This window comes from Geothrix sp. (assembly GCF_020622065.1).
Classification (GTDB): Bacteria; Acidobacteriota; Holophagae; order Holophagales; family Holophagaceae; genus Geothrix.
In genome coordinates this window covers 1-111883 of sequence record NZ_JAHRYQ010000001.1, presented here as the reverse complement: position 1 = coordinate 111883, position 111883 = coordinate 1, and the positions used below count along the sequence as shown (strand labels likewise).

General features: G+C 67.6%; 113 protein-coding genes. 47 read left to right on the top strand and 66 right to left on the bottom strand.

All coding sequences use genetic code 11. The features are described from left to right. Nucleotides 1–21: 21 nt before the first annotated feature. Together QZ647_RS00560 and QZ647_RS00555 are read right to left on the bottom strand one after the other, a co-directional pair. Entirely contained in the window at nt 22–1188 is a 1167-nt protein-coding gene (locus QZ647_RS00560) for a DUF4382 domain-containing protein (RefSeq protein ID WP_291270321.1), read from the bottom strand. 167 nt (nt 1189–1355) lie between these two features. Beyond that, nucleotides 1356–3893 (bottom strand): hypothetical protein, encoded by a 2538-nt coding sequence (locus tag QZ647_RS00555; RefSeq protein ID WP_291270320.1) that lies wholly within the window; start codon nt 3891–3893, stop codon nt 1356–1358. Between the two features lie 97 nt (nt 3894–3990). Here QZ647_RS00555 and QZ647_RS00550 point away from each other — a divergent pair, with 97 nt between their 5' ends. Continuing rightward, on the top strand, nt 3991–5178 hold the full coding sequence (locus QZ647_RS00550; RefSeq protein WP_291270319.1) for a type II secretion system F family protein: 1188 nt from the start codon (nt 3991–3993) through the stop codon (nt 5176–5178). A gap of 91 nt (nt 5179–5269) precedes the next feature. Here QZ647_RS00550 and QZ647_RS00545 read toward each other — a convergent pair whose 3' ends face one another. Both QZ647_RS00545 and QZ647_RS00540 read right to left on the bottom strand, forming a co-directional pair. Continuing rightward, nucleotides 5270–6409, bottom strand: coding sequence for a peptidoglycan DD-metalloendopeptidase family protein (locus QZ647_RS00545; RefSeq protein ID WP_291270318.1), 1140 nt, complete (start codon nt 6407–6409; stop codon nt 5270–5272). Between the two features lie 4 nt (nt 6410–6413). Beyond that, nucleotides 6414–7157: a hypothetical protein gene (locus QZ647_RS00540; RefSeq protein ID WP_291270317.1), complete on the bottom strand. Its 744-nt coding sequence runs from the start codon at nt 7155–7157 to the stop codon at nt 6414–6416. A gap of 169 nt (nt 7158–7326) precedes the next feature. Between QZ647_RS00540 and QZ647_RS00535 the strand changes: the two genes are divergently transcribed. From QZ647_RS00535 to QZ647_RS00525, 3 genes are read left to right on the top strand one after another with little or no spacing between them, the layout of a single operon-like run. Continuing rightward, nucleotides 7327–7830 (top strand): hypothetical protein, encoded by a 504-nt coding sequence (locus QZ647_RS00535; RefSeq protein WP_291270316.1) that lies wholly within the window; start codon nt 7327–7329, stop codon nt 7828–7830. 6 nt (nt 7831–7836) lie between these two features. Next, entirely contained in the window at nt 7837–8373 is a 537-nt protein-coding gene (locus tag QZ647_RS00530) for an RNA polymerase sigma factor (protein ID WP_291270315.1), read from the top strand. Continuing rightward, nucleotides 8370–8699, top strand: a complete 330-nt coding sequence (locus tag QZ647_RS00525) for a hypothetical protein (protein ID WP_291270314.1) — start codon at nt 8370–8372, stop codon at nt 8697–8699. The genes QZ647_RS00530 and QZ647_RS00525 overlap by 4 nt, the downstream gene beginning before the upstream one ends. Here QZ647_RS00525 and QZ647_RS00520 read toward each other — a convergent pair. After that, nucleotides 8696–9100: a hypothetical protein gene (locus QZ647_RS00520; protein ID WP_291270313.1), complete on the bottom strand. Its 405-nt coding sequence runs from the start codon at nt 9098–9100 to the stop codon at nt 8696–8698. The genes QZ647_RS00525 and QZ647_RS00520 overlap by 4 nt on opposite strands. Nucleotides 9101–9263: 163 nt before the next feature. Here QZ647_RS00520 and QZ647_RS00515 point away from each other — a divergent pair, with 163 nt between their 5' ends. The 9 genes from QZ647_RS00515 (at nt 9264) to QZ647_RS00475 (ending at nt 19728) form a co-directional block, all read left to right on the top strand. Then, complete coding sequence (locus QZ647_RS00515; protein ID WP_291270312.1) at nt 9264–10406, top strand: aminotransferase class III-fold pyridoxal phosphate-dependent enzyme; 1143 nt, start codon at nt 9264–9266, stop codon at nt 10404–10406. Nucleotides 10407–10421: 15 nt separating this feature from the next. After that, nucleotides 10422–11414, top strand: coding sequence for an N-acetylornithine carbamoyltransferase (locus QZ647_RS00510; RefSeq protein ID WP_291270311.1), 993 nt, complete (start codon nt 10422–10424; stop codon nt 11412–11414). A 36-nt stretch (nt 11415–11450) separates the two neighbouring features. Beyond that, entirely contained in the window at nt 11451–12398 is a 948-nt protein-coding gene (gene argB, locus QZ647_RS00505; RefSeq protein WP_291270310.1) for an acetylglutamate kinase, read from the top strand. Then, entirely contained in the window at nt 12395–13480 is a 1086-nt protein-coding gene (locus QZ647_RS00500) for a M20/M25/M40 family metallo-hydrolase (protein WP_291270309.1), read from the top strand. The genes argB and QZ647_RS00500 overlap by 4 nt, the downstream gene beginning before the upstream one ends. Next, the gene (argH, locus tag QZ647_RS00495) at nt 13470–14828 is read left to right on the top strand and encodes an argininosuccinate lyase (protein WP_291270308.1); all 1359 of its coding nucleotides are present in this window, start codon (nt 13470–13472) and stop codon (nt 14826–14828) included. Before QZ647_RS00500 ends, argH begins: the two co-directional genes overlap by 11 nt. 62 nt (nt 14829–14890) lie before the next feature. Further along, nucleotides 14891–16078 carry an argininosuccinate synthase gene (argG, locus tag QZ647_RS00490; RefSeq protein WP_291270307.1) on the top strand — a complete coding sequence of 396 codons (1188 nt, stop codon included), beginning with the start codon at nt 14891–14893 and terminating at the stop codon, nt 16076–16078. A 12-nt stretch (nt 16079–16090) separates the two neighbouring features. After that, nucleotides 16091–17146, top strand: a complete 1056-nt coding sequence (locus tag QZ647_RS00485; RefSeq protein ID WP_291270306.1) for a hypothetical protein — start codon at nt 16091–16093, stop codon at nt 17144–17146. 114 nt (nt 17147–17260) lie between these two features. Continuing rightward, nucleotides 17261–18259, top strand: a complete 999-nt coding sequence (gene argC, locus QZ647_RS00480) for an N-acetyl-gamma-glutamyl-phosphate reductase (RefSeq protein WP_291270305.1) — start codon at nt 17261–17263, stop codon at nt 18257–18259. A gap of 92 nt (nt 18260–18351) precedes the next feature. Continuing rightward, nucleotides 18352–19728 (top strand): M20/M25/M40 family metallo-hydrolase, encoded by a 1377-nt coding sequence (locus tag QZ647_RS00475; RefSeq protein ID WP_291270304.1) that lies wholly within the window; start codon nt 18352–18354, stop codon nt 19726–19728. A gap of 47 nt (nt 19729–19775) precedes the next feature. On the opposite strand, the gene QZ647_RS00470 is transcribed toward QZ647_RS00475, so the two are convergent. Further along, nucleotides 19776–20564 carry an SDR family oxidoreductase gene (locus tag QZ647_RS00470; protein WP_291270303.1) on the bottom strand — a complete coding sequence of 263 codons (789 nt, stop codon included), beginning with the start codon at nt 20562–20564 and terminating at the stop codon, nt 19776–19778. A gap of 108 nt (nt 20565–20672) precedes the next feature. Here QZ647_RS00470 and QZ647_RS00465 point away from each other — a divergent pair, with 108 nt between their 5' ends. The 3 genes from QZ647_RS00465 to QZ647_RS00455 all read left to right on the top strand — a co-directional run bounded on the left by QZ647_RS00465 (nt 20673) and on the right by QZ647_RS00455 (nt 22549). After that, a complete protein-coding gene (locus QZ647_RS00465; RefSeq protein WP_291270302.1) occupies nt 20673–21542 on the top strand; it encodes an SPFH domain-containing protein in 870 nt (289 codons plus the stop codon). 9 nt (nt 21543–21551) lie between these two features. Further along, nucleotides 21552–21731: an Arc family DNA-binding protein gene (locus QZ647_RS00460; protein ID WP_291270301.1), complete on the top strand. Its 180-nt coding sequence runs from the start codon at nt 21552–21554 to the stop codon at nt 21729–21731. Nucleotides 21732–21802: 71 nt separating this feature from the next. Continuing rightward, nucleotides 21803–22549: a hypothetical protein gene (locus QZ647_RS00455; protein ID WP_291270300.1), complete on the top strand. Its 747-nt coding sequence runs from the start codon at nt 21803–21805 to the stop codon at nt 22547–22549. A 93-nt stretch (nt 22550–22642) separates the two neighbouring features. Here the strand turns inward: QZ647_RS00455 and QZ647_RS00450 are convergent, their stop codons facing one another. The 3 genes from QZ647_RS00450 to QZ647_RS00440 form a co-directional block, all read right to left on the bottom strand. Beyond that, on the bottom strand, nt 22643–24433 hold the full coding sequence (locus QZ647_RS00450) for a multicopper oxidase (RefSeq protein WP_291270299.1): 1791 nt from the start codon (nt 24431–24433) through the stop codon (nt 22643–22645). 172 nt (nt 24434–24605) lie between these two features. Next, complete coding sequence (lpdA, locus tag QZ647_RS00445) at nt 24606–26009, bottom strand: dihydrolipoyl dehydrogenase (protein ID WP_291270298.1); 1404 nt, start codon at nt 26007–26009, stop codon at nt 24606–24608. A gap of 58 nt (nt 26010–26067) precedes the next feature. Next, nucleotides 26068–27219 carry an acyl-CoA desaturase gene (locus tag QZ647_RS00440; protein WP_291270297.1) on the bottom strand — a complete coding sequence of 384 codons (1152 nt, stop codon included), beginning with the start codon at nt 27217–27219 and terminating at the stop codon, nt 26068–26070. Between the two features lie 88 nt (nt 27220–27307). Between QZ647_RS00440 and QZ647_RS00435 the strand changes: the two genes are divergently transcribed. From QZ647_RS00435 to QZ647_RS00395, 9 genes are all read left to right on the top strand, one after another. Continuing rightward, nucleotides 27308–28612 carry a cation:dicarboxylase symporter family transporter gene (locus QZ647_RS00435; RefSeq protein WP_291270296.1) on the top strand — a complete coding sequence of 435 codons (1305 nt, stop codon included), beginning with the start codon at nt 27308–27310 and terminating at the stop codon, nt 28610–28612. A gap of 62 nt (nt 28613–28674) precedes the next feature. Next, nucleotides 28675–29130 carry a cache domain-containing protein gene (locus QZ647_RS00430; RefSeq protein ID WP_291270295.1) on the top strand — a complete coding sequence of 152 codons (456 nt, stop codon included), beginning with the start codon at nt 28675–28677 and terminating at the stop codon, nt 29128–29130. 124 nt (nt 29131–29254) lie between these two features. Continuing rightward, complete coding sequence (locus QZ647_RS00425; protein ID WP_291270294.1) at nt 29255–29710, top strand: cache domain-containing protein; 456 nt, start codon at nt 29255–29257, stop codon at nt 29708–29710. Nucleotides 29711–29811: 101 nt separating this feature from the next. Then, entirely contained in the window at nt 29812–31407 is a 1596-nt protein-coding gene (gene serA / locus QZ647_RS00420) for a phosphoglycerate dehydrogenase (RefSeq protein ID WP_291270293.1), read from the top strand. A 67-nt stretch (nt 31408–31474) separates the two neighbouring features. After that, the gene (locus QZ647_RS00415) at nt 31475–32128 is read left to right on the top strand and encodes an HAD family hydrolase (RefSeq protein WP_291270292.1); all 654 of its coding nucleotides are present in this window, start codon (nt 31475–31477) and stop codon (nt 32126–32128) included. Nucleotides 32129–32130: 2 nt separating this feature from the next. Next, nucleotides 32131–32631 carry a cyclic pyranopterin monophosphate synthase MoaC gene (moaC, locus tag QZ647_RS00410; protein WP_291270291.1) on the top strand — a complete coding sequence of 167 codons (501 nt, stop codon included), beginning with the start codon at nt 32131–32133 and terminating at the stop codon, nt 32629–32631. Nucleotides 32632–32852: 221 nt separating this feature from the next. Then, entirely contained in the window at nt 32853–33938 is a 1086-nt protein-coding gene (locus QZ647_RS00405) for a M23 family metallopeptidase (protein ID WP_291270290.1), read from the top strand. A 109-nt stretch (nt 33939–34047) separates the two neighbouring features. Beyond that, a complete protein-coding gene (locus QZ647_RS00400) occupies nt 34048–35985 on the top strand; it encodes a hypothetical protein (protein WP_291270289.1) in 1938 nt (645 codons plus the stop codon). Between the two features lie 19 nt (nt 35986–36004). Continuing rightward, entirely contained in the window at nt 36005–36820 is an 816-nt protein-coding gene (locus tag QZ647_RS00395; RefSeq protein ID WP_291270288.1) for a purine-nucleoside phosphorylase, read from the top strand. 65 nt (nt 36821–36885) lie between these two features. Here the strand turns inward: QZ647_RS00395 and acs are convergent, their stop codons facing one another. Both acs and QZ647_RS00385 read right to left on the bottom strand, forming a co-directional pair. Further along, on the bottom strand, nt 36886–38838 hold the full coding sequence (gene acs, locus QZ647_RS00390) for an acetate--CoA ligase (RefSeq protein WP_291270287.1): 1953 nt from the start codon (nt 38836–38838) through the stop codon (nt 36886–36888). A gap of 115 nt (nt 38839–38953) precedes the next feature. Continuing rightward, nucleotides 38954–40615, bottom strand: coding sequence for an MFS transporter (locus QZ647_RS00385; RefSeq protein WP_366526116.1), 1662 nt, complete (start codon nt 40613–40615; stop codon nt 38954–38956). Nucleotides 40616–41191: 576 nt separating this feature from the next. On the opposite strand from QZ647_RS00385, the gene QZ647_RS00380 reads away from it, so the two are divergent. Continuing rightward, entirely contained in the window at nt 41192–41932 is a 741-nt protein-coding gene (locus tag QZ647_RS00380; protein ID WP_291270285.1) for a metallophosphoesterase family protein, read from the top strand. Between the two features lie 12 nt (nt 41933–41944). After that, a complete protein-coding gene (locus QZ647_RS00375; protein ID WP_291270284.1) occupies nt 41945–43393 on the top strand; it encodes a bifunctional serine/threonine-protein kinase/universal stress protein in 1449 nt (482 codons plus the stop codon). Nucleotides 43394–43457: 64 nt separating this feature from the next. On the opposite strand, the gene rplQ is transcribed toward QZ647_RS00375, so the two are convergent. The 34 genes from rplQ to QZ647_RS15535 form a co-directional block, all read right to left on the bottom strand. After that, nucleotides 43458–43850, bottom strand: coding sequence for a 50S ribosomal protein L17 (rplQ, locus tag QZ647_RS00370; protein WP_286354333.1), 393 nt, complete (start codon nt 43848–43850; stop codon nt 43458–43460). A gap of 9 nt (nt 43851–43859) precedes the next feature. Further along, complete coding sequence (locus tag QZ647_RS00365; RefSeq protein ID WP_286354334.1) at nt 43860–44831, bottom strand: DNA-directed RNA polymerase subunit alpha; 972 nt, start codon at nt 44829–44831, stop codon at nt 43860–43862. Nucleotides 44832–44840: 9 nt separating this feature from the next. Continuing rightward, the gene (gene rpsD, locus QZ647_RS00360) at nt 44841–45473 is read right to left on the bottom strand and encodes a 30S ribosomal protein S4 (RefSeq protein WP_291270283.1); all 633 of its coding nucleotides are present in this window, start codon (nt 45471–45473) and stop codon (nt 44841–44843) included. 15 nt (nt 45474–45488) lie between these two features. Beyond that, nucleotides 45489–45896 (bottom strand): 30S ribosomal protein S11, encoded by a 408-nt coding sequence (gene rpsK, locus QZ647_RS00355; RefSeq protein ID WP_243303191.1) that lies wholly within the window; start codon nt 45894–45896, stop codon nt 45489–45491. Nucleotides 45897–45908: 12 nt separating this feature from the next. Then, the gene (gene rpsM, locus QZ647_RS00350; RefSeq protein ID WP_257305869.1) at nt 45909–46277 is read right to left on the bottom strand and encodes a 30S ribosomal protein S13; all 369 of its coding nucleotides are present in this window, start codon (nt 46275–46277) and stop codon (nt 45909–45911) included. 9 nt (nt 46278–46286) lie between these two features. Further along, a complete protein-coding gene (rpmJ, locus tag QZ647_RS00345; RefSeq protein WP_243288424.1) occupies nt 46287–46403 on the bottom strand; it encodes a 50S ribosomal protein L36 in 117 nt (38 codons plus the stop codon). Nucleotides 46404–46416: 13 nt separating this feature from the next. Next, complete coding sequence (gene infA, locus QZ647_RS00340) at nt 46417–46635, bottom strand: translation initiation factor IF-1 (protein ID WP_026852734.1); 219 nt, start codon at nt 46633–46635, stop codon at nt 46417–46419. Beyond that, a complete protein-coding gene (locus QZ647_RS00335) occupies nt 46632–47291 on the bottom strand; it encodes an adenylate kinase (protein WP_291270282.1) in 660 nt (219 codons plus the stop codon). The genes infA and QZ647_RS00335 overlap by 4 nt, the downstream gene beginning before the upstream one ends. Continuing rightward, on the bottom strand, nt 47288–48643 hold the full coding sequence (secY, locus tag QZ647_RS00330; RefSeq protein WP_286354337.1) for a preprotein translocase subunit SecY: 1356 nt from the start codon (nt 48641–48643) through the stop codon (nt 47288–47290). Before secY ends, QZ647_RS00335 begins: the two co-directional genes overlap by 4 nt. 6 nt (nt 48644–48649) lie before the next feature. Further along, complete coding sequence (gene rplO / locus QZ647_RS00325; RefSeq protein WP_291270281.1) at nt 48650–49111, bottom strand: 50S ribosomal protein L15; 462 nt, start codon at nt 49109–49111, stop codon at nt 48650–48652. 3 nt (nt 49112–49114) lie between these two features. After that, complete coding sequence (gene rpmD / locus QZ647_RS00320; RefSeq protein WP_286354339.1) at nt 49115–49312, bottom strand: 50S ribosomal protein L30; 198 nt, start codon at nt 49310–49312, stop codon at nt 49115–49117. Nucleotide 49313: 1 nt separating this feature from the next. Then, entirely contained in the window at nt 49314–49838 is a 525-nt protein-coding gene (rpsE, locus tag QZ647_RS00315; protein ID WP_286354340.1) for a 30S ribosomal protein S5, read from the bottom strand. A gap of 9 nt (nt 49839–49847) precedes the next feature. Beyond that, nucleotides 49848–50210 carry a 50S ribosomal protein L18 gene (gene rplR / locus QZ647_RS00310; protein WP_286354341.1) on the bottom strand — a complete coding sequence of 121 codons (363 nt, stop codon included), beginning with the start codon at nt 50208–50210 and terminating at the stop codon, nt 49848–49850. 9 nt (nt 50211–50219) lie between these two features. Next, the gene (gene rplF, locus QZ647_RS00305) at nt 50220–50756 is read right to left on the bottom strand and encodes a 50S ribosomal protein L6 (protein ID WP_286354342.1); all 537 of its coding nucleotides are present in this window, start codon (nt 50754–50756) and stop codon (nt 50220–50222) included. Nucleotides 50757–50804: 48 nt separating this feature from the next. Beyond that, complete coding sequence (gene rpsH, locus QZ647_RS00300; protein WP_291270280.1) at nt 50805–51200, bottom strand: 30S ribosomal protein S8; 396 nt, start codon at nt 51198–51200, stop codon at nt 50805–50807. Between the two features lie 12 nt (nt 51201–51212). Continuing rightward, nucleotides 51213–51398, bottom strand: coding sequence for a type Z 30S ribosomal protein S14 (locus QZ647_RS00295; protein ID WP_257305892.1), 186 nt, complete (start codon nt 51396–51398; stop codon nt 51213–51215). A gap of 17 nt (nt 51399–51415) precedes the next feature. Continuing rightward, on the bottom strand, nt 51416–51979 hold the full coding sequence (gene rplE / locus QZ647_RS00290) for a 50S ribosomal protein L5 (protein ID WP_286354344.1): 564 nt from the start codon (nt 51977–51979) through the stop codon (nt 51416–51418). Nucleotides 51980–52167: 188 nt separating this feature from the next. Further along, nucleotides 52168–52425: a 50S ribosomal protein L24 gene (rplX, locus tag QZ647_RS00285; RefSeq protein ID WP_366526146.1), complete on the bottom strand. Its 258-nt coding sequence runs from the start codon at nt 52423–52425 to the stop codon at nt 52168–52170. 20 nt (nt 52426–52445) lie between these two features. Continuing rightward, nucleotides 52446–52814, bottom strand: a complete 369-nt coding sequence (gene rplN / locus QZ647_RS00280) for a 50S ribosomal protein L14 (RefSeq protein ID WP_026852746.1) — start codon at nt 52812–52814, stop codon at nt 52446–52448. A 9-nt stretch (nt 52815–52823) separates the two neighbouring features. Further along, on the bottom strand, nt 52824–53081 hold the full coding sequence (gene rpsQ, locus QZ647_RS00275; RefSeq protein WP_286354346.1) for a 30S ribosomal protein S17: 258 nt from the start codon (nt 53079–53081) through the stop codon (nt 52824–52826). 8 nt (nt 53082–53089) lie between these two features. Next, entirely contained in the window at nt 53090–53290 is a 201-nt protein-coding gene (gene rpmC, locus QZ647_RS00270) for a 50S ribosomal protein L29 (protein ID WP_026852748.1), read from the bottom strand. 5 nt (nt 53291–53295) lie between these two features. After that, the gene (gene rplP / locus QZ647_RS00265) at nt 53296–53715 is read right to left on the bottom strand and encodes a 50S ribosomal protein L16 (RefSeq protein ID WP_285576787.1); all 420 of its coding nucleotides are present in this window, start codon (nt 53713–53715) and stop codon (nt 53296–53298) included. Nucleotides 53716–53724: 9 nt separating this feature from the next. After that, nucleotides 53725–54372 (bottom strand): 30S ribosomal protein S3, encoded by a 648-nt coding sequence (gene rpsC, locus QZ647_RS00260; protein WP_286354347.1) that lies wholly within the window; start codon nt 54370–54372, stop codon nt 53725–53727. A 2-nt stretch (nt 54373–54374) separates the two neighbouring features. Next, a complete protein-coding gene (gene rplV / locus QZ647_RS00255) occupies nt 54375–54722 on the bottom strand; it encodes a 50S ribosomal protein L22 (protein ID WP_366526145.1) in 348 nt (115 codons plus the stop codon). A gap of 11 nt (nt 54723–54733) precedes the next feature. Continuing rightward, nucleotides 54734–55018 (bottom strand): 30S ribosomal protein S19, encoded by a 285-nt coding sequence (gene rpsS, locus QZ647_RS00250; protein ID WP_257305905.1) that lies wholly within the window; start codon nt 55016–55018, stop codon nt 54734–54736. A gap of 11 nt (nt 55019–55029) precedes the next feature. Next, nucleotides 55030–55851 (bottom strand): 50S ribosomal protein L2, encoded by an 822-nt coding sequence (gene rplB, locus QZ647_RS00245; protein WP_285610116.1) that lies wholly within the window; start codon nt 55849–55851, stop codon nt 55030–55032. 75 nt (nt 55852–55926) lie between these two features. Further along, the gene (locus tag QZ647_RS00240; protein ID WP_243303174.1) at nt 55927–56202 is read right to left on the bottom strand and encodes a 50S ribosomal protein L23; all 276 of its coding nucleotides are present in this window, start codon (nt 56200–56202) and stop codon (nt 55927–55929) included. Next, nucleotides 56199–56834 carry a 50S ribosomal protein L4 gene (gene rplD / locus QZ647_RS00235; RefSeq protein WP_286354349.1) on the bottom strand — a complete coding sequence of 212 codons (636 nt, stop codon included), beginning with the start codon at nt 56832–56834 and terminating at the stop codon, nt 56199–56201. The genes QZ647_RS00240 and rplD overlap by 4 nt, the downstream gene beginning before the upstream one ends. Nucleotide 56835: 1 nt before the next feature. Beyond that, the gene (rplC, locus tag QZ647_RS00230) at nt 56836–57462 is read right to left on the bottom strand and encodes a 50S ribosomal protein L3 (RefSeq protein WP_286354350.1); all 627 of its coding nucleotides are present in this window, start codon (nt 57460–57462) and stop codon (nt 56836–56838) included. Between the two features lie 14 nt (nt 57463–57476). Continuing rightward, nucleotides 57477–57803 carry a 30S ribosomal protein S10 gene (gene rpsJ / locus QZ647_RS00225; protein WP_043483643.1) on the bottom strand — a complete coding sequence of 109 codons (327 nt, stop codon included), beginning with the start codon at nt 57801–57803 and terminating at the stop codon, nt 57477–57479. A 313-nt stretch (nt 57804–58116) separates the two neighbouring features. Beyond that, nucleotides 58117–60225, bottom strand: coding sequence for an elongation factor G (gene fusA / locus QZ647_RS00220; protein WP_291270278.1), 2109 nt, complete (start codon nt 60223–60225; stop codon nt 58117–58119). Between the two features lie 105 nt (nt 60226–60330). After that, nucleotides 60331–60801, bottom strand: a complete 471-nt coding sequence (rpsG, locus tag QZ647_RS00215) for a 30S ribosomal protein S7 (RefSeq protein WP_243303170.1) — start codon at nt 60799–60801, stop codon at nt 60331–60333. A 12-nt stretch (nt 60802–60813) separates the two neighbouring features. Beyond that, nucleotides 60814–61212: a 30S ribosomal protein S12 gene (gene rpsL, locus QZ647_RS00210; RefSeq protein WP_026852760.1), complete on the bottom strand. Its 399-nt coding sequence runs from the start codon at nt 61210–61212 to the stop codon at nt 60814–60816. A gap of 189 nt (nt 61213–61401) precedes the next feature. Continuing rightward, complete coding sequence (locus tag QZ647_RS15535; RefSeq protein WP_366526115.1) at nt 61402–61671, bottom strand: FmdB family zinc ribbon protein; 270 nt, start codon at nt 61669–61671, stop codon at nt 61402–61404. 56 nt (nt 61672–61727) lie between these two features. Here QZ647_RS15535 and rfaE2 point away from each other — a divergent pair, with 56 nt between their 5' ends. Further along, nucleotides 61728–62228, top strand: coding sequence for a D-glycero-beta-D-manno-heptose 1-phosphate adenylyltransferase (rfaE2, locus tag QZ647_RS00205; RefSeq protein ID WP_291270277.1), 501 nt, complete (start codon nt 61728–61730; stop codon nt 62226–62228). Between the two features lie 83 nt (nt 62229–62311). Next, the gene (locus QZ647_RS00200) at nt 62312–62902 is read left to right on the top strand and encodes a hypothetical protein (RefSeq protein WP_291270276.1); all 591 of its coding nucleotides are present in this window, start codon (nt 62312–62314) and stop codon (nt 62900–62902) included. Between the two features lie 65 nt (nt 62903–62967). Here the strand turns inward: QZ647_RS00200 and QZ647_RS00195 are convergent, their stop codons facing one another. Next, the gene (locus QZ647_RS00195; protein WP_291270275.1) at nt 62968–65127 is read right to left on the bottom strand and encodes a glutamine synthetase III; all 2160 of its coding nucleotides are present in this window, start codon (nt 65125–65127) and stop codon (nt 62968–62970) included. Between the two features lie 133 nt (nt 65128–65260). Between QZ647_RS00195 and QZ647_RS00190 the strand changes: the two genes are divergently transcribed. The 6 genes from QZ647_RS00190 (at nt 65261) to QZ647_RS00165 (ending at nt 71418) form a co-directional block, all read left to right on the top strand. Then, entirely contained in the window at nt 65261–65437 is a 177-nt protein-coding gene (locus QZ647_RS00190) for a hypothetical protein (RefSeq protein WP_291270274.1), read from the top strand. 10 nt (nt 65438–65447) lie between these two features. Continuing rightward, the gene (gene nadA, locus QZ647_RS00185) at nt 65448–66416 is read left to right on the top strand and encodes a quinolinate synthase NadA (RefSeq protein ID WP_291270273.1); all 969 of its coding nucleotides are present in this window, start codon (nt 65448–65450) and stop codon (nt 66414–66416) included. A gap of 56 nt (nt 66417–66472) precedes the next feature. Beyond that, nucleotides 66473–68044: a HAMP domain-containing sensor histidine kinase gene (locus QZ647_RS00180; RefSeq protein WP_291270272.1), complete on the top strand. Its 1572-nt coding sequence runs from the start codon at nt 66473–66475 to the stop codon at nt 68042–68044. 96 nt (nt 68045–68140) lie between these two features. Next, nucleotides 68141–68854: a response regulator transcription factor gene (locus QZ647_RS00175; protein WP_291270271.1), complete on the top strand. Its 714-nt coding sequence runs from the start codon at nt 68141–68143 to the stop codon at nt 68852–68854. Nucleotides 68855–68909: 55 nt separating this feature from the next. Continuing rightward, on the top strand, nt 68910–70238 hold the full coding sequence (locus QZ647_RS00170) for a class II 3-deoxy-7-phosphoheptulonate synthase (protein ID WP_291270270.1): 1329 nt from the start codon (nt 68910–68912) through the stop codon (nt 70236–70238). Nucleotides 70239–70302: 64 nt separating this feature from the next. Continuing rightward, on the top strand, nt 70303–71418 hold the full coding sequence (locus tag QZ647_RS00165) for a serine hydrolase domain-containing protein (protein ID WP_291270269.1): 1116 nt from the start codon (nt 70303–70305) through the stop codon (nt 71416–71418). Nucleotides 71419–71432: 14 nt separating this feature from the next. On the opposite strand, the gene QZ647_RS00160 is transcribed toward QZ647_RS00165, so the two are convergent. Next, the gene (locus QZ647_RS00160; protein WP_291270268.1) at nt 71433–72182 is read right to left on the bottom strand and encodes a hypothetical protein; all 750 of its coding nucleotides are present in this window, start codon (nt 72180–72182) and stop codon (nt 71433–71435) included. A gap of 3 nt (nt 72183–72185) precedes the next feature. Next, nucleotides 72186–72581: a thioesterase family protein gene (locus QZ647_RS00155; protein ID WP_291270267.1), complete on the bottom strand. Its 396-nt coding sequence runs from the start codon at nt 72579–72581 to the stop codon at nt 72186–72188. Nucleotides 72582–72633: 52 nt separating this feature from the next. On the opposite strand from QZ647_RS00155, the gene QZ647_RS00150 reads away from it, so the two are divergent. Continuing rightward, nucleotides 72634–73002, top strand: coding sequence for a thiol-disulfide oxidoreductase DCC family protein (locus tag QZ647_RS00150; protein ID WP_291270266.1), 369 nt, complete (start codon nt 72634–72636; stop codon nt 73000–73002). 9 nt (nt 73003–73011) lie between these two features. Further along, nucleotides 73012–74355 (top strand): CPBP family intramembrane glutamic endopeptidase, encoded by a 1344-nt coding sequence (locus tag QZ647_RS00145; RefSeq protein ID WP_291270265.1) that lies wholly within the window; start codon nt 73012–73014, stop codon nt 74353–74355. Nucleotides 74356–74374: 19 nt separating this feature from the next. Here QZ647_RS00145 and QZ647_RS00140 read toward each other — a convergent pair whose 3' ends face one another. Then, nucleotides 74375–75598: a serine/threonine-protein kinase gene (locus QZ647_RS00140; RefSeq protein WP_291270264.1), complete on the bottom strand. Its 1224-nt coding sequence runs from the start codon at nt 75596–75598 to the stop codon at nt 74375–74377. A gap of 75 nt (nt 75599–75673) precedes the next feature. Between QZ647_RS00140 and efp the strand changes: the two genes are divergently transcribed. From efp to QZ647_RS00115, 5 genes are all read left to right on the top strand, one after another. Next, on the top strand, nt 75674–76249 hold the full coding sequence (efp, locus tag QZ647_RS00135) for an elongation factor P (protein WP_286354367.1): 576 nt from the start codon (nt 75674–75676) through the stop codon (nt 76247–76249). After that, nucleotides 76246–77385 carry a ribosome small subunit-dependent GTPase A gene (gene rsgA, locus QZ647_RS00130; protein ID WP_291270263.1) on the top strand — a complete coding sequence of 380 codons (1140 nt, stop codon included), beginning with the start codon at nt 76246–76248 and terminating at the stop codon, nt 77383–77385. Before efp ends, rsgA begins: the two co-directional genes overlap by 4 nt. A 131-nt stretch (nt 77386–77516) precedes the next feature. Next, a complete protein-coding gene (locus QZ647_RS00125; RefSeq protein WP_291270262.1) occupies nt 77517–79211 on the top strand; it encodes a HAMP domain-containing sensor histidine kinase in 1695 nt (564 codons plus the stop codon). 4 nt (nt 79212–79215) lie between these two features. Then, complete coding sequence (locus tag QZ647_RS00120; RefSeq protein ID WP_291270261.1) at nt 79216–80169, top strand: lysophospholipid acyltransferase family protein; 954 nt, start codon at nt 79216–79218, stop codon at nt 80167–80169. Nucleotides 80170–80248: 79 nt separating this feature from the next. Continuing rightward, a complete protein-coding gene (locus QZ647_RS00115) occupies nt 80249–81022 on the top strand; it encodes a hypothetical protein (RefSeq protein WP_291270260.1) in 774 nt (257 codons plus the stop codon). A 73-nt stretch (nt 81023–81095) separates the two neighbouring features. Here the strand turns inward: QZ647_RS00115 and QZ647_RS00110 are convergent, their stop codons facing one another. Together QZ647_RS00110 and QZ647_RS00105 are read right to left on the bottom strand one after the other, a co-directional pair. After that, nucleotides 81096–82544, bottom strand: coding sequence for a 2Fe-2S iron-sulfur cluster-binding protein (locus QZ647_RS00110; protein WP_291270259.1), 1449 nt, complete (start codon nt 82542–82544; stop codon nt 81096–81098). 60 nt (nt 82545–82604) lie between these two features. Beyond that, entirely contained in the window at nt 82605–82943 is a 339-nt protein-coding gene (locus QZ647_RS00105) for a hypothetical protein (protein WP_286354373.1), read from the bottom strand. A gap of 113 nt (nt 82944–83056) precedes the next feature. Here QZ647_RS00105 and purH point away from each other — a divergent pair, with 113 nt between their 5' ends. The 3 genes from purH to QZ647_RS00090 all read left to right on the top strand — a co-directional run bounded on the left by purH (nt 83057) and on the right by QZ647_RS00090 (nt 89776). Next, complete coding sequence (gene purH, locus QZ647_RS00100; RefSeq protein WP_291270258.1) at nt 83057–84601, top strand: bifunctional phosphoribosylaminoimidazolecarboxamide formyltransferase/IMP cyclohydrolase; 1545 nt, start codon at nt 83057–83059, stop codon at nt 84599–84601. Nucleotides 84602–84704: 103 nt separating this feature from the next. Continuing rightward, the gene (alaS, locus tag QZ647_RS00095) at nt 84705–87326 is read left to right on the top strand and encodes an alanine--tRNA ligase (RefSeq protein ID WP_291270257.1); all 2622 of its coding nucleotides are present in this window, start codon (nt 84705–84707) and stop codon (nt 87324–87326) included. Nucleotides 87327–87373: 47 nt separating this feature from the next. After that, nucleotides 87374–89776: an ATP-binding protein gene (locus tag QZ647_RS00090; protein WP_291270256.1), complete on the top strand. Its 2403-nt coding sequence runs from the start codon at nt 87374–87376 to the stop codon at nt 89774–89776. Here the strand turns inward: QZ647_RS00090 and QZ647_RS00085 are convergent. Genes QZ647_RS00085 through QZ647_RS00070 form a run of 4 tightly spaced genes read right to left on the bottom strand, consistent with a single transcriptional unit; the run spans nt 89739 to nt 95487 of the window. Beyond that, nucleotides 89739–90755, bottom strand: coding sequence for a hypothetical protein (locus QZ647_RS00085; protein ID WP_291270255.1), 1017 nt, complete (start codon nt 90753–90755; stop codon nt 89739–89741). The two genes, QZ647_RS00090 and QZ647_RS00085, sit on opposite strands and share 38 nt — an antisense overlap. A 12-nt stretch (nt 90756–90767) precedes the next feature. Further along, the gene (locus tag QZ647_RS00080; RefSeq protein WP_291270254.1) at nt 90768–91637 is read right to left on the bottom strand and encodes a DUF5777 family beta-barrel protein; all 870 of its coding nucleotides are present in this window, start codon (nt 91635–91637) and stop codon (nt 90768–90770) included. A 13-nt stretch (nt 91638–91650) separates the two neighbouring features. Further along, nucleotides 91651–92007, bottom strand: a complete 357-nt coding sequence (locus QZ647_RS00075) for a cytochrome c (RefSeq protein WP_291270253.1) — start codon at nt 92005–92007, stop codon at nt 91651–91653. A 39-nt stretch (nt 92008–92046) separates the two neighbouring features. Continuing rightward, nucleotides 92047–95487, bottom strand: coding sequence for a CxxxxCH/CxxCH domain-containing protein (locus QZ647_RS00070; protein ID WP_291270252.1), 3441 nt, complete (start codon nt 95485–95487; stop codon nt 92047–92049). A gap of 366 nt (nt 95488–95853) precedes the next feature. Between QZ647_RS00070 and QZ647_RS00065 the strand changes: the two genes are divergently transcribed. Both QZ647_RS00065 and QZ647_RS00060 read left to right on the top strand, forming a co-directional pair. Continuing rightward, nucleotides 95854–98790 carry a sensor histidine kinase gene (locus QZ647_RS00065; protein ID WP_291270251.1) on the top strand — a complete coding sequence of 979 codons (2937 nt, stop codon included), beginning with the start codon at nt 95854–95856 and terminating at the stop codon, nt 98788–98790. Continuing rightward, nucleotides 98787–99422 (top strand): response regulator transcription factor, encoded by a 636-nt coding sequence (locus QZ647_RS00060; protein WP_291270250.1) that lies wholly within the window; start codon nt 98787–98789, stop codon nt 99420–99422. The genes QZ647_RS00065 and QZ647_RS00060 overlap by 4 nt, the downstream gene beginning before the upstream one ends. 13 nt (nt 99423–99435) lie before the next feature. On the opposite strand, the gene QZ647_RS00055 is transcribed toward QZ647_RS00060, so the two are convergent. The 11 genes from QZ647_RS00055 to thrS all read right to left on the bottom strand — a co-directional run bounded on the left by QZ647_RS00055 (nt 99436) and on the right by thrS (nt 111755). Then, entirely contained in the window at nt 99436–99765 is a 330-nt protein-coding gene (locus QZ647_RS00055; protein WP_291270249.1) for a DMT family protein, read from the bottom strand. Between the two features lie 98 nt (nt 99766–99863). Further along, nucleotides 99864–102875, bottom strand: coding sequence for a PAS domain S-box protein (locus tag QZ647_RS00050; protein WP_291270248.1), 3012 nt, complete (start codon nt 102873–102875; stop codon nt 99864–99866). 57 nt (nt 102876–102932) lie between these two features. Beyond that, nucleotides 102933–104573, bottom strand: coding sequence for a ribonuclease Y (gene rny, locus QZ647_RS00045; protein ID WP_291270247.1), 1641 nt, complete (start codon nt 104571–104573; stop codon nt 102933–102935). Nucleotides 104574–104791: 218 nt separating this feature from the next. Next, nucleotides 104792–105151 carry a cell division protein ZapA gene (gene zapA, locus QZ647_RS00040; RefSeq protein ID WP_291270246.1) on the bottom strand — a complete coding sequence of 120 codons (360 nt, stop codon included), beginning with the start codon at nt 105149–105151 and terminating at the stop codon, nt 104792–104794. Further along, the gene (locus QZ647_RS00035; protein ID WP_286354387.1) at nt 105148–105384 is read right to left on the bottom strand and encodes a hypothetical protein; all 237 of its coding nucleotides are present in this window, start codon (nt 105382–105384) and stop codon (nt 105148–105150) included. The genes zapA and QZ647_RS00035 overlap by 4 nt, the downstream gene beginning before the upstream one ends. A gap of 21 nt (nt 105385–105405) precedes the next feature. Beyond that, complete coding sequence (locus QZ647_RS00030) at nt 105406–107328, bottom strand: phenylalanine--tRNA ligase subunit beta (protein WP_291270245.1); 1923 nt, start codon at nt 107326–107328, stop codon at nt 105406–105408. Then, nucleotides 107328–108398 (bottom strand): phenylalanine--tRNA ligase subunit alpha, encoded by a 1071-nt coding sequence (gene pheS / locus QZ647_RS00025; protein WP_291270244.1) that lies wholly within the window; start codon nt 108396–108398, stop codon nt 107328–107330. The genes QZ647_RS00030 and pheS overlap by 1 nt, the downstream gene beginning before the upstream one ends. 69 nt (nt 108399–108467) lie before the next feature. Then, complete coding sequence (rplT, locus tag QZ647_RS00020; protein WP_286354390.1) at nt 108468–108815, bottom strand: 50S ribosomal protein L20; 348 nt, start codon at nt 108813–108815, stop codon at nt 108468–108470. Between the two features lie 153 nt (nt 108816–108968). After that, nucleotides 108969–109172, bottom strand: a complete 204-nt coding sequence (rpmI, locus tag QZ647_RS00015) for a 50S ribosomal protein L35 (RefSeq protein WP_286354391.1) — start codon at nt 109170–109172, stop codon at nt 108969–108971. A 7-nt stretch (nt 109173–109179) separates the two neighbouring features. After that, nucleotides 109180–109746 carry a translation initiation factor IF-3 gene (infC, locus tag QZ647_RS00010; protein WP_286355999.1) on the bottom strand — a complete coding sequence of 189 codons (567 nt, stop codon included), beginning with the start codon at nt 109744–109746 and terminating at the stop codon, nt 109180–109182. Between the two features lie 95 nt (nt 109747–109841). Continuing rightward, a complete protein-coding gene (thrS, locus tag QZ647_RS00005; protein ID WP_291270243.1) occupies nt 109842–111755 on the bottom strand; it encodes a threonine--tRNA ligase in 1914 nt (637 codons plus the stop codon). Between the last annotated feature and the right edge of the window lie 128 nt (nt 111756–111883).

Genomic DNA, 111883 nt, shown 5'->3' with positions numbered 1-111883 from the left:
CCGGATCCGGGGCGGACGGCCTCAGAACCCCAGGTTCACGGTCGCGGTCGCGCTCGAAGTGACCGTGGCGGTCTGGACCGCCGAGGTGGACTGGGTGGTGGTTCCGTCGGGATTGGCGGTGAAGCGAAGGGCCTGAACGCTGTAGGCGCCCACCGGAATGGTCGTGAAGCCATAGGTCTCCGTGGTCGTGCCCACGGTGGCCATCGTCGTCTGCACGATGAAGGTGTGGCTTCCCGAAGGCGTGGTCAGCGACTGGAGCAGGTTCACGCGGTCGCTCTGGCTGCTGGTGGCGACCGGCGTGAGACCGCCCCCCACGCCGCCCAGGGCGGCGTTGGCCGTGAAGGCCGCGCTGTAGGTGAACATCGGGGCCGTCGCCGTGAGGGCGAAACCGTCGCTGGCCTTGGCATCATAGGCCTTGAGGGTGAGTGCCGACCCCGTCACGGGTTGGCTCACCACGAAGTAGGTCGCGCCCACGGGAAGCAGATCCAGGGTGTAGGCACCGGCGGCATCCGTCACCGTGCTGCGCGCAAGAACCGCATTCCCCGAACCATCGAGGGTCTCGGCATGAACCATGACTCCAGCCAGAGCCGCCGAGGTCGCGGCGTCGGTCAGCGTCCCGCGGATGGAGCCCGTGACGAGCTTGTCGTAGGCCCAGACCGTGGGACGGAGGAGATACTGGCCCGACATCCCCGCCTGCACCACCTGGATGGAGTGGGCCGCATCGAAGTCGATCCACACATCCTTCGTGGTACCCGCGGCCACCTCGAAGTTCACGATGAGCTTGATGCCCGTCTGCAGGCCTGAGGGCACGGTGAGGTCATGGACGGTGCCATCCGCCAGCTTCACGGTGTTGCCGGGCCCCAGGATCAGGCGCATCTGCCCATAGTGGCCCGCAGGCAGGGTCGCGCCCGCCGCCAGCGTCTCATCCACGCCACCCACGAGGTTGAGCAGGTTCAGGGTCTTGTTGGGCGCACCGAGGGTGATCCAGCCGCCATTGCCGGCGATCTGCACGGTCTGGATGTTGACATTGATCTCCTGGTAGCCCGAGATGGGCCCGTCGACCAGGTGCACAGTCATGGTTCCACTGCCGGAACCCGAGGAAGAGCCGCCGCAACCCAGGATGAGCATCCCTCCGAGCGTGACGACGAGCGTGGCTGCGAGTAGAAGGGTGGTGCGCCATCGAAGCATGGGACCTCCTTGGCAAGAGGACGAAACCATAGCTTCCCGACCACCGCCCGCAACTGCCGGGCCCAACCGCAGCCATGCTTGCAGTAGCGCCCGCCCCCGATCAATCAGGAGATCAGTTGAACCGCCAAGTGTTTATTTTTTATATAGATCCATCGGATTAAGGCCGTTCAGAACACCCTGAGCAGCGCGATGAAGCCGTTCACGGTCTTGACCCCCGCGATGTCGCTCTGGACGCCGAGGCCCAGGTCCACGCGCACGGCGGTGAAAAGCCAGAACCCCGGCAGGTCCCCGGCGAGTCCCACGCCGCTCATGCCATAGGTCTTCTGGTCATCCAGGCTGCGGGCCCGGGCGTGCTCGAGGCTCACCGAGAGGCGCAGGTTCGGCCCCGTGGGGATGGCCAGGGCCGTCTTCGCATAGACCAGCCGATCCGCGGTGATGGCGTTGGCCCGGATGCCCGCGATGCGCACGGCCCCCCCGAGACCGCCCACATCCAGGGCCTTGAAGCGGTCGAAGGCGCGGCCCGAGGCCCAGCCGGCCTCGCCGTGGAACCAGTACCCCGGCCGCACCTCGCGATCCAGGCCGAGGCTGCCGCCCCAGCGCCGGAAGTCACCCCCCTCCGGAACCGACTGGGGATCGGCCGCCAGGCCATAGGTGCCATCGGGACGGCGGCCCCACCCATGAAAGGCCCGCACCTGGAAACCCCGGTAGAGCCAGGAGCCCTGGAGGGTGCCCACGCGCGTCAGACCCGAAGACGGCAGGAGGTAGCCCGGGGTGCGGTACTTGCTGTCACCTTCGCTGAAGTCGTCGTACTCGAAGTCCCCCCGCCCTTCCAGGCGGAAGCCCAGCCCCAGGTCGCGTCCCAGCTCCAGGCCCACCTTGCCGAAGCGCCGGCCCACGCCATCCTTGTCGGCCAGCCGCCCCTTCTCCACCGGGCGCTCGGTGCCCTTGATCAGCAGGGCCGTGGCGTCGGCGCTCACATCGAAGCTGCCCAGGCCCCGCGGAATGGCCAGGCTCGCGGTGTTGAAGAGGATCGCCGTGAGGGCGTTGAGCTGGATGCCCTTGCCGAAGGCGTTGTAGTCGAAGTAGAGGAAGCCCCCCAGGGGTGCCACGGGCGGCGTCAGGCCCGGATCCACGAGCACCACCGCCGCCAGGGCCCGGCCGCTGCTCTTGGGCTTCTCCTCGATCTTCCGCGTGCCGTCGCCCTGCCGCGTGAAGTAGCGGGCCCCCTCCGGCGTCACCTTCAGCATGGTGGAACCGGAGGTCCGCGCCGCCGTGCGGGCGGTCTCGAAGCCGTCGCCATTCACCTCGAAATCGCGGTAGGTGAAGCGCCGCTGGACCTGCACCACGCCATCGGCGCTCACCCAGCGCTCGAAAGTCTGCACCGAGGTCGGCCGCCAGGCATCCGGCGCCACCTGGCCATAAGTCAGGATCTCCCGCTCGCTCTTCACCGTGCCCGGCAGGTTGGTCCGCTCGCGCCGCTCGATCAGGATCCGCCCCGTGGCCTCGTCCACTTCCAGCTCGCCCGAGTACAGCAGGGGGTCCGCCCCCACGGGCTCGAAGCGCAATCGGCGGCGTCCGGGGCTCGCCGGGCCGCCGTCGCGGTAACGGTAGCGCTCCGTCAGGCCCAGCGCCACGGGCAGGGACATGGACTGGCGGCTTTCGATGAGGGGCAGCTGCACCTCGCCGTCGAGCTTCGCGGTGACACCATTGAAGCGCACCTCCTTCTGCAGCAGCTCGGGCCATTCCCCGGCCGTCTCGAAGTAGGCGAAGCGGAAACCCAGGTCTCCGCCCGGCCCCCGGCCCCCCTGCAGGTGCAGGTCCAGATCGGCCTTCGCCTGCACGGTCCTCACCGCGGCCCGGGACCGCAGTTGGGTCGCCCGCACCTTCGCCAGCAGAGCGCCCACATCGTAGGCTTCGGCGGCCGTCACGGCCACTTCATGGCGATCCTTCGGCAGGGGGGCCGGAGACCAGGCCCCCTCTGCGAACACCCAGCGCCGGGATTCGCCTTTGCGGCTCCGGAGGGTCAGGTCACCCGGTCCCCCTTCCACCTCGGTGAACCCTGGCGGCAGGGCCTCCGCCAGCCGGGCGGCCGGGCCCCCCGCGGGCACCACCACCCGCCCGCCATCGCCCATGAGGACGGAGAGCAGGGGCCCGGGGTCCGAGGGCAGCCACAAGGTCCAGGGGCGCCCGGGGAAGGTGTCCTGGGCCCGGGTGAGCTGGCCCCGCCAGGCCTCCGGATCCGGATTCAGGTCCGCGGCCACCAGGGCGCCACCGTCCACGGCGCCCCAGGCCGTCTCCTCCAGCAGGGGCATCGCCTGGGGATCGAACGCGACATAGATCCGCTGGGTCGGGGCCTGGGCCTTCAGGGCCTGGGCCGCGGCCAGCAGCAGGGGGAGCCGCCCCTCGCCCGTCGGCAGCAGCAGGCGCACCGCCGGGGCCCCCTTCAGCCCCGCGACCAGGGGCACCCAGCGTTGGCGGACGATCTCAGCCTGGGCGGCATCCCGGTTGTCCTTCGGTACCAGCTGGGTGCCGTCCACCCCGCGGAGGTCGAGGGAAACGGGCTCTGGAACCGCGCTGCGAAGGGGGGCCCCGGGTGCGCCCTGAGGAAGCGCCTGGGCCACGAGGGGCAATGGCAGGGTCAGGGGCAGGGTCAGGGGCAGGGTGATGGCGAGAACGGGGAGCAAGGCGAACGAACGGCGCGGCACGCGGCCTCCAGGTGATGACCAAGACTACTTTCCCAGGGAACTGGGCTTAGGGGGGCGGGCGGAGTTCCAGCTATCCTCAAAGTCTGTCCAGGTGCCCATGCGATTCACGGTCCGGCTCACCCATTCCAACGGCGAGGTCCTGACCCGGGACTTCGAGGCCGATAGCGCCGAAGCCCTGCGGGCCCGCGTGCTGGCCGAAGGCGGCTTCCCGCTGGACATCACCCGCACGGACACGGCCTTCCGAAGCCGCGCCCAGCTGAAGACCGAGTCGTTGGTGCTGTTCAACCAGGAACTGCTGGCCCTGCTGAAGGCGGGCATCCCCCTGCTCCAGTCCCTGGAATTGCTGGTGGGCCACGGCAAGGATCCCCTGCTGCGCCGCAGCCTGACCCAGGTGGTGGAACTGGTCCGGGAGGGCATGTCCTTCTCCGACGCCCTGGAGCAGGCCGGCACCTTCCCGGCGGTCTACCGAAGCAATGTGGTGGCCGGCGAGCGCAGCGGCACCATGCCCGAGGTCCTGGCCCGGTGGCTGGCCTTCCAGAAGTTCGCGCAGACCAGCCGCCGCCGCATCATCGAGGCCCTCTTCTACCCGGCCTTCCTGGTGATGGTGCTGATCCTCGCCATGGGCGTGATTTTCAATGTGGTGCTGCCCCGCTTCGCCGAGTTCTACGCCGGCGGCGACATCGAGATGCCCCTGTTCACCCGCGTGCTGCTCGGCATGGGCAAGGTGATCAGCTCCACCCTGTGGCTCCAGGGCCTGGCCGTGATCGGGCTCGTCGTGCTCATCCGCTGGATGGTGGCCTCCGAGGCCGGCCGCAAGCTGGCGGAGCGGCTGCTGCTGATGCTGCCCAAGATCGGCACCCTGTACCGCATGTACAGCTCCAGCGTCTTTTCCCGCACGCTGGGCGTGCTGCTCGCCGGCGGCATGCCCGCCGTGCAGGCCCTGGAGGTGGTGCAGCGCACCAGCCCCAGCGAACGCATGAAGACCGGCCTGCGCCTGGTCACCGACAAGGTCCGCGCAGGCAGCAGCCTGCACCAGGCTCTGGAGCAGGCGAAGCTGCTGGATCCCCTGGCCGTCGAGATGGTCCGGGTGGGCGAGCAGAGCAGCGCCCTTCCCGAGATGCTCGACCATGTGGCCGACTTCTTCGATCAGGAGGTCGAGAAGGCCACCACGGTGGTCACCAGCCTCATCGGTCCCGTGCTCATCCTCTTCATGGGCGTCATCGTCCTCGCCCTGCTGCTCGCCATCTATGTGCCGCTCTTCAACGCCAGCAGCGTGGTGCGATAAGGCCCCCGGCCAAGTCGCGCTGGGTGAATCCTTCAGAGGAATGAAAGCAAGGCGCGGCTGAGCCGCGTCGAGCACGGAACCCCCGGACTAACTACCGGTACCGCTTCTTCAGCCACTTCTGCGGATCCTGGGGCTGGGCCTGGTGGCGGATCTCGAATCCGAGGCGGGGGCCGTCCACGGTGTCGCCCACGGCGCCCACGGCCTCGCCGCCCTTCAGCACCTGGCCCTTGGCGACCTGGAGGCCCAGGAGGTGGGTGTAGAGGCTGAACCAGCCGCCGCCGTGGTCGAGGATCACCATGGGCCCGTAGCTCTGGTAGTAGTCGGCGAAGGCCACCTTGCCATCGGCCACCGCGTTCACCGGGGCGCCGCCGTTGGCCGCGATGAGCAGGCCGCTCTGCAGGGTCTTGGTGCGGAACCGGGGATGCAGGTGCTCGCCGAACCCCTGGGCCAGGGTCCCTTCCACGGGCTGCGGCAACTCCCCGCGAAGGTTGGCGAAGGCCACGGCCGCCTCGAAGGCCTCGCCCTTGGGCTTGGCCAGCAGGCCGGCCAGCAGGCGCTCCAGCTGCACGGCCTCTTCCGCCAGCTCGGCCTGGGCCTGTTTCTGGGCGACCTCGTCCTTCTGCAGGCCGTCGAGAAAACCGTTGAGCTTCTCCTCCTGGAGCCGCAGGGCGGCCTGGAGCTGGGCGGCCTCGCGCTCCTCGCTGGCCAGGCGCGTCAGGACCTCCTTAAGGGCCTTTTCCTTGGCGCTGAGGTCACCCTGCAGGCGATGGATGTGGTCCAGACGCTTGCGCTCCTGCAGGCGCACCCAGGCCAGCATGCGGCCTTCCACCAGCCACGCCTCCAGGTCCCGGAAGGTCGAATAGAACCCCAGGTCCCCCATGGGTCCCAGGGCCTGCATCCACCGCACCTGTTTGCGCAGGTCACCCTGGAGCTTCAGCACCTCGCCCTGGATGCGCGTCTGTTCCCGGCTGATGGTCTGGACTTCGCTCTGGGCCTGGTCCCGGCGCAGCCGGGCGCCCTCCACCTGGGCTTTGGCCCGGTCCCGCTGCAGGGAGATGCCCTGGATCTCCACCAGCACGCCCTTGCGTCGCTTCTTCAGGACCTCCAGCTGCCGGTCCACCTGTCCCAGCCGGCCCTGGATCGCCGCCAGCTTCTGGCGCAGCTCCGCCGGATCCTGGGCGCTCTGCGCCACGAGGAGCGCCGGGAGAAGGAGCCCGAGGCTGCGGCGCACCGAGCTACTTCCGCCCACCGCCCACGGGAAGCATCATGGCCAGCGCCCCCAGCACCAGCGGGCCACCGATGGAAAGGGGCAGGGCCAGCGGGGAGAAGGGATCCGACGGCAGCTGGGCCATGGGCAGCAGGCGGACGAAGACCTCCAGCACCTTCACCTGGCCGGTGCTCCAGCCCAGATCCTGGCCGAAATCCAGGAAGAAGCTCAGCTTCGGTCCCAGCTCGCGGAGCAGCAGCGTGAGCAGCAGGGCCAAGCCCGCGCTGGACTTCAGCAGCCGCGAGAGCAGCACCGCCCACAGCAGCATCTGGAGACCCAGCAGCAGGCCGTGCAGGTCCGCCCGCAGCAACTCCGGCGGCCAGGCTTCGCCGATGAGGCGCCAGCTCAGGACCCACACCGGGATCAGCGCCACCTGGGACAGGAACAGCCCGTGGACGAACCCCAGGCCCGTGCCCGCAAAGAAGCCCTTGAGGCGCTCCCCCCGCGCCGCGGCCGCCGTCCACTGGCTCACGGGGCCGAAGGCGCCCAGCAGCACCACCAGCGACACCACCCAGTACATCACGCCCTGGAGGTTGCCCAGAACATAGGACCTCAGCGAGTCCGCGCCCAGGGGCACCTGCGTCCCGAAGGCGATGATCTGCGAGCCTTCCGGCCCCTGCTGTCCCCGGACGCCCATGGCCACCAGCCCCGCGAGGAACAGGCAGACCAGCGTCCAGCCGATGCGCAGCTTCGAACTCCCGAACCGATCCATGAAAGCTCCCGAGGAGCGTCCAGTCTACGGCAGGCGCCCGGGAGCCGTGAAAGGCCGGGGGAGGCAGGCGGGCATCGTTGCCAGTTCCCGGGCCGGGTTCAATCCTGTTAACCGGTCCACCCCTCCGGATGTCTGCATGGGGACGGGCCAATTCCCGGGAAGGATCCCCATGCTGCACCTGCTCTACGAAACCCTCCAGATCGTCGCAACCCTCTGCTTCATGGGCTTTCTGGCCTGGCTCTGGGCCCAGCGCGCCCAGCGCCAGATGGAGCTGCACCGGCTCCACCTCCTGGGCCGCAACCATCTTCTGGAGAGCTTCGAATCGCACCAGGCCCTTCTGGACTTCGCCGCCACCGAGGTGGGCCAGACCCTTCTCGGCCCGCCAGCGCCCGCCCCGCTCCTGGCCCCCCGGCCCCGGCGGGAAGGGCTCCTGCTCATCCAGACGGGCCTGGCCTCCCTCTTCTTGGGCCTCGGGCTCCGGTCGACCTACTACATCGCCATGAACTGGAGGGCGGCCAACCTGACCCTCAACGAGACGGAGGCCTGGAGGCGGGCCCTGACCTTCGCCCAGTGGGGCCAGATCGGCATCTGGCTGGGATCGGCCCTCATCCTCGGCGGTGCCCTCGCCGCCCTCCTGGCCCACCGGGGCGCGAGGCCGGAACCCAAACCCTGATCCCGGATGGACCCCTCTGCCTTCAAGACCTGTTTCGAGACCTCCCGTGCGCCCCTTCTGGCGTACCTGGTACGGGTCTCGGGAAATCCGGACCTGGCGGAAGAGGTGCTTCAGGAGGCCTATGTGCGCTTGCTGAATGCCTCCCCCCGGGATCTCCGCCCCGAGGCCCTGCGCGGCTGGCTCCTCACGACCGCCACGCGCCTGCTGCGGGACCACTGGAGGCGGCACCGCTGCCTCCAGTGGTGGCCTTGGGGCCCCGACGAAGGTGACGAGGCAGGGCCTGCGGAACCAGCCTCCCTGGAGCCCCCCGCGGACCTTCAAGCCCAGGAAAGGCAACTGGTGGCCCGTGGCTTCTCAGGCCTCAGCCCACGCCAGCGCAGCCTCCTCTGGCTGGCCTATGTGGAAGGCCTGGACCACGCTGAACTCGCCCGGGCCTTGGGCTTGCGCCAGGGCAGCGTGAAGGTGCTGCTCCACCGGGCCCGCCAGCGCATGCAGGGAATCCTCGTGGCACTCGAAAGCCCCTTCATGGGAGGTGGAGCATGAATCGACCTACATCCGATCCGCTGGCCCAGCGAGTGGAGGCCTGGGGCCGTGAGGAGATCCAGCTCACGGCTGTCCGTTGGACCCCCGAGTTCCTGCAGTTGAGGGCTTGGCTGGCCCGGCGCCAGGACCATGTGAATCTGGTGCGCCGCATCGAGCGGGGGACCTGGATGCTGGCTGCTGCCGCAGGAGCCGCAGGCCTTGGGTCCGGTTGGCCTCCCGGGGGCTGGGCCACGGTCCTCCAGGCCCCGCTCCTGGTGCTCCCGCCCTTGTTCAGCCTCGGCCTGCTGGGCCGGAGCCTCTGGATCCTGATGGAGGCCGAAGCCTAGCGCGCCGCCAGCACCTGCGCCAGATGCGCCTTCACCTCGGCCAGGCGCTCCGGCAGGACCGCCACGAACACCGTGTCGTCGCCGGCGAGGGTGCCCATCTGCCCGGGAACAGGTTCGGCATCGAGGGTGAGCCCCAGGGCCTGGGCGAAGCCGGGGGCCGTGCGCAGCACCAGCAGGTTGGGCGGCACCTCGGTGAGGGTGACCTCCGGCAGGATCTGGGCGGAGCCCTCCACCCGGCGGTAGCGGCCCTGGACCTTGAGGATCCCCAGCCGCTTCAGGCGGCGGGACAGGGTGGACTGCGTGAGGTCGTGGCCCTCGGCGGACAGCCGCAGCAGCAGGTCCGTCTGATCCGCGATGGGGTGGGCCTCCAGGAGCCGGAGGATGAGCTGGTCCAAGTCCATGCATGAAGATTGCATGAAATTGCATGGATTTGCAAGCTCTTCACAAACATGTTTCTGAAATTCATGGAAATAATGCTTGATTCAAATTTGCGAATCTTGCATATTATGCATTCGAGTGTTTGGATATGCACACCCCATGCGCGCATATGCACAGGATTCCCGCATGACCACCCCCGTTTCAGTCCCCGCCCTGCTCCCCACCTACGCCCCCTATCCCTTCCTCCTGATCCGGGGCGAGGGCGACCGGGTCTTCGACGACCAGGGGCAGGCCTGGTGGGACTTCTACGGCGGCCACTGCGTCTGCGCCACGGGTCACAGCCACCCCGCCGTCGTGAAGGCCGTGGCCGATCAGGCCGCCTCACTGCTCTTCTATTCAGCCGCGGCGGCCCTGCCGGTGCGGGACGCGGCCGCCGCGCAGATCACCGCGTTCGCCGGCATGGATTCCGTCTTCTTCTGCAACAGCGGCGCCGAGGCCAACGAGAACGCCCTGAAGATGGCGCTGCTCCTCACGGGCCGGAAGAAGCTGGCGGCCTTCGAGGGCGGCTGGCATGGGCGCACCCTCCTGGCCCTGTCCGTCACGGACGATCCGAAGATCACCGCGCCCTTTGCCGATCAGCTTGTGCCCTGCCTGCGCCTGCCCTTCGGGGATCTCGCCGCGCTCGAAGCGGCCGATTTCTCGGACATCGCCGGCGTCATCCTCGAGCCCATCCAGAGCATGGCGGGCGTGAAGACCGCGGCCGCTGACTGGTTCTGGGCCCTCCGGGCCAAGTGCGATGCGGCCGGCACCCTGCTCATCTTCGACGAAGTGCAGACCGGCATGGGTCGCCTCGGCACCCCATTCGCCGCCCAGTTCTACGGCGCCCGCCCCGACCTCATCACCTCTGCCAAAGGCCTCGCGTCCGGCGTGCCCATGGGTGCCCTGCTCATGACGGCCGCCGTGGCATCGAGGCTCAAGGGCGGAGATCTGGGCAGCACCTTCGGTGGAGGCCCCCTGGCCTGCGCCGCCCTGATCGCCACGCTGAGCGTGATCGAGGACGAGGGCCTGATGAAGAACGCCACGGCCGCCGCCGCGCGCCTGCGGCAGGAGCTGAAGGGCTCCGTGGTGACAGAGGTGCTCGGAGAAGGCCTGCTGCTGGGCCTCCGCAGCCCCCACGCCGCCGCCCTCAAGAAGCACCTGCTGGCCCGCCGCATCCTCGTGGGCGGCTCGGGCGACCCCACGGTGCTGCGCCTCATGCCGCCCCTCAACATCAGCGGAGAAGCCCTCATCGCCCTCATCACCGCCATCCATGCCTTCGCCAAGCCCTGAACCCTGGGAGCAACCATGAAGCACTTCACCCGCATCTCGGACCTCGGGCCTGAAGGGGTCCAGCAGATCCTCGCCAAGGCCGCGACCTGGAAGCGCGAGCGGCCCGGCGCCATCTTCACGGACCGCATCCTGGGCATGGTCTTCTTCAACCCCAGCCTGCGCACCCGGGCCAGTTTCGAGGCCGCCATGCTGCGCCACGGCGGCCACGCCATCGTGCTGGAAGTGGGCGCGGGCACCTGGAAGCTGGAGGACCGCGACGGCGCCATCATGAATGGGGACCGGGCGGAACATGTGCGCGAGGGCGTGCCCGTGCTGGGCCGCTACGCCGACCTGCTGGCCGTGCGCACCTTCAGCGGCGGCGAGGGCGATGCGGTGGATGAGACCGATCCCGTCATCAACGCCTTCCGGCGCTTCTCCACGGTGCCCGTGCTGAGCATGGAGAGCGCCCGGGAACATCCCCATCAGGGCCTGGCGGACCTGCTCACCATCCAGGAGACCCACGGCAGCACGAAGGTGCCCGTCACCCTCACCTGGGCGCCCCACATCAAGCCCCTGCCCAAGGCGGTGCCCAACTCCTTCCTCCTGACGGCCGCGGCCTGCGGGGCCGAGATCCGCGTGGCCCACCCCAAGGGCTACGAGCTGGCGCCGGAGGTCCGCGCCGAGGCCGAGGCCTATGCCGCGGTCACCGGCGGGAAGATCACCTACACGAACGACCAGGATGCCGCCCTGGAGGGCAGCGCCGCCGTCTATGCCAAGGCCTGGGGCCCCTCCACCAGCTCCGGAATCGAGGCGGCCCCCATGGCCGATCTGGCGGCCTGGATGCCCACCGCTGCCCACCTGCGGAAGGCCTCGAAGGAGGCCATCTTCATCCACTGCCTGCCCGTGCGCCGCAACCTGGAAGTCCACGACAGCGTCCTCGACGGGCCCTGGAGCCGCGTCGTGGATGAGGCCGAGAACCGCTTCCATGTGCAGCGGGCCACCATCCACTCCCTGCTGTCGCAGTCCTGAGTCTTCAGTCTTCAGTCATCGATTCCCGAGGTTGTGATGCCCCTTTCCCCCAATCCCTACGCCGCCCTCAAGGAAGCCTCCCGATATGTCCGCCTGTTCCGCGGCAAGACCTTCGTGGTGAAGGTGGGCGGCGAGGTGCTGACGGAACCCAAGATCCGCAAGGCCCTCTGTGAGCAGATCGCCCTGCTCTGGTCCTTCTCCATCCGCGTGGTGGTGGTGCACGGGGGCGGGGCCGAGCTGGATGCCGTCTGCAAGGCCATGCACATCCCCGTGCAGAAGGTGGCGGGGCGCCGCGTGACGAGCCCCGAGGTGCTGGATGCCGCCAAGATGGTCTTTGCGGGCCAGGTCCACATGGACCTCCTGGCGGATCTGCAGGCCGCGGGCGTGCCCGCCGTGGGCCTCACGGGTCTTGACGCCGGTCTGCTGAAAGCCAGCAAGCGGCCCCCGGTGGCCGTGGTGCCGGACGGCGCCACCGAGCCCCAGCTGGTGGACTTCGGCCTGGTGGGTGACATCGACGCCGTGGATCCCCATGTCCTCAGCCATCTGCTGGACGGCGGGTTCGTGCCCGTGGTGGCGCCCCTGTCCGGCGGCGAAGACGGCGCCATCTACAACACCAATGCCGACACCATCGCATCGAGCCTGGCCTCGGCTCTGGGCGCCGAGAAGCTCTTCTTCCTGCTTTCCGTGCCGGGCCTGCTGAAGGATGTCGCCAAGGCCTCCTCCCTCATTCCCCATGCCACGCTGGACCAGCTCGCCGCCTTCGAGGCCAAGGGCATCATCAGCGGCGGCATGCGCCCCAAGGCGGCGGCGGTGAAGGCGGCCATCCAGGGCGGCGTCCCCAGCGTCCACCTGGTCAGCGGCCTCGCGCCGGACGCCCTGCTGGCGGAAGTCTTCACCAACGAGGGCAGCGGGACGATGATCGTCGCCGCCCAGCCTGCCACTGGATCTTTGGCGGCGCCTGCCGCCGGCGGAGCCAAGCCATGAGCCCCGCCGAACTGCTGACGCTCCTGGTCGGCACGCCCAGCGTGTCCGGCGAGGAGGGCCCCCTGGCCGACCTGGTGCAGAGCCTGGTCGCGGCGCAGGGTTTCGAGGTCCACCGGCAGGGGAACAACCTCTGGTTCACTTTCGGAAAGCCGGGCGGGTCGCGCCTGCTGCTCAACTCGCACCTCGACACGGTGCCCCCCAGCGCCGGCTGGGAGGGTGATCCCTTCACGCCCGTCTGGCACGGCCCACGGCTCCAGGGCCTGGGCGCCAACGATGCCAAGGGCTGCGTGGCGGCCATCCTGCTGGCGGCCTTCGAACTTGCGAAACAGCCGCTGGAGGGCGAAGTCGTGGTGGCCCTCAGCGCCGAAGAGGAAACCGGCGGCCAGGGCATCGCCACCATCCTCGATCAGCTGGGCCCCCTCGACGGTGCCGTGGTGGGCGAACCCACGGGTCTGCGCATCTGCGCCGCCCAGCGGGGCCTGCTGGTGCTGAAGTGCACGGCCCGGGGCCAGAGCGGCCATGTGGCCCACGCCCAGATGCTGGGCGCCGAAAACGCCATCCACAAGGCGGCCCGGGACATCTCCAGGATCGCCGCCATGGACTTCCCGCCCCACCCGCTGCTGGGATCCCAGAAGGCCCAGGTCACGCAGATCCAGGGCGGGTTGCGGCGCAACCAGGTGCCGGACGCCTGCGAGTTCTTCATCGACCTTCGCACGGGCCCCGACCAGGACCACGACGAGCTGGCCGCCGACTTCCAGCGGCAGCTGGAAAGCGAAGTGACCCTGCACTCCAAGCGCTACCTCCCCAAGGGCACCGACCCCAACCACCCCATCGTCCGCGCGGCCCTGCAAGCCGCCGGCAAAGCGGGGCCCGTGGGCTCGGGCACGACCTCGGACTGGGCCTTCCTCGGCCACATCCCAGCCGTGAAGGCGGGGCCCGGCGACACCTTCCGCAGCCACCGACCCAACGAATACTTGACCCTTCCCGAACTCGAGTCCGGCGCGGCCTTCTACACCGCGCTGGTGCCCGCCTTCTTCAAGATGCACATGACCAACCCTGAGGCAGGTGCCCATGAGGCCTGAAGCCACCACCCTCTGGGCCAAGGACCTGCCCCTGGACGCGGCCATCCACCGCTTCACCGTCGGTGAAGATCCCGACACGGACCTGTCCCTCCTGGCCTGGGATGCCCTGGGCAGCGCCGCGCACGCGAAGATGCTGGCGGCCCAGGGACTCATCCCCGAGGCCGATGCCGTCTCCCTGGTGCGGGGCCTGCGGCGCATCGCCAACCTGGCCCGCCAGGGGGCCTTCCCCATCCCGCCCCACATGGAGGACGGCCACACGGCCATCGAGGCCGACCTCACGCGCAACCTGGGACTCGCGGGCGCCCGCATCCACCTGGGCCGGTCCCGGAACGACCAGGTGATCCTGGCCCTGCGCCTCTACTTGCGGAACGCTCTGGTGACCCTCGGCCTCCGCGTGGCCGATCTGGCCGAGGGCTTCCTCGCCTTCGCCCGCGCCCACCAGGACACGCCCCTGCCGGGCTACACCCACCTGCGGCGGGCCATGCCCAGCACCTTCGGTCTCTGGGGCGCGGCCTTCGCCGAGGGTCTCCTGGAGGAACTCGAGGCCCTGCAGGGCGTCTACGGCCGCCTGGACCGCTGCCCGCTGGGATCGGCCGCCGGGTTCGGCGTGCCCCTGCCCATCGACCGCGAACTCACCGCCCGCCTGCTGGGCTTCTCGAAGGTCCAGCGCAGCCCCATCGATGTCCAGAACAGCCGGGGCCGCCATGAGACCGCCGTGCTCCAATGGGCGGCCTCCGTCGGCGGTGTGCTCGAGAAGTTCCTGTGGGATGTCTCGCTCTTCAGCACCGAGGAGTTCGGCTTCCTCAAGCTGCCGGACGCCTTCACCACCGGGTCCAGCATCATGCCCCAGAAGAAGAACCCCGATGTGGTGGAGCTGGCCCGGGGCCGCTGTCGGGAGCTGCGCGGCACCGCCGGCCTCATCGACCAGATCGCCGCGGGGCTGCCCTCCAGCTACCACCGCGACCTGCAGCTGCTGAAGAAGCCCCTCGTCCACGGGCTGCGCAGCGCCGACGACCTCTTCGCCGTGCTCAAGCCCCTCCTGCCCGCCCTCCAGGTGCAGGCCGAGGCCGCCGCAGCAGCCTCCAGCGATGACCTCTACGCCGCCCACCAGGCCTATGTCTTCGTGCAGGAGGGCCTGCCCTTCCGGGAGGCCTATCGCAAGGTGGCCCAGCAGCTCCAGGACGGCACCTTCGCACCCGACCGCGCCGCCCTCACCGCCACCCATCTCGGCGGCGCCGGCAACCTGGCCCTGGATGACCTGGCCGCCGACCTCGCCACCGCCCGCGGCTGGATCGAGGCCAAGCGGCAGGCCCACGCCCAGGCCGAGGCTGCGCTATGGGCGAACTGAAAAACATTCACCACCAAAGTATTGGCGGTGAATCCTTTCGCATTTCCCTTGAAGGATCTCCCATGAGCAAGCTCGCCGTTCTCGCCTTCTCCGGCGGCCTCGACACCTCCTTCTGCGTCCTCTACCTCAAGGAGCAGGGCTACGAGGTGGCCACGGTCACCGTCAACACCGGCGGCTTCTCGCCCGAGGAGCTGGCCCGCATCGAGGCCGCCTCGCCCCGCTTGGGCGCCGTGAGCCACACCACGGTGGACGCCCGCGCCGGTCTCTTCGAGGGCTACCTGCGCTACCTGGTCTACGGCAATGTGCTGCGCGGCCAGATGTACCCGCTGTCCGTCTCGGCCGAGCGGGTCTGCCAGGCCCGGGCCGTGGCGGAACTGGCCAAGGAGATGGGGGCGGCCGCCATCACCCATGGCTCCACGGGCGCGGGCAACGACCAGGTGCGGTTCGATGTGGCCTTCCGGGCTCTGGCACCGGAGCTCGAGATCCTGACCCCCATCCGTGATCTGGGGCTGTCCCGCGCCGAGGAGATGGCCTATTGCGCCGAGCGTGGCGTGGTGTTCCCGGAAAAGACCAAGGACTACTCCATCAATGAGGGCATGTGGGGCACCAGCGTGGGCGGCCGCGAGACCCTGGATGCCTGGACCACCCTGCCCGAAGCGGCCTTCCCGGGCGGTGTCATCGGATCCCTCGTTCCGAAGACATTGACCATCAGCTTTGATGGCGGCGTGCCCGTGGCCCTGGACGGCAACGCCATGGACCCCGTCACCCTCATCGCCCAGCTCAACGCCATGGGCCGGCCCTACGGCATCGGGCGCGGCGTGCATCTCGGCGACACCATCCTCGGCATCAAGGGCCGGGTGGGCTTTGAGGCCCCGGCCGCGCACCTGCTCATCGGCGCGCACCGGGAGCTGGAGAAGCTGGTCCTCAGCGGCAAGCAGCTCTTCTGGAAGGAAAGCCTGGGTAACCTCTACGGCAGCCTGCTCCATGAAGGGCACTTCTTCGATCCCCTGGCCCGCGACCTGGAGGCCTTCCTGGAATCCAGCCAGGACCGCGTCCGCGGCGAGGTGCGCCTCACCCTGCACCCCCGGACCTTCGTGGTGGAGGGCGTGCAGTCGCCCTACTCGCTGATGGATCCCCGCATCGCCACCTACGGCGAAGCCAACAAGCTCTGGACCGGCGCCGAGGCCGCGGGCTTCGCCAAGGTCTTCGGCGTCCAGCAGACCCTCACCCTCAAAGCCAAGTCCAACTGACCCGAGGTTCCCATGATGCGCATCCATGTCGACAAGCTGGCCTCGGTCACCCGCAACCTGCGGCTGGGCCGCACGCTGACCCTCTCTCCCGAGATCCTGCTGGAGGAGGGCTCCGTCCTCGCCTGCCGGGTGAAGGGCGAGAAGAGCACCTACAACCAGCTGGAGGATCCCCACGGCCGCATGAGCACCCTGCACGACGGCGACATCCTCGTGGGGGCCCTGGGCCACCGCAACGCGCTGCAGGGCTACGAGGGCGTCATGCCCAAGGCCCTGAAACCCGGCGACACCGTGAACCTGCTTAATATGGGCGGCGTCATCGGCCAGTGCCTCTCGCACAATCCCGATGTGGGCAAGCCCTTCGACCTCGAGGTGCTGGGCCAGGTGCTGGTCTTCCCGGAATTCCAGTCGCGCGCTGGCCAGCCCGCCCACATCCGCATGGGTGCGCTCAAGGGTACGGGCCTCTCGGCCCACTGCCCCGTGGTCTATGTCGCGGGCACCTGCATGAACGCGGGCAAGACCGCCGCCGCCTGCGCCGTCATCCGTCAGCTGAGCCGCGCGGGCTACCGGGTGGGCGCCTGCAAGCTCACGGGGGTATCGCTCATGCGCGACGCCCTGGCCATGCGCGACTATGGCGCGGAAGTGGCCCTGGACTTCACGGACGCGGGCATCGTGTGCACGGACGCGGGCAGCGCCGCGGGCGTGTCCCGGATCATCTTCTCGGAGCTGGCGGCCCACGGCGTGGATGTCATCGTGGCCGAGACCGGCGACGGCATCATGGGGGAATACGGTGTCCAGGCCATCCTCCAGGACCCGGACCTGAAGGCGCTGAGCGGCACCTTCATCCTCTGCGCCAACGATCCCGTCGGGGCCGCGGGCGGTGTGGCCAACCTGAAGGCCGCCTTCGGCATCCAGGCCGATCTCATCGCCGGCCCCGCCACGGACAACCGGGTGGGCGAACGGTTCGTGGCCACGCTGGGCCTGCCCGCCCGCAACGCCCGCGCCGACGCGGATGCCCTCGGCAAGTTCGTGCTCGGCCTCGTCGAACCCAAGATATCGGCCAAGGTCTAACTGGTTCTAACCCCAGAGCCCACAAAGACCGCAGAGGAGATCATCAAGGCGCCTTTTGCCAGTCTCTGCGCCCTCTCCGTTCTCGGTGGTTGGACCCCTTTCCCGGAACTTCCCATGACCCCAGTTGATGTCCTCATTCTCGGCGCATCGGGCTACGGCGGGGGGGAGCTGCTGCGTTGGCTCTCCCTCCACCCGGCCGTGATGACGATCCGGGGCACGGCCCGCAGCCATGCGGGCAAACCCTTCCATGCCCAGCACCCGAACCTGCGGGGGCTCGTCGAAGGCACCTTCGAGGCCGCGCCGGACTGGGCGGCCTTGGCCGAGAGCCCGCATCCGGTGCTCTTTTCCGCCCTGCCCCACGGCGAACTGCGCAAGCAATGGTCCGAATTCGAAGCGGCGTGGGAAGCTCACGGACTGGCGGACCGGCTCACGGTCATCGACCTCTCGGCGGATTTCCGCCTGGATCCCGCCTGGATCTATGGGCTGGTGGACTGGAAGCCGGAGCGCATGACGGGTGCCACCCGCATCGCCAACCCCGGCTGCTTCGCCACGGCCCTCCAGCTGGCCCTGCTGCCGCTGGCGCAGTGGAAGCCCGCCTTCATCGCCGTCACCGCGGCCACCGGATCAAGCGGGTCTGGCGCGGCGCCTTCGGACACCGCCCACCACCCCACCCGCGCCAACGACTTCCGCGCCTACAAGATGCTCGGCCACCAGCACGAGGCCGAGGTCCTGCGCACCCTCGCGGCGGAAGGCTGGGAGGCTCCTCTCAGCTTCGTCCCCCAGAGCGCGCCCATGGTGCGCGGCATCTTCGCCACGGCTCAGTTCCCCCTGCCTGCAGGCATGGATGAAGCTGCCCTCAAAGCCCATTACGAAACCTTCTACCGGGACCGTTTCTTCGTGCGCACCGTGGAGGGCTCTCCCCGCGTGGCCGCCACCACCGGCAGTGCCTTCGCCGACCTTGGCGTCGCCGCCCGCCATGGCCACGGCGCCGTGATGGTCGCCCTGGACAACCTCGGCAAGGGCATGGCCGCCCAGGCCGTGCAGAACCTGAACCTGGCCCTGGGCCTGCCGGAATGGACCGGGCTGAAGGCCGCGGGAGGCTGGCCGGTCTAGGGGGCTAGGCGGGGGATGGGCGACCCGTAGGTCCATTTATAGACAACACTTCGGGCCGTGGGATGATGGGATCCCTAATCTCCGGAGCATCCATGAATCCTTCCCTTCTCACCCGCGAGGCCCTGGGCCAGTTCGCCAGCGAAAGCCGTGCGGCTTTCGAGGCGGAGCTGAAAACCCTGGTGGAGATCCCCTCCATCAGCGCGGACCCGGCCCGCCAGGGCGATGTGCGGCGCTGCGCCGAGGCCGCCCGCGCCCTCTTCGAGCGGCACGGCGGCAAGGCCGAGATCCTTGAGACCAGCGGCAATCCGCTCATCCACGGCTGGTTCGGCGAGGACCCCAGCCAGTCCACCATCACCGTCTACAATCACATGGATGTCCAGCCCGCCAACGAGCCCGAGTGGACGGCGGAGCCCTTCACCTTCGTGGTGGACGGGGACACCTACCGGGGCCGCGGCAGCACGGACGACAAGGGTCCTGCGGTGACGGCCCTCTTCGGCGCCCTGGCGGCCCGACGGGCGGGCGTGCCCCTCAACATCCACTTCCTGTGGGAACTGGAAGAGGAAATCGGATCCCCCAGTTTCGAGGGCGGCCTGAACCGTCATAAGGACCGCTTGAAGACCGATGCCATCGTGGTGAGCGACACGGTCTGGATCACCCGCGGCAAGCCCAGCACCCCCGCGGGCCTGCGGGGCCTCAAAGGCTTCCGCCTGACCCTGGAGACCGCCGACCACGATCTGCACAGCGGCGTGGTGGGCGGTGCGGCCCGCAACCCCCTGGCCGAGCTCATCAAGGTGGTGGCCACCATGATGGACGGCGAGACGGGCAAGGTGCTGATCCCCGGCTTCTACGACGATGTGGTGAAGCCCTCCAAGCAGGAGCTGGAAGAGTGGGCCCATGCAGGCTTCAGCGTGGAGACCTTCAAGAAGGACCACATGATCACCGGCATGCGCACGGAGGATCCCATCAAGGTCATGAAGCGCGTGTGGGGCCGGCCCACGATGGAAGTCCACGGCGTGGTGGGCGGCTACACGGGCCCCGGCATCAAGAGCGCCGTGCCGCCCCGCGCCGAGGTGAAGCTGAGCTGCCGGCTGGTGCCGGACATGGATGAGCACAAGACCATCGACCTGATCCGCGCCTTCGTGACCAAACACTTCCCCGATGTGCAGTTCCACGAGGAGCACGGCTTGGCCCCCTTCAAGGGCCATGTCACGGGCCCCTACGCCGAGGCCATCAAGGACGCCTACCGCTTCGCCTTCGACGCGCCCTGTTCCTTCACCCGCGAAGGCGGCAGCATCGGCGCCGTGAAGACCATGGAGGACATCCTGGGCTGCGAGGTGTTCTTCCTGGGCCTCAGCCTGCCCAGCCACGGCTACCACGCCCCCAACGAGAACTACGACTGGGAGCAGGCCTCCGGCGGCATGGCGGCCTTCGCCCACTACTTCGAGACGGTGAGCGGAATCAAGCGCTGAGCTGTTTCCTTCCTAAGAACGCCGGCCTTCAGGCCGGCGTTCTCGCGTCAGAAGGTCCCTTGCACCAGCCCGCCGTCCACCAGCAGGCTCTGACCCGTGACATAGCTCGCGGGGCCGCTGCACAGGAAGGCGATGACGGCTCCGATCTCGGCGGGTTCCCCGATGCGCTTCGCGGGGATGGCGGCCGCCTGGCGGGCGAAGTGCTCGGACACGGTGATGCCCTCGGCCTTGGATTTCACCTCGGCCAGATGATGCTGCCGATCCGTCATGATGTGGCCCGGGAGCAGGGCGTTGACGGTGATGCCGTCGGCGGCGGTTTCCATGGCGAGGGTGCGCGTCAGGCCGGACAGCCCAGCCCGCAGGGTGGAGCTGATGGTGAGCAGGGGATAGGGCTGCTTGGCCACCAGGCTGGTGATGTGGATGATGCGCCCCCACTTCCGGGCCTTCATCCCGGGCAGCACCAGGCGGGTCATGCGCACCGCGTTCAGGAGGGTGGATTCCACCCCATCGGCCCAGTCTGCATCGGTAAGCCCCTCGAAGGTGGCCGCCTTGGGACCGCCCGTGTTGGTGACCAGGATGTCCACGGCGCCCAGGACCGAAGCCGTGGCCTGATGCCACCGGGCCAGGTCCTCCGCCTTGGCGACATCCGCCACCACCGCCAGGGCAGGCACCCCCAGCGCCTCCAGCTCGGTCTTCGCCGCCTGCAGCGCCTCGGCACTGCGTCCGCAGATCGACACGGCGCAGCCCTCGGCCCCCAGGGCCAGGGCTGCGGCCCGGCCCAATCCCTTGCTGCCCGCCGCCACCATGGCCACCTTGCCGCGAATGCCCAGATCCATGTCGTCCTCCTGACCCCCCAGCATAGGCGGAGGGATCCGCCCCGGGGTCCGGGCAGGGCTTGACACGATACCAATGTGATATCACATTGAGATCTCTTGGAGGATCCCATGCTCAAGGAACGCCCGGCGTTTGCCTTTCCCGGCCTGCCCATCCTGCTGCTGGATCTGCTGGTGGTCCTGGGGGCCTTGGCCCTGACGATCCAGGGCGGTCTGCAGAACGACTCCGGTCGCTTTTTCTACACCGTGCCCGTACTGGTGCTCGGCCTCTTCGTACTGACGGGCTTGTTCGTGGTGAACCCCAACGATGCAGCCGCCCTGCAGCTGTTCGGGGCCTACCGCGGCACCGTGCGCTCGGCGGGCATGGCCTGGGCCAACCCGTTCCTCACCAAACGGAAGATCAGCACCAAGGTGCGCAGCTTCGAGAGCCAGCGTCTGAAGGTGAACGACTTGGACGGCAACCCCGTGGAGATCGCCGCCATCGTCGTCTGGCGGGTGGTGGACACGGCGGAGGCCCTGTTCGAGGTGGAGGACTGCGAGAAGTATGTGACGGTCCAGAGCGAGGCGGCGTTGCGGGCCCTGGCCTCCCACTTCCCCTACGATGCCCACGAGGAGGGGCAGCGCTCCCTGCGCGGCAGCATGGACGAGGTGGCTGCCAAGCTGAAGCAGGAACTCCAGCGCGTCCTTTCGCAGGCCGGCGTCGAGGTGCAGGACGCCCGCATCAGCCACCTGGCCTACGCGCCGGAGATCGCCCAGGCCATGCTGCAGCGCCAGCAGGCCTCGGCCATCATCGCCGCCCGCCAGAAGATCGTGGAGGGGGCTGTGGGCATGGTCGAGATGGCCCTGGAACTGCTCGAGCAGAAGGGCACCGTGCGCCTCGACGAGGAGCGCAAGGCCGCCATGGTGTCCAACCTGCTGGTGGTGCTCTGCAGCGAGCGCGCGGCCAATCCCGTGGTGAATGCGGGCACTCTGTACCATTGAGGTTCCGAAGTGGCTGAACGCAAACCCTTCCTCCTCCGGATGGATCCGGAGCTGCTGGCCAAGCTGCAGAGCTGGGCCAGCGAGGATCTGCGCAGCCTCAACGGGCACATCGAATTCCTGCTGCGGCAGGCCCTCCAGCGGGAGGGGCGCCTCGGCCCCGAGAAGCCTCCCCGAAAGGCCCCCGAATGAACCCCCAGGCCCTGCAGCTTGCCGCCGACCTAGGGGGGTCCCTGCTCACCGCCCCAGGAGGGAGTCTCGTCTTGGCGGAACGGATCCAGGGCCACGGCCTGCCCCAGGTCCTGGTGCTGGGGCGGACGGCGGCCGACCTGCGGGAGCCGCTGGAGGCGGCGGACGCCGTCCAGGCCCGGGGCGTGGCCCTGAATGTCCTCGGCCTGCTCCCGCTGTCGGACTCGGACATGGCGGATCCGGACCTGGCGGCAGCCCTGGCCCTCCACCGCCGCCGCCTGGGCGCCCTGGTCTGCGCCCTCGACGCGGGCCTGCCCTGGCTGGCGGGGAAGCCCATGCTCGTACGGCGCCTGCCGGGCCGTCTGGCGCGGCCCGTCCCCGTGGCCCTGGAGAAGGCCCCCATGGGACCCCTCGAGAAGACGGATCTGAAGCGCTTCCTGCCGGACTGGGACAAGGCCCGCCGCAAGATGACCTTCCGGCGGCCGGAGTGGCGCGAGACGCCGGATCACGCCGAGCGCGGCGGCTTCGAAGTGGACCTTTGGCCCGGCGTGCCCGTGCCCGCCGGAGCGGAGCTGCGCGTACCGCCCCTGGTGCTGCCGGAATCCACGCCGCTCACCGAAGCCCTCCGATCAGCGCTGCGGACAGCCCTGGGCCAGCCCATCCCCGTCCTGCCCATGCCCGGAGATCCCACGCCGCTGCATGCGCTGCGGACCCTCACGCGGGAGGCCGCCGCCTTCCGCGGGCCTGTGGGGGCCTGGGAGCTGGCCTTCGAGCGGCTGGCACAGCTGCCCGCGCCGCCCCATTTCTGTGCGCGCTGCTGAGGATCCAATCGGCGGAAGGGTCCCTGGGGCCCGACACCCTCCGAACGGCCGGAAGGCCGCTGGTGCGGCCTTCCGGTCCAGGGCTTCGAGCTCTCAGAAGGTGATCTCGAACGGCCGCATCATGTCGTTCTCCTCGTGCTCGAGGATGTGGCAGTGGTACACATAGGTGCCGAAGGACCGGGTCCTGAAATCCATGTCCAGCGCCGAAGTCCAGGGGAGCTCGAACTTGGCCCGGACCCTCGTGACGAAACCCGGGTAGGCCTTCACGGTGTCCTTGCCGCCCATCTCCTCGGGGGCCGGAGGGACGGGCGGGCCCAGGGTGAGGAAGGTGCTGAGGACCGGCTTCAGGGCGGGCAGGCGCCCCGACGCCAGATAGGCGTTCCAGGCGGCTTCGTAGCCATCCACATCGAAGGGCTGCCGGTCCAGGACCTGGAAGGACACCAGGTGGATGTGCATGGGGTGCGCGTCCCCGGTGAGGTTGATCCACTCCCAGGTCTCCGTCGATCCGGCCTTGATGAAATCGGTGGTCGGATCCATGGAGCCGTAGCCGTTGAACTTCACCCCGATCGGCGTGTCCGTGGCAGGGTCGGCGGTCTCCTGGCCCACCACTTCCCGGTGCGCCAGGTGGGGGGTGGGGATCAGGCGGGGCACCGCCGGCAGCTTCAGGGCGGCCCCGGGCACGCTGAGATCGGCGCCCGCCAGCGGGGTGTTGACCGCGATCTGCATCAGCTCCGGGATGTCGGACATCCCGCCGTCGGGATAGGGCGCCAGGGCCGAGTTCTTCACCGTGATCTTGGTGCCCAGCGGAAGACCTGTGAAGTCCACGATGACATCGAAGCGCTCCCCGGGCGCGATCAGCAGGTTCGTCTTCTGGACCGCCGCGGGCAGCAGACCCTGCTCGGAGCCGATCACATGGAAGGGCAGCGCGGTTCCGTCATGGTCGAAGGTCAGGTCGTAGAACCGGGCCTGGGAGCCGTTCAGGAGCCGGAGCCGGTAGCGCCGCGGCTCGGCATCCAGGCGCGGATAGGCCTTGCCGTTGATCACGGGGGTATCACCGAAGAATTCGGGCACCCAGATCGGGTGGACGGCGTTGTTGCCCTGGGTGGGGTAGAACAGCGTGCCGTCCGGGTTGAAGACCTTGTCCTGGAGGACGATCGGGAGGTGGTAGTTGCCGGAGGGCACCTTCTGGCCGTTGATGGTCGTCCCCGTATCGATCTTGTCGAAGATCAGGTACGCCGCCGCAAGCCCCAGGTAGGGGTTGAACCGGGTGGCGCCCATGGAATGGTCGTGGTACCAGAGAAGGGCCGCGGGCTGCTCGTTCGTGTAGGTGAAGGTGTCCGTGACGAAATCCGGTCCCTTTTGTCCCGTGGCGGTCCACCACTGGCCGGGGGTGCCGTCGAAGCGGGCCGCGGTCTTGCCGCCGTGGAGATGGGGGATGGCGCGGCCGGTCGGCAGGTCCGCGCCCATGATCGTCGGGTCGATGGAGTCTTTGAGCGGGAAGGTGTCCGGGTCGTTGGGAAGCTGGTTGATCCACTTCACGATCACCGGACGGTCCCGGTGGGCCACGATCGTGGGTCCCAGGTAGATGCCGGGCTGGCCCTTCATGCCATAGGTCCACACCGTCGCCGGCCCGAGTTCCGAGTGGAACTGGTGCTGGTGCTGGGTCATGGCGATCTCGTAGAAGTCCGCCCGTTCCGAGAACCCGCGCACGAATCGGGGTGTCGCGGCGGGGGGAACCGGCAGCGGATCCACATACTTGGTCAGGGCGGGACTGACGCCCAGCATGGGGGGCTCCGCCCCCAGGGGGACCGTCGAGGGTCCCGCGGCAAGGCCTGCCGCAAGCAGGGCGGTCCGGAGGATGGATTGGGGTCGAGGCCTATTCACGGCAGCCTCCTCGGGGGGATGGAGCCTTAAGTTACGGGCCCATCCCTCCCCAGCCCATGGGGAGTCCCACCCATTGATGCAGGGAGTTCTAGGTATAAAGGACTACCTGGCCGACCAATCTCCGGCAGGGAGCCGACAGAAGCCCGGCAGGCCAGTCCTCCGGGCTTCGCCCCTACATGTTCAGGGCGCGCCCGTAGACGGCCCGCGCCGCCTCGGGGAACACCTCGTTGAGGCTGGGGTGGGGGTACATGGTGTTGATCAGCTCGTTCACGGTGAACTCGCCGCCCATGAGGGCCACGCTGGAGGCCACCAGCTCCGTGGCCTTGGGGCCCAGGATGTGGATGCCGAGGATCTCGCCGTACTTCTTGTCGGCCACGATCTTGATGAAGCCGTGGGGCTCGCCCACGATGTTGGCCTTGGCCATGGGCGCGAAGGGGAAGGTGCCCACCTGCACCTCATGGCCCTTGGCCTTGGCGGCCTTCTCGCTGAGCCCCACGGTGCCCACCTCGGGATCGCAGTAGGTGCAGGCGGGGAAGCGGTCGTAGCGCACCGGATGGGGATGCGCGTCCTTGCCCAGGCTCTGGGCCGCATGCTCGGCGGCCACGATGCCCTCGTCGCTGGCCACATGGGCCAGCCAGGGGGTGCGCACGATGTCGCCGATGGCGTAGAGGCCGGGCTCGCCGGTCTGCATGAACTTGTCGATCACGACGCAGCCGCGGTCCACCTGGGCCTTGGTCTTCTCCAGACCGATGCCCTCCACGCGGGGGGCGCGGCCCACGGCCACCAGCAGGTGGCTGCCCACCACCTCGCCCGGCGTCTCGCCCTCCAGGTGGCACACCACGCCGTCCGCCCGCTTCTCGATGCGGGTGATCTTGGTCTTGGTGCGCACATCGATCTTGTAGGTCTTGCGGAAGATCTTGGTCAGCTCGAGGCCGATGTCCTCGTCTTCGAGGGGCAGGATCGTGTCCATGAACTCCACCAGCGTCACCTTGGAGCCCAGGCGGCTGAACACCGAGGCGAACTCCACGCCGATGGCGCCCGCGCCCAGGATCACGAGGTGGCTCGGCAGCTCGGTCATATCCAGGATGTGATCGCTGTTGAGCACTCGAACGCCATCCGTTTCCAGGCCGGGGATGTCCTTGGGGGCCGAACCCGTGGCCAGGATGATGCGCTTGGCCTCGTGGACCTCGCCCGCCACCTCCACCTTGCCGCCGCCCAGCAGCTTCCCGAGGCCCTTGAGCACGGTCACCTTGTTCTTCTTCATGAGGAACTCGATGCCCTTGGCGTTCTTCAGGACGATGCGGCCCTTGCGCTTCACGATGGTCGAGAGGTTGGGCTTCAGCGCCTTGGTGTCCACACCGTCGATGCCATAGTCATCGGCCACCTGCATCTGCTCGAAACGGTGGGCGCTTTCCAGCCAGGTCTTGGCCGGGATGCAGCCGCGGTGCAGGCAGGTGCCCCCCAGCGCGGGATCCTTCTCCACCAAGGCCGTGTTCAGGCCCAGCTGCGCCGCGCGGATGGCGGCGATGTACCCGCCGGGGCCGGAACCGATGACGATGAGATCGAAGGAAGCCATGCTGCGCTCCAAAGAACGGGGAATTCATGATCCCACAGCCCGGGGGGGCCTGTCGGGCCTAGGCGTACACCAGCGCAGACCGCACTTCGAGCCGGGCCGCCCGCCACTCCGCCCAGGCGGCCTTCAGCTCTGCCCGATGGGTGGCCATGGAATCCCGCCATTCCGCCTTGGCCTCGCGCCAGACTTCGGCCTTGGCCAGTCCCTTCGCCCGCCATTCCACCTTCTTCTGGTTCCAGGCCTCGTGGCGGTCGTGCAGGGCGGCCAGGGCGGCATCCAGCTTCAGGCGGGCCGCCACCAGGCGGGCCTGCATGGGGGTGGCGCTGCCGGGGCTGGCCAGGCTGAGCCGCTCGTGGAGGCGCTTCTCCTCCATGTGGAGCCGGGCCCGGGTCATGGCCGCCGCGGAAACGCGCCGGAACTGTCCCACCAGGCCGAACCAGGCCAGGACATTGAGCAGCCACTTGGTGCTGTCCCACTGGTACCAGAGGGCCCCGTTGCGGTAGTCCCACTGCCAGAGATGGTGGAAGTTGTGGTAGCCCTCGCCGTAGGTGAGGGGCGCCAGCAGCCAGTTGTCCCGGGCGGTGTTGGCATCGGTGTAGGGCCGGCTCCCGAACATGTGGGCCGCGCTGTTGATGAAGAAGGTGGTGTGGTGCGTCATGACGATGCGCAGCGCCACGCCGAAGACCAGGTGGCCGAGGAGGTTGCCGGTGGCCAGTCCGATGGCCAGCGGGATCGAAGCCACCACGGCCCCGATGAGGAAGTGGTTCCGGTGCTGCCAGCGCACCAGGGGATCCTTCTCCAGGTCCGCCACCCCGGCCAACGGCAGGCTCTTGGCCTCCATCACCCAGGTCCAGTGGGCGTACCAGAAGCCCTTGCCAATCTGGTAGGGGTCTCTCTCGGTGTCCACATGCTGGTGGTGCACCCGGTGATCGCTGGCCCACTTCAGGGCCGAGTTCTCGAAAGCGGCGGCGCCGAAGCACAGGAAGAGGAAGCGCACGGGCCAGGAGGCCTTGTAGGCCCGGTGGCTGAAGAGCCGGTGGTAGCCCCCGCTGATGGAGGTGCCCACGAGGAAGATCATGGCCAGGAAGACCAGAGCCTCGCTCCACGCCAGGCCGGAGGTGGCCAGCCGCCAGGGCACCAGCACCAGCGCCGCGGCCAGCGTGCCCGTCAGGAAAAGCGTGTTGAGCAGATTCCATTGCTTGGGTTGGGGCATTCCATTGACTCCAAAATGAAGCTCAATTCTACCGGAGGTTAGGAAGGGATGTCCCATGCCAAACTTGCCCCATTCCCATGAGGTTTCTGTGACCGTCAAGCGCCCCTGGTACCGCTCCAGCACCTTCTGGATCTTCGTGGGTCTGCTCATGGGCGTGGTGCTGGGCGGGTTCCTGCCCCAGGACCAGTACCCCTGGGCCTACGACGCGTTCCGCTTCCTGTCGAAGGCCTTCATCAGCCTCATCAAGGGCCTGATCGTGCCCCTGCTGCTCTCCACCATCATCGTGGGCATCGCACAAACCGGTGACATCCGGGCCGTGGGCCGCATGGGCGCGAAGGCCCTCCTCTATTTCGAAGTCGTCACCACCCTGGCCCTGTTCATCGGCCTGGGCGTGGCCAACTGGCTGAAGCCCGGCGCCCATCTGCCCATGGACATGGGCGCCCACGCGGCCGTGGCGGCGACCAAGGCGAAAACGGGCTGGGAGATCGCCCTCCACATGTTCCCGTCGAACCTCATCCAGCATGCGGCGGAGGGGGACATCCTCCCCGTGGTGATCTTCGCGACGATCTTCGGCATCGCCCTCACCAAGGTGGGCGAACGCGGCAAGCCGGTGCTGGCCTTCTTCGATGGCGTGGCGCAGACCATGTTCAAGTACACGGACTTCGTCATGAAACTCACGCCCCTGGGTGTCTTCGGCGCCATGGCCTACAATGTGAGCCATATGGCGGCAGGCCACACCGTCAACGGCGCCCTGATCAAGGGCTGGCCTGCCGTGTTCCACCTCCTCAAGCAGTACAGCCTCCTGGTGGGGAGCCTCTACCTGGCCCTGACCCTGCTGTTCGTCCTGGTCTTCGTGCCCGTGGCCTGGCTGGCGGGCATCCGGGTGCTCGGCTTCGTGAAGGCCATCAAGGACCCGGCGCTGACCGCCTTCAGCACCGCCAGCAGCGAGGCCGCCCTGCCCAAGCTCCTGGAGGAGGTGGTGCGCTTCGGAGTCCCGCGCCAGGTGGCCAGCTTCGTCATCCCCACGGGCTACAGCTTCAACCTGGACGGCTCCACCCTCTACCTGGTGCTGGCCAGCCTCACCATCGCCCAGGCGGCCGGCATCCACATGAGCCTGGGCCAACAATTACTGATGGTCTTCACCTTCATGCTCACCAGCAAGGGCGTGGCCGGCGTGCCCCGGGCCACCCTCGTCATCATCGCGGCCACCTGCGGCAGCTTCGGCCTGCCCGGCGAGGCGGGCATCGCCATGCTGCTGGCCGTGGACGAGATCATGGACATGGCCCGCACCACGGTGAATGTCATCGGCAACGGCCTCGCCAGCGTGGTCGTGGCCCGGTGGGAAGGTGTGTTCGGTACGGACCCCGAGCCCCTCCCCGACCAGGAGACCTAGGCGCCACAATCAAGATTCAGCGGAATCGACCGAAAGGAATCGCATCCTTCCAAGGAGCAGTCATGAACCGTCGCTTCCTCTCTGCCCTCCTTCTCCCCGCCCTCTGCCTGACCCTGGCCGCCCAGGAGGCCACCCCGGCCGAAACGGAAAGCCTCGTGAAGGAGGCCATCGCCTTCGCCAAGGCCAACGGCCGGGAGGCGGCCTTCAAGGAGATCACCCGGGTCGGCGGCCGGTTCCACAAGCACGGCGGCGAACTCTATGTCTTCGTCTACGACATGGACGGGAAGGTGCTCGCCCACGGCCAGGGGGCCTCGAAGGTCGGGGTCAACCAGATGAAGGCCAAGGACCCGGACGGCGTGGCCTTCGTCGAGGACCGCGTCAAGCTGGCCAAGACCAAGGGCAAGGGCTGGCACGACTACAAATACATGAATCCCAAGGATGGGAAGAAGGAGCCCAAGACCAGCTATATCGAGGTCTGGGACGGCCTGATCTTCGGCGCCGGCATCTACAAGAAATAGGCCCGGTCCCTTTTCGATCTGGCCCCGCCGCACCTGGGCGGGTAGCCCCTCCCGGGGGGGGCGCCGACATCCTTAAACTTCCATAGAATCCTGCCGAAAGATGAATCTCATCCAAGGAGGTCCCATGCGACCAAACCTCGCCGCCCTGCTCTGCCTGCCCGTGATGTGCATGCCCATGGTCGCCCAGAACGCCACTCCCGCCGAGGCGGAAGCCCTGGTGAAGGAGGCCATCGCCTACGCCAAGGCTCACGGCAAGGACGCCGCCTGCAAGGAGATCACCCGACCCGACGGCTCGTTGCGCAAACATGGCGGTGAGCTCTATGTCTTTGTCAACACCATGGATGGGAAGAACCTTGCTCACGGCATGGGGGCGAGGTTCGTGGGCGCCGACCAGTCGAAGGCGAAGGATCCCGATGGCGTGGAGTACATGCAGGAACGGATCAAGCTGGCCAAGACCAAGGGCAAGGGTTGGCACGAATACAAGTACCTGAATCCCAAGACGGGCAAGAAGGAAACCAAGGCCAGCTACATCGAGGTCTGGGACGGCCTGATCTTCGGCGCCGGCATCTACAAGAAATAGGCCCGGCCTCCCCCGAACCGTCCTTGTCCCGTGGGGCCCTCACCGCTATGGTGAGGGATTCCCTTTACGCCGACTTGGATCCGAACCCGACGGGGGACGCCATGAAGATCATCGTGACCGACGAGGTGACCGGCGAGGGTCTAGCCCTCCTGAGGGAGGACCCGCGCATCAGCCTCGATGTCCGCCTGGGCCTGTCCGTCGAGGCCCTCCATGCCTGCATCGGCGGGTACGACGCCATCATCACCCGCAGCGGCACCACCGTGGACAAGGCCCTGCTGGACGCCGCCACGAACCTGAAGATCGTGGCCCGGGCCGGCGTCGGCATCGACAATGTGGATGTGGACTACGCCAGCTCCAAGGGCGTGATCGTGGTGAATGCCCCCTTCGGCAACACCAACAGCGCAGCCGAGCACACCCTGGCCCTCCTCCTCTCCGCCTGCCGGCATGTGCCTGCGGCCAACGCCAGCCTGAAGGGCGGCGAGTGGAAGCGGGCGAAGTTCACCGGCGTCGAATTGAAGGGCAAGGTCGCGGGCGTCATCGGCCTGGGCAAGGTGGGCGGCCGGGTGGCCACGCGGCTCAAGGCCTTCGAGTGCGAGGTGCTGGGCTGCGATCCCTACATCAGCGCCAAGCGGGCCCATGACCTGGGGGTGCGCCTGGTGGACCTGGCCGACCTCTGCCGCAGCTGCGACATCCTCACCGTGCACACGCCCCTGAACGAGGAGACCAGGGGCATGATCGGCCCCGACCAGCTGGCCCTCATGAAGGACGGCGTCATCCTCCTCAATGTGGCCCGGGGCGGCATCCTGGACGAGCCGGCCCTGCTGGCGGCCCTCCAGTCCGGCAAGGTGAGCCTGGCGGCCGTGGATGTGTGGTCCGAGGAGCCCCCCAAGTCCGAGGTGCTCAAGGCCCTCATCGCCCAGGAGCGCCTGGTGGTGACGCCGCACCTCGGCGCCAACACCCAGGAGGCCCAGGTCAATGTGGCCATCGATGTGTCGAAGGAGATCCTCGCCTACCTGGACCGCGCCCCCCTGGAGAACGCCGTGAACCTGCCGCGCTTCGATCCGGCCGTCATGGACCAGATGCGCCCCTACTTCAAGCTCATGGCTGTCCTCGGCGAGTTCGGCCTCCAGCTCATGAAGGGCAACCTGGACCGGGTCACCTTCGGGTTCAGCGGGGCCATCGCCCACCTCGACTGCTCCCCGCTCACGGTGAGCGGCCTGGCCGCCCTGCTGGGCCGCGTGGCGGACCAGCCCGTGAACATGGTCAACGCGGGCCTGGTGGCCGAGCGCATGGGCCTGGTCGTGGAAGAGCGCAAGTCCACCCTGGGCGGGGCCTTCTCCAACCTGGTGACCCTGACCCTGGAGGGCCCGGACGGCGCCCGGACCGTGTCCGGCACACTCTTCGAAGGCACCCCCCGCATCGTGGGGCTCCGGGATTACGCCATGGACTTCATGCCCGAGGAGCACATGCTCCTGCTGAGCTACACGGACCGCCCCGGCATGATCGGACGGATCGGCACCGTTCTGGGCCAGCACGACATCAATATCGCTTTCATGAACCTGGGTCGCCGCGAGCGGAAGGGCGAGGCCATGGTGGTGCTCTCGGTGGACTCCCCCGTGCCAGCCCCCGTGCTGACCGAACTCCAGAAGGCGACGGAAGCCACCTTCATCCAGGCCCTGCACCTGCCTTCCGCCTGATGCCAGACCGGGTGGCAGGGCCAAGCCCTGCCACCCGGTCTGGCATCATGGAGCCTGGGAGGTTTCTTTGAAACTCATCGCCTGGGACTTCGACGGCACGCTGGTGGACAGCCGCCCCCTCATCGAGGCCGGCATGGCCCACGCCCTGGACGCCCTGGGTCAGCCCCGGTCGGTCATGGCCGAGTGGCTGAAGTATGTCGGCCTGCCCGTGGAGGCCGGCATCCGGAACACCTTCGGTCCCCTGGGACTGGACAACGAGACCGTCCTGAAGGCCTATCGCAGCTTCGGCCACCTCGAGCACGAGCATCTGCTCCAGCCCTTCGAGGGCATTCCCGAGCTGCTGGACGAGCTCCGGGCCCGGGGCCAGCGCATGGGCGTGGCCACCTCCAAGCGGACGGTTCCTCTTCTGCGCCAGATGGGCCGGTGGGGCTGGGAGGCCTACTTCGACCCCATCATCACCCCCGACGATGTCACCCACGGTAAACCCCATCCTGAGTCCCTGCAGCTGATGCAGACTCGGACGGGCCTCGCCGCCGAGGACATTCTCATGGTGGGCGACACCCCCTTCGACCTGGACATGGCCAAGGCCGCCGGGGTGCCGAGCCTGGCCGTGGGCCACGGCTTCTACCCCGAGGAGGCGCTGGCCGCCTGTGGTCCCCGGGCCTTCGCACCGGACACGGCTGCCTTGAGGGACATCCTCCTGGCCTGGGTGGAGGATTGACGATGGCTGACCTCACGCACCTCGATCCCGAAGGCCGCCCCCAGATGGTGGATGTCTCCGCCAAGGCCGTGACCCGGCGGATGGCGGTGGCGGCCGGCTACCTGGAGCTGGATGCCCCGGCTGCCGAAGCCTTGTCCAGGGGCGGTGGCCCCAAGGGCGACCCCTGGTCCGTGGCCCGCATGGGTGCGGTGGGGGGGGTCAAGCGCACCTCGGACCTGATCCCCCTGGCCCACCCCCTGGCCATCGAGGCGGTGGAGGTGACTCACCACTGGGACCCCGCCACCCGCCGCGCCTGGCTCCGGGTGTCCGTGAGCTGCGAGGGCCGGACGGGCATCGAGATGGAAGCCCTGGCCGGCGTCACCGTGGGCCTGTTGGTGCTCTACGACATGCTCAAGGCCGTGAGCCACGGCATGGCCGTCGGCCCGGCCCGGCTCCTCCGGAAAGAGGGGGGACGCCGGGGCACCGTCACCCTGCCCTGGGAGGGGTGCCCCTGGGCGCCCTGAACCGGGCCTGCCAGGTCGGGCATTCCAGGTCCCTCCCCCCTCGACCCTCCCCATATCGGGCCTGGCACCCGAGCCAGTTGGAAAACATTTGCATGTTCAAGGCCGCCTCGACCCGGTAGGATGAGTCTTGACTGTTCCTATTCATCACTGACCCGGGGTCACGACCCCCCCAAGGAGGCCTAGCGAAGCAGGCTTTTCCGTTCCAGCCGGGAGTTACCCCCATGCGTCTTGCCGCCCTGACCCTCGTTCTCGCGTCCCTCAGCCTCGGCCTTCAGGCCGCACCGAAGCGGACCTCCAAGAAGACTTCTCCGCGACCCCCCGCCCGCCAGGCAGCCCGCCTGGAAGAGGGTTCGGTGCATGTGATGCGCAAGGGTGAGACCGCCGCCGCGGTCGCCCGGGCCACGGGCTTGAGCCTGGCGGAGTTGAAGGCCCTGAACCCCGGCCGGAACCTCGGCAAGCTTGCCGTCGGGGACCGCCTGAAGGTGCCGGCCGCCCGGCCGGCGACGCCGACCCTGGCGGAAGCCGGGCCCTCAGAGGTCCCGGTGGCTCCCGCGCTCGTGTCCCGGCCAGCTCTGGCGGCCCTGCCCCTCTCCCCGGTGGTCCCCCCCGCCCCCATGCCGCACCTTGAGCGGCTTCTGCCCTATCAGGTGCGGGCTGCGGTCCCGGCCCCGGGACCCGTGGCCTCCGTCCACGACGAGACCCATCAGACCCCCGGAACGCCCTCCCAGCTCCTCGCCCGCATGCAGTCCGTCCTCCCCCCGGTCAGCGAGGCCGAGCTGAAGGCCCTGCTGCCCACCTTCGCCCCGGCCGATCCGGAGCGCCTGGACCTGCTCTGGCCCGTGGAGACCCGGACAATCAGCTCCGCCTGGGGTCCCCGGATGCGCACCAAGACCGTGCGGGTGAAGAACCAGCGCAAGAAGCGGGTCCGCTACAAGGGCCGCCACCGGGGCATCGACCTGACCGCCCCCGTCGGCGCCGCCGTCTTCGCCGCCCTCGACGGGCAGGTGATCATGGCCGGCCGGCACAAGCAGTACGGCAACTATGTGGTGGTCGATCACGGCAACGGCGTCGCCACCCTGTATGCCCACCACAAGCTGAACCTGGTCCAGGAAGGCGACATCGTCCGTCGGGGCCAGAAGATCGCGGAAGTCGGCCGGACCGGGAACGCCACGGGTCCCCACCTCCACTTCGAGCTCAAGGTGGACGGCCTCCAGCGGAACCCCCTGCCGGTCCTCAACGATGAAGAGGAGATCTCCTCCGAACTCGCCGCCCAGAACACGCTGATCGGAGCCGGCGCACGGCGCTGAACTTCCATCCCGCCTGCGGCACTGGAAGGAAGCGCCCGCCCCCATCCCGGCGCGGGATCGGCTCTGGGCGCCATGCTAGACTTGATCCTTTCGCCGTTTTGAGGTGGTCATGCCGCTGTACCGAGCTTCCCTCCGGGCCCTGGGGGCCGTTGCCCTTCTGGCCGTGGCGCTGGCCTGTGGAGGAAAGAAGAAGGAGGACGCTGCATCGGCCAATAGCGTGAACATCGCCGGCACCGTCACCTATGTGAGGGTGCCCCTGGCCAACGACGCCAACGGCGTCCCCACCGGCCTGGTGGACAGTTCCGTGGCGGCCAACCTGCAGACGAAGCCCGCCCGGGGCGTGTTGATCCGCGTCTACCAGCTCAATGACCAGCTCGGGCCGGACGGCGTCACCAAGACTCCGGTCTGGCTCCTTAAGAGCTCCGGCTTCACGGATGCCAACGGACTCTACCTCCTGGCAGTCCCCAAGGACAAGCCCCTGATGGTCGAGCTGATGAGCACCTTCGATGGCGGAGGCGGCCATTCCGTCAACCTCATCGGGGACCCCGCCGGCATCGCCAGCACCGTCCCCCAGTCCGACCGGTACCGCTACGCCATGCGGAAGGCCTTCGATGGCACCGCCCCCGCGGGCAACCCCACCCCCGCCTCCCTCCCCGCCGGGGACGGCATCGTCAATTTCACCGTGGGCCTCTCGGACAAGTGGTGGCTGGTCAATCCGACCTACGACCGCGGCAGCCTCGTGGCCACCGCCGCCGCCAGTCCGGTGGACGAGACCACCCTGGCCGGCCGCACCACCGGCACGGGCAGCCGCGTCCTTGCCATCGGCGATACCGTCGCCAGCTTCAAGGGCGTGTATGGAACGGCCACCCCCGGCGCCACGCTGGATCTCCACTATGTCCCGGGTGTCTCGTCGACGCGCGGCTCCTTCATCGAGTACGACCGCACGGTCTACCCCCTGGCCTTTGATGCCTACCTCTCGAGCCTCCATTACTTCGGATCGATCCAGGGCGGGCCAGCCAACGATGATGCCTTCGACGAAGGGGTGATCCTGCCCCTCCTCGCCCGGAACCTGCTCTGGGCCGGCAACAACGCCCGCACCTTCTCCACCCCCCTCGCGCCCCTGTTCCCCGTGGCCGCCGCCCTCACGGACCTGAGCCCCGACATGGCCCGCATCGAAGGGCTGGCCGAGGCCATGGCCGCCAATGTCCTGAAGACCCCCTATTTGGCGGATACCCAGGGCACCGCCCTGGCCGCGCCCGCGGTCGACATCCGGAACATCACCGGCCTCAGCGCCGCGCAGCTCTCGCCCTATTCCGCGCCGGCCATCCGCGCCCTCGCCTGGGAGATCATCCTCAAGGCCAGCAGCGTGGCCAGCCCCGGCAATCCCACCACCTGGACCAACAGCATCAACCCCCTCGCGGCCGCCCGGTTCTTTCAGGCCCCCGTCGGGTTCACCAACGGCGCCACCGATGCCACAGGCCGCGATACCGAGCCCCTCAACATCTACAGCCAGCTCGCCCGGCTCAAGGAATCCAAGAACCTCGGGGAGCCCGCGGACCTCGTCACCATCTTCACCGATGCCACCCTCACGAGCCTGACCACGCCCTTCGGCGTGCCCTGGCCGCGGCCCACCACCGGCGCCACCGCGGTGTTCGTCTCCAGCTGGGGCACCGATCCCAACGCCCTGACCACCCCGCTGGCCCCCTTCACCCTCAGCATGGCCAAGGCCGTGCAGGTGCGCGGAAGCTACCCGAACGCCTCCGAGGGTGAGGTGTTCTACAGCGGCTTCAGCCTGAGCGCCGATAAACGCTACATCCTCTCCGTGGCCGTCTCGCCCGCCCTGGATGCGACCAGCCAGATCGACCTGGACCTGCCTCAGCTCAGCCGGACCTTCTCCTTCACGGGAGCCGGTGGCTCGACGGCGGCCCTCACGCTTCCCGTCGCCAACACGGCGCCCTTCTACCACCCGGTCCGAGTGCGGTTGAAGAGCCCCACGGCCATCCAGCCGGATGTGTCCGTGACCGTGAGTTTCACGCCGAGCCTCTAGCCCCGATCCAGGAGCCGCCATGACCGCCTCCGCCGCCCTCCAGGCCCTTCAGGCCCGGGCGCCCTTCGTGCCTGACCTCGCCATCGTCCTCGGCTCCGGCCTCGGGGCCCTGGCCGACAGCGCCGAGGCCCGGGCTGGCGTGAGCATTTCCTTCACGGACCTGCCCGGCTTCCCGGCGCCCACCGTGGCCGGCCACGGCGGCAAGCTCGTCTTCTGCGAATTCGAAGGCCGGAAGGTGGTGCTCCAGGCGGGCCGCTTCCACTTCTACGAGGGCCATCCCATGTCCCTCGTCGTTACGCCCATGCGCCTCTACGGGCGACTGGGTGCGAAGGCGGTGCTGCTGACGAACGCCGCGGGAGCCCTCAATCCCGAATTCGGCGTGGGCGAGCTCATGGCCCTCACCGACCACATCAACCTCTTCGGCACCAATCCCCTCATCGGGCCCAATGTGGAGCCCGGCCCCCGCTTCCCGGACATGACGGCGGTCTACGACCCGGCCTTCCGCCAGCGCCTCGCGGCCTGCGCTGCCGCCCTCGGCCAGACCCTCCGTCAGGGCGTCTACCTGGGATTGACGGGCCCCAGCTATGAAACGCCCGCCGAGATCCGTGCCTTCCGCGTCCTGGGCGCGGACGCGGTGGGCATGAGCACCGTGCCCGAGGCCATTGTGGCCCGGCACGAGGGAATGCGCGTGGCGGGGATCTCCTGCCTGTGCAACATGGCTGCCGGCATCCTGCCCCAGGCCCTCACCCACCAGGAAGTGCTCGAGGCCGGGGCCGCCGCCGCCGGCCGCTTCGAGGCCCTGGTCCGGGCCTTCGTGCGGGACCTTTCGCTGTAGCTCCCCCCTTTCCGATACGCAGAAGAGCCCGGTGTTGCCGGGCTCTTCTGCGCATCGGGGAAAGCCTAATGCTGGCTTTTTTGGTGCTCCTCGATGAGCTTGTTGACCACATCCGGTTCGGCCAAGGTGGAGATGTCGCCCATGCCGTCGTACTCGGCCGAGGCGATCTTGCGCAGGATGCGGCGCATGATCTTCCCACTGCGGGTCTTGGGCAGGCCCGCCGCGATGTGGATGACATCCGGGGCGGCGAAGGCGCCGATGGCCTGCCGCACCTGCTCCTTGAGGGCGCCGATGAGCTGATCCTGGTTGCCCTCGGAGAAGCCCGAGTTCAAAAGGACATAGCAGTAGATGCCCTGACCCTTGATGGGGTGCGGGTAGCCCACCACCGCCGCCTCGGCCACGGCCTCGTGGGCCACGAGGGCGCTTTCCACCTCGGCCGTGCCCAATCGATGGCCGGACACATTGATCACATCGTCGATGCGGCCCGTGATCCAGTAGTAGCCGTCCTCGTCGCGGCGGGCGCCATCGCCCGTGAAGTAGTAGCCCGGGTACTGGGTGAAATAGGTCTCCCGGAACCGCTTGTGATCCCCATGCACCGTGCGGGCCTGGCCCGGCCACGGGGCCCCGAGGCAGAGGGCACCGGAGACATCGTTGCCCTCGATGGGAATGCCCGTGGCCGGATCCACGATGACCGGCTTCACGCCGAAGAAGGGCAGCGTCGCCGAGCCCGGCTTGGTGGGCGTCACGCCGGGCAGGGGCGTGATGAGGATGCCGCCGGTCTCCGTCTGCCACCAGGTATCGACGATGGTGCAGCGGGCCTCACCCACCACATCGTGATACCAGCGCCAAACCTCGGGGTTGATGGGTTCACCCACGGTGCCGAGGATGCGGAGCGACTTGCGGCTGTATTTCTTGATCCAGTCGTCACCCGCCTGGGCCAGGGCCCGCAGGGCCGTGGGCGCGGTGTAGAAGATGCTCACGCCCAGGTCGTCGATGATCTGCCAGTAGCGCCCCGGATCGGGGTAGAGGGGTGTGGATTCGAAGATGACGGTGGTGGCTCCGTTGGCCAGGGGCCCATAGACAATGTAGCTGTGCCCCGTCACCCAGCCGATGTCGGCCGCGCAGAAGTAGATGTCATCGGGGTGGTAGTCGAAGACCAGCTTGTGCGTGAAGGCCGCGTAGGTCAGATAGCCGCCCGTGGTGTGCAGCAGGCCTTTGGGTTTCCCGGTACTGCCGGAGGTGTAGAGGATGAAGAGCGGATCCTCCGCGCCCATCCACTCGTTGGTGCAGGTGGAGCGCTGCTTGGCCGTCTCCTCATCCAGCCACAGGTCACGGCCCGGCTGCATAGGCACCTCGCTGTCGGTCCGGCGGGCCACCAGCACGCATTCCACCAGGGACATGCCTTCGATGGCGCGGTCCACGGTGCGTTTGAGGGGCACCTTCTTGCCGCCGCGCAGCCCCTCGTTGGCCGTCACCACCACCTTGCAGCGGGCGTCCACGATGCGGTCGCGCAGGGACTCCGCAGAGAAGCCGCCGAACACCACCGAGTGGACGGCGCCGATCCGGGCGCAGGCCAGCATGGTGTAGACGAGCTCCGGGATCATCGTGAGGTAGATGCAGACCCGATCGCCCTTCTTCACGCCGTTATGCAGCAGGACATTGGCCACGCGGGCGACATTATGCTTGAGGTCGCGGTAGGTGATGTGGGTGTAGACGCCCGGCTCGTCCTGCGCCCAGATGAGGGCGGTCTTGTCCCCCAGGTGGGGCAGGTGCCGGTCGATGCAGTTGAAGGAGGCGTTGATGCGCCCGCCCATGAACCAGGAGAAATCCACTTCCTTGTAGTCGGCGTCGAAGACGGACTGCCAGGGGTGGAACCAGGTGAGCATCTTCGCCTGCTCGCCCCAGAACCATTCCGGATTGTCCAGGGACAGGCGGTAGAGGCGCTGGTACTCCTCCATGGTTTTGATGTGCGCCCGCTCCCGGATGTCGGGCTTCACGGGAAAGAGGTCCTGGGACATCAAAGGACTCCTTGGCGAAAGAGCTTGGGTGGTGAGTGGGAAAACCCGGCGGATGGGATGCCATCCGCCGGGTGAACAGGCCTGCTCGACCTCAGATCGAGCGGGCAGCGGACCTTCAGTGCTGATAGGTGCTGATATCCCGGTCCTTGGTTTCCTTGAGGAAGAGGAAGCCGATCACCACCGTCATGAGGGCGACGATGACGGGATACCAGAGTCCGTAGTAGATGTTGCCCTTCAGGGCCACGATGGCCGTGGCGATAAGGGGCAGCATGCCGCCGAACCAGCCGTTGCCGATGTGGTAGGGCAGCGACATGGAGGTGTAGCGGATGTTCGTGGGGAAAAGCTCCACCAGGAACGCCGCGATGGGCCCGTAGACCATCGTCACATAGATGAGCATGACGAACAGGATCAGGAGGGTCATCGGATAGTTGACCTTGGACTTGTCCGCTTCCTTGGGATAGCCGAGGTCCGTCAGGGCCTTCTTTAGAGCCCCTTCCGAAGTGGCGCTCCAGCCCTCGACGCGGGTGGTGGTGACTTCCCCGGTGCTGGGATTCTTGCCCTGGATGCTGGCGACAACCTTCTTCCCGGGCTCAGGGGCGACCTTGGTGAAGTTGAGGCCCTGCTTGCCGAAGAAGTCGTTCACCCGGTCCAGCTCGGAGAACTTGCTCCAGGGCCCGACGAAGAGGTTGAAGGTCTCGTCCTTGGGATCGCCGGCCACGGTGATGACGGTGGTGTTCTGGAAGGTCTCCAGGGCCGGGTTCACATAGTGGGTGAGGGCCTTGAACAGGGGGAAGAAGGTGAGCGCACCGATGAGGCAGCCCGCCAGGATGATCTTCAGGCGGCCGATCTTGTCCGACAACCAGCCGAAGAAGATGAAGAAGGGCGTTCCCAGGGCCAGCGACGCGCCGATGAGGAGGTAGGTCGTGGCGAAGTCCAGCTTCAGGGTGATCTGCATGAAGAACAGCGCGTAGAACTGGCCGGTGTACCACACCACACCCTGGCCCGCGGTGGCGCCGAGAAGGGCCAGCAGCGCGTACTTGTTGTTGGGGTACTTCAGGAAGCTGTCGCTCAGGGGTGCCTTGGAGGTCTTGCCTTCGGCCTTCATCTTGGTGAAGACGGGGGACTCGTGCAGCTTCAGGCGGATCCAGACGGACACGCCGAGGAGGAAGATGGACATCCAGAAGGGGATGCGCCAGCCCCAGGAAGCGAAGGCCTCCTTGGCCATGGACATGCGGCAGGCGAGGATGATCCCGAGGCAGAGGAAGAAGCCCACGGTGGCCGTGGTCTGGATCCAGCTGGTGTTGTAGCCACGGCGGTCGTGAGCGGAGTGTTCCGCCACATAGGTGGCCGCGCCCCCGTATTCCCCCCCCAGGGCCAGGCCCTGCAGCAGGCGCAGGGTGACCATGATGATGGGAGCCAGCCAACCGATGCTCGCGAAGGTCGGCAGGAGGCCGACGCCGAAGGTGGAGAGGCCCATCACGACGATGGTCACGAGGAAGGTGTACTTGCGGCCGATCAGATCACCGATGCGCCCGAATACCAGCGCGCCGAAGGGACGCACCAGGAAGCCCGCGGCGTAGGCCGCAAAGGCCGAGAGCAGGGCCGCCGTATCGTTTCCCTTGGGGAAGAAGAGGGTCGCGAAGAAGGGGGCCAGGGTTGCATAGAGGTAGAAGTCGTACCACTCGAACACCGTCCCCACGGACGATGCCACGATCACCATGCGTTCTTCCTTGGTGAGTGGGGTCCTCGTTGCGACTTGTTCAGTTGCGATTGCCATGTCGTGTTGCCTCCTTGGAAGTTCCTTTCGTTGAACCTGGATGCTCAGGAATCCTGCGCAGTCGAGCCGTGCGACACATCGAATGCGGAACCTTCATCTCCCCCTTCTGGATGCCGGCTCGGCGAGGGCCGGACGAGTTGGACGACTTGCCTGGAGGATTCCAGACCGGATACGGCGAAGCTGATGCGTTATGGAAACCGCGATGGACGGACCATCGTGCGGAACTGGTTGGATGGATTGGCTGCACCTAGCTAACGCCTTCCGACTCGGCGGGTCAAGCAGCTTCCTACCGGGAGTGAAGCTTTCTCTTCGACCGGCAAGAACCGCTCGGTTGCTGATTCTTCATGACCTTCAACTCGTCTTTGAGGGTCGATTTTTATCCATTCGCTCCTACTCCCGGGTCCGCCGTGCCGCTCATAGCATATTTCCGGCGAGTCGCCTTCAAACGACCCCGACGGCCCTCGAGCGGATCTCCCTGTCGGGGACCTTCGCCCCCTCCCACCGGGTCCTGCCCCCGGGGCCCCGCAACCCCCTATCATGGGATCCAGCCCCACCCCCCCAGCCCCCGGAACGCCCATGCGCATCGCCCTCCTGGCCGACATCCACGCCAACCGGCGCGCGCTCGAGGCCTGCCTGGTTCACGCCCGCTCGGCTGGCGCGGATCGCCTCGTGTTTCTGGGCGACTATGTGGGTTACGGTGCCGAACCGAACGCGGTCCTGGATCGGCTCATGGTGGAAACGGCGCGCGGGGCCATCGCCGTGGCGGGCAATCACGACCAGGCCGTGGCGGAGGAGCGCGAATCCATGGTCCCGGATGCCGAGACGGCCATGGCCTGGACCCGCGGCCAGCTGGGCCCCGAGGCGCGGGAGTTCCTGTCGAGCCTGCCGCTGCGCTTCGAGGACGAATCCCGCCTCTATGTCCACGCCAGCCCCCAGACCTACCCGCCCTGGATCTACATCCGTGAGGGGCGGGATGCCCGGCGCGCCCTGGAGGCCAGCCGCTCTCAAACCGTTTTCTGCGGCCACACCCATCTGCCCGCCCTTCATGGGATCACCGCCACCGGTCAACTGGTCTCCTTCGATCCCGTTCCCGGCGTTCCCATTCCCCTGCCCCGCCACCGCCGCTGGCTGACCGTGGTGGGCGCGGTGGGCCAGTCGCGGGATGGCAATCCGGCCGCTGCCTATGCCCTGCTGGACACCACCCGGTCCGAGATCACGCATCTGCGCGTGCCCTACGATGTCCAGGCCGCCGCGACCGCCATCCTGGACGCCGGCCTCCCGCCGGCCCTCGCGACCCGCCTCCTGAAGGGACACTGAACCATGGCGCCCATGCGGATCCGGCCTGGCCTCATCCTGGATGGCTTCCACATCGGGGAGCGCCTCCACCGGGGCGGCATGGCGGAACTCTGGACCGCGTCCCGGCCTGACCTGGACTTCCCCTTGCTGGTGAAGCTGCCGGTGCTCAGCGAAGGCGTGGATCCCGCCGCCATCGTCGGCTTCGAGATGGAGCGGATGATCCTTCCGCGGCTGTCGGGCCTCCATGTGCCCCGCTTCATCGCCCAGGGCGATGCGGGGCTCCAGCCCTACCTCGTCATGGAGCGGATTCCCGGCCCTTCGCTGCTGCCCATGCTGGAGCACCTTCCCCTGCCCTGGGAAGAGGTCGCGGCCCTGGGCATCCGCATCGCCGTGGCCCTCGACGACCTCCATCGGCAGCATGTCATCCACCTCGATGTGAAGCCCTCCAACCTGCTCACCCGCCCCACGGGCGACCTGGTGTTGGTGGACTTCGGCCTCTCCCACCACGATGAGCTGCCGGACCTGATGGGCGAGGAGTTCCGCCTCCCGTACGGCACCGCCCCCTACATGGCCCCGGAACAGGTGCTGGGCCTGCGCCGGGATCCCCGGAGCGACCAGTTCGCCCTGGGGGTGTTGCTGTATTTCTTCCTGACCGGCGTGCGCCCCTTCGGAGATCCGCAGCGCCTCTCCGGCCTGAAGCGGCGGCTGTGGCGCGATCCCGTCCCGCCCCGCCGGCTGCGCCCGGATTGCCCCGCCTGGCTGCAGGAGGTCATCCTGCGCTGCCTCGAAGTGCACCCGGCCTGGCGCTACCCCACGGCCGCCCACCTCGCCCTGGCCCTGCAGCACCCCGATCAGATCACCCTGACCGCCCGCTCGGAAAAACGGAGGCAGGATCCCTTCGCCACCGTCCTCCGGCGCCGTTTCGCCGACCACCAACTCGCCATCCCCAAGGCCAAGACGCCGGTGCGGCATGACGGGGACGCCCCGATCCTCGCCGTGGCCATCGACCTGTCCCCCGAGGCCGCCCCCATCGCTGAGACGCTCCGCACCATGGTGGCCCGCATGCTTCCCGCCCTGCCCGGCGCGCGCGTGGCCTGCGTGAATGTGCTCAAGCAGGGCCGGATCACCCTGGACCAGACCCTGGATGACCAGGGCCGCAACATCCACCTCCAGCGCCTGGCCGAGCTCCGGGGCTGGGCCACGCCCCTGGAGCTGGAGGACGGCCGAATCAGCTTCCATGTGCTGGAATCGACGGATCCGGCGGCCGCCATCCTGCAGTATGTGAGCGCCAACCTCGTGGATCACCTGCTGATCGGCGCCCGGGCCAGCTCCCTGCGGCGCACGCTGCTCGGCAGCGTCTCCAGCCAGGTGGCAGCCCAGGCGCCCTGCACCGTGACCGTGGCCCGCTCCCGCCGCCTGCGGAGGGCGGATCCCGGTCAGGAAGCCGAAGAGAAGCCCGATGTCCCCTGGACCGTGGGCTGAGGCTCCCGTCCGTACATGACGACGCCCCGGCAGTCCGGGGCGTCGTCATGGGTTGAGCAGCAAGCTACTCGCCGTCCTCGGCCTTGGGCTCGGGGAGGGTGTAGTCCACGAACTCGATGAGGGCCATGTCAGCCGCATCGCCGAGGCGATGGGCCATCTTGAGGATGCGGGTGTAGCCGCCGGGGCGGCTTTCGAAACGCTTGCGGAAGTCGGCGCCGAAGAGCTTCTGGACGGCGTCCTTGCTTCCGAGACGGGCCATCGCCAGACGACGGTTGGCCACGGAGTCCGTCTTCGCGAGGGTGATGAAGGGCTCCACATAGCTGCGGAGTTCCTTCGCCTTCACGAGGGTGGTTTCGATGCGCTCGCTCTCGATGAGAGCGGTCGCGAGGTTCTTCATGAGGGCCTTGCGCTGGTTGGTGGTGCGGCCCAGGCGCTTGCCGGAAACGTTGTGACGCATGGGGGCTCCTTACACTTCCTGCTCGAGCCGCATGCCGAGGGAGAGGCCGATACGAGCGAGCTCGTCCTTGATCTCCTGGAGCGACTTCTTGCCGAAGTTCTTGGTTTTCATCAGCTCAGCCTCGGTCCGCTGGACCAGCTCGCCGATGGTGGTGATGTTCGCGTTGCGGAGGCAGTTGTTCGCCCGGACGGAGAGCTCGAGCTCCTCGACGGACTTGCCCAGCCAGGTGTTGGCGGCTTCGGCACCCAGGGTCGCGGTGCCCATCTCCATCTCGGTGAAGTCCTCGTCCTGGCGGGCGAACACGAGGAAGTGGTCGCGCAGGATGAGGGCCGCGTCGGAAACGGCTTCCTTGGGGTTGACGGCGCCGTTGGTCCACACCTGGAGCGTGAGCTTCTCGTAGTCGGTGCTCTGGCCCACGCGGGCGGGTTCGACGATGTAGTTCACCCGGATGATGGGGCTGTGGTTGGCATCCATGGGGATGAACCCGAGGCCCAGGCTCTCATCGTGGTTGCGGTCCGCAGTGACGAAACCGCGGCCCAGGCGGACCACCATCTCGATCTCCAGCTCGCCTTCCTCGCCCAGGGTGGCGATGTGGATGTTGGGATCCACGACCTCCACATTCTGGTTGCAGCGGATGGCGGCGGAAGTCACCGCGCCCTCACCCTTGGCGGAGATGGTCACCGTCTGGGGCTCGCTGCTGTGCAGCTTGAAGGGCACTTCCTTGAGGTTCAGAAGGACATGAGTGATGTCCTCCCAGACCCCGGGAAGGGTCGTGAACTCGTGCATGACGCCCTTGATCCGGACATTCGTCACGGCCGCGCCCTGGATGCTGCTGAGCAGCACCCGACGCAGGCTGTGCCCGACGGTCGTGGCGAAGCCACGCTCGAAGGGGTAGGCCACGAACTCCCCGTAGGAGTCGGTGAGGGACCCGGGGGTCACCTCCGCGAATCGCGGCCTCTGGAAATCGCTGAGGTTCAGCATCCTGCCCCCTTACTTGGAATACAGTTCAACGATCAGCTGCTCGTTGATGTCCAGAGTGATGTCCTCGCGGGTCGGCGCGGCAAGCACCTGGCCCTTGAAGGCGGTGGCGTCCAGGGAAAGCCACTTCGGAATGCCGCGGCCGGCGGAGGTTTCGACGGAGGACTTGACGCCGTCGTTCTCCTTGGCGCGGGTGCCCAGCTCCACCGCCTGGCCAGGCTTCACCTGGAAGGAGGGGATGTCCACCCGCTTGCCGCCGACCAGCACATGACCGTGCATGACCATCTGGCGCGCGGCAGACCGGCTGGACGCGAAGCCCAGGCGATAGACCACATTGTCCAGGCGGCACTCGAGGAACCCGAGCAGGTTGTGGCCGGTGACGCCCTTCTTGGCATCGGCCTTCTCGAAGTAGTGACGGAACTGCTTCTCGAGCACCCCGTAGATGCGCTTCACCTTCTGCTTCTCGCGAAGCTGGAGGGCGTAGCCGGTGGGCTTCTTGATCTTCCCCGCGCCGTGCTGGCCGGGGAGCTTGCCCTTGCGGGTTTCGAACGAGCACTTCTCCTTGAAGCAGCGCTCGCCCTTGAGATAAAGCTTCATGCCCTCGCGGCGGCAGAGGCGGCAAACGGCGTCTGTGTAACGTGCCATGTCTCTCCTCCTCTCTTAAACCCGGCGCCGCTTGGGCGGCCGGCAGCCGTTGTGGGGGATGGGGGTGACGTCGCGGATGCTGGTCACCTGGATGCCTGCGGCGTTGAGGGCGCGGATCGCGCTCTCACGGCCGGCACCGGGGCCCTTGACGCGGACATCGACCGAACGGACGCCCTGCTCCTTGGCGGCCTCGGCAGCGATGCCGGCGGCCACCTGGGCGGCGAAGGGCGTGCCCTTGCGGGTCCCGCGGAAGTTCTGGTTGCCGCTGGAAGCCCAGCAGAGCATGTTCCCCATCGGATCGGAGATGGAGATGATCGTGTTGTTGAAGGACGCCTGGACGTGAGCCACGCCATGGGGAACGTTCTTCTTTTCCTTCTTCTTGACCACCTTTTTACCGGCGGTCCGGGTCTGAGTCTTGGCCATGTGCTCCTCGCCTTACTTCTTCTTGCCGGCTACGGTGCGTCGCTTGCCCTTGCGGGTGCGGGCGTTGGTATGCGTGCGCTGACCACGGACGGGGAGGCCCTTCCGGTGGCGCAGGCCGCGATAGCAGCCGATGTCCATGAGCCGCTTGATGTCGAGGGAGATGTTCTTGCGGAGGTCGCCCTCCACCGTCTCCTCGGCGGTGATGACGCGGCGGATGCGGCCGACCTCGTCCTCGGTCAGATCGCGCACCTTGGTGCCGAAATCGACCTTGGCGCGGGTCAGGATGCTGTGCGCCTTGGCGCGCCCGATGCCGAAAATGTAGGTGAGCGCGATCTCGATGCGCTTGCCGATGGGCAGATCAATACCTGAGATGCGTGCCATCGTGTCTCCTTAACCCTGACGCTGCTTGTGCTTGGGGTTCTTCTTGCAGATGATCCGGTTGATGCCTTCGCGCCGGACCACTTTGCAGTGCTCGCACAGCTTCTTGATGGAGGGCCGTACTTTCATGGTGTCCTCTCGTTTACTTGAATCGGTAGATGATGCGGCCACGGGTGAGGTCGTAAGGGGTCACCTCGACGAGAACCCGGTCACCGGGAAGGATGCGGATGAAGTTCTTGCGCATCTTTCCGCTGATGTGCGCCAGCACCTGGTGTTTGTTCTCCAGTTCGACCCGGAACACCGCGTTCGGCAAGGCCTCGACCACTGTGGCTTCGAGCTCAATGGCTTCTTCTTTGCTCAAGCGCGTTCTCCGAAGACGTGACGCAGCGATTCAAACACCAGCTCCGGCGCGCGATTGCCATCCACGCTCCGGAAGTTCGGCCGATGCTTGTAGAAGCCCAGAAGGGGCTGGAAGGTCGAGTGGAACTCGCCCATCCGGCTCTGGAAGGCCTCGGAGGTGTCGTCGGAACGGTGCTTCAGGGGACTTCCGCACAGGTCGCAGACACCGGCTTGCTTGGGGGGCTTGGATTCCAGGTGGTAGATGGCGCCGCAGGCATTGTTGCTGCATACGCGTCGGCCCACCACACGGGCTTCCAAGACCTCCTGGGGGACATCGACCAGCACCACGGAGCCCAGCGCCATGCCCTTGGAGGAGAGGAAGTCTTCCAGAGCTTGAGCTTGTTGCAAGGTTCGTGGGTAGCCGTCGAACAACACATCAGAGGTCTCGTCCAGCAGCCGCGCGAAGACAAGGCCGTTGACGGTGTCGTCGTCCACCAGTTTTCCTTCGGCCATGATGGCTTTCGCCCTCAGGCCGATCTCCGTCCCTTTCGAGACGGCATCTCTCAGAATGTCACCGGTTGACAGGTGAGTCAAAGAGAATGTTTCCACCAGGCGTTTGGCCTGGGTGCCCTTCCCGGAGCCGGGGGCCCCGAGGAGGATGTTCGCGGTGAGGCTCATGCCTCACCCCGGCGAGTGGAGCGGCCGCGAATGCGGCCCTTCTCGAGGAATCCGTCGTAGCGGCGCATGACCAGCAGGCTTTCCAACTGGGCCGCGCTGTCCATGGCCACACCCACCACGATCAGCAGGCTGGTGCCGCCAAAGTAGAAGTTGAGGCCCTGGATGTTGTTGGTGATGAGCAGGGGCACCAGGGAGACGAGGGCGAGGTAGATGGCGCCCACGAAGGTCAGCTTCGACAGGATGCTATCCATGAAGATGCTGGTTTCCTTGCCCGGTCGGATGCCGGGGATGTAACCCCCGGACCGCTTCATGTTCTCGGCGGTCTCATCGGGATTGAAGACGATGCTGGTGTAGAAGAAGGCGAAGAAGATCACCACGCCCACGAAGACCGGCGTGTAGATCCAGAAGTGGGTCTGCGGGCTGAGGTAGGCCGCGACCTTGGCCAGCCACTCCCAGCGGGTGAACTGGGCGATGGTGGCGGGGAAGAAGATCACCGAACTGGCGAAGATGACGGGCATCACGCCCGCGGTGTTCAGCTTCAGGGGCATGTAGGAACTGCGCTGGCTGGACATGCCGGCCGAATCGGCCCGGCGGGCGTAGTGGATGGGGATGCGCCGGTAGGCGTTTTCCACCAGCACCACGGCCAGCAGCACCACGATCATCGCCGCGATGAGCAGGATGAAGATGCCCGGGGGCGGGACATTCGGGGCGTTCCTCAGGGACTGGGAGATCATCACGGTCAGGGTGGTGACGGCCTGGGGTAGACCCGCCACGATGCCGGCGAAGATCAGCAGGGAGATGCCGTTGCCGATGCCGCGCTCGGTGATCTGCTCGCCGATCCACATGACGAAGAGCGTGCCGACAGAGAGCGTGAAGGCCGCCAGCAGCCGGAAGGCCGTCGGGGACATCGAGGAGGTCACGACTTCGAGGCCGGGGGCGTTCTGGCTCTGGGCTAGGGAGGCGATGCCCATGCCCTGGACGAAGGCCAGGAATACCGTCAGGTAGCGGGTCCACTGGTTGATCTTCTGGCGGCCGGCTTCGCCTTCCTTCTTCTGGAGGTTCTCCAGATAGGGCACCACGGCCCCCATCAACTGCAGCACGATGCTGGCCGTGATGTAGGGAGCGATGCCGAGGGCAAAGACCGAGAACTTCTTGAACGCACCACCGGAGAACAGGTCAACGACGTCGAAGAGCCCGCCACCGCCGCGCTTCAGCGCGGCGGACAGGTTCTCGGCGTTCACCCCGGGCACGCTGACGTGCACCCCCAGGCGGTAGATGGCCAGGAGGATCAGGGTGAAGAGGAGCCGCTTGCGCAGCTCCGGGATGGCGAAGAGGTTCCTGAGGCGGTTCATCGGCCGTTACTCGGCAGACTTCGCGACGGGCTCCTGAATGGTGCCGCCCTTGGCCAGGATGGCTTCCCGGGCGCCCTTGGTGATGCGATCGGCGACGACATTCACCTTGGCGGTGAGCTCGCCACTGGCCAGCACCACGATCTTCTCCACGCGGGAGTTGACGAGCTTCCTCTCGCGGAGGGCCTCGAGCGTGACCGTCTCGCCATCCTTGAAGTGGATGGAGATGAGACTGAGGGTGATCTCCTTGGTTTCGGGAGCGAAGATGTTGGTGAAGCCGCGCTTGGGCAGACGGCGGACGAGGGGCATCTGGCCACCCTCGAAGCCGCGCTTGCTGCGGTAGCCGGACCGGGACTTCTGGCCCTTTTCACCGCGACCGGAGGTCTTGCCCAGGCCGGAGCCCTTGCCGCGGCCGAGGCGCTTGCGGGACTTGGTGGCGCCCTCTGCGGGCCGGAGTTCGTTGAGCTTCATGATCTACCCCTTCACCTGAACGCCGATGAGATGGGGGACCAGCTTGACCATCCCATGGACATTGGGGGTGTATTCGCATTCGCGGGTATCGCCGGGCCGCTTCAGACCGAGGGTCTGCATGAAGGCACGGTGCTTGGGAGTGGTGCAGATGATGGAGCGCTTGAGGGTCAGCACCACCTGCTTGCCGATGAACTGCGACATGTTAAACCTCCGCCTGATCCAGGCCCCGATTGGTCAGGACCGTGTAGGGATCCATGAGGTCCTTCAGACCCTCGAATGTGGCGCGAACCACATTGTGGGGGTTGGAGGAGCCCAGGCTCTTCGTCATCACATTGTGGACGCCGGCCGCTTCCATGATGGCGCGCACCGCGGCGCCGGCGATGATGCCGGTGCCCTCGGGAGCCGGCTTCAGCAGCACGCTGCCGGAGCCGAAGATGCCCGTCACCGGGTGCGGCAGGCTGCCGTTCGGGGTGAGGGGAACCTTGATCATGTTGCGCTTGGCGCTCTCGATGCCCTTCTTGATGGCCGAAGGCACTTCGAGGGCCTTGCCGAGGCCGAAGCCGACCTTGCCGTTGCCGTCGCCGACGACCACCAGCGCGGAGAAGGAGAAGTTCTTGCCCCCCTTCACCACCTTGGTGACGCGGCCGACATAAATGACCTGGTCCTTGAATTCCCCGGATTCGGAGTTGCGGGTTTCCTTGTTGTCTTTGAGCTCTGCAGTCGCCATGGTCATCCCCTAGAACTGGAGCCCGGCTTCGCGGGCGCTGTCAGCCAGCGCCTTGACGCGGCCGTGGTAAACGTAGCCGTTCCGGTCGAACACCACCGAGGTGATGCCCTTCTCCTTGAGACGGGCGGCGATGCTGGCACCGACGGCCTTGGCGGCCTCGATGTTGGCGCCATTCTTCAGGGAACCGCGGAGGTCCTTCTCCAGGCTGCTGGCGGCAGCCAGGGTGATGCCCTGGGTGTCGTCCACCGCCTGCACATAGATCCGCTTCAGGCTCTTGTAGATGGTGAGGCGGGGCCGCTCGGGGGTCCCGCTCACGCGGCCGCGGATGCGGGCCTTGGTCTTGTCGCGTCGAATGTTGATGTCGTTCGCCATGGGTTCCCCTTACTTCCCGGTCTTGCCGGCCTTGCGGCGGATGACTTCGCCGGTGTACATGACGCCCTTGCCCTTGTAAGGCTCAGGCTTGCGGAACTTCCGGATGTCGGCGGCGACCTGGCCCACCAGCTGCCGGTCGATGCCGCTCACGACGATGTGCGTGGCCTTTTCGACGGCCATCTGGATGCCCGCAGGGGCCTCGTAGTTGATGGGGTGGCTGTAGCCCAGCTCCAGGCGGAGCTTGGCGCCGTCCATGGCGGCCTTGTAGCCCACGCCGACGATGTCCAGTTCCTTCTTCCAGCCCTCGGTGACGCCGGTGACGGCGTTGCCAAGAAGGGCACGGGTGAGGCCGTGGTAGGCCCGGTTCTGGGCCTCATCGTTGATGCGGGTGAGGGTGACGGAGTCGGCCTGGACATCGAGCGTGATCCCGGCGGGGATCGGGCAGCTGAGCTTGCCCTTGGCGCCCTCGACGACGGCCTCGGACCCGGTGACTGTGACCTTCACGCCCTTGGGCAGCGTCACGGGCTTCTTTCCGATTCGAGACATGGTTGATTCCTTAGATGAGGGCGGGGACTCCGCCCATTTCAGGATGGGTTACCAGATGTGGGCGAGGACTTCGCCGCCGACATTCTGCTTCTTGGCGTCCTTGCCCGTCAGGAGACCCTTCGGAGTGGACAGGATGGCAATGCCCAGGCCGCCGTGGACCTCGGGAATCTCCTGCGCGCCGGAGTAGATGCGGAGGCCGGGACGGGACACGCGGCGCAGGCCGTGGATCACATTCTCCTTATCCTTCACATACTTCAGGTTGACGATGAGGTAGACGCGGTTCTCGTGCTCCACCTGCTTGAAGGAGTGGATGTAGCCCTCCTGCTTCAAGATGCCGCAGAGACCGGCCTTGACCTTGGAGGCGGGCACCACCACGGCATCGTGACCGGCCATGATGCCGTTACGGATGCGGGTGAGGTAGTCAGCGATGGGATCGGTATGCATGGTCCCCTCTCCTTACCAGCTGGACTTCTGGACGCCCGGGAGCTCGCCGTTGAGGGCGAACTTGCGGAAGCACAGACGGCAGAGTTCAAACTTGCGCATGTAGCCCCGGGGACGGCCGCAGCACTTGCAACGATTGCGGTGCTGGGTCGAGAACTTCGGCTTGCGCGAATCCTTGACGATTTTGGAAATCTTGGCCATCGGTATGATCTCCTTGGCTATTTGCGGAAGGGCATACCGAGGTGGGCGAGCAGGGCCCGCGCTTCGGCGTCGTTGGCAGCGGTGGTCACGAAGGTGATGTTCATGCCCTTCATCTTGTCCACCCGCGAGTAGTCGATCTCCTGGAAGATCAGCTGATCCTTCAGGCCCAGCGTGTAATTGCCGCGGCCGTCGAAGGACTTGGTGGGCACGCCGCGGAAATCGCGGACGCGGGGAAGGGACAGGGTCACCAGGCGGTCGAAGAACTCCCACATGCGGGGACCGCGCAGGGTCACCATGCAGGCGATGGGCATGCCGGCGCGCAGCTTGAACTGGGCGACGCTCTTCTTGGCCTTGCGCACAATGGCCTTCTGGCCGGCGATGGCGGTCAGCTCGTCCACGGCCACATCCAGGACCTTGATGTTCTGGATGGCGTCGCCGACGCCCATGTTGATGACGATCTTCTGCAGGCGGGGCACCTGCATGGCGGAAGAGAAGGCGAACTCTTCCTTGAGCTTCGACACCACCTCCTGGTGGTAGCGAGCCTTGACGCGGGGCTCCGCGTGGCCTTGCGTGGCAGTCATGGATTCCTCCATTTCCGTGAGGCGGCTATGCCCCAGGGGTTCGGGAGAGCGAGGGGGCTTGGGACGGCGGTCCGGCCCGTTTCCCCCCAACCTCTAGTTGTCATGGCGCAGGATGCGCCGTGGATCTCCACCCCGCGCACGGGGCAGAACGACCATCCTCCCACGGAAGCGGGAGGATGGGAAGCGGCTTACTTGGAACGGTGGCGGGTGCCCTTGCCGGTTTTGGGGTCGAGGAGCATGACATTGGAGGCGTGGATGGGGGCCTCCTTCTCCACAATCCCGCCGCCCTCGCCCGTCTGGGCGTTCGGCTTGGTGGCCTTCTTGATCATGTTCAGACCGGCGACGACCACATGGTTGGTGGCGGGGCTGACCTTGGAAATGGTCCCGGTCTTGCCCTTCTCCTTGCCGGCGATGACGACGATCTGATCGCCCTTCTTGAGCTTCATCTTGGTGGTGGTGGCTTCCATTACAGCACCTCAGGGGCGAGGGAGACGATCTTCATGTACTTCCGCTCACGCAGTTCGCGGGCCACAGGGCCGAACACGCGGGTGCCGACGGGCTCGCCATCCTTCTTGATGATGACGGCGGCGTTCTCGTCGAAGCGGATGTAGGAGCCGTCCTTGCGGCGGTAGGCCTTGCGCTGGCGGACGATCACGGCCTGGACGACGGCCTTCTTCTTGACGGTGCCACCGGGGATCGCTTCCTTGACGGAGGCGGTGATGACATCGCCAAGCTGGGCGATCTTGCCCACACCACCGCCCAGGGGCAGGATGCAGCAGATCTTCTTGGCGCCGGAGTTGTCGGCGACGGTGAGCATGGTTCCCATCTGGATCATGTGAGCTCCTTACTCGCCGGCCTTCTGGAGGATCTCGAGGACCATCCAGCGCTTGCGCTTGGAAAGGGGGCGGGTCTCCACGATCTTGACCACATCGCCGATGGCGCAGGCGTTGGTCTCATCGTGGGCCATGAACTTGGCAGTCTGCTTGACCGTGCGGTGGTAGAGCGGGTGCTGGAACTTGCGCTCCACCTTCACCACCACCGTCTTGTCGGCCTTGTTGGAGACCACCACGCCGTTACGAATCATCTTGTTTTCGAGGCTCATGGGATCTCCTAGGCCAGCTTCGTGGCCAGGGCCGTCTTGACGCGGGCGAGTTCACGGCGAGTCTTGCGGATCTCGGCGGTGTTCTCGACCTGGCCCACGGCGTGCTGGAAGCGGAGGGTGAAGCGCTTGGCGGCCAGTTCGGCCTCCAGTTGCGCCAGCTCCTCGACGCTCTTGCCGGTCAAATCGGAAAAGGGGTTCTTCTTGGTCATGGCTCTCACTCCTCCGGCGGCGTGCGGCTGACGAACTCGGACGCCACGGACAGCTTCATCTGGGCCAGGCGCAGGGCCTCGCGTGCGATTTCCTCGGTCACGCCCTCCATCTCGAAGAGGATGCGTCCGGGGCGGATCACCGCCACCCAGCCGTCCGGAGCCCCCTTGCCGGAGCCCATGCGGGTTTCCGCGGGCTTCGAGGTGGTGGGACGATCGGGGAAGATGCGGATCCAGATCTTGCCGCCGCGCTTGATGTGGCGGGTCATGGCGATACGGGCAGCTTCGATCTCACGGTTGGTGAGCCAGCAATGCTCCATCGCCTTGAGGCCGAAATCGCCGAAAGCGAGATCGTTGCCACGGGTGGCGACGCCGCGGGTGCGGCCCTTCTGGGTTTTACGGTTCTTGACCTTCTTGGGCATCAGCATGGATTCACCTCAGCGCTTCACGGTCTCGGCAACCTGGTCGCCCAGATTCACCCAAACCTTGATGCCGATGATCCCGTAGGTCGTATGGGCCTCGGCAAAACCGTAGTCAACGCCCGCGCGGATGGTCTGCAGGGGCATCTGGCCGGAGAGGTAATCCTCGGTCCGGGCGATCTCCGCGCCATTCAGGCGGCCGGCGACCTTGATCTTGAAACCCTTGGCGCCGAAGCGGATCGCAGCCTCTTCCGCCTTGCGCATGGCGCGACGGAAGGCAATGCGGCGCTCGAGCTGCTGGGCGACGCCCTCGGCCACGAGCTGGGCATCCACTTCGGGCTTCTTGATCTCCTGGATGTCCACGGACACGGGACGGTTCAGGCGCTTCTGCAGGTCCTCGCGGAGCTTGTCGATCTCAGCACCCTTGCGGCCGATGACAATGCCGGGGCGGGCGGTGTAGATGCGAACGGTGACCTTGTCGGCCGCGCGCTCGATGTCGATCTTCGAAACCATCGCGTTGAGGCTGTGCAGCTGCTTCTTCAGTTCGCGGCGGAGCTTGATGTCCTCGTGGAGCAGCGTGGCGTAGTCGCGCTTGGAGAACCACTTGCTGTGCCAGTTCTTCTGGTAGATGAGGCGGAACCCGTACGGGTGGACCTTCTGACCCATGACTACTCCTCCCCGGCCGCGGACGCGAGCTGGATGGTGATATGGCAGGTGCGCTTCTGGACCCGGTAGGCGCGGCCCATGGGGGCGGGGCGGACGCGCTTCATGCGGAAGCCCTCGTCCACGAAGGCGGTCTTCACCAGAAGCTCGTCCGGGTTGACGGAGGGATTCTTGTCGATGGCGTTGGCCACGGCGGAATCGAGAAGCTTGCGGATGGGGGCGGCAGCGTACTTCTTGGCCTGCGCGAGCACCCACTGGGCCTCGCCGACATGCTTGCCGCGGATCAGGTCCACCACGAGGCGGGCCTTCTGGGCCGAGCCGCGCAGGTGGCGAACGGTGGCGGTGGAAACGATCTCAGCCATCGCTACTTCCCCTTCGCCTTGGAATCGGACTTGCCGGCGTGACCCTTGAAGGTGCGGGTCAGCGAAAATTCGCCGAGCTTGTGGCCGATCATGTTCTCAGTGACATACACGGGAATGAACTTGTTGCCGTTGTGCACGGCGAGGGTCAGTCCGATCATCTGCGGGACGACCGTCGACCGGCGGGACCAGGTCTTGATCACGCGCTTGTCGTTGGCCGCCTGGGCAACTTCCACCTTCTTCTGGAGGTGGGCGTCAATGAACGGGCCTTTTTTCAGGGATCGTGCCATTGTCGTGTCTCCTAGTTGATCCGCTTGACGATGAACTTGTCCGTGCGACGGTTGCCACGGGTCTTGTAGCCACGAGTCGGCTGGCCCCAGGGCGTCACGGGGTGACGGCCACCGGAGGTGCGGCCCTCGCCACCACCGTGCGGGTGGTCGACGGGGTTCATGACCACGCCGCGGACGGTCGGGCGGATGCCCTTCCAGCGGGTGCGGCCGGCCTTGCCGATCTGGATGTTCTCGTGCTGCAGGTTGCCGACGGTGCCGATGGTCGCGTAGCACTCGAGGTGGATCTTGCGGATCTCACCAGAGGGCATGCGGAGCTGGGCGTAGTCGTCTTCCTTGGCCACGAGCTGGGCGAATGTGCCGGCGGCGCGGGCGATCTGGCCGCCCTTGCCGGGCTTCATCTCGATGTTGTGAACGGTGTTGCCCACGGGAATGTTCCGCAGGGGAAGCGCGTTGCCCACCAGGATGTCGGCGTTCTTGCCGGCCACCACGGTGCGGCCCACTTCCAGGCCATCGGGGGCCAGGATGTAGCGCTTCTCGCCATCCGCATAGACCAGCAGGGCGATGCGGGCGGTGCGGTTGGGATCGTACTCGATGGTGGCCACCTTGGCGGGCACCTCGAGCTTGTTGCGCTTGAAGTCGATGATGCGGTACTGGCGCTTGTGGCCACCGCCGATGTGGCGAGTGGTGATCCGGCCGGTGTTGGAACGGCCGCCAGTGCGGTTCTTCTTGGCAATCAACGAACGCTCAGGCGTGTCCGTGGTGATTTCCTCGAAGCCGAACTTGGACATGCCGCGCTGACCGGGGGTCGTGGGCTTGAGCTGCTTGATGCTCATGGTTGTCCTCTTGCCTCAGGGTTGAAAGGGGCGGGCGATAGTGGGCAAAGCTTTTCCGTCCGCCATGAAGTCGCCTTATTCGGACGCGGGCGCGCCCTCGACGAGTTCGACATAGGCCTTCTTGCGGGGGCTGGAAGTCCCCACGAAACGGCCCAGACGCTTGGTCCGGCTGGGGATCCGCACGGTGCGGATGCCCTTCACCTTGGACTGGAGCAGGAGCTCCACGGCTTCCTTGATCTGGTGCTTGGTGGCCCAGGTGGCCACTTCGAACACCTGGATGTTCTTCTCCCGGAGGATCTGGCCCTTTTCAGTGAGAAGGGGCTTGCGGATCACATCGAAGATCTTGGTCATGGCTTCACCACTTCCTGGAGGGCCAGGACGGCTTCCTTGGAGAAGATCACCTGGTCGTACTTGAGGAGCTCATAGACATTGACGCCCAGGCTCTCGATCGTCTGCAGCTTGGGGTTGTTGCCGGCGGCCATGGAGAGCTTCTCGCTGGCCTCGGTGCCCACGAGGAGCGCCGAACCGGTCACGCCGAGCTTGCCGAGGGTCTGGATCAGGGACTTGGTCTTGTGGGATGTCACATCCCAGTTCTCGACCACCACGATCTGGCCGCTCGCCAACTTGGCGGACAGCGCGTTGCGCAGGGCGGCGCGACGGGCCTTCTTGGGGAAGGCGTAGTCATAGGAGCGGGGGTGCGGACCGTGGGTGGTGCCGCCGCCCTTCCACAGCGGGCTGCGGATGGAGCCCACGCGGGCGCGGCCGGTGCCCTTCTGCTTCCAGAGCTTCTTGCCGGAGCCGCTCACTTCCCACTTGTCCTTGGTCTTGGCGGTGCCGGCGCGGCGCTTGGCCAGGAAGTGGCGGACCGCTTCCCAGATCAGGTGCTGGTTCACATCCTCGAGCTTGAAGACTTCGGCCAACAACTCAACAGTGCCCGCGGGCTTGTTCTCGAGATTGACGACGGGGTGCTGGAACGCTGCCATCCTAGGCCTCCTGCTTGATGACGATGTACCCACCCTTGGGGCCGGGGACGGCGCCCTTGATGAGCAGCAGGTTGTTCTCGACATCCACCTTCGCGATCTCCAGGTTGCGGACGGTCACCTGGGCATCGCCCATGTGGCCGGCCATGCGCATCCCGGGGAACACGCGGCTGGGATAGCTGGACTGGCCGATGGAGCCAGGCGCGCGGTGGAACATGGAGCCGTGGGTCGCACGGCCACCGGCGAAGTGGTGCCGCTTGATGACGCCGGCGAAACCCTTGCCCTTGCTGATGCCGGTGACATTGACCTTGGTCTTCGCCTCGAAGGCGCTGGCCAGGACGCTGTCGCCGGGCTTGGCGGCGTCGGAGGCATCAACCTTGATCTCGCGGAGCACGCGGACCGGGGCGACGCCCAGCTTCTCGCAGTGGCCCTTCTCGGCCTTGGAGGCGCGCTTGCCGCCATTGGGGTCGACGAATCCGATCTGGACGGCCTCGTAGCCATCCTTCGCGGAGGTCTTGCGCTGCACGACCACGCAGGGGCCGGCCTGGATGACCGTCACGGGGACGATCTGGCCCTGCTCATTGAAGATCTGGGTCATCCCCAGCTTCTTTCCGATGATTCCTTTGGACATGTTTTCTCCCCCCTCTACCGGTTGCCCTGACGGCTGAAGACCTTGATCTCCACGTCGACGCCAGCGGGCAGGTCCAGGCGCATGAGAGTGTCCACGGTGTTCTGAGTCGGGTTCAGGATGTCGAGCAGCCGCTTGTGCGTGCGGATCTCGAACTGGTCCCGGCTCTTCTTGTCCACGTGGGGGGAACGGTTGACGGTGTACTTGTTCGTCCGGGTGGGGAGGGGAATCGGTCCCGCCACCTGGGCGCCCGTGCGCTTGGCGGTGTCCACGATCTCGCGGGTGCTCTGATCGAGCAGACGGTGGTCGAAGGCACGCAAACGGATGCGGATGTTGTCTTTCATGCTCACTCCATTGGGACGGCGACCGTCCATAGACGTGGGGCGCTGACCGCCCATGTAAATCCGTCCCAACGACAGGGACAGGGCTGATCAGCATAACAAAAGCCGCTGGAAATACAACGGCTATTTGAGAGAACGCACGACCTCCCGGGGGAGGAAGCGGTGGATCAAGAGGCCCGGCAACCTTGCGGTTCGATGGATGACCTCACCCCCGGAGGGGCTTAAACTATAGGTAAAACAAGAAATGACTGCTATTGCTTGCCACGGGGCCGGCTTCGCCGGGCCGTGTCGCGGGGGCTCGGACACCCCCGGGGTATTACTTGGAACCCTTCACCTTGGCCACGATTTCTTCGGCCACATTCCGGGGTGCTTCCTCATAGTGCGAGAACTGCATGGTGTAGTTGCCGCGGCCCTGGGTCATGCCGCGCAGGGTGGTGGAGTAGGCAAACATCTCGGCCAGGGGCACCTTGGCGGTGACCACCTTGACGCCAGCCCGGTCTTCCATGTTCTCGATGCGGCCACGGCGGCTGTTCAGGTTGCCGATGACATCGCCCATGTAGTCCTCGGGGACCACGACCTCGACGGCCATGATGGGCTCGAGGATCACCGGAGAGGCCTTCTCGCAACCATTCTTGAAGCCCATCGAGCCGGCGATCTTGAACGCCATTTCGTTGGAGTCCACATCGTGGTAGCTGCCGTCGTAGATGGTGATCTTGATGTCGACGCAGGGGTAGCCCGCGAGGACGCCGGACTGCATGGCCTCCTGGATGCCCTGGTCGATGGGCTTGATGTATTCCTTGGGAATCACGCCGCCCTTGATGTCGTTGATGAACTCGTAACCCTTGCCGGCCTCGTTGGGCTCGACATACATCTTCACATGACCGTACTGGCCGCGGCCGCCGGACTGACGGACGAACTTGCCCTCGGCATCCACGCGCTTCCGGATGGTCTCGCGGTAGGCCACCATGGGCTTGCCCACATTGGCTTCCACCTTGAACTCGCGCATCATGCGATCGACGATGATCTCAAGGTGCAGCTCGCCCATGCCGGCGATGATCGTCTGGTTGGTCTCGGGGTCGGACTTGACCTTGAAGGTGGGGTCCTCCTGGGCCAAGCGGCTCAGGGCCACGCCCATCTTCTCCTGGTCGGCCTTGGTCTTGGGCTCGATGGCCACCTGGATCACGGGATCCGGGAAGTCCATGGACTCGAGGATCACGGGGTGGTTCTCGTCGCAGATGGTCTGGCCGGTGAGCACTTCCTTGAGACCCACCGCGGCGGCGATGTCGCCGGTACGGACCTCTTCGATGTCCTCACGCTTGTTGGCATGCATCTGCAGCAGGCGGCCGATGCGCTCGCGGCGGCCCTTGGCGGCGTTGAAGACACCGGAGCCCGCGGCGAGGACGCCGGAATAGACGCGGATGAAGGCGAGCGAGCCCACGAAGGGATCGGCCATGATCTTGAAGATGAGGGCGGAGAACGGCTCCTTGTCCTCGGCCTTGCGCTCGACTTCCTTGCCCTCGGAATCGACGCCCTTGATGGCGGGGATGTCCAGGGGCGAAGGCATGTAGCTCACCACCGCGTCGAGCATGGGCTGCACGCCCTTGTTCTTGAAGGCGGAGCCGCACATCATCGGCGTGAAGGTCAGATCGATGCAGCCCTTGCGGATGCCGCTGCGGAGTTCGTCCTCGGTCAGCTCGACGCCGCCGAGATACTTGTCCATGAGCGAGTCGTCGGTCTCGGCGACCATCTCGACCATCTTCTCGCGCCACTCCTTGGCGGTGTCCACCAGCTCGGCGGGGATCTCGCTGTAGAGGACCTTGAAGCCCTTGTCGCCCTCGTCGAAGGTCAGGGCCTTCATCAACACCAGGTCGACCACGCCCTTGAAGTCCTCCTCGGCGCCGATGGGGATCTGGATCGGCATGGGACGGGCCTTCAGGCGGGTCTTCATCATCTCGACCACGCGGAAGAAATCCGCACCGGGACGGTCCATCTTGTTCACGAAGGCCATGCGGGGCACGCCGTACTTGTCGGCCTGGCGCCACACGGTCTCGGACTGGGGCTCGACGCCGCCCACCGCGCAAAACACGGCGCAGGCACCGTCCAGCACGCGAAGGGAACGCTCCACCTCGGCCGTGAAGTCCACATGGCCGGGGGTGTCGATGATGTTGATGCGATGCTCCACGCCCTTCAGCTGGCCCGTCTGGGGAGTCCAGGCGGCGGTGATGGCGGCGGAGGTGATGGTGATGCCCCGCTCCTGCTCCTGCACCATCCAGTCGGTGGTCGCCGCACCCTCATGCACCTCGCCGATCTTGTGGATCTTGCCGGTGTAGAAGAGGATGCGCTCCGTCGTGGTGGTCTTGCCGGCATCGATGTGCGCCATGATGCCGATGTTCCGGTAGCGCTCGAGGGGGGTCTGACGGGCCACAGCGGCCTCCTGAAAGGATCAATACGGAATCGGAGTCGGGGGTGCTTCAAAGACCTTCGCGGAAGGAGCCGCCGGAGGGGCGGCTCCTTCCGATCGGGTGGACTGCTACCAGCGGAAGTGGGCGAAGGCCTTGTTGGCTTCGGCCATCTTGTGGACATCGTCCTTCTTCTTGATCGCGGCGCCACGGAAGTTCATGGCGTCGAGGATCTCGCCGGCCAGCTTGTCGCGCATGGTGCGCTCGCCGCGGGAGGCGGAGTAGGTCTTGAGCCAGCGCATGGCCAGGGACTGGCGGCGGTTCTGGGGAACCTCCACGGGCACCTGGTAGGTGGCGCCGCCCACGCGGCGGGATTTGACTTCCACCGAGGGCTTGATGTTGTTCAGGGCCTTCTGGAAGGCCTCAAGGGCCTCCTCGCCGGACTTCTTGGCGACGATTTCCAGTGCTCCGTAGAGGATGCGCTCGGCGGTGGCCTTCTTGCCGCGCTCCATGAGGATGTTCACGAACTTGGAAACAGTGAGGCTGTTGTAGACGGGATCCGGCAGGATCTCACGCTTGGCGGGGGCGGAACGACGGGCCATGTTTTACCTCCCCTACTTCTTCTTGGCCGGCGCAGCGCCAGCCTTGGGGCGCTTGGCGCCGTACTTGGAACGGGACTGGTTGCGGCCAGCGACGCCGGTGGCGTCCAGGGTGCCGCGGACCACGTGATAGCGCACGCCCGGCAGATCCTTCACGCGGCCACCGCGGATGAGCACGATGCTGTGCTCCTGCAGGTTGTGGCCGACGCCCGGGATGTAGGTCGTGCATTCGATGCCGTTGGTGAGGCGCACGCGGGCCACCTTGCGGAGAGCCGAGTTCGGCTTCTTCGGCGTGGTGGTGAACACGCGGGTGCACACGCCGCGCTTCTGCGGGCAGGCGTCGAGCGCGGGGCTCTTGGTCTTGTTCTGGAAGGTCTTCCGCCCGAGGCGGATCAACTGATTGATGGTAGGCACACCATCCTCCAAGGAAGGCTCCGGGTTGTCCGGGCCTGGGCCCGAGAGGTTCACCGGGATGCTGGCTTCGGGGAACATCGGACGGATGAAATCTTGCGCCGACCCACGGGGCCGGAACCATCTAGGCTATCGGAACGGCCTGGAAAGTCAACGCATCAACGGAAAAACGAGGCCAGGATCACCGGGCCCTCACCCCGCGAGGGGACATCCGCACCCACCCGCCGCACAGCCATGGCCACTCTTGGGGGCCCCGGTTGCCGGAGCGGAGGGGGTCGGATCGGAGGCTGCGCCCTTGTACCAACCGCTCCCGGCCAGGGCGAAGGCGGATACGGATACCTGACGCTTCATCCCCGCCGCCGCGCCGCAGGCCGGGCACGCATGGGTCTCGGGTGCGGACAGGCTTTCCAGCTTCTCTTCAGGCTGGCCGCAAGCTTCACAACGGTATTCATAGAGGGGCATGGCAGACTTCTCCCGGGACTTCTCCCTGAACCGATCATTTTATCCCGATTTCTGAGATGCCGACATCGACCCGTTTCTTCCAGAGCCCTGAGGCCTTTCTCGCGGTCGTTCCGCGGCCAGGAACCCTCTGCTTCACCAACGGCTGCTTCGACCTGATCCATCCCGGCCATGTGCAATACCTCGCCGAGGCACGGGCCCTGGGCGACTTCCTGGTGGTGGGCCTCAACAGCGATGCCTCGGTGGCGCGACTCAAGGGCCCCAGCCGCCCCCTCCAGGACGAGGCGGCCCGCGCCGCCATCCTGCTGGGCCTCCGCAGCGTGGATGCGGTCGTCCGCTTCGACGAAGACACCCCGCTGGAGCTCATCCGCGCCCTCCAGCCCGATGTGCTGGTGAAGGGTGGCGACTACACACCTGACACCGTGGTGGGACGCGATGTTGTGGAGGCTCGAGGCGGGAAGCTGGTCCTCCTGCCCTTCCTCCCCGGCCACAGCACCTCGCGCATCGAGCAGCGGATCCGCAGCGGGCGTGGTGTCACGCTGGAGCAGCGGCCCGGGTAGTCCCTTCGGATGACGCCGCGATGACGAATCCTCGCTAGGCTGGGATCGGCCTCGTTCTGGGGCCCGCATTTGTCGGAGGTTTCATGCGTCACCGCGTTGCCCTCACCCTCGCCCTTCTGGGCCTGCCTCTCGCCGCCCAGGACATCAATGGTGGCCTGCAGACCGGCCTCTCCCTGCCCGTCGGGGACCTGAAGGATAAGTCCGGCCTGGGCACCAACCAGTTCTTCGGTGCCCATGTGGGCGGTCATCTCGACTTCAATCTCACTTCGCACCACCAGATCCGCGGCCAGCTGACCTACCACAGCCTCCCGGGCTCCGGCTGGGGCGGCTTCGTGGACAACCAGAACGACTACAAAGTGCTGCAGGTCGGCGCTGACTGGGTCTACAACTTCCAGAGCCCCAATCAGGGCTGGTACACCATCGCCGGTGCTTCCATCAACAGCATCAAGGATGACTGGGAATTCACCAACGGAGCCGGCTTCCGCGTCAGCGGCAGCGCCAGTCAGAGCGGCAAGCTCGGCATTCGCGGAGGTGGCGGCTACACCTTCAACCGGAACTTCTCCCTCGAAGGCACCCTCAACCAGGTTTTCGTGGACAAGAACGGCAGCGACGGTTTCGGCTTCGATACCGCCACCTGGGCCCAGGTGAGCGCCGTGTTCCGCTTCGGACGCTAGGCTTTCTTCCACTCATAGAAACGGGCCGCCCATGCGGCCCGTTTCTATGAGTGACGGAACAACGCCTAGAGGAGCGGGGACAGGAGCTGCCAGTACTTCGGCAGGGGCCAGAGGTCGGCGTCGCAGGCCTCCTCCAGGTGGTCCAGCACCTCGCGGAGGGCATGCTTGGCCTCGTTGACCTTCTTTCCGAAGGCTTCGGTGCGGGCGTGGTTGTCCTCGATGGCCTCGGCGGCGACCAAGGCGGCCTTCATGGCCGTGAGCCGGGCCTGGGCCTCACCCGCCAGCGTCGCCTGGGCCTGGAGGGCGGCCTTCAGCGTCTCGGGCACGGTGATGCCGGCCGCGGCCAGGCGGCCCAGGCTCTTGGCGCGGGCGCCGAGATCCGCCGTGATGGAGGGCAGGATCTGGGTCTCCGCCATTTCGCGCAGAACCTGGGTCTCGATGGCGATGGCCTTCTGGTACTGCTCGTGACGGATGTGGACGCGTGACTCCAGCTCGCCCTCGGAGAGGATGCCGGGCTTGGAGAACACCGCTTTGGAGGCGGGGTTCTCCCAGATGTGGAGGGCGGCCACGGTGTCCTTGGCATGGGGCAAGCCGCGACGCTCGGCCTCGACCTTCCATTCCTCCGCATAGCCGTTGCCTTCGAAGCGGATGGCCTTGGTCTCGATGATGGCCTGGCGCACCACCGTCAGCACGGCGGCCCGGTGGTCCTTGCCGGCCTTGATCTCGGCGTCCAGCTTGCCGTTCAGGTCGTCCAGGGCCTCGGCCACGGCGGCATTGATCACCGTCAGGGACAGCGCGATGGGCTGGCTGGAGCCCACGGCGCGGAACTCGAACTTGTTGCCCGTGAACGCGAAGGGGCTGGTGCGGTTGCGATCCGTGGCGTCCTTCTCGATGCGCGGCAGGTTGCCGATGCCCAGGTCGAGGATGCGCTGGGTGGAGGCATCCGCCGCATCGCCCTTCTCGATGGCGTTCAGGATATGGCTGAGCTGGGCGCCGAGGAAGGCCGACATGATGGCCGGCGGCGCCTCGTTGGCACCCAGGCGGTGGTCGTTGCCGGCGCTGGCGATGGCGGCGCGCAGGAGGCCGCCGTGGGTGTGGATGGCCTTCAGCGTGGCGCTCAGGAAGTAGAGGAACTGCAGGTTTTCCTCGGGGGTCTTCCCGGGCTCCAGCAAGTTGTGGCCCTCATCGGTGGCGAGGCTCCAGTTCACATGCTTGCCGCTGCCGTTGACGCCGGCGAAGGGCTTCTCGTGCAGGAGGATGGCCAGGCCGTGCCGCTCGCCCACGGACTTCAGGAGCTCCATCAGCAGCTGATTGTGGTCGCTGGCGATGTTGGCGGCCTCGTAGATGGGCGCGATCTCGAACTGGTTGGGGGCGACCTCGTTGTGTCGGGTCTTGGCGGGGATGCCGAGCTTGAAGCACTCCAGCTCCACCTCCTGCATGAAGCCCAGCACGCGCTCCTTGATGCTGCCGAAGTAGTGGTCCTCCAGCTCCTGGCCCTTGGGCGGCTTGGCGCCCTGCAGGGTGCGGTTGGCGAACATGAGGTCGGGCCGCTGCTGGGCCAGGTCCAGATCCACCGCAAAGTACTCCTGCTCGGGACCGCACTGGGCGATGACCGCCTCGGCCTTGACGCCGAAGTGGGCGAGGCCCTCGACGGCGCGACGGGACACCACCTCCATGGAGCGCAGCAGCGGCACTTTGTGGTCCAGCGCCTCCCCGTGGTACCCGACGAAGGCCGTGGGGATGCAGAGCGTCTTGCCCAGGGGCCCTTCCATCAGGAAGGCCGGGCTGGCGGGGTCCCAGGCGGTGTAGCCGCGGGCTTCGAAGGTGGCGCGCAGGCCGCCGCTGGGGAACGAACTGGCATCCGGCTCGCCCTGGATGAGCTGGCTGCCGCTGAAGCGCTCGATGACCTGGCCCGGCTCGTCCCAGGTGATGAAGGCGTCGTGCTTCTCGGCGGTGGCGCCGGTCATGGGGAGGAACCAGTGGGTGAAGTGCGTGCACCCCTGTTCCAGGGCCCACTCCTTCATGGCGAGGGCGACGCTCTTGGCCACCTCCGGCGACAGGGCCTCACCTCGCTTCAGCGCCTGGCGGTAGGCTTTGTAGACATCCTTCTGGAGCCGCTCGCGCATGGTGCGCTCACTGAAGGTGTTGCAGCCGAAATACTGGCTGATCTTGACCTGATCCAGCCGTGAGATGCTGGATGTCTCCGACGCCTGCGCCTTGGCCATGTGTCCCCCCCTTGGACGATGAGGCATGAATCCAAATAAACCTGGACCGATGTCCATCCCCGGGGGGCGGTCATCGGATTCCCACATCCACCTGGACCCTGCGATCCAAGCCCAGGATAGCCCAAACCCGCTTGTGGCGACAGGCTTTCCTGTCCAGGAACGGGCCCTGGCCCTCCTGGGGGCCCTCCGGCACCGCCAGGCGGGGACAGCCCGGGCCGCCGCCCTGGCCTGGGAACGGGCGGCCTTCACCGAGGTGTTCGACCACCCGGAGCCCGGTCAGCGGATCCGCCGGTTCCTTGAGAAGGCCTAGAATGGAAGGCATGGACCTGACCGCCCCCTATGTCCCCGACCTCGAAAGCATCCCCGCGGGGATCGATCTGCCCGCCGAGATCCGGCGGCTGAAGGCCGAGCGCCGGGCCGTGCTCCTGGCCCACTACTACCAGGAGCCCGAGATCCAGGACCTGGCCGACTTCGTGGGCGACAGCCTCCAGCTCAGCCAGCAGGCCGCCAAGGCCGACGCCGAGGTCATCGCCTTCTGTGGCGTCCACTTCATGGCCGAGACCGCCAAGATCCTCAACCCCACCAAGACCGTGGTGATCCCCGACATGGATGCCGGCTGCAGCCTGGCGGACCGCTGCCCGGCGGACCACTTCGCCGAGTGGCTGAAGCAGTACCCGGGCCACGATGTGGTGAGCTACATCAACTGCTCGGCCGGCGTGAAGGCCCTCAGCACCGTCATCTGCACCAGCAGCAACGCTGTGCGCGTGGTGGAGAGCCTGCCGAAGGATCGCAAGATCGTCTTCGCCCCGGACCGCCACCTGGGCAAGTGGGTCATGAAGCAGACGGGCCGCGACATGGCCCTGTTCCCGGGCTTCTGCATCGTGCACGAGCAGTTCACGGCCAAGCGCCTGGCGGCCCTCAAAGCCCAGCACCCCGAGGCCAAGCTCATCGCCCACCCCGAGTGCGACGCCACGGTCAGCCAGCTGGCGGATTTTGTGGGTAGCACGGCGGCCCTGCTCAACTTCGTGGCCAAGGACAGCGCCCGGGCCTTCATCGTGGCCACGGAGGCCGGCATCCTCCACCAGATGCGCCAGCGGCGCCCCGACGCAGAATTGATCCCCGCCCCGGCGGACAGCGGCTGCAACTGCAGCCTCTGCCCCTACATGAAGCTCAACAGCCTTGAGAAGCTCTACCTCTGCCTGCGCGACCTCAAGCCCGAGATCCGCCTGGACGAGGCCGTGCGGGTGAAGGCCCTGAAGCCCCTGGAGCGGATGCTGGCCCTCGGCTGATCGCCGGACGGGCCCGCGGCCGTTAAGCTGGCAGGAATCCTTCCTGTCGAGCCCCCATGCACCACCACCGCACCTCCCGCTACCGCGCCCTCCACCCCAGCCTGGGGCCCTCCCGTTGGCAGCGCCTCCAGCAGCGCAGCGGCATCGCCCTGCTCGTCCTGGCGGGGCTGGTCCTGGGGGCCCTGCTGATCGCCGTGCCCCGGTACTACCGCCTGGACCAGGTCGACAAGGGCCGCCAAGCCTACATGGAGGCCCACTGGGTGGATTTCGAGGCCGTTGAACGCCACTGGAAGAGCCTGCCGGTGCTCCAGAGCATCCGGACGGGCGACGAACCGGATGTACGGCAGTTCCTGGCGGACCAGCCCCTGGTCGTGGCCCTCCTGGATCGCTTCGAGGAGCGCAACCTCTGGATCCGCGATGGGCAGCGGCTCGCCCGCCCCAAGGATCCCGCCCTGGTGCAGCAGTACCTCGGCTGGATGGCCCACGCGGAAACGGCGCAGCGCTTCGAGTGGAATCCCCCCCGCGAGCAGGATCCGGACTTCGGGAAGGTGGCCACGGTGATCCTGCTCTCGGACCGCTGGCTCGTCATCAAGCGCTGGCGGCCCGGGTCGCCGGAAGTGGAGCGGGAACTCGGCATCGCCCTGGCGCCCCACCAAACCCTGCGCATGGGTCTGGCCCGGGAAAGCGACCTCGAGCGGGGCGACTTGAAGCTCCAGCCCTGGGGCGCGGAGCCCAACCTCCAGGTCGATCCCCAGCGCATCGCCACCCTGCCCCTGGGCACCGCCACCAAGACCAACGCCTTCGGCGACGGCTGGAACCTGGGGGGCGTCGGCTTCGATGCCGAGCAGAAGGCCTTCCGGAAGAAGCTGAAGCAGCAGTACTGGATGATCTCGGGGATCTCCGCCCTGGTGGGCGTGGCCATCCTCCTGGGGCTCTGGCTGCGCCACCGCACCCGGCGCAAGGCCGTGCTGGATGCGGACCGCCTCGCTTCCATGACCCACAGCCTCAAGACGCCCCTCGCCATCCTCAAGTTCCGCTGCGACTCGCTGCGTCTGGGCCGGCTCAGCCCGGACCGCGCCGACGAGGAGCTGCTGAAGATCGGCGAAGAAGTGGACCACCTCACCACCATCATCGAAACCGGCCTGCGGGTGATCCGGGGCGGGGGGGCCTCCGGCCCCCCGGGGCAGGCCACCCCCGCCTGGTTCGAGGAGGTCGTCGATGACCTGCGGCCCGGGTTCGAGATGGAGGGGCGCCTCCTCGACCTTCGGCTGGCGGAGGCCACCGGCCGGGCCCCCCTCCCCTCCCTGCGCTCGGCGGTGCTCACCCTGGTGGAGAACGCCCTGGGCCATGGCAAGGGCCGCGTCACCCTGGAGACCTGGCGAGCCCGGCGCCGCTTCTGCATCCGCGTAACCGACGAGGGCGAAGGCCTGGAACCCCATCAGCTGAAGGCCCTCGGCAAGCCCTTCCAGCGCCTCCGCACCCAGGGCAGAGAGGGCTTTCTGCGGGAAGGCCAGGGGTTGGGCCTGAGCCTGCTGGTCCAGGTGGCCGAACAGGAAGGTTGGGGCCTCACCTTCTCCTCGGGGCCGGGCGAGGGGTTCTCGGCCCTCCTGGAGATCCGGGCCAGCTGAAGGCCTTTCGAGGATTGGGAATTTTATTGGACTTGAAACTTGTATTCCCAAGAAAAGGGCGCGATCTTGATCCCAACGATCCTTGAGCGAGACGCCGTGACCCACATCCTCGTGGTGGAGGACGAGCCCTCCCTCTGCCAGCTCCTCGTCAACAACCTGGGCTTCGAAGGCTATTCCGTCGAGGCGGTGGGCGATGGTCTGCCCGCTCTCGCGGCCCACGCAGCGCACCGGGCCGACCTCATCGTGCTGGACCTGATGCTGCCCCAGCTCGATGGCTTTGAGGTCCTCCGGATCCTGCGGGAGGGCAAGGATGAGGTGCCGGTCCTCATGCTCACGGCCCGGGGAGAGGAGACGGACCGGGTGCAAGGTCTGAGCCTGGGGGCCGACGACTACCTGGTGAAGCCCTTCTCGGTGCTCGAGCTCATGGCTCGCGTGAAGGCCATCCTCCGCCGGACCCGCCCACTGGATCGCCCCCCCCTGCTGCGGTCGGGGCCCTTCCGCTTCGACCTGCCGCGCCTGGACGCCCGGCGGGACGGGAAGCCGCTGGAGCTCACTCCCCGGGAATTCCGCCTGCTGGAGATCCTCATCACCCACGCCGGCCGGACCCACAGCCGCAAGGAGCTGCTGCAGCTGGCCTGGGAGCGGGACGCCCGGCCCAGCGCCCGCACCGTGGATGTCCACATCGCCAACCTGCGGCGCAAGCTGGGTGAGGAGCAGGGCGCCCCTTGGATCGCCACCGTGGGCGGCGAGGGATACCGCTGGGTCACTCCGGTAGCCACGGACCCGGGCGAAGGTTTGCCCGGCAAGTAGGAAGGCCGGGCCCAGGCAGGGCGCAGGTAGACTGGTCCCTCGCCACCGAGGCCCGATGACCCCCTGGAACCCCCATAGCTGGCAGCGCTTCCCCGCGATGCAGCAGCCGACCTACACCGATCCTTCGGAGCTCGAAGGCGTGCTCGCGCGCCTTCGCCGCATGCCCCCCCTCGTGGTACCCCAGGAGGTGGATCGGCTCCGCGGCCTTCTGGCCGAAGCCGCGGCGGGCCGGCGCTTCCTGCTCCAGGGCGGCGACTGCGCCGAGCAGTTCAAGGACTGCCTCCCCGAGGCCATCGAAGGCAAGCTGCGGGTGCTCCTCCAGATGTCCGTCGCCCTCACCCATGGCGGACGGAAACCCGTGGTGCGGGTGGGCCGCATCGCCGGCCAGTTCGCCAAGCCCCGCAGCAAGCCCACCGAGCTGGTGCGCGGCCGCGAGCTGCCCAGCTACCGGGGCGACCTCATCAACGGCCTGGAGGCCGACGAGGCCACCCGGCGGCCCGACCCGGGCCGCATGCTCGAGGCCTATTTCCACGCCTCCGCCACGCTGAACCATCTGCGGGCCCTCACGGCGGGGGGCTTTGCGGACCTGCACCACCCCGAGCGCTGGGAGCTGCCGGGCGGCACCGGGGAGGTGCCTGCCTACCGCCGCACCCTCGACCAGGTGCGCGAGTCCCTCGATTTCTTGGAGGCCCTGGGCGGCGTGCAGCGGGAGGTGCTGGAGCGCATCGACTTCTTCACCAGCCACGAGGCCCTGCTGCTGCCCTATGAAGAGGCCCTCACCCGCTGGATCGGGGAAACCTCCGCCTACTACAACCTCGGCGCCCACACGCTCTGGGTGGGTGAGCGCACCCGCCAGCTGGACGGCGCACACCTGGAATACCTACGGGGCATCCGCAACCCCATCGGCGTGAAAGTGGGACCCAGCGCCACGCCGGACCATCTGGTGGCGTTGCTGGACCACCTGGACCCTCAGCGGGAACCCGGTCGCATCACGCTCATTTCGCGCTTCGGCGCGACGAAGATCCAGGCGGCCCTCCCCCCCCTGCTGAAGGCGGTCCAGGGTACGGACCGCCCCGTGCTCTGGAGCTGCGATCCCATGCACGGCAACGGCGCCGAGAGCGCCACGGGATTGAAGACGAGGGACTTCGGCGCCATTCTCTCGGAGCTTCGTCAGGCCTTCGAGATCCACCGGACCGCCGGCTCGCACCTGGGCGGGGTCCACATCGAGCTCACGGGCGAGGCCGTCACCGAGTGCACCGGCGGCAGCGAGGGGCTGTCCGAAGCCGACCTCGCCAAGGCCTACGAAACGGGCTGCGATCCCCGCCTCAACGGCACGCAGAGCCTCGAGATGGCCTTCCTCATCGCCGCGATGATGCGGGGCTGATCCAGGTCGATGCGCCTCAACCCCCGAAGCGCCCGCAGGGTCCAACGGTCATCCTGGAGCCTCCATGCGGCACGCCCTGATCAGTCTTTGCCTCTTGGCATTCGCCGCTTGCGGCGGTGGCGGAGCCACCGCTCCGACCCTGGCCCCCGCCTCGGCGGGGGATCCTTGGGGAGCCGTCACCGCAGCCATTCAGGCCGCCCAATCCCAATTTCCCGCCGGACTCTGCGTGGAGGTCGCGACTCCTTCGGGCGTCGTGTACTCCCGCAGCTTCGGCGGGTTCACCAACCAGGACTCGGTGCTGGTCGCCTCCGGTTCCAAGTGGGTCAGCAGCACCGTCATCCTGCGCCTAGTGAATGCCGGCGCCTTCGCCCATGGCCTTGACACCCAAGCCAAGGAGCTCCTGGTCGACGCCAACGGGAAGCCCTGGACTGGAAACATGGGCGACATCACCCTGCGGCAACTGCTCAGCTTCACCTCCGGCATCAGTGGGGACGACGCGGCTTCCGACAGCCTGTTCATCACTCTCGACGAGGCCGTGAGGCAGATCTATGCCGATTTCGCCGCCACCGCCTCCCGGCCGGGCAGCTATTTCTACTACGGCAGCACTCACCTGCGCATCGCCGCGCGCATGGCCGAAGTCGCCACTGGCAAATCCTGGTCGCAACTCTTCGCCGAGCAGCTCCACGACCCCATGGGCTGGGCGGGGACCAGCATCTACAGCAACAACGGCCCCAACCCGAATCCGGCGGGCGGGCTGAAGTGCACGGGCCTGGAATACATGCGGTTCCTGATGATGCAACTGCGCCATGGGATGGACGGAACGCAGCTCTTCCTTCCCTCGCCGCTGATCGTGGCCCAGCGCACCGACGGGTACGGCCCCGCCACCACGCTGGCCTACAGTCCCTTCCAGGAGGCGGCGGGATGGACCTACCACTACGCCCTCGGCAACTGGCTGGAGACCAGCGATGGCACCGGCACTGGCACCGTCGTCCGCTACTCCAGCACCGGCACCTTCGGTTGGGGCCCCTGGGTGGCTGCGGACGGGAAGTACGGCGCAATCATCATGACCAAGCAGGCTCAGGGGCTCATCCTCCCCACCGAGCACCTCAAGGCCCAGCTGGACCCGCTCATCCGCACAGCCCTGGCGCAGAATCCACCTGTGATCCGCGCCGTGCCCTGACCATCTTGCCTCGACTACTGGACCGTCGGGTGGAGGCCGTCGGGTCCGCAGTGAAGAACCAGCACCTCATGGGCGACCGTGATCTGGATGGGGCTTCCCGCCATCAGGTTCGGCAGCGGCTTCAGCCGAGGCAGGGGGAGCAGCAGGGCTTCGCCGGCATGCAGCGCGGGCAGTTCCAGGTTCTCCCAGGCCTTCAGCGGGGCGCTGCGGCGGAGCCCTTCGGCCTTCACCTCCAGGCTTCCCCCGGGCCATTCGTCCGACATCCAGGCCCCCAGGACCGCGCTCCCCGCCTCCTCCAGGGCCAGACAGAATCCGGCGATCCCGCCTCCGGCCAGGCCCACGGCCGCCAGGCCCGGCTGGGGCGGGCCCGACAGTTCCGCGCCCGGTCCCTTCACGCCGAAGCGGTCGAGACCCAGGCCGTCGAATCGGCGCAGGGCCGAGGGCCGGGGCAGGCAGGGCAGCAGGTCCGCTGATTCCGGAAGCGGCGCCAGGGTTTCGGGCAGCGTGCCGCGGCGCTCCCATTTCTCGGCGTAGGCCAGAGTCTGGCGCACCCGGGTCAGGGCGCGCGGCCCCCCCTCCAGCAGGCGGCGGAGGAACGAGGGGACGAGCGCCTCCGCCAGGCGTTCGGGATCGGTCTCGCCCAGCTTGCGCAGGCGGATGGCCTCGATGCGGTTCAGATCCGCCAGGCGGCCCGAGGCCAGCCGCGCCACGAGGGCCCGGCGTTCGACGGGCCCCTCGGCCCAGGCGGCGGTGCCAAGCAGCATCGGTCAATCCTGGGCTGCGAGCCACTCGCGGGTGGCGGGCGCCAGGGGCTTGGGGCGGTGGGTGGCGAAGTCCAGCATCACCTGAACGGTCTTCCCTTCGGCGAACAGCTCGCCATCCAGCCCCTTGGTGAGGCGGTAGCTCAACTCGAAGGAGCTGTTTCCCACCTTGGTGCAATGCAGCTCCACCCGGACATCGTCGCCCAGCAGGATGGGCATGCGGTAGTCCACCTCGGCCCGGGCGATGAGGAAGCCCTCGTCCTGGAACTTGCGCCCCCCCAGGAAGGTGCGCCACCACTGGAACCGCGCCTGCTCCATGAAGCTCACCACCACGGCATTGTTCACATGCCCCATGGCGTCCAGGTCACTGAACCGCACCTCGATGGGATGGGAAAAGGGCATGGGACCTCCAGTTCCTCCAACATAGCCGGATCCCGTGGCATCATGCGTCCCGATGCCCGCCCCCCTGCTCCTCGCCTACGATCCCGCCTGCACCCTCTGCTGCCGCATGGCCCTGTGGCTGGCCCGGCGGGACCAGCGGGGAACCCTGCTGGTGGTTTCGCTGAGGGACCCCGAGCTGCGGACCCTGGGACCCGAACTGGCCGGGCGCCCCCTGGAACGGGAGATTCACGGCCTCGACCTGGGCACGCGGCAGGTCTGGGCCGGGGCCGACCTGCTCCGCCCCATCGCCCAGCGCCTGCCAGGCTGGCGCTGGATCGCCCCGGTGTTCGCCCTCCCCGGCCTGCCCCGGCTGCTGAACCGGATCTACCTGCGCTGGGCCGCCTGGCGCTTCCGCCGAACGGGAAGACCGCCCTTCGCGTAGCCTTTTCCCATGACCTTCGACCGCACCCCCTGGGATCCCGACCGCCGCTGGGCCGATCCCCTGATCGCCCTCCTGGCCCTCCTCGCCGTGCTGGCGGTGGGATTCACGCTGCGGGCGCGGGCGGGCGCCCTGCGCCGGCCCGCGGAACGGGCCAGCCTCCAGGGCCGGATGCTGGAGGCGGTTCTGGCGGGCCCCCACCTGGTGACCGGCGCCAAGATCGCCCCCAAGGCCTGGACCCAAGCCGAGCACCAGCTCAAGGAGCCCTGGGACCGGGCTCTGCTCGCGGTGCTCATGGCCGAGCTGGGCGAGGCGGACCAGTTGGACCAGGCCCGCCGGCTGGCCGACGCCCCCACCGGCGAAGCGGCCAAACCCTTTCATCGGGCCTTTGCCGCCGCCTACGGGAACGGTCCCCTGCCGGACCGGGCCAGCCGCGAGGGGATCCGGCACCGCCTGGGAAGCGGCCATGCGGCCGCACTGCTGGAAGCGAGGCTGCTGGATCGGGAAGCACCCGGCACGGGCGCCGCCCTGCGGGCCGAGGCCCGCGGCGCCCTGCTGGTCCGGTTGGGGGCGTTGGGAGCCCTGGGGCTGGTGGTCTTTCTCCTCGGGGCCGGGGGGCTGGCCATGGGGCTCTACCTGTGGGCCCTGCGCAAACAGCCGCCGAAGCGGCCCCTGCCCGCCTGGGGGCTCTCCGACCGCGCCGCGATCCTGGTCCTGCTGGTCTGGTTCCTGGCCTTCTTCGTGGCAGGCAACCTAGCGGCCCTCCTGCTCCTGCCCTGGCCCAGCCTGCGCTGGGCGGCCGTGCCCCTGGGAACCCTCCTCCACGCCGGGGTCGGTGTGCGCCTCCTCTGCGCGGCCGAGGGCCTCTCCTTCCGCGAGCTGTGGCAGCGCGTGGCGCCGGGCCCCGTCCTGAAGAACCTGGCCTGGGCCGCGGCCTTCCTGGCCCTGGCCGTGGCCATGGTGCTGGCGGTGACGCTTCTCTCGGCCTCGATCCTGAAGCCGGACCAGAACCCTCAGCGGGACCTTCAGGAGCTGCTGCGGGGGCTTTCGGGCTGGGGCCCCACCCTGGCCATGTTCGCGGTGGTGGCCGGGCTGGCGCCCCTCTTCGAGGAGCTTCTCTTCCGGGGCTTCCTCCTGCCCGTGCTGGCCCGCCGGGGACGCGTCGGCCTGGCCCTGCTGGTCTCCGCCCTGGTGTTCGGGGCCATCCACCTCCAGCCCGCCGGCCTACCCACCCTCGCCACCCTGGGTCTCGTGCTGGGCCTCGCCCTGCGCCATACGGGCAGCCTCTGGCCGCCCATCCTCGTCCACGCCTGCTGGAACGGGGGAATCTTCCTGCTGATGCGTGCCCTGGCCTAGAACCCGAATCCAGCCCGTCTCAGGGCTTGAACTGTAGCCTCGACAAGGCCGGCGCCAGCCACCAGAAGACCTGGAGCAGCAGGAAGACCAGGGCGGCCCATTTCAGGACCCCGAGCCAATCCACCTCGTCGGGTTGGGGCTCGATCCGCGATCGCCGGCTGGAGAGGTAGGTCTCCACGGGATCTTCCGCCAGGGTGATCTTCACGGGCTGAGTACCCCGGGGGGAGGCCTCGATGGGGTGCGCGCCGGTGTCCCCCATGCCCAGCTCGGCGATGCGGAACCGGGCCGTGGAGACGCTGCTGGTGCTGTCCTCCTCGTGGCCCAGCAAGGCGAAGAGCCGCGCCCGCAGGCTGACGGGGCCGGGCAGCGTGTCGATCAGCTCTTCCATGAACTCGGGCAGCGAGGTATAGCGATCCTCGGGATCCACGGACAGGGCGCGCTGGAACACACCGGCCATGCGGGAGGACATGTCCGGCGGAATGGCCACGGGCTCCTGGAGGATGTGGATGATGATGGCGGTCAAGCCTTCGCCGGGATGGGGCAGCTGGCCCGTGAGCAGTTCGAAGGCTGTGGCGGCGAAGCTGTAGCGGTCCGAAGCCGGGGTGCCTTCGCTCCCCTTGAGGACTTCGGGGGGCGCATAGGCCGGGGATCCCAGGAAGTCCCCGCTGGCGGTGAGGCGCAGGGCCAGCGTCTGGGCCAGGGCCTCGGTGCCCACGCCCAGCAGGAGGGTGTCCTCCATCGGGCCCTCGGGATCCATGCTCATGTGGCCCATGCTGCGGGCGATGCCGAAGTCCATGAGCTTGGCGCGCCCCTCCTCGCTGAGCAGGATGTTGTCGGGTTTCACATCGCGGTGGACGATGGCCCGGCGGTGGGCGGCCCGCAGGGCGCGCATGGCCTGGATGAGCACCCTCACGCTGGTTTCCAGGTCCAGGTCCTTGTCCTTGATGTGCCGGCCGAGGCTCTTCCCCTCCACATACTCCATGGTCAAGAAGGGTCCCAGGTCCTCCTCGACCCCCACATCGAACACGGTCACCAGGTTCGGGTGGTTCAGCTGGGCGCTGATCTCGGCTTCGCGCCGGAAGCGCAGCATGGCCTGGTGCCGGGCCGCCCCGGTGACGCGGACCACCTTGATGGCCACCCGGCGCTTCAGCAGGGGATCCTCGGCCAGGTAGACGGTCCCCATGCCACCCTGGCCGATGGGTCGCAGAATCTGGTACCGCCCGATGGTTCGTGGATCCGCCATGGAAGAGCCATTCTAACCGCGGGACCTCCTCCCGAAGGCGAGGTAGAATGGAGGATTCGACCATCCGGAGTCCCCATGGCCGCCCTTCTCGAAGCCATTGCCATCAAGCGGAAGATGTTCTTTGAACTCGAGGACACGCCCTTCCACTGCCTCGATGTGGAAATCTCCACCCCCACGGCCCGGGGCGGCCAGACCCTCGTTCGCATCAAAATGCGGAACCTGCTCACCCGCGCCGTCTTCGACAAGACCTTCAAGGCCGGGGACAAGTTCAAGGAACCCGACCTCGCCCTGGCCCCCGCCAGCTACCTCTACAGCGACGGCGACGGCTCCCACTTCATGGACCAGGAGACCTACGAGACCCACACCCTGGGTCCCGACCTCCTGGGGGATGCCCTCGACTACCTCACCGAGGGCCTCATCGTGCAGATCCAGAAGTTCAACGGGAACCCCATCGGCCTCCAGATGCCCACCCAGGTGGAGCTGGCCGTCACCTACACGGAACCCGGCGCCCGCGGCGACACGGCCAGCGGCAATGTCACCAAGCCCGCCAAGCTGGAGACCGGCATCGAGATCAAGGTGCCCCTCTTCATCAAGGAGGGCGAGAAGGTGAAGGTGAGTACCGAGACCGGCGAGTTTGCAGGCAGGGCATGAACCGCAAGTTCCGCCTCGGCCAGAGCCGTGAGGCTCAGGACATGGACCACCGGGAGGTCTACTCCCATGAGCGGGGGGGCGAGAGCAAGCGCCGTCAGCGCCAGGCCGAGCGGCTGGAAACCGGCATCGAGGCCCATGATGCCGATGCCCTGCTGCGGCTTCCGGACCCCGGCCCCTGGATGCACCTGCCCGAAGCCACCCTGATCCAGCGCCACAGCCAATGGGTCGATCTGGAGCTGGGGGACCGCACCGTGATGCGCGCCACTCTGGGCGGCAAGCTCAAGGGCGTGCGCCTCGTCTGCGGCGACCGGGTGCGCTATTCAACCATTCCAGTGGAACCGGACGACCCTCGGCTTCCCGCGCCCACCCTCCCCCGGGGCGAGGGGGGATCTCCCGCCGCCCAGGTGGTGGCGGTGATGCCCCGGAAAACGCTGCTCCGGCGCGGCGGGATCGATGACCGCGAACCCTGGCAGCTCATCTGCGCCAACGCCGAGGAGCTCTGGATCTGCGCGGCCGTGGTGGATCCTCCGCTGCGGCCGGGTCTCCTGGAGCGGGCTCAGCTGCTCGCCCTCGACGCCGGACTCACCTTCCGCGTGCTCGTCACCAAGCGGGACCGGGCCTCGAAAAAAGACACTCTGCCGGAGCTGGACCCCCTGCGCGAACAGGGTGTGGCCATCCACGAGACCTCGGCCCTCAAAGGCGAGGGGATCGAGCCATTGCGGGACCTCCTCCAACACAAGGTCGTGGTGCTGCTGGGCCACAGCGGGGTGGGCAAGAGCACCCTGGTGAACGCCCTCCACCCTGAGATGGCGCTGAAAACCGGCGGGCTCACCAAGTTCGGCACGGGCAAACAGACCACCACCTCCACCCGCTGGCTCCCGCTGCAGTCGGGGGGGACGCTGGTGGACACCCCCGGGGTGCGCACCCTCAGCGTCCGGGGCCTCGACCGGACCCTCCTGGCCCAGGTCTTCACCGAATTCCCGCCCGAGGTGCTGGAGGATCCCCTGGCCTTCGAGGCCGGTGACGATGCCACCCTCGAGGCCCTGGGTCTGGATTATCCCGAGCGTCTCCAGAGCCTCCAACGGCTTTGGCAGGAGATGGACGACCGGAACCCCAACCAGAATGTCTGGCGGTAGCCCGGCGGCCCCTCCCGCGCTCCGCACATGGGGGCTGTGACACTCATTACAACTGTAGGGATCCCGGGGAGGTCCGGATTGCCAGCGTTCCAAGACCCGGGAACACTCGACAGATGACGGATCCATCAGGCGTGCGAGCTCCCCTGTCCGCCTCCTGGCGATCTCACCGTGGCGTACTGATCTGCCTGATCCTGCTGCTGGCGGGGAACGCGGTCCTGCCCATGATCAACACCACCCATCCCGTGGCACGGGTCCTGGACTATCTGGTGGCCTACGCCCTCGCCTTCGTGGCGGCAGGGCTCGCCTGGGCCAGGGCGCGGCGCGAAGGCCCGACCGCCTTCGGTCTGCTGGGGCTGGGCGCCGCCCTGGGCGGCCTGCACTACCTGCCGACCCAGCTGCACCTCCCCCAGGCCGCCCTCGCAGGCCCGGCGATCTCCATCCTCGGCCTGCTGGCGCTGGGGGCGGGGTTCCTGTGCTGGCCCCAGCAGATCCGCATGAAGCGGGACCGGGCCCGGACCGTTCTCGACGGAGTGGCCATCGCCTTGTCGATGTTCACCGCCGCCTGGCTGGCCATGGGCTCCATGGATTGGGTCGGCCGGCTGCCCCAGCGGGTGATGCTGATGTACGCCCTGCAGATCAGCGCCTCGCTCGGTGTCCTGGCGCTGTGGCTCCTGCAGGAAATCCGCCTCATGCTGCCCGAGCAGTCCCAGGCCAAGGGCTATGTGCGGGCCGCCCTGATCGCCCTCTTGTGCCACGGTTCGATCTCGGCGCTGCTGCGGGTCACGGGACACTACCAGGGCTACACGGCCCATGGGTCCGAAGTCCTCCACCAGGCCGCCAACTTCCTCTTGGCCTTGGCGGCTCTCAGCCCGTCCTCCCCTGCCAAAACCGAGGCAGCCAAGCGGGCGCCGTCGACCCTGCAGGCACTCATCCCCTCCGCCGTATCGCTGGCGGTGCTGCTCCTGGCGGCCTTCCAGATCCTCCGGCCCCATGCGGAACCCCAACGGGCCCTACTGGGCCTGGGCGTGGCCCTGCTCAGCGTCCTGATGCTGCGGCACGGGCTCCTGATCCTGGACCTCGAGCGGCTTTCGCAGGACCTGGAAGGCCGCGTCGAAGAGCGCACCCGGAAACTCGAGGCCCACCACCACGAAGCCATGGGTGACCTGCGGATGCGCATGATGGCGGGGCTGGCGGCAGGACTCGCCCACGACCTGAACAACATCCTTGGCATCATCAGGCTCCGGGTGGATCTCCTGGAGGAGACCAGCACCCCGCCGCAGCGGGAGAATCTGGCCGTGCTGCGGGAGACCACGGAACGGGCCGCCACCATGACGCGGCGCATCCTCGCCTCCGGACGGGCCCAGGACATCGCGCCCACGGCCTTCGATTTCACCGACTGGATGGAATCCCGCGGGGCCCTGTTCCAGGCCCTCCTGCGACCGGACCAGACGCAGAATCTCCAGGTGGCGCGCGACCTGCATGTGTTCGCCGATCCCCAGTCCCTGGACCAGGTCTTCCAGAATCTGGTGACCAATGCCCGGGATGCCATGGGCCCGACCGGGAACCTCTGCATCCGCGCCCAGGCGGGGCCAGGCTCGGTGCTGGTAGAGGTGCGGGACGACGGCCCGGGCATTCCACCCGAGCACCTGGCTCGGATGTTCGAACCCTTCTTCACCACCAAGGCGAAGGGTACGGGCCTCGGCCTCGCCACCGTCCGCAACCTGGTGATCCAGAACCGCGGCAGCATCCGGATCGAAAGCCAGGTCGGTCAAGGCACCGCCTTCCTCCTCGAGCTGCCCGCCCCGGAACGGCTCCTGCTAGCCTGACCCCATGCAAGACCGCATGCAGAGCGAATCCAGGGCCCTCGGGCTCGTCTACGGGGCCGTCTTCGGCTCCCTGTTTCCCCTGTTCCACTTCGCGGCGCGATCCTTCGCCCGGCGCGAAGCCGGCCATGCGACCGCTGACCAGATCGCCAACGCCTTCATGGAGCTGCGCCCCAAATACCTGGAGGCGATTCTCGGCAACACCGCGCAAGTATTGGGCTTGCGGGCCACGCATCCGGCGGTGGAACGCACCGCACGGGAGATGGTCCGCCAGCACGCGCGGGCCTGGGTGGACTTCTTCTTCTACGGGCAGAGGCCCGTGGAAGAAGCCCTGGCCCAGTTCGCCAGCATCGAGGGCGCGGACCGACTCGATACGGCCATGGCGGAAGGCCGAGGGGTCATCCTGCTTACGGCCCACGCGGGCAACTACGAACTGGGCGGGGTGCTTCTGCGGGCCCGGAATCTGAAGGTGCACGCGGTCTACAAGCCCGATCGCTTCGAGGCCGTGGAGCGCCTGCGGGAGAGCCTGCGCGCCCAGGGCGGCGTGGTGGGCATCCCCGTGGATGGCGTGGGCTTCTCCACCCTGCCCCTGGTGAAGCTCCTGCGGGAGGGGGCCCTGGTGGGCATGCAGGGGGACCGCGACTTCAGCCTGAACGGTGTGCCCATGCCCTTCTTCGGCCGGACGGTGCCTTTCCCCCGGGGGCCCTGGGAACTGGCCGCCATGACGGGCGCGCCCATCATCACCAGCTTCTTCTTCACCGACGAAGCCCGGCGCTTCCATGCCCGCTTCGGGGAACCCATCCACATCCGGGGCGGTCGCGGCGAGCGCATGATGGAAATCGAAACGGGGATGCGGACTTATGTGGCCGGGCTGGAGGCCTTGATCCGCCAGCACCCGAGCCAGTGGTACTGCTTCTACCCCTTCTGGGATGATCCGGCCCGGGAAAAATCCCGGACCTGACGGCGTGTCACCGGTCATAGGGGTTTAGACTTAATCTTTTGGCTGCCGGGATGCCCCGGTTCCCACAGGAGTCTCCCCCATGCGCGGCATTCTCACCATGTCCCTTGTGGCCGCAGCCACGCTCGCCTGCAATTCGAACAAGGGCTCGGCCCCCGTGGTGGCCGCCCCGACCCAGCCCCAGGCCGCAGCGCCCGCCGCCCCCACCGGCCCCTCCATCACGGGCAAGCTGCTCGAGCGCATCGAGGCGTCCCCCTACTGCTACCTGCGCATCCAGACCGCCCAGGGCGAGGTGTGGGCCGCGGTGCCCGAAGCCAAGATCGAAAAGGGCGCCGAGGTCACCGTCGTCAACGCCATGGTCATGAGGGACTTCGAATCCAAGACCCTGAAGAAGACCTTCACCGAGATCTTCTTCGGCACCCTGGCGCCGGCCGGTGGCGCGGCTCCGGCAGCCGCCCCCGCCCCCATGCCGGGCCAGGCCCAGGGCCAGCCCAATCCCCACGGCCAGCTGGCCCAGCCCGTCGAAGTGGGCAAAGTCGAGAAGGCCACCGGAGCGGACGCCCGCACCGTGGCCGAAGCCTGGGCCCAGAAGGCCAGCCTCAAAGAGAAGACCGTCACCATCCGCGGCAAGGTCGTGAAGTACAACGCCGGCGTCATGGGCAAGAACTGGATCCACCTCCAGGACGGCAGCGGCGAGGCCGCCAAGGGCACCCATGACATCACCTTCACCTCGGCGGAACAGGTGGCCAAGGGTGAAACGGTCACGCTGCGCGGCACCCTCCGCACGGACAAGGACTTCGGCTCCGGCTACGCCTACGCCGTCATCGTGGAAGACGCGAAGGTTGTGAAGAAGTAAGACCGGTCTTCGGCCTTCAGAAAAGAGCGGGCGTCTTCGGACGCCCGCTCTTTATCTGAATTTCGCTCTTGGGTTAGACGGCCGCGGGAACGGCGGCCAGGTCCTTGATCCAGGCGGGCACGGTGCGGACGCCCTTGGGGGCCTGCAGGGCCTTCTGGTAGCGACGCAGTTCCCCATCGTGGTTGACGATGAAGTCGCTCTCCTCGGCGTAGTTGGTGATGGGCAGCCAGGCCGTGGCCGCGCGGCCCAGGTCGGAGGCCTCCACCTCCAGCGCCAGGCTGAAGGCCGCGGCCTTGAGGATCTGGCCCAGCAGGTCGGCTTCCTTGGTGCTGGTGAAGGCGGCGTCGTGCAACAACACCACGGCCTTGACCTCGCCCCTCTGCACTTTGGCCAGGAGGTCCTCAAGGGCGCCGAAGCGGAATCCCCGCTCGGTGAAGCCCCGGCGGTTCAGGATGCCGTCGGCGCTGGTCTGGTACTTGGGCAGCACCACGGAAATGGTCTTGTCGCCGCTGCCGTACCGGAGGTCGGCGGAGGTGGCCAGTTCGCCCAGGCGCTGGGCCGCGTCGCAGCCGAAGGTGCCCTGGCCGATGACGGCCACGGGACCGGCGGCCTGGAGGCTCTCGCGGATGGCGTCGAGGCTGGCGGGCGCGCCCTTCAGCAGGGGCGATGGGGCCTGGCCCGTGCGGTTGTAGTGGGCGTAGGCGTAGCGCTCTTCATCGCTGATGAAGTGGGTGGTGTCCTTCCCCTCCAGGGGCCGGGGCCGGAAGCGGTGGATCTGGTTGCCCTCGTGGTCGATCCAGATGGGGTTGCCCAAGGCCGAGTGACGGCTGATGGATGGCGCGCTCTTGAGGTACCAGACCCGCTTTCGGAAGCGGAAGTCGCGGCTGGTGAGGGCGCCCACGGGGCACAGGTCCACCACATTGCCGGCGTAGGGGTTCTGGTCCATGGATTTGCCGGTGTAGGTGGTGACTTCAAGGTGCGCGCCGCGCTGGGCCACGATGAGCTCGCCGCCGCCGCTGATCTCGCGGGTGAAGCGCACGCAGCGGGTGCAGTGGATGCAGCGGTTCTTGTCGATGACGATCTTGGCGCCCAGATCCTCGTAGCGGTAGCGCCGCTTCACTTCGGCCATGCGGGAATCGCCGCTGCCGTAGTGGTACGAGTAGTCCTGGAGCTTGCACTCGCCGGCCTGATCGCAGATGGGGCAGTCGAGCGGGTGGTTGATGAGCAGGAACTCCATCACGCCGGCCCGGGCATCGGCCACGGCGGGCGAGTTGGTGAGCACCTCCATCACCACGGCGTCGGGATTGTCCTTGGGCGCGGGGGGCACCGTGGTGGTGCAGCTCGTGGCGAGCTTGGGCTGGCCCTTGATCTCGACGAGGCACATGCGGCAGGTGGCCACGGGGGTAAGGGCCGGGTGGTAGCAATAGTGCGGGATGTCGATGCCCACCTTTCGGCAGGCATCCAGCACCAGGGTGCCGGGGTTCACGCTCAGTTCGACATCGTTGATCTTGATCGTCGGCATGGGCCCACTCCAGGCCTTCCAGAATGGGGCCTGCGGCCCGACAGGTAAAGAAGGAGCGGCTCAGTCCCCCCCGATCGCACCCACCATGCAGCGTCGGCAGAAGTCCAAGAAGTCCTCCAGATCCGCGATGTCCAGGTTCACTGTGGCGGGGATCACATTCGGGATGATGACCCGCTTCCGGAGCTCACCGGTGGCCTCCAGGGAGAACACGAACCAGGCCTGCCGGTCCTTTTCCGAGGACAGGGTGAGACTCACGACCTTGGTCTCGAAAAACAGGTCCGGCGCCCCGCCTCCCTCCGGCGTGCGCCAGGCCGGGATGTGGCCCCGCTGGACGAACTCTGCCTTCAGCTGGGCCAGGGTGTGCTGGACCGTGAACTGGACCTCGACCTGGACATCCATGGCCGCCTCCTGTCCCCTCTCTTCGGCCGGATCCCGTCCAACCCAAGCCTGGGCATCCAAACCCTTCCGAAAGCAGCCTGGGCGTGGAAAAATCAAGGGTTCAGGGGGCGGGCATGCCGACGGCATTGATCTCGGTGTACGACAAGGTGGGGCTCATCCCCCTCGCGGAGGGCCTGCTGGCCCAGGGCTGGCGCCTCCTGGCCACCGGGGGGACCCTGCGCACCCTGCAGGAGGCGAAGCTCGAGGCCCTCGAAGTGGCGGCCTACACGGGCGCCCCGGAGTGCTTCGACGGCCGCGTGAAGACCCTCCACCCCCGCATCCACGGGGGCCTGCTCTACCGCCGGGACCTGGCCGACCATGTGGCCGACGCCAAGTCCCAGGACATCGACCCCATCGACCTGGTGGTGATCAACCTCTATCCCTTCGAGGCCACCATCGCCCGGGAGGGCGTCACCCCCGCCGAGGCCATCGAGCAGATCGACATCGGCGGCCCCAGCATGATCCGCAGCGCCTCGAAGAACCATGCCTCGGTCACGGTGCTGACCGATCCGGCCCAGTACGGTCCCTTTCTCGACAAGCTCAAGGCGGGTACCTGGAACCTCGAGGACCGGCGTCGCTGCGCCCTGGAGGCCTTCCGCCGCACGGCGGCCTACGACACGGCCATCTCGGGATGGATGGAGCGGGAGTTGACCCAGGACCAGTCCACGGACCTCCCCCACCACCTCGGCCTGAACCTGGTCCAGAAGCAGGGCCTGCGCTACGGCGAGAACCCCCACCAGCCCGCGGCCTTCTATGTGGAGCCCGGCCGCAAGGCCGAGGGCATGGCCGCCTGCCAGCAGCACCAGGGGAAGGAGCTGAGCTTCAACAACCTGCTGGATGCCGATGCCTGCGCCCGCCTGGTCTGGCAGTTCCCCGCGCCCGCCTGCGTCATCGTCAAGCACAACAACCCCTGTGGCGTGGGCCAGGGCCCGCACGCGCTGGAGGCCTTCATGCGTGCCCAGGCCGGCGACCCCGTCAGCGCCTTCGGCGGCATCGTGGCCTTCAACCGGCCCGTGGGCATCGAGGTGGCCCATGTCATGGCCCAGAACTTCTGGGAAGTCATCCTGGCCCCCTCCTTCACCGGGGAGGCCCTGGAGGTCTTCGCGGCCAAGAAGCAGCTGCGCATCCTCCAGACGCCGGACCGCTGGCCCCAGAGCGCCGAGGGACTGGACACCCGCTCCATCGGCGGCGGCTACCTGGTGCAGCGGGCCGACCAGGCCTTCGTGCCCTTCGAGGATTGGGAAGTGAAATCCAGCGGCCGCGGCGCCAAACCCCGGGCCGAGGACCTGATGCTGGCCCAGCGGGTGGCCAAGGCCGTGAAGTCCAACGCCATCGTGCTGGTGAAGGACGGCGCCACCGTGGGCATCGGCGCGGGCCAGATGAGCCGCGTGGATTCCGTGGAGATCGCCTGCCGCAAGGCCGGCGACCGCACCCGCGGCGCCGTGCTGGGCAGCGATGCCTTCTTCCCCTTCGCGGATGGCCTTGAAGTCGCCGCCAGCCATGGCGTCACCGCCTTCGTGGAACCCGGCGGCAGCCTCCGTGACAGCGAGGTCATCGCCGCCGCCCAGAAGCTCGGCGTCTGGCTCTTCTTCACCGGGATGAGACACTTCCGACATTAGAATTGATTCACCACCAAGGCCCCAAGACACCAAGAACCACTTGGCTTTTCTCTTCTTGGTGTCTTGGTGCCTTGGTGGTCCGCTTTTCTAGCAGGTACGCAAAATGAAAACTTCTGAACTCCGTCAGCGATTCCTGCAGTATTTCGAGCGCCAGGGCCACCGCCGGGTGGCCTCCAGCGCCGTCATCGGCCCCGCGGACGACCCCACGGTGATGTGGACGAACTCCGGCATGATCCAGTTCAAGGATGTGTTCCTGGGCAAGGAGAAGCGCGACTACAGCCGCGCCACCACCAGCCAGAAGTGCCTGCGTGCCGGCGGCAAGCACAACGACCTGGACCAGGTGGGGTTCACGGCCCGCCACCACACCTTCTTCGAGATGCTGGGCAACTTCAGCTTCGGCGACTACTTCAAGGCCGATGCCATCCGCTTCGCCTGGGAGTTCGTCACCGGCCCCGTGGACCAGGGCTGCCTGGGACTGGACCCCGCGAGGTTGTGGATCACCGTGTTCGAAGGCGCCGAGGGCGTGCCCGCCGATGCCGAGGCCGAGGAGATGTGGAAGGCCGCCGGAGCGCGGCCAGACCGCATCATGCGCTTCGGCAAGAAGGACAACTTCTGGCAGATGGGCGATACCGGCCCCTGCGGCCCATGCTCCGAGATGCACTTCGACCGGGGCGCCCACATTCCCGGCGATGCCACGCCCAACGGCGAGGGCGACCGGGTCATGGAGATCTGGAACCTCGTGTTCATGCAGTACGAGCGCGATGCCCAGGGCGTCCTCTCGCCACTGCCCAAGCCCAGCATCGACACCGGCATGGGCCTGGAGCGCACCGCCAGCATCCTCCAGGGCGTCGATACCAACTACGAGATCGACCTGTTCTCGCCCATCTTCGAGGCCATCTGGAAGGCCGCGAAGGTGAACCCCGAAGACCGGCTGGAGCATGCCAACCGCACCGCCTCCCAGGTGGTCGCCGACCACATCCGCGCGGCCACCTTCATGTGCTTCGACGGCGTCGTCCCCAGCAACGAGGGCCGCGGCTATGTGCTGCGAAAGATCATCCGCCGGGCCCTGCGTTTCGGGCGGAAGCTCGGCATCGAGGGCCTCTTCTTCGCGGATCTGGCCCCGGCGGTCTACGAGGCCATGGGCGATCAGTACCCGGAGCTGCTCGGCGAGCTGGGTCGCATCCAGAAGTCCCTCCACCGCGAGGAGCAGCAGTTCAGCCAGACCCTCTCCACCGGCCTGAAGATCCTCGAGTCGAGCGATGTCTCGAGCGGAACCTTGGCGGGCTCCGACATCTTCCGCCTCTACGATACCTACGGCTTCCCTGTGGACCTGGTGGAAGATTGGTGCCGGGAGCGCGGCATCGCCGCCGACCTGGCCGGCTTCCAGCAGGAGCTGGGCGCCCAGCGCACCCGGGCCCGCGCCGCCATGAAGGCCCACGACCTGAGGCTGGCCGGCGACCTGGCCGTGCTGGCGGAGCTCCCCCCCACGCGCTTCACCGGCTACGACCACCTCGAGAGCCAGGCCCATGTGGTGGCCCTCTTCGACGCCGATCATCGGCGGGTGAAGCAGCTCACCGGCGAGGGCTTCGTCCTCCTGGACCGCACGCCCTTCTATGCCCAGTCCGGCGGCCAGGTGGGCGACACGGGCCAACTCCGCTTCGAGGGCGGCCACGCCGAAGTGCTGGACTGCACGGCCCCCGCCCAGAAGCGGCACCTCCACAAGGTCGTCGTCACGGGCGCGCTGCTCGAGAACACCGCGGTCAACGCCCTGGTCCACCCCATCCGGCGCCGGCGGGTCCGCGCCCACCACACCGCCACCCACCTGCTGCACGCCGCCCTGCGCGAGGTGCTCGGCACCCATGTGAAGCAGGCGGGCAGCGTGGTGGATGAACACCGGCTGCGCTTCGACTTCACCCACTTCGCCCCCCTGGAGCCGGAGCAGATCGCGGAAATCGAGCGCCTCGCCTCCCGCCAGGCCCTGAGGTCTGTGCCCACCCGCGTGAACGAGATGGACATCGAGGAGGCCCTGGCCTCCGGCGCCATGGCCCTCTTCGGCGAGAAGTACGGGGAAGTGGTCCGCGTGGTGCAGGTCCCGGGATTTTCCACCGAGCTCTGCGGTGGCACCCATGTGGCGAACACCGGCGAGATCGGCGTGGTGAAGATCCTTTCCGAAGGCGCCGTCGCCGCCGGCGTGCGCCGCATCGAGGCCGTGGCCGGAGAGATGGCCCTGGAGCTGCTCCAGGCGGACGAGGCCATGATCCACGGCCTGTCCCGCCAGGCCAACGCGGCCCGGGAAGCCCTGCCTGAGCTGCTGTCGGCCAAGGACCATCGCATCGCCCAGCTGGAGCGCGATCTCAAGGAAGCCAAGCTCAAGGCCGCCAGCGGCGGCAGCGGGGCCGAGCAGGTCGAGCAGATCAAGGGCATCACCCTCGTGACGGCCTCGGTGGAGGGCCTGGAAGGCAACGCCCTGCGGGAGCTCATGGACCAGGTCCGGACCCGGCACGCCAACGCCGTCATCGTGCTGGCCTCCAAGGTTGCCGAAGACAAGGTGGCGGCTCTGGTCTCGGTCTCCCCGGGCTTGTCCTACGATGCCGGGGCCCTGTTCAAAGTCATGTTGCCGGCCCTGAACGGCCGGGGCGGCGGCAAGAAGGATCTGGCCCAGGGGGGTGGCACGCAGCCCGCCGGCCTGCCCGAGGCCTTCGCCGCCCTGCGCGCGGCACTTTAGAACCGCACCAAGATCAGATTCCCGCCGGCCCGGCCGATGAGAAGCCAGTGAACCGCCCCGAGGGGCCTCGCCCCCTGCTTCCCATTCGCCGCCTGCTGCTGACGGATCTGCTGATCCTCATGGCCGGCGTTTCGGCGCTTCTCCTCGGGCTGTCCTGGTGGAGCCAACAGCAGGCCCTGGAGCGCCAGGCCCGGGCCCGGGCCGAAACCGCGCTGGTCCAGCTCGAGGAGGCGGTCAGGAACGACCTCGAGGCCTCCCAGTCCCTGGGGCTCGTGATCCGCGAGTGGTGGCTCCAGGGTGTGCTCGACCCGGCTCGCCCGGCGGAGGCCGCCCGCCTGATCACGCCCTTGCTGGCCGCCCAGCACGGGATCACCAGCGTCAACCTGGCGCGGACCGATGGGCACTCCCTGCTTCTCCTCCGCGTCGGCGGGGCCTGGTCCTTCCGCGAGCTGGACAACGCCGGGACCGAAGCCCGGATCCGCTGGCATCGACTGGATTCAGCCGGACAACTGCTGTCCGAGCCCTGGACGCCCATGGCCTACGATCCCCGGTCCCGCCCCTGGTACCAAGCGGGAGCCCTGGCCGACGCGCCCATCTGGACGGATCCCTATGCCTTTTACACCACCCAGGATCCCGGCATCACCTATGCGCTGCCCATCCGGGATGCCGCGGGCCTGCGGGGCGTGGCCGCGCTGGATTTCCTGCTGGACGACCTCACCCAGCGGGTCTGGGCGGCGCAGCCCACCGCCGGGAGCCGCTGCCTGATCGTGGATCCCGAGGGACAGGCCCTGATCCTGCCCCGGGAGCCGGCGTTCGAGACCAAGGAAAGCCGCCGTCAGGCCTTCCTCAAACCCCTGCCGACGCTCCTCCCCACCTTCCATGCAGCATTGGCCATGGCTGGCTCCGGGGCCCAGGGGGCCCGCCTGATCTCATCCGAGGGGCGCGCGACCATGGGCCTGCTCCGGCCCTTCGAGGGGCTCCCGGGCATCCACTGGCAGCTCATGCTGACCGTGCCCATCGAAGACCTGCTCGGACCGGCCCACTTCCGGGTGCTGAGCATGCTGGGGCTGGCCCTCCTGGGCCTGGGCCTGGCGGCCTGGCGCATCGAGCGCATCGCCCGGCGGGTGGTGGAACCCATCGCGGAGCTCAGCGCCCTGGCCGAGGTCCTGGGGCAGGGCCAGATGCCCCCGGCCAGCACCTCCCACATCCAGGAGATCCAAAGCCTGGACCGGGCCCTCCGCCAGGCCAGTGAAAGCCTGGCCGATCAGGCCCGCCTGCAGCGGCAGCTGGAGCACAGCCAGCGCATGGAGACCGTGGGCACCCTCGCGGGGGGCATCGCCCACGATGTGAACAACCAGCTCGCGGCGATCCTGGGCCAGCTGCACCTCAGCCGGGAGCTGCTTCCCGAGGGCCATCCCGTCATGAACCGGATCCTCCGGGCCGAGGAAGCCACCAAGCGCTGCGCCCAGACCACCAAGGCCCTGCTCTCCTTCAGCCACCAGTCCCGGCCCGAGCTGCGCCCGCTGGACCTGAACGCCCTCGTCAGCGAGACGGCCAATATCCTCGACCGCCTGCTGGGCGGGCGCATCCGCCTCCAGCTCGCCCTGGAGCCGGACCTGCCTCCGGTTTCCGGCGACGCCGTCCAGCTGGAGCAGGTCCTCATGAACCTGGCCGTGAACGCGCGGGACGCCATGCCCACGGGCGGCAGCCTCGGCCTGCGCACCTTCCTGGACGAAGCGGGCCAGGTCGGCCTGGAGGTCCGGGACTCGGGCACCGGCATCCCCGAAGAGCTCCTCCCGCATATCTTCGAGCCCTTCGTCACCACCAAGGACCTGGGCAAGGGCACGGGCTTGGGGCTGGCCATGGTCTTCGGCATCGTGAAGGCCCATCACGGGCAGATCCGCGCCGAGAACATCCCGACCGGGGGCGCCTGCTTCCGGGTCGTCCTCCCCCAGGCCCGCGTGAAGGGCCCGCACGAGCCCTCCTCCACTCCCTCGAACCCCTCCGTGGCCCGGAACAGCCTGGTGGGCTGCCGAATCCTGGTGGTGGAGGATGAAGTGCTGCTGCGCGACATGCTGGCGGATGCCCTGACCCTGGCCCGGGCCCAGGTCACGGCCGCGCCCGACGGCGGCGTCGCCTGGCGGGCCTGGCAGGCGGGCACCTTCGATCTGGTGCTGAGTGATCACCGCATGCCGGACTGCACGGGCCTGGAACTGCTGGAGCGGATCCGGGCCACGGGTTCGGCCGTCCCCTTCATCCTCATCAGCGGTCAAGGACTGGAAGGCATGGAGGCGGCCCTGGCCAAGGTCCCCCGGGTCCGCCTCCTGCCCAAGCCCTTCGAACTGCCCCGGCTCACGGCCCTCATGGCCGAGATGCTGGCAGAGCAGCCCGTCGAGCCTCCCGACATCAAGGTCAGCGCTTTCCCGGACCCCCAGCACTACCTGCCGTAAGTGGCTGGGCCGGCGCCGATTTCTTCTCGTGGCAGCCGAGACAGACCGCGAGATGGGAATCGGGACTCCGCCAGTAGACGCTGTCCTGGTTCTCCATGTCCTTGCGCAGCGCCTCGGGCACCCGGGGCCAGTAGAACGCGAAGGCCGTGCTGCCATCAGCCTTCGTCTCCTTCATGTAGAGGGGGCCCGGCTCATGGCTGGGCTTGCCCTTGTCGTCCTCAAAGGTCGACATCACGGCATAGGCCCCCGGGGGCAGGGGCTTGCCCGCCTGGTAGGCATCGGCGCCGGAGGCCGTGACCCAGATGCGCCGCCAGCGGTTTCCATGGGCCTTGCTCCGCACCGGCTCCGGAGTGATGGGCTCGAGGCTCGCGTAATCCAGGGCCCGGATGGGCAGGTCGGCCTCGGCGTCCGCATGCTTGGCGGCGTCCGCCTCGGCTGCGGCCCGGTTGGTCTCCTCGCTTCCGAAGACCATCACGCCCCCCAGCTTGCCGCTGAGCCCCCAACAGGCCAGCCAGAGAACGCCCACCAGGAGGGGCGCGGCCCCCACGCCGCGTTCCCAGAAACGGCGGCCTCCGTGCCTCCGGTGGGTGGCGCCGTCGTGGGCCTCCACCTGGCGCCAGGAGCCCCAGAGAAGCCAGACGCAGAAGCCGCCGATGAGGAAGCCGCTCAGGGCCGCCATCTCATGGACCTGGAGGATGCGCTGCAGCACCTGCTTCTCGGTGGCCACGACCGGGAAGAACCCCTTCGGCGGGATGAGGGCGATCTGGCGGCCCCAGATCAGGCCGCTAAACAGGGCTGCCGTGCTGCCCAGCCAGCCCACGAGGGCGAGGAAGAATGAAGTGCCCGTCCACAGACGGACATGCTTGGGATGAAAGGAGGCCAGCATCGCCAGGGGCAGCACCGCCACCAGCCCGAGGGGGATGTGGACGAAGGCCGGATGCTCGCGGGCGACGAATTCCAGAAGGGGTGAAGCGGACATGAATCGCTGACCTCAGAAGACGCGGGTGACATTGAAGCCGATGGACCACTGGGAGGAGGGCCGGGGCCCACCACCGTAGTCCCCGCTCAGGACCTGGTTCGCCGTGGTGCCGGGGACATTGGTGCCCACAAGGGTGAAGCGGTGCTTGAAGGTCTTGTAGGAGACACCGGCCGCGAAGCCCCGCTGGTAGGTGGTTCCATCGGTGATGCCGCCGGGCGCGGCCTTGGAGAACTTGGAGGGCCGGGGGTAGTACTCGCTCACGAAGGAGAACTTCTCCGTGAAGCTGACGCGCAGCCCCAGGCCCACATTGAAGACTCCGCCGGTGTTGGGCGTGGTGTTGGGCGTGGCCCCGGGGGGCACCGCCAGGATCGTATCGGTGGTGGTGGTCTTCGTGATGTAGGCCGGCACGATCGAGAAGATGATGTCGTCCGTGATGAAGATCTCCGTGGGCACCTGGAGGACGGCCCCGGAGAGGCCCACCCGGCCGATGGGCGTCACGGTTTCCTTCACCACCTCGTCGAAGCGCTCGGCCCGGACGGCCAGACGGACGCGTTCCCGATCCAGCACCTGCTGCTGCAAGCCGAAGGTGAAGGTCTTGTTGTCGGCCGTGCGGTAGATGAAGGCGTTCAGCCCCGGGATCGGCTTGATGCCGAAGGCGAAGCCGAGTCCCGCGTAGGTGTAGCCGTCCAGACCGTAGACATCCTTCCCGTGATCCTTCACGGGCTGGATGAACCGGTGGGTGAAGGCAACGCCGATGTCCCAGTACTGCATCCGCTCCGCCGAGGGCAGGTTCACCACCAGCGGGTATTCGGAGGACTCGGCGTGAAGCGCTCCCCCGGCCAGGAGGGAGCAGGCGAGCAGGGGAGCGAGCTTCCGTGTCATCGGATCTCCAGGATCAGCGCTTGGCGGCGAACTTGCGGACGATCTCCGTGATCATCTTCTGGGCATCGGCCTCGGACATTTTGTCCTTGAAGGCCGGCATCTTGTCCTTGCCCTCGAGGGTGACCTTCACCCAGTCGCCGTCCTTCTTCTTGTTGGCCTTGCGACTGTCGGTGAAGTCGAAGCCCGCATCGGGCAGGGGTTTGCCGCTGTTGTCGCGGCCGTTGCCATTCACGCCGTGGCAGCGGGCGCAGGCGTCCGTCCAGTACTTCTGGAGATCGCCACCCTGGAACTTCGGCAGGTCCTTGGCCGGATCACCGGCGGACAGGGTCGCTCCGGCAAGCAGCAGAGCGGTGAGGATGGCGCGTCGCATGGGACCTCCTATGGGGTGGTGGAAAAGGCGAGGGGTGGATCAGTTCCAGGTGTTGCCCGCCGTGGTGTGCGATTGCCCGTGGCAGGTGAGGGCACAGCCCCCGCGGCCCTGCGTGGCCGAGGTGACGGTGTAGGTGAGCGCGCCCGTGGCCGGGGTGGCGCCGCCGCCGAACTTCACGGTGTCGCTGGGGTACTGATCGGAAGGCGTGCCACTGACGCCGCTGACGGCGGAGGTGTCGAGGTACTTGAAGTGGTTCAGGGCCCCGGGTGTGGCCTGCGTCATGACATGGCAGTAGTCGCAGGTCTGGTTGTGCTGGCTCGGGTTGTTGTGACGGCCCGTGGCGTCGTTGAACTGCGTGGCCGTGGAAGCCACCTTGTGGCAGGCGATGCAGTAGGTGGTGGCGTTCACGGTCAGGGTGCCGGTCTGCCATCCGGGCGTGGTCTGGCCGCCGTGGCAGCTCACATTGGAGCAGGTGAAGGCTGAGGCGCTGGCGGTGGTGCCGGCCGTCCCGCTCTTGGCATTGAACGCCGGATCGATCGCCACCGAGGCGGGGCCGGCCGTGATCGGCGAGGCCAGACGCTTGTTGGCATTGCTGTAGTGCGTCTGGGCCGGATCTCCGGGCACGGAACCCGCGTGGCAGGCCGCGCAATCCGGATAGGCCGAGGCCGTCATCGACGCGGGCAGGGCCGGTGAGGTGCGGGTGAAAGTGAGCAGGGAGAGGTGCTTGGGGTGGGAGCCCTGCAGGTTCGGCCAGGCGGTGCCGGTCGGGCCCTGGGTGGTGAAGCTGGCGCCCACATGGCAGGAGAGGCAGGTGCCCGCCGTCATGCCCGCGGCCACGGGGGAACCAAGGGTGTGGCAGACCGTGCACACGGGTCCGCTCTTGGTGGTGGTCCCGCTCTGATCGTGGCAGTTGATGCATTCGCCGTTGAACTGGGCGAGTGTCAGGGTCTGGTGGTGGTTGCCTGCGCTGCTGACATCGGTGCTCAGGAAGGGCACGGGGTGGGCGATCCCGGAGCCCTTGGGGGCGTTCCAGTGGTTATCGACGGCATTGTGGACTTGGCTGTGGCAGGTGAGGGCGCAGCCACCGTCCCCTTCGGGGGTCGTGGCGTTGATGGTGTAGGTCGCGGCCCCGGTGATCGGATAGGTGGTGTTGGTGAGCTTGAACTTGATCGTGCCGCTGGGCAGCTTGTTCGTGCTGCTGACGGCGGGGGTGTTGAGCTCGGCGAAGTGGTTGACCGCGCCACCGCTAGTGTTGGCGGAGGTCATGTCGTGGCAGAGGGTGCAGTCCAGCGTGGCGGCGGTGGCGTGCGTGCCCCAGGCGTGGCGCCCGACGGCGTCGTTGTACTGGGAGGTCGCGGTGCCGCCGTTGATCGCGTGGCAGAGCGAGCACTGGGAGGTGGAGGTGATGGTGCCAGTGCGCCAGTTGGGCGTCACCTGGCCGCCATGGCAGCTCGAGGCGGAGCAGGTGAGCGCGGTGGGATTGAAGGAGGCCGATCCGCCGCTCTGCGCGTTGAAGGTGGCATCCATGCTCACCGGGGCCGGGCCTACCGGGGCCGTGACCCGGGCGTTGGCGTTGTTGTAGTGGGTCGTCGTGCCCGTCCCGCTGCCGGCGTGGCAGGTGTCGCACTTCAGCACGGTGGGCAGCCCCATGTGCTTGGCATGGGCGCCGGCGATGTTGGGGAAGGCGGTGCCGGTGGGACCGGCCGGAATCCCCGAGGGGCCCACATGGCAGGACAGACAGGTGCCCGTCCCGGTCGCGGCCACGGTGGGATCGGCCAGGGTGTGACAGGTGGCGCAGAGGGGGCTGCCCGCCACGGGCGAGGTGCCGGAAACGGCATGGCAGGTGCCGCAATCCGCCGCAAAGGTGGCCTGGGTGGCCGTCAGGTGGCCGTTGTTCTGCGTATCGACCTGGTTGCCCAGGAAGGGCACGGGATGCGGTGCCCCGCTGGCGGTCCAGGTATCGAACGACACCGTGTGGATGTGGCTGTGGCAGGTGAGGGCGCAGCCGCCGTTGCCCTGGGTGGCGCTCGTGACCGTGTAGGTCCCGGGGGCCGAGACGATGGCGGGGTCGAAGACGATGGTGCCGCTGGGCAGCTGATCCGCCGGGGTGCCGGTGGAGAGACCGTCCACGGCCCCCGTGTTGAGATACTTGAAGTGGGCCAGGGCTCCGGGCGAACCGTTCCCCATGTTGTGGCAGGTGGTGCAGGCGATGGCGTTGGCGGGCACCGTGGCATTGTGGGTGCCGATGCTGTGCCGGCCGAAGGCGTCATTGAACTGGGTCGCCGTCCCGGCACTGGTGGCCACCGCGTGGCAGGCGGTGCACTGGGTTGCGGAGTTGATGGTTCCGTTCTGCCAGCCCGGCGTGACCTGGCCGCCGTGGCAGCTCACATTGGAGCAGGTGAGCGCAGATGGATTGAAGGACGGGTTGCCCCCGGTCTTGGCCATGAAGATCGGATCCATCGAGACGCTGGCGGGGCTTGTCGGCACGCCGATGCGCGCGTTGGCATTCGTGTAGTGGGTGGTGGTTCCCGTCCCGCTGCCCGCATGGCAGGTGTCGCAGCTCAGCGCAGTGGCCAGTGCCATGTGCTTGGCGTGGGCCCCGGCGATGCTGGGGAAGCCCGTGCCGCCGGGCCCCTTGGGCAGGCCCGCCGTGCCGGCGTGGCAGGAGAGGCAGGTTCCGGCATTGGTGCCGGCCGCGGTGGGATCCGCCAGCTGGTGGCAGGTGTTGCAGAGCGGCGCGGAAGCCGTGGGGGAAGTGCCCGAATAGGCGTGGCAGCTGGCGCAGTCCGCGGCGAAGGCTGCCGCCGTGACGGTCATGTGTCCGTTCAGCTGGGAGTCGGTCTGACCCACCAGGAACGGAACCGGGTGCGGCGCGGCGTTGGCGCCGTGGCAGAGGGTCGCGTTGTAGCAGCCGGGCTGGGTGCCGGCGGGCGCGGGCGTGGCGGGATGCCCGATGGGATTGCTGGGCGATCCGGCGAAATGGCACTGGGCGCAGACGGCGGCATTGGACGGATCGGTGGTGATGTGGGTGAAGACGGTGCCGCCCGTGGTGCGCCAGGGCTTCGGCGGATGCGGCGCGCTGACACCGTGGCAGGTGACGCAGGCATTGGCGGAGCCTCCGCCGGCAAACGCCTTCCCGTGGCAGATCTGGCAGGAGACGAGGCTTCCGCCGGTCACGGTGCTCGCGGCCATCTTGGCGCGCACCCCGTGGATGGCCGGATCGGCCCATCCGGAAACGGTCTGGTGGTGGCAGCCCGTGGTCATGCAGGTGGGCACCCCGCTGCCGACCTTGAGGACGGAGATCTCATGACACTTGGTGCAGGCATCCACCCCCGCCACGGCCTGTCCGGCGTGGTTGCCGATCCAGCCGGCCGGGTGGTAGTTCCCATAGTATTGAGTGACCCCGGCGGCCCCCTTGCCGCTCCCGCAGCCCACCAGGACCAGGAGCAAGGCGAAGGCCAGACCACCCAGAAGCCCCATCGTCCGGTTCCAATTCCAAGTCCTGTTCATGGCGACACCCAGGGAATGCGACTCGTGGCGGAGGAGGTTGGCGGTGGAGCTCGGAAGGGGATGGAGGATCCAAATATATGCCACCGATTTGCAACGGGAAGATCAGGGCAAGGGGAATCCCCGAGAAGTGCGAAGCTTCGGTCGAGACATCGGGACCGCGGGTGGATTGAATCACTATCTCCCCACGGCTTCCTGGCGCCCATATCCCGATTGGATCCTTACTTTTAGATCGAACGATCTACCGCCTTCTCCGTTGATCCGGTCGGCCCGATGGCCTAATCTTCAGCTTCCATGTGCCCGCAGATTGCAGGAAACCGACCTTCCCCTCGGGGGGCCTTGCGGCGCCTTGTCATCGTCCTGCCATGCCTCTGGGCCAGCGTCACGGGCTTCGCCCTGGACCCCGCCCGGCCCCTCTCCACCCACGCCAGCCACCTCTGGCGCAGCGAGGATGGCCTCCTCCAGGACACGGCCACCGCCCTCCTCGAGTCCCGGGACGGCTTCCTGTGGATCGGCACGGAGGCGGGCCTGGTCCGCTTCGACGGCGCCACCTTCGATCACTACTCCCGCCTCAATGTGCCGGGGTTCGCACACAACGAGATCCACTGCCTGGCGGAAGGTCCCGGTGGCAGCATCTGGATCGGCACCTCAGAGGCTGGGCTCTACCGGTTCCAGGACGGCGCGGTCCGGGCCTTCGGCGCCGCAGAGGGCCTGCCCGACCAGCCCATCCTGCGCCTGCTCCAGGATCGCAGCGGCACACTCTGGGCAGCCCCCCAGGAGGGACCCCTGCTCCGGTTCGACGGCACCCGGTTCCAGACCGTACCCTCGGATGCGGCCCGGCTGACCATCCGCGCCATCGTCGAAGACCCGAACGGGACACTCTGGGTGGGCACCGCAGGATCGGGCTTGTGGCGCCTCCAGGGAGGACGGCTGGTCCTGGCCGCGCTGGCCTCCACGGACATTACGGCCCTCGGTGCGGGCGTCGAAGGGGAGATCTGGGTGGGAACCCGCTCCCAGGGCCTGCTGACGCTCACCGAAGGCCGGCTCGAAGCGGCGGCCTGGGCGAAGGGCCTGCCGCCCCGGGCCATCAGTGCCCTGCTCGTGGACCGACAGGGCAGCCTGTGGGTCGGGCTCGAACAGACCGGCCTCTTCCGCCGGACGCCAGCCGGTTCCCTGGAGACCGCCCCCGCGCCTGCCGGCTCCCGCTGGACACCCCTCGCCCTGCTTGAGGACAGCTCCGGTGCCCTGTGGTCCGGCACCGAAGGCCGTGGCCTGCGTGTGCTCTACCCCGTGCCGTTCCAGACGCTGCCCGTGGTCGGCGCGGATCTCGAAGAGCCCGCCCTCATGGTCTGCCAGGACGCCCAGGGCACCGTCTGGTGCGTCACGGGAGACCAGTCCCTGGGGGAGATCCGCCAGGGGCGCGTCCATCGTGTGGGCCCGGGAAACCCCGGTGGCCCCATCACCGCCATCTGGCCCCGCCGGGCCGGGGGACTGTGGGTGGGCACCCGCAACGGCGAGCTGTATGAACGGTACGAAGGCCAGTTCCGCCGGGTCCGCCGGCCTGAGGGACCCTCGCCGGACGCCATCATGTCGCTGTACGAGGATCCGCAGAACATCCTGTGGGTCGCCACCTCCCGCCAGGGCCTGCTCAAGCTCGCACCAGGCGCCGCCCCCGTTCTGTTCCCCGCCGTCCAGGGTGCCCTCGCCATGACGGGAGGCGGATCAGCCCCCTTGTATCTGGTGAGCCGCACGCAGGGGCTGGGCATTCTCGACTCCAGCACGGTGCGCTGGTTGGGCCGTGCGGAAGGGCTGGGCTCAAGTGGCGCCCTGTCCCTGCACCTGGATGCCGAGGGATTCCTCTGGATCGGCACCCCGGAGGGCCTGCGGCGGTACCGGGACGGCATCTTCCAGACTTTCGGGGAACGCCCCGGCCCCCTGCTCCTCGCCATCCACGGCATCCTGGAGGATGGCGCGCACCGGATGTGGCTGAGCACCGGGCAGGGCGTCTTCCGGATCGCCCGCGCGGCCCTGATCAAGAGCCTCAATGAAGCAGGCTCCATTCCGGCCGTGGTCTTCGACCACCACGATGGCATGCCCTCCCGGGAGACCCGTAACGGCCCGCAGCCTGTGGCTTGGCTCACCCGCGAAGGCGACCTGTACTTCCCCACCAGCCGCGGGCTTGCGCGGCTGGACGGCCGGGCTTCCTCCCCGCCCCCGCCCAAGGCCGGCCCCGCGCTGCGCCTCCACATCCTGAAGGCCGAAAGCGACGAGACGGTTCTGCCCGACACCGTCCCCATCCAGGTCCCCCCGGGCACCCATCGGTTCGAGGTGTACTACACCGCCACCTCGCTCACGAGGGCGGACAAAGTCCGCTTCCGCTACCGCCTCGAGGGCCTGGAGCACATCTGGAACGAGGTGGGCGACCGCCGGTTCTCGGCCTACTCCAATGTGCCGCCGGGGACCTACCGGTTCGTCCTCCAGGCCTGGCGGCTCGATGAGGATAGCCCCCCGCAGGAGCAGTCCATCGAGGTCCATGTCCAGCCCTACCTGTACCAGCGGCCGGTCTTCTGGGTGGTGTGCGCACTGGGCGCGGGGGCGTTCGCCTGGTGGCTCCTCCGCCTGCGCCTTCAGCAGCTGGAGGCGAAGTCGGCCGTGCTGGGCGAGCGCAACCGCATGGCCCGTGAGATCCACGACCACCTGGCCCAGGGCTTCACCGGCGTGCTGCTGCAGATCGAGGCCGCCGAAGCCAAGCTGGCCCGGCTGCAAGGCGACCCGGAGCCCGTGCTGACCCGCCTCGATCATGCCCGCAAGCTGGCCGTAGCCAGCCTGCAGGAGGCCCGAAGGTCCGTCATGGCCCTCCGCCCCCACCGGCCCGAGGGCACGAACCTCCTGGGCGCCCTGCGCGTGCTGTCAGACCGCCTGCTGGCCGGCACGGAGATCCAGGTGGAGTTGGCCCAGACCGGCGAACCCCGCCCCCTGGGCCGGCGGGTGGAGGAGGAGCTGCTCCGCATGGCCCAGGAGGCGCTCACGAATGCCCTGCGCCACGGCAAGGCCCGCTGGGTGCGGGTGGTGCTGCAGTACGAAGGGCGCCAGGTCCGCCTCAACATCGAGGATGATGGGCAGGGCTTCGACCCTTCCGCCGACGCGGCGGGCTACGGCATGCGCAGCATCCGGGAAAGCGTCCGCCAGCTGCGGGGGCGCATCGACATCGACAGCAGTCCGGGGCTCGGCACCCGCATCACCATCACCCTTCCCACCCAAAGGTGGCACCTATGACCGCGACCCCCATCACGCTGCTCATCGTGGATGACCACCCCGTCGTGCGGGATGGGCTCGTCGCCATCCTCCATCAGGGGGAACCCGATCTGGAAGTGGTCGGCGAGGCCGGGGACGGCCGCGAGGCCGTGACGGCCTGGCGCACCCTGAAGCCCACGGTCACCATCATGGACCTTCAGCTGCCGGGCCAGTCGGGCGTGGAAGCCATCATCGCCATCCGGCGCGAAGATCCCGAAGCCCGGGTGCTGGTGCTCACCACCTTCGACGGGGACGCGGACATCCAGCGCGCCCTCGAGGCCGGGGCCCGGGGTTACCTGCTGAAGAGCGTCCGGCGCGCCACGCTCATCGAGGCCGTGCGGGCCGTGGCGTCCGGCCAGCGCTACCTGCCGCCCGCCACCGCCGCCCGGCTGGTGGAGGCCATGGAGGCCGAACGCCTGACGCCGCGGGAGCTCGATGTGCTGCGCCTCCTGGCCCTGGGACAGCGGAATCGGGAAATCGCCGAGAACCTGGGGTTGGCCGAGCCCACCGTGAAGATCCATGTGAACAACCTGCTCCGCAAGCTCCAGGTGAAGGATCGCACCGAAGCCGCCGTGGTGGCCCTCCGCCGCGGCCTCATCCACCTGGAACCCTGAACCCCCGGCCGGCCTATTTGCGGAAGGTGAAGAACACCGCACCCACCAGACAGAGCCCCGCCCAGAGGTGGTTGAGGTGCAGGCGCTCCCGCATCCACGCCACCGCGAACACTGCGAAGACGAGGAGGGTCACCACCTCCTGGATCACCTTCAGCTGAGGCAGGCTGAAGCGGTCGTAGCCCGCGCGGTTGGCGGGCACCATCAGGCAGTACTCGAAGAAGGCGATGCCCCAGCTCGCCAGGATCGCCACCCAGAGGGGGCTGTCCCGGTGCTGCTTCAGGTGGCCGTACCACGCGAAGGTCATAAAGATGTTGCTGAGGACGAGCAGAAGGACGGTTCTCAACGGCCACCCCCTGGGGCCACCCCAGCCAGAGATGAGGCCTGAGCCCGCAGGGCGAAGAAGATGTTGCTGAGCGCGAGCAGCAAGACGGTCCGCATGGCTCAAGCCTCCAGGGCGCCCTGGATCTTCGCCAGCAGGTCCTTCGGACCGTAGGGCTTCTGGATGAATCCCTTGAGCCCCTTCCCCATGAAGCGGCTCATGGCCTCCACCTCGTTGTAGCCCGAGCTCAGGATCACGCGGAGGTCCGGCTGGAGGATGCGCATCTCGCGATAGGCCTCCTCCCCGCCCATGTGGGGCATGGTCATGTCCAGGAGCACCAGCCCGATGGCCGGGCCCTGCTCCCGCACCAGATCCACGGCCATCCGGCCATCCTCCGCCTCCAGCACCTGGAACCCCCTCAGCTCAAGGGCCTGCCGGGCCACGGTCCGCACGGTCTCGTCGTCGTCCACCACCAGGATGAGCCCGGTCCCCTCCCAGGCGGCCTCGCGGCCTGGGACGGCATGGGCGTCCGCCATGGCCCCCTGGGCGGGGAACAGCACTTTGAAGGTCGTCCCCTGACCCACTTCCGAATACACGCGCAGGGCCCCCTTGTGGCCGCGGACGATGCCCATGATGGCCGAGAGGCCGAGGCCCCGCCCGGTGAACTTGGTCGTGAAGAAGGGCTCGAAGATGCGGCTCATGGTGTCGACATCCATGCCGCAGCCAGTGTCGGTGACCTCCAGATAGACATAGATGCCCGGCGGCACATCCTGGCCCACGAGCATGGTGCGGATCCCCGGTTCCTCCAGGCGCTGGGCCCCCGTGGCGAGGGTGATCGCGCCCGAGGTCTCGCCGATGGCCTCGGCGGCATTGATCACCAGGTTCATGATCACCTGCTGGATCTGGGAGGCATCCGCCGAGACCGCCGGCAGGCCCTTCTTCAGGTCCAGGTTGAGCACCACAGTCTTGGGGAGGCTCACCTCCAGGAGGTGCAGCATCTCCTCCACCTGGGTGGTGAGGTCCAGGTGACGGACCACGAACTGGCCGCGACCCGAGTAGGCCAGCATCTGGCGGGTCAGATCCGCGGCGCGCTGTCCCGCCTTCTGGATGGCCTCCAGGTTGCGGCGGATGGGATGGAGCGGATTCAGCTGTTCCAGGGCCAGGCCGGCGTGGCCGAGCACACCCATGAGCAGGTTGTTGAAGTCGTGGGCGATCCCGCCCGCCAGGACGCCCAGGCTCTCCATCTTCTGGGCCTGGAACAGCTGGCGCTCCAGCGCCACGCGTTCGGATTCCGCCCGCTTCTGCGCCGTGATGTCCCGCACGATCGCGTGCAGCAGAGGCCGATCCTCAGGGTCGAGGCGCGTCAGATTCACTTGGCAGATGGCCTCCCGTCCGCCCTCGCAGCGGAAGACCCACTCAAACTGCTCGCAGGTGCCGCGCATGGCGGCCTCCATGTGGCGGCGGCCCAGGTCCTCGCTCGATCCGCCCTCGGGCTGCCACTCCGGGCAGAAGGCCAGCATCGGCTGTCCGAGCATGACCTCGCGGTCCAGCCCGAAGAGCCGGGAGGCCGCCGCATTGACATCCGCGACCTGCCCTCCGGAGAGCAGCACGATGGGATCGGGCGTCTGCTCGAACAGCATGCGGAAGCGGGTTTCCTGCGCCTCGAGCGCACGCCGGGCGTGGAGCCGCTTCATCACCAGGCCGGCGGCTTCGGCCAAACTCTTCAGCGCCTCGAAGCGCTCATCGGACAGCGAGACTTCGCCCTGCTCCCCGAACGATCCGCCATGGAGGATGCCAACCACAGCCCCTTCGTGGGCCAAGGGCAGACCCACCACGGACCGGAAGGGCCAGGTCGCCAGGTCGAACGACTCCGCCCTCGTGCGGCACTGGGGAATGTGGACCGCCTCCTGTTGGAGGTGGATGGCCTCCAGGAAGGCGTTGCCCGCCACTGGGACCGGCTGGCGGATGGCCTCCGGCGAGCCCAGGGCTTCCAGGCCTGGCGTCCAGTGGGTGGTGATGCTGCCCTTCGTCTCGGGATCGTAGCGGTTGAACCACCACTCCGGGAACGGCGCGAGCTTCGCCGCCCAGCGAAACAGGCGGCCAATGAGCGCCTCTTCGTCCACGGCCTCCGCCAGGTCCCGGACGGCCTGGGCCAGCCCCCTGGAAAGGCGGGCCGCCTCCTCCAGGCGGTCTTCGCTTTCGAGGCGCTCCAGGGCCAAAGCGGCAATCCGCGCCAGGCTCTGAAGGACGGGGAACATGGTCTCGCGCGGCGGCGTCGGCGGCTCACCCTGGAAGGTGGCCCCGAACAGCACCCCGGCAATGCGGCCCTCGAAGACCAGGGGCACACCCAGGAGGCTCCGGAGGCCGTAGGTCGCCACGATGGCGGGTTGGATCATCGAAGGCGAGGTGGAGGCCTCCTCCACGAAGCACATGCGGCGGTGCTCACAGACTTCCCGGGCGAAGCCGGAGTCCGCCAGGGGAAACTCGAGTCCCTTGAGGGAAGGCCCCAGCCGAGCCGCCAGCGAGGGCGACCAGGCCGCCAGGATGACCTTGGGGTGTCCCTCCCGGATCTCGATCCGCCCCAGGGACCAGTGCGGCCCCGTCAGGATCGCGGTGGCCTGGCCCAGAAGCACCCGATAGGCCTCCTCGCGGGTCCGGACCAGGCTCAAGGCGTAGATGCCCTCGGCCAGGTGACGCTGGAGTCCCGCGCTTTCCGCCAGTCTCGCGCCGATCAGCTGCTCTTCCGACTGATCCCGTCCCCACACGAAGAGGTGCCCTCCCTCCTCTGTGGTGAGGCCCACCACCGTCAGGCGGACCGGCAACACGGTTCCGTCGAGGCGCAGCCAGGTTCCCAGCTCGGAACGATCCACCCGGGACTCAAAGGCCGCCTCAAACCAGGCTTGGGCGAGGCTGGGAGGCAGGTCGTGCCGAAGCCGCTCAAGGCCGACCTGCGGCAGGTCCTCCTCGCCGGCCCCCAGCATGACGAGGGCCCGGGGATTCGCATGCAGGAGACGGCCCGCCCGGTCCAGGACCAGGAAGGCCAGGGAAGCCCCCTGGAACAGGTGCCGGAGGGCCCGTTCTGCGACCGTGCTGAGACGACCGGACGCAGGGGGCTGGGAAGGAGATGCGTCCAAGGGGATACCAGACCGAAGGGGGGTTGAGACCTTTCAGGACTGTATCAGACGCACCCCTTAGCGGGCGATCTCGACCGCGCGCAGTTCTCGCATGACCGTGACCTTGATCTGGCCGGGGTACTGCATCTCGGATTCGATGCGCCGGGAGACATCCTTGGCGATCCAGTAGGCCTGGTCGTCGTTGACGGAACCGGCGTCCACCAGGATGCGGATCTCGCGGCCCGCCTGCATGGCGTAGCTCTTCTGCACGCCCTTGTAGCTCCCAGCGATCTCCTCGAGCTTCTCAAGGCGCTTGACATAGGTCTCCAGCATCTCGCGCCGGGCCCCGGGACGGGCGGCGGAGAGGGCGTCCGCGGCCGTGATGAGCATGGCCTCCACCGTGCGGGGTTCGAAATCCCCGTGGTGGCAGCTCATGGCGTGGATGACCTCGTCCTTCTCCCCATAGCGCTGCATGAGCTGCATGCCGATCTCGATGTGGGTACCTTCCACCTCGCGGTCGATGGCCTTGCCGATGTCATGGAAGAGCCCCGCCCGGCGGCAGAGCCGCGCATCGGCGCCCATCTCGCCGGCCATGTACTCGGCGATGCGGGCCACTTCTTTGGTGTGCTCCAGCACATTCTGGCCGTACGAGGTGCGGTAGTTCAGACGGCCCACCAGCTTGTGCAGCTTGGGATGGACATCGGGGAAGCCCAGCTCGATGCAGGCGGCCTCGCCGATCTCCTTGAGGTGCTGATCCATGTCCACCTTGACCTTCTCCACCACCTCCTCGATGCGGGCGGGGTGGATGCGGCCGTCGGCCAGGAGCTTGAGGATGGCCTGGCGGGCGACCTCGCGGCGGATGGGATCGAAGCTCGACACGACGATGCTCTCCGGCGTGTCATCCACGATGAGGTCGCAGCCCGTGGCCTTTTCCAGGGCCCGGATGTTGCGGCCTTCCCGACCGATGATGCGGCCCTTCAGATCGTCGCTGGGCAGCTGGACGGAACTCACGGCCTGCTCGGCCACCACATCCGAGGCCACCCGCTGGATGGCGGCGCCAATGGTCCACCGGGCCTTCTTGGCCGCCTCCTCCTGGGCTTCCTCGTCGATGCGCCGTACCAGCTTCGCCGCGTCCATCTTCGCGGAATACTCGAGCTGTCCGATCAGCTCCTTCTTCGCGTCCTCGCGGGTGAGGCCGGCGACTTCCTCCAGGCGCTTGGCCTGAGCTTCCACCAGCTGCCGGACTTCCGCCTGCTGGGCCTCGAGCTTTTCCAGCTCGGCCTTGCGGCGCTCGGTGAGGGCATCCATGTCCTTGGTCTTCTGCTCGACCTGGTGGAGCTTCTTGTCGAGTCCCTCCTCCTTGGTCTGCAGGCCTTCCTCCTTCAGCTGGAGCCGCTGTTCCTGCTTCTCCAGGTTCTTCTGGCGCTCGGCCAGCAGCTTCTCGGCTTCCTGACGGGCCTGGAGGGCCTGTTCCTTCACCTTGAGTTCGGATTCCTTGCGGAGGGCTTCCGCCTCCTGCTCTCCGGCCTTACGGAGGCGCTGGGCTTCCGCCTTGGCCTCCTCCAGCAGCTTCTCCCGCTGGGACTTGGTGTCGGCCTCGGCCTTGGCCTGGGCCTGGGAGCTCTCCAGGGTGGCCTTTTGGGCCTTGATGGCCATCAGCAACGCCACCCCGCCGGAGGCGATGGCGAGGCAGAGAAAAATCCAATCGATCAAGGTCATCAGCGACTCCTGGGAAAGAGGTCCAGAAGCCACCAGCACCCGAATTGAAAATCCCCGCTCAGTCGTGGAGGCTTGCCGAGTTCCCTAATTTATAGGGGGGAAACCAGAGTCCCTGGCTAAGGCGCGCCGACGCGCGGAACGCACAGGACAGGGGGAAGGTCTCCCTAGTCGACTTACGGAACAAGAGCTTGGCCATGATCACGGGCCTCGCAGGGAAATCAGTCTCCGTCCTCGTCGAGGAAAGGCACGGGGGCGGAAGGTTCGTCCGGAACATCGTTCAACAGCTTCGAAAGGGTCTGTTCCAGGTTTTGGGTGTGCTGGTTGGCTTCCTGCTCCAGGCGCGCCACGCGGTGCGCCAGGTTCAGGGCGCCCAGGAGGTACCACGACGGGGTGTCGAGGCCCTTCGGGACGCTTCCCCATCTTACCTGGCATTGCGAGTCCATGTCGCGGAAGGTCTCCTCGAGGACCCGGACCGCCGCGGCCAAGGACTCGGGGTGGTCCGTCTGGACCTGGAGCTCCCGCCCCAGGACCGCCACCGTGGCCGCCCGGACCCCAGGAAGGGGCGGCAGGGATCTCATCCCAGGGCCTCCAGGGCCCGCAGGATGGAGGCCACCTGTTCCTTCACCGCCTCCCGGTCCTTCTCCAGGGCCAGCTTGTCCGAGAGGGCTTCTTCCAGCCGGGCCCGGAGGGACTGCAGTTCCTGGTCCCCGACCGCTCCGGCGGCCTTCAGTGCATCCAGCTCTTCTTTCAGCTGGTTGCGCTGCTGGACCAAGGCCTGCATCTTCGATTCGAGTTGTTTCAGAAGGTCCATGGATGCCTCTCAGAGCTCATCTTACGCCCGGAGCTTCGCCCCGAGGGCTTCGGCCGCGGCCAACGCCGAGGCCACCCAGCCGTCCACCTCGTCGCCCACCAGAGTGCGATCGGCCTGAAAGCGCAGGCGCATGAGCCAGGCCTGGCGTCCCTCCGGCAGGCTCTTGTGGCGGAACACATCCACGCAGCGCAGGTCCTGGAGGATGCCCGCCGGCAGCACCGCCCGCATGGCCACTGTCAGGGTTTCGTGGGACTGACCGAGGTCCACCAGCAGGGACAGGTCGCGCTCCACCGAGGGGAAGCGGCTGAAGGCGCGGAAGGTCGGGATGATCCGGGCCCCCGCCTGTGGCAGGTCCGCCACCGGAAGCTCGAACCCGAACAGGCCCTCGCCCAGGGCGCGGATCTCCGGCAGGCGGGCCAGGCCGAGATCCCGGGCCATGCCCGACAGGTCGGCCTCCCGCACGGGACGGGCGGGGCTCAGGTAGTCCTCCCCCCCCAGGGTGCCGCCCCAGATCAGGCCCAGCGTGAACTGCTCGGCCGGACCCTGCGGGCCGCTGGTGTAGGTGGGCGCCAGCTCGAAGAGCCGGATCTCTCGGGCTCCCTGGCGGAGGTTCTGCTCGGCAGCGGACCGCAAGCTCGACAGCAGGGTGCCGCGCATCACTGAGTACTCCTGGCCCAGCGGATTGACCAGGGTGCGGCCCTCGGCGGGATTCCCCGCCACGGCGAAGGCGGCGTCCGCATCGAGGCTGATGAACCCGTAGGTCACGGTCTGGTGGAAGCCCAGGTGGGCCAGCCGGCGGGCCACGGCCTGGCGCTGCAGGTACTCTGCAGCGAGGGGCAGAGGCGGACCTTCCAGGGGCGGGAGGACCGAGGGGATGTGCTCGTAACCCCGGAGCCGCAGCACCTCCTCGGCCAGGTCTTCCGGAATCGCCAGGTCATGGCGCCAGGAGGGCGGTTGGACGACCAGCGTGCCCGGCTGGGTCTCCACGGTGCAGCCCAGCCGGCGCAGGGCCTCGACCCCCTCGGCCAGGGGCCGGGCCTCGCCGGCGACCCGCGTCAGCAGCGCCTCGGGCACCGAGACGGGCGCCGGAGCCGGAGGCAGGCCGCCCACGGTCCAGGCGCTTTCCAGTGTGGCGCCGGCCCAGGACTGCAGCCGATGCACCAGCAGGTCCCGCGCCACGGCGGCCATGGCGGGGTCGGCGCCGCGGCCGAAGCGATGGGATGCGTCCGTGTGCAGGCTGTGGCGGCGAGCCGTGGCCTTCACGGACTTCGGATCGAACCAGGCGCTTTCCAGCAGCACGCGGCGGGTGGATTCCGTCACCTTCGTGCCCTCGCCGCCCATGACGCCCGCAAGGGCGATGGGGCCAGCCTCATCGGCGATGACGAGGTCCCCGGCAGCCAGCGTCCGGGCAACGCCATCCAGCGTCACCAGGGTTTCCCCGGCCTTCGCCTGGCGGATCGACACCGCACCGCGGATGCGGTCCGCGTCGAAGGCGTGGGTGGGATGACCGTATCGGTGCAGCAGATCGTTGGAGGCATCCACGGCGGGCAGGTGCTTCGGCAAAGCTTCCAGGGCCCGCAGGAAGGCCTGGGTCTCCGGCGGCGTGGCCCCTTCGCCCAGGCTGAGCAGGGCCGTGGCATAGAGGGGGCAGGCGGGGCTCTCCAGGCGCACCTGAATCCTGGGCGCGCCTTCGGTCACCGACGGAGGGGCCAGGGGTGCGAGAGGCTGCTGCAGCTTGGCGGCCACTTCCCGGGCCATGCCGCGGTGGGACATGGCGTCGCCGCGGTTGGCGGTGATGTCCACATCCAGCACCTCCGACCCTTCACGGACGGCCACGCCATCCACGGGAAAACCGAGGGAGGCGAGCAGCTCACAGAGCTGGCGGGTCTCCAAGGCAGCGGCGGCGGGGATTTCGGCGGCGAGGGCCTTGCGGTCGATCCACATCAGTCGAGCCCTCCCATGGTGTTGAGGAAGCGCTGGTCGTTCTCGAAGAACAAGCGCAGATCGGGAGTCTGGCTCAGCATCATGGCCATGCGCTCCACGCCCATGCCGAAGGCCCATCCGGACCATTCCGCCGGATCGATGCCCGCGTAGCGGAGCACATTCGGATGGATGAGACCCGCGCCCAGGATCTCCACCCAGCCGGAGCCTTTGCACACGCGGCAGCCCTTGGCGTCACACAGCGGGCAGCTCACATCCACCTCGCAGCCCGGCTCCACGAAGGGGAAGTACGAGGGCCGCAGGCGGATCTCCGTGTGCGGGCCGAACAGCGCCCGCAGCGCATATTCCAGCGTGCCTTTGAGGTGCTGCATGCCGATGCCGCGGCCCACGAGCATGCCCTCCACTTGGTGGAACATGGGGCTGTGGGTGGGATCGATCTCGTCTTTTCGGTAGACGCGGCCCGGTGCGAGAAAGCGGATGCCGCCGCTCGCCGCGAGCTGCGGCGCCACGCGGAGCAGGGTGCGGACCTGCACAGGGCTGGTGTGCGTGCGAAGCAGCAGCTCCGGATGGGCCGCCAGATAGAAGGTGTCCGAGGAAGCCTTCGCCGGGTGGTCCTCCGGGATGTTCAGGCCGTCGAAGTTGTGGGCTTCCGTCTCGACCTCGGGGCCTTCCTCCACATGGAAGCCGAGGGGCCGGAAGACCTCCACCAGGCGGTCCATGAGCCGGTTCAGGGGATGAAGCGCGCCACGGGCCGGGACCGGCGGCGGCAGTGAAGGATCCCAGCGATCAGCCAGCGCGTTCAGCTGCTTCTTCGCCGCCTCCAGCTCGGTCTGGCGGGCTTTGAGGCCCTCCTCCCACTGCTGCTTGAGGCCGTTGATCACGGCGCCCAGGTCGCGTTTCTGCTCCTTCGGCGCCGCCTTGAGCAGCTCCATCAGCCGCGCGGCATGGCTGCCGTCGCGCCCCACATACTCGCCCTTGAGGCGCAACAGCGCGTCCAGGTCGCCACAGGCGGCCAGCGCCTCCGGAAAGGCCCGGCCCGCCTCGATGATCTCCGCTGGCAGCAGATGCTCCATGGTGCCCTCAACACAAAGAAAGGCCGCTTGCGCGGCCTTTCGGGTGTCTGCGATTTGCTGCGTTCGCGATCAGCCCTTGGCCACGGCCACGAGCTTGGTAAACGCTTCGGGATTGCGCACGGCGAGATCCGCGAGGATCTTCCGGTCCAGGTCCACGGAAGCCTTCTTCAGGCCGCCCATGAACTTGGAGTAGCTGGTGCCGTTCTGTCCGCAGGCGGCGCTGATGCGCACCACCCAGAGGCGGCGGAAGTCGCGCTTCTTGACCTTGCGGTCGCGGTAGGCATAGCCGAGGGCCTTCTCGACGGCTTCCTTGGCGGACCGGTACAGGCGGGACTTGGCGCCGTAGAAGCCCTTGGCGAACTTCATCATGCGCTTGCGGCGCTGGGCGCGCTTAAAACCTCGTTTGACGCGAGTCATGTTACTTCCTTTCCTCGAGGCAGCTCGGAAGAGCGTTTGAAGGCCTCATCGGGGGTGGCCTCAGCCACCGGGTTGAACCACCGATTTTAGATCCATCGGCGGGGGGGAACAAGTTCCAAGCAGGCACTGCCTGCGTGGAACTCCGGATGATATTCAGGCGTAGGGCAGCATCGCGGCCACGGCCTTGGTATCGGCCTTGGAGACCATCCGGCCCATGTCCAGCTGGCGCTTCCGCTTGGCTGTCTTCTTGGTCAGGATGTGGCGCTGGTGCGAGCAGCCGCGCTTGAACTTGCCGCCGGCGGTCTTCTTGAACCGCTTCTGGGCGCCCTTGTGGGTCTTGATCTTGTAACCGCTCATGGCTTCCTCACTGGATCTGGGCTTCGGTTGCGGGGGTTTCGGGACTGGCTGGCTTGGGCTTCTTCGGCGGTTTGGGCGCCTCGATGATCCGGGGGGCGAGGATGGCGTGCATGTCGCGGCCATCAATGCCGGCGCCCTTTTCGACGATGGCCTTGTCGCCGACCCGTTGAATGACTTCTTCGATGATCCGGTAGCCGATGTCGCGATGGACCACTTCGCGTCCGCGGAACATGACCACCACCTTGACTTTGTCTTCTTCCTCCAGGAACCGCAGGATGTGCTTCACCTTGAAGTCGAAGTCGTGGTCATCGGTCTTGGGGCGGAACTTCACTTCCTTGACCACGATGTTCTTCTGTTTCGCCCGGGCTGCGTGTTCCCGCTTGGCTTCCATGAACTTGTACTTGCCGTAGTCCATGATTCGGCAAACAGGCGGCTGTGCGTTTCCGGCGACTTCCACCAGATCAAGACCGCGCTCTTCTGCAATCCGGATGGCCTGGTGGGGAGGCATCACGCCAAGCTGTTCGCCATCTTCGGAGATGACGCGGACCTCTTGGGCCCGGATGCCGTCGTTGATGCGGGTCTCGTTCGGACGAATGGTTCCTCCCCTAGTTACACAAGGACAAAAAGTCTAACACTTGGCCCGGCCTTCGCCAAGCACGGAAAACCAAATCAGCGTTGGCGGTCCCGCACCTCGAGGGCAAGGGCCTCCAGGAAAGCGTCCAGGGGCTGCACGCCCAGGTCGCCCCGGTGGCGGTGGCGCACGGAAACCGTGCCCGCCTCGGCCTCGCGGTCCCCGATCACCAGCATGTAGGGGACCTTGGCCAGCTGGGCCTCGCGGATCTTGGCCTTCAGGCTCTCGTTGCGGGAATCCAGCTCTGCCCGGATTCCCAGGGCCTTCGCCCGGGCCGCGGCTTCCGTGGAGAAGGCATTGGCCCGGTCCGTGATGGGCAGGATCGCCACCTGCACCGGCGCCAGCCAGGCGGGGAAGGCGCCGGCGGTGTGCTCCACGAGGATCCCCATGAAGCGCTCGAGGCTGCCCAGGATGGCGCGATGCAGCATGATGGGGCGACCCTCGGCGCCGTCCGCCTGGGTGTACTTCAGGTCGAAGCGCTCCGGGAGCATGTAGTCCACCTGCAGGGTGCCCAGCTGCCAGGGCCGCTTGAGGGCATCCAGGATCTGGAACTCGATCTTGGGTCCGTAGAAGGCGCCCTCGCCCGGATTCAGGGTGTAGGGCATCCCGGCCTCGTCCAGGGCCTCGCCCAGGGCCCGTTCAGCGGCGTCCCAGATCTCGTCGGAGCCCAGGCGCTTCTCGGGCCGGGTGCTCAGAGCCACGCGCATCCCGTCGAAGCCGAAGGTGTCATAGACCTCCTTCAGCAGCGCCAGGAAGGCAGCCATTTCGGTCTTGATCTGCTCGGGCGTGCAGTAGATGTGGGCGTCGTCCTGGCAGAAGGTGCGCACCCGGGTCAGGCCGTGGGTGACGCCGCTGCGCTCATAGCGGTGCAGGCGGCCGAAGTCCGCGTAGCGGATGGGCAGGTCGCGGTAGCTGTGTTTTTGGCTGCCGAACATGATGCAGTGGCCCGGGCAGTTCATGGGCTTCAACGCGTACTCCCGCTCCTCGGCGGTGGTGAAGTACATGTTCTCGGCGTAATTCTCGTAATGGCCGCTGGTCTTCCAGAGGGCCACATCCAGCACCTGCGGTGTGATCACCTCGCTATAGCCGTATTTGAAGTACAGCTCGCGCATGTAGGTCACCAGCTCGTTGTAGACCTGGGTGCCCTTGGGATGGAAGAAGGGCGAGGCCGGCGCCTCCGGGTGGAAGGAGTAGAGACCCAGTTCTTTGCCCAGCTTCCGGTGGTCGCGCGCCTTGGCCTCCTCCAGCCGCTTCAGGTGCTCGTCGAGCTCCTTCTGAGTATGGAAGGCGGTACCGTAGATGCGGCTGAGCATCGGATTCTTCTCGTCGCCCTTCCAGTAGGCTCCGGCGATGCTGAGCAGCTTGAAGGCCTTCAGCTTCGCCGTGTTGGGTACATGGGGTCCCCGGCAGAGGTCGTAGAAGTCGCCCTGGCGGTAGCCGCTGATGATGTCGCTGGCCGGAATGCTGGAGACGATTTCCACCTTGAGGGGCTCGCCCATGGCCTGGAACCGCGCCACGGCGGCGTCCCGGCCGAGGTCCTCACGAACCACTTCGACGCCCTCGGCCACGATCTTCCGCATCTCGGCCTCGATGACTGGCAGGTCCTCGGGCGTGAAGGGCTTGTCCATCCAGAAGTCATAATAGAAGCCATCTTCGATGACCGGGCCGATGCCCACCCGCGCATTCGGATAGAGGCGCTTCACGGCGTGGGCCAGCAGGTGGGCCGTGGAATGGCGGATCAGCTCCAGGCTTTCGGGGGCCTTGCTGGTCACGATCTCGACCTTGGCCCCATCCACCAGGGGGGTCTTCAGATCCGCCAGGCGCCCATCCACCTTGACGGCCAAGGCCGCCTCCAAGAGGCGCGCTCCGATGCCACCTGCCAGATCGGCTCCAGTGGCGCCCTCGGCCAACTGCCGGAGAGAGTCGTCTGGAAGGCGGACCTCGATGCCCATGGATTCCTCGAAATAGGTGAAGAATTTTATCAGTAAAACAGCTCTGGGCCATCATTTGTGATGGCCCAGAGGGGATTTTAACGTCGCAGCGACCTACTTTTCCACGCCTGTCCGGCGCAGTATCATCG

Excerpts from the sequence above, each read along its gene's own strand:
- QZ647_RS00465 (WP_291270302.1), top strand. The coding sequence starts at position 20,673 with ATGCTCAAGGAACGCCCGGCGTTTGCCTTTCCCGGCCTGCCCATCCTG.
- rpsH (WP_291270280.1), bottom strand. The coding sequence starts at position 51,200 with ATGCATACCGATCCCATCGCTGACTACCTCACCCGCATCCGTAACGGC.
- QZ647_RS00475 (WP_291270304.1), top strand. The coding sequence starts at position 18,352 with ATGAATCCTTCCCTTCTCACCCGCGAGGCCCTGGGCCAGTTCGCCAGC.
- QZ647_RS00430 (WP_291270295.1), top strand. The coding sequence starts at position 28,675 with ATGAACCGTCGCTTCCTCTCTGCCCTCCTTCTCCCCGCCCTCTGCCTG.
- QZ647_RS00520 (WP_291270313.1), bottom strand. The coding sequence starts at position 9,100 with ATGGACTTGGACCAGCTCATCCTCCGGCTCCTGGAGGCCCACCCCATC.
- efp (WP_286354367.1), top strand. The coding sequence starts at position 75,674 with ATGGCCGCCCTTCTCGAAGCCATTGCCATCAAGCGGAAGATGTTCTTT.
- rplP (WP_285576787.1), bottom strand. The coding sequence starts at position 53,715 with ATGCTGATGCCCAAGAAGGTCAAGAACCGTAAAACCCAGAAGGGCCGC.
- rplD (WP_286354349.1), bottom strand. The coding sequence starts at position 56,834 with ATGGCAGCGTTCCAGCACCCCGTCGTCAATCTCGAGAACAAGCCCGCG.
- QZ647_RS00385 (WP_366526116.1), bottom strand. The coding sequence starts at position 40,615 with ATGGCAATCGCAACTGAACAAGTCGCAACGAGGACCCCACTCACCAAG.
- rpsG (WP_243303170.1), bottom strand. The coding sequence starts at position 60,801 with ATGGCCCGTCGTTCCGCCCCCGCCAAGCGTGAGATCCTGCCGGATCCC.
- QZ647_RS00335 (WP_291270282.1), bottom strand. The coding sequence starts at position 47,291 with ATGAGCCTCACCGCGAACATCCTCCTCGGGGCCCCCGGCTCCGGGAAG.
- nadA (WP_291270273.1), top strand. The coding sequence starts at position 65,448 with ATGGACCTGACCGCCCCCTATGTCCCCGACCTCGAAAGCATCCCCGCG.
- QZ647_RS00105 (WP_286354373.1), bottom strand. The coding sequence starts at position 82,943 with ATGGATGTCCAGGTCGAGGTCCAGTTCACGGTCCAGCACACCCTGGCC.
- argB (WP_291270310.1), top strand. The coding sequence starts at position 11,451 with ATGCCCCTTTCCCCCAATCCCTACGCCGCCCTCAAGGAAGCCTCCCGA.
- alaS (WP_291270257.1), top strand. The coding sequence starts at position 84,705 with ATGAAAACTTCTGAACTCCGTCAGCGATTCCTGCAGTATTTCGAGCGC.
- purH (WP_291270258.1), top strand. The coding sequence starts at position 83,057 with ATGCCGACGGCATTGATCTCGGTGTACGACAAGGTGGGGCTCATCCCC.
- QZ647_RS00470 (WP_291270303.1), bottom strand. The coding sequence starts at position 20,564 with ATGGATCTGGGCATTCGCGGCAAGGTGGCCATGGTGGCGGCGGGCAGC.
- rplE (WP_286354344.1), bottom strand. The coding sequence starts at position 51,979 with ATGACTGCCACGCAAGGCCACGCGGAGCCCCGCGTCAAGGCTCGCTAC.
- rpsE (WP_286354340.1), bottom strand. The coding sequence starts at position 49,838 with ATGGCGACTGCAGAGCTCAAAGACAACAAGGAAACCCGCAACTCCGAA.
- QZ647_RS00110 (WP_291270259.1), bottom strand. The coding sequence starts at position 82,544 with ATGCCGACGATCAAGATCAACGATGTCGAACTGAGCGTGAACCCCGGC.
- rplC (WP_286354350.1), bottom strand. The coding sequence starts at position 57,462 with ATGTCCAAAGGAATCATCGGAAAGAAGCTGGGGATGACCCAGATCTTC.
- rplF (WP_286354342.1), bottom strand. The coding sequence starts at position 50,756 with ATGTCTCGAATCGGAAAGAAGCCCGTGACGCTGCCCAAGGGCGTGAAG.
- QZ647_RS00080 (WP_291270254.1), bottom strand. The coding sequence starts at position 91,637 with ATGACACGGAAGCTCGCTCCCCTGCTCGCCTGCTCCCTCCTGGCCGGG.
- QZ647_RS00200 (WP_291270276.1), top strand. The coding sequence starts at position 62,312 with ATGCGTCACCGCGTTGCCCTCACCCTCGCCCTTCTGGGCCTGCCTCTC.
- QZ647_RS00120 (WP_291270261.1), top strand. The coding sequence starts at position 79,216 with ATGCAAGACCGCATGCAGAGCGAATCCAGGGCCCTCGGGCTCGTCTAC.
- pheS (WP_291270244.1), bottom strand. The coding sequence starts at position 108,398 with ATGGAGCATCTGCTGCCAGCGGAGATCATCGAGGCGGGCCGGGCCTTT.
- QZ647_RS00535 (WP_291270316.1), top strand. The coding sequence starts at position 7,327 with ATGCTGCACCTGCTCTACGAAACCCTCCAGATCGTCGCAACCCTCTGC.
- rpsC (WP_286354347.1), bottom strand. The coding sequence starts at position 54,372 with ATGGGTCAGAAGGTCCACCCGTACGGGTTCCGCCTCATCTACCAGAAG.
- argH (WP_291270308.1), top strand. The coding sequence starts at position 13,470 with ATGAGGCCTGAAGCCACCACCCTCTGGGCCAAGGACCTGCCCCTGGAC.
- QZ647_RS00510 (WP_291270311.1), top strand. The coding sequence starts at position 10,422 with ATGAAGCACTTCACCCGCATCTCGGACCTCGGGCCTGAAGGGGTCCAG.
- QZ647_RS00155 (WP_291270267.1), bottom strand. The coding sequence starts at position 72,581 with ATGCCCTTTTCCCATCCCATCGAGGTGCGGTTCAGTGACCTGGACGCC.
- argC (WP_291270305.1), top strand. The coding sequence starts at position 17,261 with ATGACCCCAGTTGATGTCCTCATTCTCGGCGCATCGGGCTACGGCGGG.
- QZ647_RS00400 (WP_291270289.1), top strand. The coding sequence starts at position 34,048 with ATGCCGCTGTACCGAGCTTCCCTCCGGGCCCTGGGGGCCGTTGCCCTT.
- QZ647_RS00075 (WP_291270253.1), bottom strand. The coding sequence starts at position 92,007 with ATGCGACGCGCCATCCTCACCGCTCTGCTGCTTGCCGGAGCGACCCTG.
- QZ647_RS00295 (WP_257305892.1), bottom strand. The coding sequence starts at position 51,398 with ATGGCCAAGATTTCCAAAATCGTCAAGGATTCGCGCAAGCCGAAGTTC.
- QZ647_RS00500 (WP_291270309.1), top strand. The coding sequence starts at position 12,395 with ATGAGCCCCGCCGAACTGCTGACGCTCCTGGTCGGCACGCCCAGCGTG.
- QZ647_RS00440 (WP_291270297.1), bottom strand. The coding sequence starts at position 27,219 with ATGCCCCAACCCAAGCAATGGAATCTGCTCAACACGCTTTTCCTGACG.
- rpsK (WP_243303191.1), bottom strand. The coding sequence starts at position 45,896 with ATGGCCAAGACTCAGACCCGGACCGCCGGTAAAAAGGTGGTCAAGAAG.
- QZ647_RS00030 (WP_291270245.1), bottom strand. The coding sequence starts at position 107,328 with ATGTGGATCGACCGCAAGGCCCTCGCCGCCGAAATCCCCGCCGCCGCT.
- QZ647_RS00540 (WP_291270317.1), bottom strand. The coding sequence starts at position 7,157 with ATGGATCGGTTCGGGAGTTCGAAGCTGCGCATCGGCTGGACGCTGGTC.
- rplX (WP_366526146.1), bottom strand. The coding sequence starts at position 52,425 with ATGAAGCTCAAGAAGGGCGATCAGATCGTCGTCATCGCCGGCAAGGAG.
- rpmC (WP_026852748.1), bottom strand. The coding sequence starts at position 53,290 with ATGACCAAGAAGAACCCCTTTTCCGATTTGACCGGCAAGAGCGTCGAG.
- QZ647_RS00180 (WP_291270272.1), top strand. The coding sequence starts at position 66,473 with ATGCACCACCACCGCACCTCCCGCTACCGCGCCCTCCACCCCAGCCTG.
- QZ647_RS00395 (WP_291270288.1), top strand. The coding sequence starts at position 36,005 with ATGACCGCCTCCGCCGCCCTCCAGGCCCTTCAGGCCCGGGCGCCCTTC.
- rpmJ (WP_243288424.1), bottom strand. The coding sequence starts at position 46,403 with ATGAAAGTACGGCCCTCCATCAAGAAGCTGTGCGAGCACTGCAAAGTG.
- QZ647_RS00375 (WP_291270284.1), top strand. The coding sequence starts at position 41,945 with ATGCGGATCCGGCCTGGCCTCATCCTGGATGGCTTCCACATCGGGGAG.
- QZ647_RS00485 (WP_291270306.1), top strand. The coding sequence starts at position 16,091 with ATGATGCGCATCCATGTCGACAAGCTGGCCTCGGTCACCCGCAACCTG.
- thrS (WP_291270243.1), bottom strand. The coding sequence starts at position 111,755 with ATGGGCATCGAGGTCCGCCTTCCAGACGACTCTCTCCGGCAGTTGGCC.
- rplR (WP_286354341.1), bottom strand. The coding sequence starts at position 50,210 with ATGGCGAACGACATCAACATTCGACGCGACAAGACCAAGGCCCGCATC.
- rpmD (WP_286354339.1), bottom strand. The coding sequence starts at position 49,312 with ATGTCGCAGTTCATCGGCAAGCAGGTGGTGCTGACCCTCAAGCGCTCC.
- QZ647_RS00195 (WP_291270275.1), bottom strand. The coding sequence starts at position 65,127 with ATGGCCAAGGCGCAGGCGTCGGAGACATCCAGCATCTCACGGCTGGAT.
- QZ647_RS00145 (WP_291270265.1), top strand. The coding sequence starts at position 73,012 with ATGACCTTCGACCGCACCCCCTGGGATCCCGACCGCCGCTGGGCCGAT.
- QZ647_RS00170 (WP_291270270.1), top strand. The coding sequence starts at position 68,910 with ATGACCCCCTGGAACCCCCATAGCTGGCAGCGCTTCCCCGCGATGCAG.
- rpsD (WP_291270283.1), bottom strand. The coding sequence starts at position 45,473 with ATGGCACGTTACACAGACGCCGTTTGCCGCCTCTGCCGCCGCGAGGGC.
- QZ647_RS00550 (WP_291270319.1), top strand. The coding sequence starts at position 3,991 with ATGCGATTCACGGTCCGGCTCACCCATTCCAACGGCGAGGTCCTGACC.
- QZ647_RS00525 (WP_291270314.1), top strand. The coding sequence starts at position 8,370 with ATGAATCGACCTACATCCGATCCGCTGGCCCAGCGAGTGGAGGCCTGG.
- rpsM (WP_257305869.1), bottom strand. The coding sequence starts at position 46,277 with ATGGCACGCATCTCAGGTATTGATCTGCCCATCGGCAAGCGCATCGAG.
- rpsS (WP_257305905.1), bottom strand. The coding sequence starts at position 55,018 with ATGGCACGATCCCTGAAAAAAGGCCCGTTCATTGACGCCCACCTCCAG.
- QZ647_RS00240 (WP_243303174.1), bottom strand. The coding sequence starts at position 56,202 with ATGACCAAGATCTTCGATGTGATCCGCAAGCCCCTTCTCACTGAAAAG.
- QZ647_RS00365 (WP_286354334.1), bottom strand. The coding sequence starts at position 44,831 with ATGCTGAACCTCAGCGATTTCCAGAGGCCGCGATTCGCGGAGGTGACC.
- QZ647_RS00115 (WP_291270260.1), top strand. The coding sequence starts at position 80,249 with ATGCGCGGCATTCTCACCATGTCCCTTGTGGCCGCAGCCACGCTCGCC.
- QZ647_RS00140 (WP_291270264.1), bottom strand. The coding sequence starts at position 75,598 with ATGGCGGATCCACGAACCATCGGGCGGTACCAGATTCTGCGACCCATC.
- QZ647_RS00560 (WP_291270321.1), bottom strand. The coding sequence starts at position 1,188 with ATGCTTCGATGGCGCACCACCCTTCTACTCGCAGCCACGCTCGTCGTC.
- acs (WP_291270287.1), bottom strand. The coding sequence starts at position 38,838 with ATGTCCCAGGACCTCTTTCCCGTGAAGCCCGACATCCGGGAGCGGGCG.
- QZ647_RS00425 (WP_291270294.1), top strand. The coding sequence starts at position 29,255 with ATGCGACCAAACCTCGCCGCCCTGCTCTGCCTGCCCGTGATGTGCATG.
- zapA (WP_291270246.1), bottom strand. The coding sequence starts at position 105,151 with ATGAGATCCCTGCCGCCCCTTCCTGGGGTCCGGGCGGCCACGGTGGCG.
- rpsQ (WP_286354346.1), bottom strand. The coding sequence starts at position 53,081 with ATGAGCCTCGAAAACAAGATGATTCGTAACGGCGTGGTGGTCTCCAAC.
- rsgA (WP_291270263.1), top strand. The coding sequence starts at position 76,246 with ATGAACCGCAAGTTCCGCCTCGGCCAGAGCCGTGAGGCTCAGGACATG.
- rfaE2 (WP_291270277.1), top strand. The coding sequence starts at position 61,728 with ATGCCGACATCGACCCGTTTCTTCCAGAGCCCTGAGGCCTTTCTCGCG.
- argG (WP_291270307.1), top strand. The coding sequence starts at position 14,891 with ATGAGCAAGCTCGCCGTTCTCGCCTTCTCCGGCGGCCTCGACACCTCC.
- QZ647_RS00150 (WP_291270266.1), top strand. The coding sequence starts at position 72,634 with ATGCCCGCCCCCCTGCTCCTCGCCTACGATCCCGCCTGCACCCTCTGC.
- QZ647_RS00060 (WP_291270250.1), top strand. The coding sequence starts at position 98,787 with ATGACCGCGACCCCCATCACGCTGCTCATCGTGGATGACCACCCCGTC.
- rplN (WP_026852746.1), bottom strand. The coding sequence starts at position 52,814 with ATGATCCAGATGGGAACCATGCTCACCGTCGCCGACAACTCCGGCGCC.
- QZ647_RS00380 (WP_291270285.1), top strand. The coding sequence starts at position 41,192 with ATGCGCATCGCCCTCCTGGCCGACATCCACGCCAACCGGCGCGCGCTC.
- QZ647_RS15535 (WP_366526115.1), bottom strand. The coding sequence starts at position 61,671 with ATGCCCCTCTATGAATACCGTTGTGAAGCTTGCGGCCAGCCTGAAGAG.
- rplB (WP_285610116.1), bottom strand. The coding sequence starts at position 55,851 with ATGAGCATCAAGCAGCTCAAGCCCACGACCCCCGGTCAGCGCGGCATG.
- QZ647_RS00070 (WP_291270252.1), bottom strand. The coding sequence starts at position 95,487 with ATGGGGCTTCTGGGTGGTCTGGCCTTCGCCTTGCTCCTGGTCCTGGTG.
- rny (WP_291270247.1), bottom strand. The coding sequence starts at position 104,573 with ATGACCTTGATCGATTGGATTTTTCTCTGCCTCGCCATCGCCTCCGGC.
- rplO (WP_291270281.1), bottom strand. The coding sequence starts at position 49,111 with ATGAAGCTCAACGAACTCCGGCCCGCAGAGGGCGCCACCAAGTCCCGC.
- QZ647_RS00515 (WP_291270312.1), top strand. The coding sequence starts at position 9,264 with ATGACCACCCCCGTTTCAGTCCCCGCCCTGCTCCCCACCTACGCCCCC.
- QZ647_RS00530 (WP_291270315.1), top strand. The coding sequence starts at position 7,837 with ATGGACCCCTCTGCCTTCAAGACCTGTTTCGAGACCTCCCGTGCGCCC.
- lpdA (WP_291270298.1), bottom strand. The coding sequence starts at position 26,009 with ATGGCTTCCTTCGATCTCATCGTCATCGGTTCCGGCCCCGGCGGGTAC.
- rpsJ (WP_043483643.1), bottom strand. The coding sequence starts at position 57,803 with ATGAAAGACAACATCCGCATCCGTTTGCGTGCCTTCGACCACCGTCTG.
- QZ647_RS00160 (WP_291270268.1), bottom strand. The coding sequence starts at position 72,182 with ATGCTGCTTGGCACCGCCGCCTGGGCCGAGGGGCCCGTCGAACGCCGG.
- QZ647_RS00165 (WP_291270269.1), top strand. The coding sequence starts at position 70,303 with ATGCGGCACGCCCTGATCAGTCTTTGCCTCTTGGCATTCGCCGCTTGC.
- rpmI (WP_286354391.1), bottom strand. The coding sequence starts at position 109,172 with ATGAGCGGTTACAAGATCAAGACCCACAAGGGCGCCCAGAAGCGGTTC.
- secY (WP_286354337.1), bottom strand. The coding sequence starts at position 48,643 with ATGAACCGCCTCAGGAACCTCTTCGCCATCCCGGAGCTGCGCAAGCGG.
- rplT (WP_286354390.1), bottom strand. The coding sequence starts at position 108,815 with ATGACTCGCGTCAAACGAGGTTTTAAGCGCGCCCAGCGCCGCAAGCGC.
- QZ647_RS00085 (WP_291270255.1), bottom strand. The coding sequence starts at position 90,755 with ATGTCCGCTTCACCCCTTCTGGAATTCGTCGCCCGCGAGCATCCGGCC.
- moaC (WP_291270291.1), top strand. The coding sequence starts at position 32,131 with ATGGCTGACCTCACGCACCTCGATCCCGAAGGCCGCCCCCAGATGGTG.
- serA (WP_291270293.1), top strand. The coding sequence starts at position 29,812 with ATGAAGATCATCGTGACCGACGAGGTGACCGGCGAGGGTCTAGCCCTC.
- QZ647_RS00035 (WP_286354387.1), bottom strand. The coding sequence starts at position 105,384 with ATGGACCTTCTGAAACAACTCGAATCGAAGATGCAGGCCTTGGTCCAG.
- QZ647_RS00405 (WP_291270290.1), top strand. The coding sequence starts at position 32,853 with ATGCGTCTTGCCGCCCTGACCCTCGTTCTCGCGTCCCTCAGCCTCGGC.
- rplQ (WP_286354333.1), bottom strand. The coding sequence starts at position 43,850 with ATGCGTCACAACGTTTCCGGCAAGCGCCTGGGCCGCACCACCAACCAG.